Origin of the sequence: Heyndrickxia sp. FSL W8-0496, from assembly GCF_038007825.1 — a bacterium.
Lineage (GTDB): Bacteria > Bacillota > Bacilli > Bacillales > Bacillaceae_C > Heyndrickxia > Heyndrickxia oleronia.
This window is the reverse complement of record NZ_JBBOXX010000001.1, coordinates 865856-981198: the sequence shown is the minus strand read 5'-3', so window position 1 is coordinate 981198 and position 115343 is coordinate 865856. Positions and strand designations below refer to the sequence as shown.

At 36.5% G+C, this 115343-nt stretch carries 97 protein-coding genes (2 of these 97 running past the window's edge); 20 read left to right on the top strand and 77 right to left on the bottom strand.

Annotated elements, in window-relative coordinates:
• The 11 genes from NST63_RS05035 to NST63_RS04985 form a co-directional block, all read right to left on the bottom strand.
• A protein-coding gene (locus NST63_RS05035) for a TerC family protein (RefSeq protein WP_341041447.1) crosses the window boundary here: on the bottom strand, positions 1 to 322 show its 5' portion. It extends 383 nt beyond the left edge of the window; only the first 322 of its 705 coding nucleotides appear in the window; it begins with the start codon at positions 320 to 322; the stop codon falls past the left edge of the window.
• Between the two features lie 286 nt (positions 323 to 608).
• Positions 609 to 2342 carry a phospho-sugar mutase gene (locus NST63_RS05030; RefSeq protein WP_341041445.1) on the bottom strand — a complete coding sequence of 578 codons (1734 nt, stop codon included), beginning with the start codon at positions 2340 to 2342 and terminating at the stop codon, positions 609 to 611.
• A 182-nt stretch (positions 2343 to 2524) separates the two neighbouring features.
• Positions 2525 to 3700 carry an amidohydrolase gene (locus NST63_RS05025; protein ID WP_341041443.1) on the bottom strand — a complete coding sequence of 392 codons (1176 nt, stop codon included), beginning with the start codon at positions 3698 to 3700 and terminating at the stop codon, positions 2525 to 2527.
• Complete coding sequence (locus NST63_RS05020) at positions 3697 to 4932, bottom strand: Zn-dependent hydrolase (RefSeq protein ID WP_341041441.1); 1236 nt, start codon at positions 4930 to 4932, stop codon at positions 3697 to 3699. The genes NST63_RS05025 and NST63_RS05020 overlap by 4 nt, the downstream gene beginning before the upstream one ends.
• Positions 4933 to 4948: 16 nt before the next feature.
• A complete protein-coding gene (locus NST63_RS05015; protein WP_071975214.1) occupies positions 4949 to 6148 on the bottom strand; it encodes a hypothetical protein in 1200 nt (399 codons plus the stop codon).
• Between the two features lie 189 nt (positions 6149 to 6337).
• Positions 6338 to 7336 carry an asparaginase gene (locus NST63_RS05010; protein ID WP_180212001.1) on the bottom strand — a complete coding sequence of 333 codons (999 nt, stop codon included), beginning with the start codon at positions 7334 to 7336 and terminating at the stop codon, positions 6338 to 6340.
• Positions 7337 to 7629: 293 nt separating this feature from the next.
• On the bottom strand, positions 7630 to 8127 hold the full coding sequence (locus NST63_RS05005) for a PTS sugar transporter subunit IIA (protein ID WP_395132394.1): 498 nt from the start codon (positions 8125 to 8127) through the stop codon (positions 7630 to 7632).
• 355 nt (positions 8128 to 8482) lie between these two features.
• Positions 8483 to 9838 (bottom strand): 6-phospho-alpha-glucosidase, encoded by a 1356-nt coding sequence (locus NST63_RS05000; RefSeq protein ID WP_071975218.1) that lies wholly within the window; start codon positions 9836 to 9838, stop codon positions 8483 to 8485.
• 1 nt (position 9839) lies between these two features.
• Positions 9840 to 11408, bottom strand: a complete 1569-nt coding sequence (locus NST63_RS04995) for a PTS transporter subunit EIIC (RefSeq protein ID WP_071975219.1) — start codon at positions 11406 to 11408, stop codon at positions 9840 to 9842.
• Between the two features lie 140 nt (positions 11409 to 11548).
• Complete coding sequence (locus tag NST63_RS04990; protein ID WP_071975220.1) at positions 11549 to 12349, bottom strand: MurR/RpiR family transcriptional regulator; 801 nt, start codon at positions 12347 to 12349, stop codon at positions 11549 to 11551.
• Between the two features lie 56 nt (positions 12350 to 12405).
• On the bottom strand, positions 12406 to 13284 hold the full coding sequence (locus tag NST63_RS04985) for a LysR family transcriptional regulator (RefSeq protein ID WP_071975221.1): 879 nt from the start codon (positions 13282 to 13284) through the stop codon (positions 12406 to 12408).
• Positions 13285 to 13408: 124 nt separating this feature from the next.
• Here NST63_RS04985 and hutG point away from each other — a divergent pair, with 124 nt between their 5' ends.
• Positions 13409 to 14365, top strand: a complete 957-nt coding sequence (gene hutG, locus NST63_RS04980) for a formimidoylglutamase (protein ID WP_071975222.1) — start codon at positions 13409 to 13411, stop codon at positions 14363 to 14365.
• A 21-nt stretch (positions 14366 to 14386) separates the two neighbouring features.
• The gene (gene gltS, locus NST63_RS04975; RefSeq protein ID WP_058004917.1) at positions 14387 to 15589 is read left to right on the top strand and encodes a sodium/glutamate symporter; all 1203 of its coding nucleotides are present in this window, start codon (positions 14387 to 14389) and stop codon (positions 15587 to 15589) included.
• Positions 15590 to 15811: 222 nt separating this feature from the next.
• Here the strand turns inward: gltS and prpB are convergent, their stop codons facing one another.
• The 8 genes from prpB to NST63_RS04935 form a co-directional block, all read right to left on the bottom strand.
• Positions 15812 to 16717 (bottom strand): methylisocitrate lyase, encoded by a 906-nt coding sequence (gene prpB, locus NST63_RS04970; RefSeq protein ID WP_341041433.1) that lies wholly within the window; start codon positions 16715 to 16717, stop codon positions 15812 to 15814.
• A gap of 30 nt (positions 16718 to 16747) precedes the next feature.
• Positions 16748 to 18178, bottom strand: coding sequence for a bifunctional 2-methylcitrate dehydratase/aconitate hydratase (locus tag NST63_RS04965; RefSeq protein WP_180211997.1), 1431 nt, complete (start codon positions 18176 to 18178; stop codon positions 16748 to 16750).
• A 25-nt stretch (positions 18179 to 18203) separates the two neighbouring features.
• On the bottom strand, positions 18204 to 19709 hold the full coding sequence (locus NST63_RS04960; protein ID WP_139254816.1) for a tripartite tricarboxylate transporter permease: 1506 nt from the start codon (positions 19707 to 19709) through the stop codon (positions 18204 to 18206).
• A 16-nt stretch (positions 19710 to 19725) separates the two neighbouring features.
• Entirely contained in the window at positions 19726 to 20169 is a 444-nt protein-coding gene (locus tag NST63_RS04955; RefSeq protein ID WP_341041431.1) for a tripartite tricarboxylate transporter TctB family protein, read from the bottom strand.
• 61 nt (positions 20170 to 20230) lie between these two features.
• On the bottom strand, positions 20231 to 21235 hold the full coding sequence (locus NST63_RS04950; protein WP_071975226.1) for a tripartite tricarboxylate transporter substrate binding protein: 1005 nt from the start codon (positions 21233 to 21235) through the stop codon (positions 20231 to 20233).
• A 134-nt stretch (positions 21236 to 21369) separates the two neighbouring features.
• Entirely contained in the window at positions 21370 to 22047 is a 678-nt protein-coding gene (locus NST63_RS04945; protein ID WP_078109796.1) for a response regulator, read from the bottom strand.
• A complete protein-coding gene (locus NST63_RS04940) occupies positions 22044 to 23654 on the bottom strand; it encodes a sensor histidine kinase (protein WP_341041430.1) in 1611 nt (536 codons plus the stop codon). Before NST63_RS04940 ends, NST63_RS04945 begins: the two co-directional genes overlap by 4 nt.
• A 109-nt stretch (positions 23655 to 23763) precedes the next feature.
• Complete coding sequence (locus NST63_RS04935; RefSeq protein ID WP_341041429.1) at positions 23764 to 24906, bottom strand: AbrB family transcriptional regulator; 1143 nt, start codon at positions 24904 to 24906, stop codon at positions 23764 to 23766.
• 173 nt (positions 24907 to 25079) lie between these two features.
• Here NST63_RS04935 and NST63_RS04930 point away from each other — a divergent pair, with 173 nt between their 5' ends.
• Positions 25080 to 25955, top strand: a complete 876-nt coding sequence (locus tag NST63_RS04930; protein WP_341041428.1) for a LysR family transcriptional regulator — start codon at positions 25080 to 25082, stop codon at positions 25953 to 25955.
• 228 nt (positions 25956 to 26183) lie between these two features.
• Here NST63_RS04930 and NST63_RS04925 read toward each other — a convergent pair whose 3' ends face one another.
• The 28 genes from NST63_RS04925 to NST63_RS04790 all read right to left on the bottom strand — a co-directional run bounded on the left by NST63_RS04925 (position 26184) and on the right by NST63_RS04790 (position 57734).
• The gene (locus NST63_RS04925) at positions 26184 to 26975 is read right to left on the bottom strand and encodes a 2-keto-4-pentenoate hydratase (protein ID WP_180211995.1); all 792 of its coding nucleotides are present in this window, start codon (positions 26973 to 26975) and stop codon (positions 26184 to 26186) included.
• A gap of 2 nt (positions 26976 to 26977) precedes the next feature.
• Positions 26978 to 28003 (bottom strand): 4-hydroxy-2-oxovalerate aldolase, encoded by a 1026-nt coding sequence (gene dmpG, locus NST63_RS04920; RefSeq protein ID WP_180211994.1) that lies wholly within the window; start codon positions 28001 to 28003, stop codon positions 26978 to 26980.
• 20 nt (positions 28004 to 28023) lie between these two features.
• A complete protein-coding gene (locus tag NST63_RS04915; RefSeq protein WP_180211993.1) occupies positions 28024 to 28917 on the bottom strand; it encodes an acetaldehyde dehydrogenase (acetylating) in 894 nt (297 codons plus the stop codon).
• A gap of 48 nt (positions 28918 to 28965) precedes the next feature.
• Positions 28966 to 29745 carry a 2-keto-4-pentenoate hydratase gene (locus tag NST63_RS04910; protein WP_078109802.1) on the bottom strand — a complete coding sequence of 260 codons (780 nt, stop codon included), beginning with the start codon at positions 29743 to 29745 and terminating at the stop codon, positions 28966 to 28968.
• A gap of 82 nt (positions 29746 to 29827) precedes the next feature.
• Positions 29828 to 31303, bottom strand: a complete 1476-nt coding sequence (locus NST63_RS04905; protein ID WP_218958310.1) for an aldehyde dehydrogenase — start codon at positions 31301 to 31303, stop codon at positions 29828 to 29830.
• A gap of 5 nt (positions 31304 to 31308) precedes the next feature.
• On the bottom strand, positions 31309 to 31758 hold the full coding sequence (locus NST63_RS04900; RefSeq protein ID WP_078109804.1) for a RidA family protein: 450 nt from the start codon (positions 31756 to 31758) through the stop codon (positions 31309 to 31311).
• On the bottom strand, positions 31755 to 32765 hold the full coding sequence (locus tag NST63_RS04895; RefSeq protein WP_078109805.1) for an amidohydrolase family protein: 1011 nt from the start codon (positions 32763 to 32765) through the stop codon (positions 31755 to 31757). The genes NST63_RS04900 and NST63_RS04895 overlap by 4 nt, the downstream gene beginning before the upstream one ends.
• Positions 32762 to 34138 (bottom strand): MFS transporter, encoded by a 1377-nt coding sequence (locus NST63_RS04890; RefSeq protein ID WP_078109806.1) that lies wholly within the window; start codon positions 34136 to 34138, stop codon positions 32762 to 32764. Before NST63_RS04890 ends, NST63_RS04895 begins: the two co-directional genes overlap by 4 nt.
• Before the next feature lie 20 nt (positions 34139 to 34158).
• Positions 34159 to 34710: a 3-hydroxyanthranilate 3,4-dioxygenase gene (locus NST63_RS04885; protein WP_420889538.1), complete on the bottom strand. Its 552-nt coding sequence runs from the start codon at positions 34708 to 34710 to the stop codon at positions 34159 to 34161.
• Positions 34711 to 35181: 471 nt separating this feature from the next.
• Complete coding sequence (locus NST63_RS04880) at positions 35182 to 36654, bottom strand: 4-hydroxyphenylacetate 3-hydroxylase family protein (protein ID WP_078109807.1); 1473 nt, start codon at positions 36652 to 36654, stop codon at positions 35182 to 35184.
• Positions 36655 to 36676: 22 nt separating this feature from the next.
• The gene (locus NST63_RS04875; protein ID WP_180211991.1) at positions 36677 to 37141 is read right to left on the bottom strand and encodes a flavin reductase; all 465 of its coding nucleotides are present in this window, start codon (positions 37139 to 37141) and stop codon (positions 36677 to 36679) included.
• Between the two features lie 228 nt (positions 37142 to 37369).
• Positions 37370 to 38119, bottom strand: a complete 750-nt coding sequence (locus NST63_RS04870) for an IclR family transcriptional regulator (protein WP_078109812.1) — start codon at positions 38117 to 38119, stop codon at positions 37370 to 37372.
• Between the two features lie 251 nt (positions 38120 to 38370).
• Positions 38371 to 38592 (bottom strand): 4-oxalocrotonate tautomerase, encoded by a 222-nt coding sequence (locus tag NST63_RS04865; protein WP_078109808.1) that lies wholly within the window; start codon positions 38590 to 38592, stop codon positions 38371 to 38373.
• A 642-nt stretch (positions 38593 to 39234) separates the two neighbouring features.
• Positions 39235 to 40566, bottom strand: a complete 1332-nt coding sequence (locus NST63_RS04860) for an MFS transporter (RefSeq protein WP_180211990.1) — start codon at positions 40564 to 40566, stop codon at positions 39235 to 39237.
• A 14-nt stretch (positions 40567 to 40580) separates the two neighbouring features.
• On the bottom strand, positions 40581 to 41489 hold the full coding sequence (locus NST63_RS04855; RefSeq protein WP_078110351.1) for an alpha/beta hydrolase: 909 nt from the start codon (positions 41487 to 41489) through the stop codon (positions 40581 to 40583).
• 252 nt (positions 41490 to 41741) lie between these two features.
• Positions 41742 to 42095 carry a Na-translocating system protein MpsC family protein gene (locus NST63_RS04850; protein WP_078110352.1) on the bottom strand — a complete coding sequence of 118 codons (354 nt, stop codon included), beginning with the start codon at positions 42093 to 42095 and terminating at the stop codon, positions 41742 to 41744.
• 65 nt (positions 42096 to 42160) lie between these two features.
• Complete coding sequence (locus NST63_RS04845) at positions 42161 to 42907, bottom strand: IclR family transcriptional regulator domain-containing protein (RefSeq protein WP_180211989.1); 747 nt, start codon at positions 42905 to 42907, stop codon at positions 42161 to 42163.
• A 235-nt stretch (positions 42908 to 43142) separates the two neighbouring features.
• Entirely contained in the window at positions 43143 to 43886 is a 744-nt protein-coding gene (locus NST63_RS04840; RefSeq protein WP_218958309.1) for a sugar isomerase domain-containing protein, read from the bottom strand.
• Between the two features lie 15 nt (positions 43887 to 43901).
• Complete coding sequence (locus NST63_RS04835) at positions 43902 to 45173, bottom strand: PTS ascorbate transporter subunit IIC (protein WP_071975231.1); 1272 nt, start codon at positions 45171 to 45173, stop codon at positions 43902 to 43904.
• A 24-nt stretch (positions 45174 to 45197) separates the two neighbouring features.
• Positions 45198 to 45488, bottom strand: a complete 291-nt coding sequence (locus tag NST63_RS04830; RefSeq protein WP_071975232.1) for a PTS sugar transporter subunit IIB — start codon at positions 45486 to 45488, stop codon at positions 45198 to 45200.
• Positions 45489 to 45490: 2 nt separating this feature from the next.
• The gene (locus NST63_RS04825) at positions 45491 to 45946 is read right to left on the bottom strand and encodes a PTS sugar transporter subunit IIA (protein ID WP_078110355.1); all 456 of its coding nucleotides are present in this window, start codon (positions 45944 to 45946) and stop codon (positions 45491 to 45493) included.
• A 9-nt stretch (positions 45947 to 45955) separates the two neighbouring features.
• Entirely contained in the window at positions 45956 to 47893 is a 1938-nt protein-coding gene (locus NST63_RS04820) for a BglG family transcription antiterminator (RefSeq protein WP_251344854.1), read from the bottom strand.
• 219 nt (positions 47894 to 48112) lie between these two features.
• Positions 48113 to 48898, bottom strand: coding sequence for an REP-associated tyrosine transposase (locus tag NST63_RS04815; protein ID WP_313902926.1), 786 nt, complete (start codon positions 48896 to 48898; stop codon positions 48113 to 48115).
• A 542-nt stretch (positions 48899 to 49440) separates the two neighbouring features.
• Positions 49441 to 50454, bottom strand: coding sequence for an NADP-dependent oxidoreductase (locus NST63_RS04810; protein WP_058004901.1), 1014 nt, complete (start codon positions 50452 to 50454; stop codon positions 49441 to 49443).
• A 385-nt stretch (positions 50455 to 50839) separates the two neighbouring features.
• Complete coding sequence (locus NST63_RS04805) at positions 50840 to 51628, bottom strand: SIS domain-containing protein (RefSeq protein ID WP_083498437.1); 789 nt, start codon at positions 51626 to 51628, stop codon at positions 50840 to 50842.
• Between the two features lie 14 nt (positions 51629 to 51642).
• Entirely contained in the window at positions 51643 to 52836 is a 1194-nt protein-coding gene (locus NST63_RS04800; RefSeq protein ID WP_341041421.1) for a MalY/PatB family protein, read from the bottom strand.
• A 64-nt stretch (positions 52837 to 52900) separates the two neighbouring features.
• On the bottom strand, positions 52901 to 54499 hold the full coding sequence (malX, locus tag NST63_RS04795; RefSeq protein ID WP_180211986.1) for a maltose/glucose-specific PTS transporter subunit IIBC: 1599 nt from the start codon (positions 54497 to 54499) through the stop codon (positions 52901 to 52903).
• Positions 54500 to 54980: 481 nt separating this feature from the next.
• Positions 54981 to 57734 (bottom strand): S-layer homology domain-containing protein, encoded by a 2754-nt coding sequence (locus NST63_RS04790; RefSeq protein WP_341041419.1) that lies wholly within the window; start codon positions 57732 to 57734, stop codon positions 54981 to 54983.
• Positions 57735 to 58412: 678 nt separating this feature from the next.
• Between NST63_RS04790 and NST63_RS04785 the strand changes: the two genes are divergently transcribed.
• Entirely contained in the window at positions 58413 to 59678 is a 1266-nt protein-coding gene (locus tag NST63_RS04785) for a LysM peptidoglycan-binding domain-containing protein (RefSeq protein ID WP_341041418.1), read from the top strand.
• Between the two features lie 62 nt (positions 59679 to 59740).
• Here NST63_RS04785 and NST63_RS04780 read toward each other — a convergent pair whose 3' ends face one another.
• Together NST63_RS04780 and NST63_RS04775 are read right to left on the bottom strand one after the other, a co-directional pair.
• Positions 59741 to 60529 carry a hypothetical protein gene (locus NST63_RS04780; RefSeq protein ID WP_341041417.1) on the bottom strand — a complete coding sequence of 263 codons (789 nt, stop codon included), beginning with the start codon at positions 60527 to 60529 and terminating at the stop codon, positions 59741 to 59743.
• Between the two features lie 127 nt (positions 60530 to 60656).
• Complete coding sequence (locus tag NST63_RS04775) at positions 60657 to 62456, bottom strand: S9 family peptidase (protein ID WP_341041416.1); 1800 nt, start codon at positions 62454 to 62456, stop codon at positions 60657 to 60659.
• 212 nt (positions 62457 to 62668) lie between these two features.
• On the opposite strand from NST63_RS04775, the gene NST63_RS04770 reads away from it, so the two are divergent.
• Entirely contained in the window at positions 62669 to 64093 is a 1425-nt protein-coding gene (locus NST63_RS04770) for a YfcC family protein (RefSeq protein ID WP_216386121.1), read from the top strand.
• A gap of 29 nt (positions 64094 to 64122) precedes the next feature.
• Positions 64123 to 65283, top strand: coding sequence for a M20 metallopeptidase family protein (locus NST63_RS04765; protein ID WP_341041415.1), 1161 nt, complete (start codon positions 64123 to 64125; stop codon positions 65281 to 65283).
• A 192-nt stretch (positions 65284 to 65475) separates the two neighbouring features.
• Here NST63_RS04765 and NST63_RS04760 read toward each other — a convergent pair whose 3' ends face one another.
• The 8 genes from NST63_RS04760 to NST63_RS04725 all read right to left on the bottom strand — a co-directional run bounded on the left by NST63_RS04760 (position 65476) and on the right by NST63_RS04725 (position 73473).
• Positions 65476 to 66297: a GNAT family N-acetyltransferase gene (locus NST63_RS04760; protein ID WP_341041414.1), complete on the bottom strand. Its 822-nt coding sequence runs from the start codon at positions 66295 to 66297 to the stop codon at positions 65476 to 65478.
• A gap of 107 nt (positions 66298 to 66404) precedes the next feature.
• Positions 66405 to 67316: an ROK family protein gene (locus tag NST63_RS04755; protein WP_341041413.1), complete on the bottom strand. Its 912-nt coding sequence runs from the start codon at positions 67314 to 67316 to the stop codon at positions 66405 to 66407.
• 75 nt (positions 67317 to 67391) lie between these two features.
• On the bottom strand, positions 67392 to 68111 hold the full coding sequence (locus tag NST63_RS04750) for a GntR family transcriptional regulator (RefSeq protein WP_212944831.1): 720 nt from the start codon (positions 68109 to 68111) through the stop codon (positions 67392 to 67394).
• 72 nt (positions 68112 to 68183) lie between these two features.
• Positions 68184 to 69449 (bottom strand): Gfo/Idh/MocA family protein, encoded by a 1266-nt coding sequence (locus tag NST63_RS04745; RefSeq protein ID WP_341041412.1) that lies wholly within the window; start codon positions 69447 to 69449, stop codon positions 68184 to 68186.
• 163 nt (positions 69450 to 69612) lie between these two features.
• Entirely contained in the window at positions 69613 to 70425 is an 813-nt protein-coding gene (locus tag NST63_RS04740; protein WP_341044149.1) for a carbohydrate ABC transporter permease, read from the bottom strand.
• A 26-nt stretch (positions 70426 to 70451) separates the two neighbouring features.
• Positions 70452 to 71393: a carbohydrate ABC transporter permease gene (locus NST63_RS04735; RefSeq protein WP_078109676.1), complete on the bottom strand. Its 942-nt coding sequence runs from the start codon at positions 71391 to 71393 to the stop codon at positions 70452 to 70454.
• A gap of 129 nt (positions 71394 to 71522) precedes the next feature.
• Positions 71523 to 72764, bottom strand: a complete 1242-nt coding sequence (locus NST63_RS04730; protein WP_058004887.1) for an ABC transporter substrate-binding protein — start codon at positions 72762 to 72764, stop codon at positions 71523 to 71525.
• Positions 72765 to 73170: 406 nt separating this feature from the next.
• On the bottom strand, positions 73171 to 73473 hold the full coding sequence (locus NST63_RS04725) for an anti-repressor SinI family protein (protein ID WP_058004886.1): 303 nt from the start codon (positions 73471 to 73473) through the stop codon (positions 73171 to 73173).
• A gap of 317 nt (positions 73474 to 73790) precedes the next feature.
• Between NST63_RS04725 and NST63_RS04720 the strand changes: the two genes are divergently transcribed.
• Complete coding sequence (locus NST63_RS04720; RefSeq protein WP_341041411.1) at positions 73791 to 75647, top strand: FAD-dependent oxidoreductase; 1857 nt, start codon at positions 73791 to 73793, stop codon at positions 75645 to 75647.
• A 245-nt stretch (positions 75648 to 75892) separates the two neighbouring features.
• Here the strand turns inward: NST63_RS04720 and NST63_RS04715 are convergent, their stop codons facing one another.
• Complete coding sequence (locus NST63_RS04715; protein ID WP_278893280.1) at positions 75893 to 76051, bottom strand: hypothetical protein; 159 nt, start codon at positions 76049 to 76051, stop codon at positions 75893 to 75895.
• A gap of 255 nt (positions 76052 to 76306) precedes the next feature.
• Between NST63_RS04715 and NST63_RS04710 the strand changes: the two genes are divergently transcribed.
• Entirely contained in the window at positions 76307 to 77113 is an 807-nt protein-coding gene (locus tag NST63_RS04710) for a hypothetical protein (protein ID WP_251344760.1), read from the top strand.
• A gap of 417 nt (positions 77114 to 77530) precedes the next feature.
• Here the strand turns inward: NST63_RS04710 and NST63_RS04705 are convergent, their stop codons facing one another.
• Positions 77531 to 78985, bottom strand: a complete 1455-nt coding sequence (locus NST63_RS04705) for a methyl-accepting chemotaxis protein (RefSeq protein WP_341041410.1) — start codon at positions 78983 to 78985, stop codon at positions 77531 to 77533.
• A 194-nt stretch (positions 78986 to 79179) separates the two neighbouring features.
• Here NST63_RS04705 and NST63_RS04700 point away from each other — a divergent pair, with 194 nt between their 5' ends.
• The 5 genes from NST63_RS04700 to NST63_RS04680 all read left to right on the top strand — a co-directional run bounded on the left by NST63_RS04700 (position 79180) and on the right by NST63_RS04680 (position 84386).
• Entirely contained in the window at positions 79180 to 79926 is a 747-nt protein-coding gene (locus NST63_RS04700) for a sensor histidine kinase (protein ID WP_180211977.1), read from the top strand.
• Positions 79923 to 80624, top strand: a complete 702-nt coding sequence (locus tag NST63_RS04695; protein ID WP_078110564.1) for a response regulator transcription factor — start codon at positions 79923 to 79925, stop codon at positions 80622 to 80624. Before NST63_RS04700 ends, NST63_RS04695 begins: the two co-directional genes overlap by 4 nt.
• Positions 80617 to 81990 (top strand): hypothetical protein, encoded by a 1374-nt coding sequence (locus NST63_RS04690; protein WP_078110563.1) that lies wholly within the window; start codon positions 80617 to 80619, stop codon positions 81988 to 81990. Before NST63_RS04695 ends, NST63_RS04690 begins: the two co-directional genes overlap by 8 nt.
• A gap of 111 nt (positions 81991 to 82101) precedes the next feature.
• Positions 82102 to 83007 (top strand): acetamidase/formamidase family protein, encoded by a 906-nt coding sequence (locus tag NST63_RS04685; RefSeq protein WP_078110562.1) that lies wholly within the window; start codon positions 82102 to 82104, stop codon positions 83005 to 83007.
• Positions 83008 to 83018: 11 nt separating this feature from the next.
• On the top strand, positions 83019 to 84386 hold the full coding sequence (locus NST63_RS04680) for an APC family permease (protein WP_139358166.1): 1368 nt from the start codon (positions 83019 to 83021) through the stop codon (positions 84384 to 84386).
• Between the two features lie 116 nt (positions 84387 to 84502).
• Here the strand turns inward: NST63_RS04680 and NST63_RS04675 are convergent, their stop codons facing one another.
• The 5 genes from NST63_RS04675 to NST63_RS04655 all read right to left on the bottom strand — a co-directional run bounded on the left by NST63_RS04675 (position 84503) and on the right by NST63_RS04655 (position 89563).
• Positions 84503 to 85441: a S66 peptidase family protein gene (locus NST63_RS04675; RefSeq protein ID WP_058004942.1), complete on the bottom strand. Its 939-nt coding sequence runs from the start codon at positions 85439 to 85441 to the stop codon at positions 84503 to 84505.
• Positions 85442 to 85573: 132 nt separating this feature from the next.
• Entirely contained in the window at positions 85574 to 86293 is a 720-nt protein-coding gene (locus NST63_RS04670; RefSeq protein ID WP_071975261.1) for a LutC/YkgG family protein, read from the bottom strand.
• Positions 86268 to 87719: a LutB/LldF family L-lactate oxidation iron-sulfur protein gene (locus tag NST63_RS04665; RefSeq protein WP_078111318.1), complete on the bottom strand. Its 1452-nt coding sequence runs from the start codon at positions 87717 to 87719 to the stop codon at positions 86268 to 86270. Before NST63_RS04665 ends, NST63_RS04670 begins: the two co-directional genes overlap by 26 nt.
• A 19-nt stretch (positions 87720 to 87738) precedes the next feature.
• The gene (locus NST63_RS04660) at positions 87739 to 88458 is read right to left on the bottom strand and encodes a (Fe-S)-binding protein (protein ID WP_071975263.1); all 720 of its coding nucleotides are present in this window, start codon (positions 88456 to 88458) and stop codon (positions 87739 to 87741) included.
• Between the two features lie 394 nt (positions 88459 to 88852).
• Positions 88853 to 89563 (bottom strand): FadR/GntR family transcriptional regulator, encoded by a 711-nt coding sequence (locus tag NST63_RS04655; RefSeq protein WP_071975264.1) that lies wholly within the window; start codon positions 89561 to 89563, stop codon positions 88853 to 88855.
• 202 nt (positions 89564 to 89765) lie between these two features.
• Here NST63_RS04655 and NST63_RS04650 point away from each other — a divergent pair, with 202 nt between their 5' ends.
• Positions 89766 to 91445 carry an L-lactate permease gene (locus NST63_RS04650; protein WP_071975265.1) on the top strand — a complete coding sequence of 560 codons (1680 nt, stop codon included), beginning with the start codon at positions 89766 to 89768 and terminating at the stop codon, positions 91443 to 91445.
• A 210-nt stretch (positions 91446 to 91655) separates the two neighbouring features.
• Here NST63_RS04650 and NST63_RS04645 read toward each other — a convergent pair whose 3' ends face one another.
• A complete protein-coding gene (locus NST63_RS04645; RefSeq protein WP_078110079.1) occupies positions 91656 to 93554 on the bottom strand; it encodes an S-layer homology domain-containing protein in 1899 nt (632 codons plus the stop codon).
• Between the two features lie 259 nt (positions 93555 to 93813).
• On the opposite strand from NST63_RS04645, the gene NST63_RS04640 reads away from it, so the two are divergent.
• Both NST63_RS04640 and NST63_RS04635 read left to right on the top strand, forming a co-directional pair.
• Positions 93814 to 95172, top strand: a complete 1359-nt coding sequence (locus NST63_RS04640) for an Nramp family divalent metal transporter (protein ID WP_078110078.1) — start codon at positions 93814 to 93816, stop codon at positions 95170 to 95172.
• A 126-nt stretch (positions 95173 to 95298) separates the two neighbouring features.
• The gene (locus NST63_RS04635) at positions 95299 to 96555 is read left to right on the top strand and encodes an ATP-binding protein (RefSeq protein WP_169846901.1); all 1257 of its coding nucleotides are present in this window, start codon (positions 95299 to 95301) and stop codon (positions 96553 to 96555) included.
• A 72-nt stretch (positions 96556 to 96627) separates the two neighbouring features.
• Here the strand turns inward: NST63_RS04635 and NST63_RS04630 are convergent, their stop codons facing one another.
• Together NST63_RS04630 and NST63_RS04625 are read right to left on the bottom strand one after the other, a co-directional pair.
• On the bottom strand, positions 96628 to 98076 hold the full coding sequence (locus tag NST63_RS04630) for a M20 family metallopeptidase (protein ID WP_078110076.1): 1449 nt from the start codon (positions 98074 to 98076) through the stop codon (positions 96628 to 96630).
• Between the two features lie 21 nt (positions 98077 to 98097).
• Entirely contained in the window at positions 98098 to 99330 is a 1233-nt protein-coding gene (locus NST63_RS04625; protein WP_078110075.1) for an MFS transporter, read from the bottom strand.
• Positions 99331 to 99463: 133 nt separating this feature from the next.
• Between NST63_RS04625 and NST63_RS04620 the strand changes: the two genes are divergently transcribed.
• Entirely contained in the window at positions 99464 to 101500 is a 2037-nt protein-coding gene (locus NST63_RS04620; RefSeq protein ID WP_078110074.1) for a helix-turn-helix domain-containing protein, read from the top strand.
• 38 nt (positions 101501 to 101538) lie between these two features.
• Here the strand turns inward: NST63_RS04620 and NST63_RS04615 are convergent, their stop codons facing one another.
• From NST63_RS04615 to garR, 3 genes are all read right to left on the bottom strand, one after another.
• Positions 101539 to 102858, bottom strand: coding sequence for a gluconate:H+ symporter (locus tag NST63_RS04615; protein WP_071975272.1), 1320 nt, complete (start codon positions 102856 to 102858; stop codon positions 101539 to 101541).
• 250 nt (positions 102859 to 103108) lie between these two features.
• Entirely contained in the window at positions 103109 to 104545 is a 1437-nt protein-coding gene (locus NST63_RS04610) for a four-carbon acid sugar kinase family protein (protein WP_071975273.1), read from the bottom strand.
• A gap of 5 nt (positions 104546 to 104550) precedes the next feature.
• Positions 104551 to 105444 carry a 2-hydroxy-3-oxopropionate reductase gene (gene garR / locus NST63_RS04605; RefSeq protein WP_071975274.1) on the bottom strand — a complete coding sequence of 298 codons (894 nt, stop codon included), beginning with the start codon at positions 105442 to 105444 and terminating at the stop codon, positions 104551 to 104553.
• 309 nt (positions 105445 to 105753) lie between these two features.
• On the opposite strand from garR, the gene NST63_RS04600 reads away from it, so the two are divergent.
• On the top strand, positions 105754 to 106377 hold the full coding sequence (locus tag NST63_RS04600) for a GntR family transcriptional regulator (protein WP_236722816.1): 624 nt from the start codon (positions 105754 to 105756) through the stop codon (positions 106375 to 106377).
• A 30-nt stretch (positions 106378 to 106407) separates the two neighbouring features.
• Here the strand turns inward: NST63_RS04600 and NST63_RS04595 are convergent, their stop codons facing one another.
• From NST63_RS04595 to NST63_RS04580, 4 genes are all read right to left on the bottom strand, one after another.
• On the bottom strand, positions 106408 to 107232 hold the full coding sequence (locus NST63_RS04595) for a phosphoenolpyruvate hydrolase family protein (protein ID WP_341041404.1): 825 nt from the start codon (positions 107230 to 107232) through the stop codon (positions 106408 to 106410).
• Between the two features lie 15 nt (positions 107233 to 107247).
• A complete protein-coding gene (locus NST63_RS04590; protein WP_216386107.1) occupies positions 107248 to 108459 on the bottom strand; it encodes a Tm-1-like ATP-binding domain-containing protein in 1212 nt (403 codons plus the stop codon).
• Positions 108460 to 108557: 98 nt separating this feature from the next.
• Positions 108558 to 109757, bottom strand: coding sequence for a phosphoenolpyruvate hydrolase family protein (locus tag NST63_RS04585; RefSeq protein WP_071975277.1), 1200 nt, complete (start codon positions 109755 to 109757; stop codon positions 108558 to 108560).
• A gap of 20 nt (positions 109758 to 109777) precedes the next feature.
• Positions 109778 to 110716, bottom strand: a complete 939-nt coding sequence (locus NST63_RS04580) for a helix-turn-helix transcriptional regulator (protein WP_341041401.1) — start codon at positions 110714 to 110716, stop codon at positions 109778 to 109780.
• A 168-nt stretch (positions 110717 to 110884) separates the two neighbouring features.
• On the opposite strand from NST63_RS04580, the gene modA reads away from it, so the two are divergent.
• Together modA and modB are read left to right on the top strand one after the other, a co-directional pair.
• Positions 110885 to 111670, top strand: coding sequence for a molybdate ABC transporter substrate-binding protein (gene modA, locus NST63_RS04575; protein ID WP_341041399.1), 786 nt, complete (start codon positions 110885 to 110887; stop codon positions 111668 to 111670).
• Between the two features lie 5 nt (positions 111671 to 111675).
• Positions 111676 to 112332, top strand: coding sequence for a molybdate ABC transporter permease subunit (modB, locus tag NST63_RS04570; RefSeq protein ID WP_341041397.1), 657 nt, complete (start codon positions 111676 to 111678; stop codon positions 112330 to 112332).
• Positions 112333 to 112376: 44 nt separating this feature from the next.
• On the opposite strand, the gene NST63_RS04565 is transcribed toward modB, so the two are convergent.
• The 3 genes from NST63_RS04565 to NST63_RS04555 all read right to left on the bottom strand — a co-directional run.
• Positions 112377 to 113915, bottom strand: a complete 1539-nt coding sequence (locus NST63_RS04565) for an AbgT family transporter (RefSeq protein WP_341041396.1) — start codon at positions 113913 to 113915, stop codon at positions 112377 to 112379.
• A gap of 72 nt (positions 113916 to 113987) precedes the next feature.
• Complete coding sequence (locus tag NST63_RS04560; RefSeq protein ID WP_078110068.1) at positions 113988 to 115283, bottom strand: hypothetical protein; 1296 nt, start codon at positions 115281 to 115283, stop codon at positions 113988 to 113990.
• Positions 115280 to 115343: the 3' portion of a M20 family metallo-hydrolase gene (locus NST63_RS04555; protein WP_341041395.1), read on the bottom strand. The gene runs 1199 nt beyond the window's last position; the window shows 64 of its 1263 coding nt (coding positions 1200–1263); its start codon lies off the right edge, out of view; its stop codon occupies positions 115280 to 115282. Before NST63_RS04555 ends, NST63_RS04560 begins: the two co-directional genes overlap by 4 nt.

Below are 115343 nucleotides of genomic sequence, written 5' to 3'. Positions count from 1 at the left end.
TAATAACGGTTCGGATAGCTGCCCAGAAACTACCTGCTGCCTGCACATCACCATGATCATTATCATCAACTAGTAATTTATAAGCAATAATCACTAATAAAAGACCACCTACTAAATGTAAGCCTGGAATATTTAATAACCAAACAACTGCGAGTGTTGCAATGATTCGAATGATGATCGCACCCACTGAACCCCAGATAATTACCTTTTTTTGCTGTGGCTTTGGTAAATTTCTTGCCGCAAGACCAATGAGGATTGCATTATCTCCAGCTAGAACTAGATCAATAACAATAATTGATAGAAGTGCTGTTAAAAATTCCATAAAACTCCTCCTGTTTTCAAAAGTTACCTTGCTAAGTACTAAGCTTTTGCAAATAAAAAGAGACCTCTACCATTATGAGTAATAATGGTAAAGGTCTCGCTAAGCACAATGTTATGCCAACAAAGCCGATGGATGCGATCCATGTAATGACGACCTTGTTTCAGGTATAAAACCTGACGCTACTCCCCTTCACGGTGGAAGATATAGATTAATATATACTAATTATACATAGATTATGAGGGATTGTCTATTTCTTTTAACAAAAAATTGAATAGAACATTCTGAATTACATTTTCTCTACTAATTGTAATACCGCTTCTTGAATTTGTTGATTTAAGCATTGACTCTCCTTTAATGATGATCCCTTTACTCCGAAATAGAATTTAGCTTTTGGTTCTGTCCCAGAAGGACGTATACAGAACCATGAGCCATCCTCAAGTGTAAATTTCAGCACATTCGATTGTGGTAAAGAAATTTTTTTAACTTCCATTGTTTGGAGATTCCTGCTTTCACTAGAAAGATAATCCTCTACTTTAATCACATTTAAGCCAGCAATCTGTGCAGGTGGATTTTTACGAAAGGCGTTTAATATTGCTGAGATTTTTTCCGTTCCTTTTTTCCCTTTTAAGGTTAGTGAATGTAAAGATTCTTTATAATAACCATAGCTATCAAAAATCTCTAATAATCCATCATAAAGTGATTTGCCTTGTGCTTTATAGTAGGCCGCGACCTCCGCAGCAAATACGGCGGATTGTACTGCATCCTTATCCCGAACAAAATCCCCTATTAAATAACCATAGCTTTCTTCATAACCAAAAAGGAAAGTATGCTCCTTCGTTTCTTCAAATTTCTTCATTTTTTCTCCAATAAATTTAAAGCCTGTCAATGTATCTATTGTCTGGATGCCAAAAGATTTTGCAATTTCGCGTCCAATATTTGAAGTTACAATGGTTTTAATAAATACTCCATTTTCAGGTAATGTGCCATTCTCCTTCTTTTTCGTTAATAGATAATGAAGCATGAGTGCGCCTGTTTGATTACCAGTCAACACTTCATATTCCCCATCATGATTTTTTACGGCAATTCCTAAACGGTCAGTATCGGGATCGGTTCCGAGTAAAAGATCGGCATCCATTTCTTTTCCATATTTGATAGCTAATTCAAAAGCTTCATGTTCTTCAGGGTTTGGAGAGATTACAGTTGAAAAATTAGCATCTGGTAACTCCTGTTCTTTAACAACAGTAATATTTTGAAAGCCGAAAGCCTCAAGTCCTTTACGAACAGGAATGTTTCCTGTTCCGTGTAATGGGGTATAAACAATTTTCAAAGTATCCGCTACAGATTGTATCAGTTGCTTATCCTGCTGAATACTTGTTAATGCAGTTAAATAGGCATTGTCCACTTGTTTCCCTATGTATGTTAATAGATCTTTCTCTATAAGTTCAGCCAAATCTGCTACATCAATCTTCAATTCATTCTCTATTTGATTGACATATTGAACTAATACATCCGCCATTTGAGGAGGCATTTGTCCACCATCTGGACCATACACTTTAAAACCATTATATTCTGGCGGATTATGGCTTGCAGTTATCATCACACCAGCAAACGCATACAAATATCGCACTGCGAATGAAAGTATCGGCGTTGGATGTAGCTCATTAAACAAATAAACTTTTATGCCATGATTCCCTACGGTTCTCGCTATCTCTAAAGCAAATTCAGGTGATCCGTGACGACAATCATAGGCAATCACCACACCACGTTGTTTAGCCAATTCACCCTGATCTTCGATATAACAGGCTAAACCCTCAGCTGCTTTTCGAACGGTATAAATATTCATACGATTCGTTCCTACTCCAAGCTCCCCGCGCATTCCACCAGTACCAAATTCAAGATTTTTGTAAAAACGATCCTCGAGCTCCCTGTCATTTCCCATCAATTGTGCTAACTGCTCCTTCAATTTCCCATCTAGCCTTTCATCACTTAACCACTTCTCCACTGATCGTTCCCAGCTCATACCATATCCTCCATCCACCTAACATAATTATCTGTTATTTTACCATAAATCAACGGGACAGAGGGTCGGTTCCTTTGTCCCTTCATTCAAATTCGGGACAGGGGGTCCGGCCCCTTGTCCCTTCCTTGTCCCACCTCCATAAAAAAGTCCACTCATTTTTCGAATGAATGGACTTTATAGTGTTACTCGTTTAAATAAACCCAGGCATATTGAGCATATAGCTCTGCCCCAATGGCTAATGCATCTTCATCAATATTGAATTTCCCATGATGATGAGCCCATTGGGTATCTTTTTCCGGATTCCCACTGCCAACTAAGGCAAAGCTACCTGGGACCTCATCTAGATAAAAGCTAAAATCCTCCCCACCCATTGTTGGTTTTTCGCTAACTAGAGATTCCTCGCCAAATGCCGTGGCAGCAACCTTTTGCACCAAATCGGTACTGTATTTATCATTAATCACAGCTTGTGTCCCTCGAGTGTATTCCACCCTTGCAGTTGCACCATAAAGACTGGCCACATGATCCGCATAATACTGGAGCTGTTTTTCAATATGATCCCTTGTTTGAGGATCAAAACAACGAACTGTACCTTCGATTACTGCATTTTCTGCAATAACATTGAATCGAGTACCAACGACCATTTTTCCGATTGTAAGAACAGCAGGATGTTGCGCATCAATGGTTCTAGACACCACCGTTTGAACATTCATTACAAAGGAAGACGCGACAATTGCTGTATCAATACAATCATGCGGTATTGCACCATGTCCGCCCTTTCCTTTAAACGTTACTTTAAAAAGATCTGCGGATGCAAATGAAGGTCCAGGTGTACAAGAAATTTTTCCAGTCGGCATTTGTGACCATATGTGAATTCCAAAAATATTATCCACACCATCAACTGCACCTTGCTTTACCATGGCCTTTGCACCTTCTGCCACCTCTTCAGCCGGTTGAAAGATCAATCTAACATTTCCAGGCAATTCATCCTTCATCTCCTGAAGTACTTTAGCTGCAATGAGGAGCATGGCTGTATGGGCATCATGACCACATGCATGCATTTTTCCTTCTTCCTTTGATACGTATGATAGTTCTTTATTTAATTCTTCCACAGATAAGGCGTCCATATCTCCCCGTAAAGCAACCGTTTTTCCAGAATTTTTGCCTTCAATTGTAGCAATGACACCTGTTGGATCTGTTCTGCGATGAGCAATGCCTAGTTGTTCAAGATACTGGCAAATAAATTCAGTGGTTTTCTCCTCTTGCCAAGATAGCTCTGGCTTACTATGAAGTTTTCGACGAATATCTTTAAGCTCGTTACTGTATTTTTTTATCGCTTCTTTTATTTTAATTTGGATCATTTTACTTCTACCTCCGTTAAATTCTTCGCTGCTTCGTATAGGATTTGAACCGCATTTGCTAAATCCCGTGAATCCGACCATTCCTCAGGACAATGACTAAGTCCATTTTTACTTGGGACAAAAAGCATCCCCGCTGCTGTAAAGTCTGAAAAGACCATCGCATCATGACCTGCACCACTATTCATTGAGTAATAAGGTATAGCTAATTCGCTACTCTTTTGTTTCAGTAGAGTAATTATTTCTGAATTCATTGATTTTGGCTGCATATATAAAAGCTGATCAACAGACAACCGAATATTATTTTGGTTATGGGAATAAACTAGCTCCCTTACCTTTCGAATCATGTTCTGAACATGTTCTTCTTTCCCTGATCGGATATCCACTGAAAATACGGTTTTTTTCGGGATTACATTTGCTCCATTTGGAAACACCTCGACACTTCCTACCGTAATAACCGAGCCCTCTCCTTCCTCCATGGCAATAGTAGGTAATTCTGCAATTATTTTTGCAGAAGTGACTAGTGCATCAGCACGATGTTCCATCGGCGTAGTGCCTGCATGTCCAGCTTGACCTTCCACTGTAATTTCTAACTGAGTAAGACCAACAATCGTTTCCACCACACCAATAGGAATATTTTTTTCCTCCAGAATCGGTCCTTGCTCAATATGTAATTCTAAATAAGCCTTCATTGATTTCCAGTCCCTTCTTTTAGGCAAAGAAGGATCAAGTCCGATTTTCTCCATCGCTTCTACAGTTGAAATCCCGTCTTTATCTTTTAAACGATAAAAATCCTGTTCACTTAATAACCCAACGATTCCTCGAGATCCCATCAATCCTCCACCAAATCTTGTTCCCTCTTCTTCCACTAAGGCAATGATTTCTAGGGGATATTTGGGAATCAACTGATTTTTCGAAAAAAGCTCAGCTACAACAAGGCCCGCTACCACTCCCGCCGGTCCATCATAATTACCACCATGGGGAACCGAATCAAAATGGGAACCAATGAGAACACTAGGTGCATCCTGCAAGACCCCATCCATCTTGCCAAAAACATTACCAAAGCCATCCTCATGAACTTTAAGCCCATATTCATCCATTTTTTCTTTTATATACGTTCTAGCTCCCAAGTCTTCCTGACTATAGGTAAATCTCGTCGTTCCCTTATTTGGGGTTGAGGTGTATTTACTTATTTCCTGTAGATGTTTTTCGATTCGTTCCTGAATATCTATCATTTCTCTCTCCCCCATACTATAAAAATTTTACGAATATTCCCGCTAAAATAACGGATACAATAGTGACCGTAATGAAACCCCCGACAAGCATTGGTGGTAACATCTGACTTGTTAGGATTTCTTTTTCCTTTTCATCAGTAGTTAGTGAATTAATGACTTCATTCGTGATAATGTAATCAGCAGGAAATCCATATAAGGCGGTTAAAGAAACTGCAAATGCCATTTCCTTGCTGACTTTTAAAAACTTCCCCGCAATAAATGAAAATATATACATACCAACGACACCAATAACAATACATCCCACAAGAGGATATAAAATTTGAAGCATCATACTTGGTGTTGCTTGTTTTAATCCATCAAAGATGAATAGCATTAACGCAACGATGGCAAAACCAAAACCATTTGCTTTTTGCAGCACTTGCTTTTCCAAAAAACCAATGCTCTTTGCGATTACACCAAAAAGTAAGCAAAGAACAAAGGGACTAATTGAAACAATAGGTGCCAATAATGTAGAAACTTGATAAGCAAGGAAAGCAACAAAGGCTAGTCTGAAAAACTTAAAAAATTCCGTATTATATTTTTCTGGTAATCTTTTAAATAGTTTAAGTTCCTTCATTCCATGTTCTGCTGTAGCGGCTACCTCTGAGGAACCTTCCTCCTTTACCTTCAATTGTCCACTTCGATATTGTTTCAAAAGACGCTTCCCTTCTTTTTTCAACATAATAGATGTAAGTGGATAACCAGCAAATCCCTGCATCACATAGATGACAATCGCAAAAACGGATAGAGATGCAAGCCCCACTTCCTTTGCACCTTCTGACATGATTAGGGCAGATACGACCCCACCCACTAAAGGTGGAATAGCTACAACAACGGTCTTAAATCCAAATAGAAGGGATCCAACGATAAATAACAGAACAATAATTCCAATAATCCCTGAAAGAGCAATAACAATCGTTTTCCATTGATTCTTTAGTTCCTGAAGCGATAACAAGGTACCCATGTTCGTAATTAATAAATACATCATCATTGTAGCTACCACCGGGGGCACACCAGATATCGCTACAATATCTTGTGGAAAAAATGTCCAATATCCAATAAGAAAAAGGACCGCACAGATAAAAATAGAGGGTACCCATGCTTTCGTCCGAACAGCAACTAGGTCCCCAATAAACAAGATCAATAAAAGAATGACTAAGGCTAACATTTGCGACATAAGATTCACTTCTCTTCCTAGGATGTATTTACTCTCATTTGCGATACGCAATATATTGAATAAATAGAATAATAATATAATTATTCCATACAGTCAAACTTTTTTAAATAGTTTTATAATTAAGAAGGGACAGGGGGTCGGTTCCGCTGTCCCGAATTTTGGGACAAGAGAACCGTCCCTCTGTCCCCTTTAAAGTGTGAATGTCTCTTTAATTGTTCCTACCTCTATGCCTGAATCATTTTTGACAATGGAGGGTTTTAACATTCTAAGTTTGTGAATTGTCTCTTTATTTTTATAGTCGATTTGTTCAAGAATGGATGCAACGATGTTTGGCCATACTTCTTCCGATCCATTGATTACCTTTAAAGCAAAGGCAATTCGTTCGTTTTTTAAACCAAAGCCATAAACACCTTGGGCACCACCTTTTGCTACTATATTAGGATCTTGTAATAGAATGGAACAAATAAAGTGTTCAGAGGCAATCATGTTATACTGATGATTCATCGTACGTGTTAATTTAACAACAGCAGCTTTTAATCCAGAATCATCAATCAAATCTGGACATGCGAATTTCAAATATGTTAGTGCCATGGAATGTAATGGAATCGCAAAGACAGGAACACCACAACCATCTATTCCAACTTTAATTTCTGAAATAGGAACTTCAGATAATGTCGATAAAATTTGTACGATATGCTGCTGAAGAGGATGATCCTGCTCCCAATAATTAGCAACTGGATATCCTAGTTCACGGCAAACAGCCACAAATCCTATATGCTTTCCTGAACAATTATGATAGAGTCTTCTTTTTGTCTTTCCCTCGCCAATCATTTTTTCTCTCGGTTCTATATTTAATGGATAGGAAGGCGGGCAGAATAAATCTTCTTCCACAACTGGCAATTTGTTTAATAACGATTCAAGAGCATTGATATGGTAAGATTCTCCACGATGTGATGCAGAAAATAAGGCTGCCTCTTCCTCTGTAATATTATATTTTTCTATAATATTTGTTAAAAATAGTGGTAAGGCTTGAATCGGTTTTGCTGCAGATCGCAAAAATACTTCTTGTTGTGAGTTTCCTACTTGATAGATCTGTTTTTTCATCTCATTTATGCCGCAAATGATGCCGAAGTGTTTATTCTCAACCAATCCTGCTCTAGTTTCTTCTATTAATATGTCAAACCCCATGTTCATTTCTCCTCTTTCACTAAAACATTCATTAATGTGGCTTGTGCTAGGATAGCAGCTCCAAGTCCACATTCCTGGTAAACTACCATAATGTTTTTTTGTAAAATTATATTAATTTTAAAATCAAAAATTATTTAAAATAATTATAACTATGAAAAATTCCCCTTACAACTGTACTAATTTTTATTTTCAAAAAAATTAATCATTGATTAATATGAGATTGTAATTTTGTTTGTATAAAAGAAAAATAGGCTGCTCCTTAATCGGAACAACCTACTCAACTTTTATTCTATTTATTTAAGGACCAATTCCCCTATTTGCGCGCCTGCATTAACATCATCGGAATCATACCTTTTTAGCTCAGAAATTTTCTCATCAAAGTTTGTAAATACAAGAACTGTTGTTGTTTCTTTGCCTTTTTCCTTGAGATACGCTAGATCAAATGTGCCTAAACTGTCATTCGTATGAATCTTATCTCCAGCCTTTACCGTGATCTCAAATCCTTCTCCATTTAATTCAACTGTATCTAAGCCGAGATGTAAAAGGATCTCTACTCCTTCTTTCGTTTCCATTCCAATAGCGTGTTTAGTCGGAAATACCTGTGTAACGGTCCCATCAATCGGTGCAAGGACCTTTCCGTTATTTGGAATAAATGCAAAGCCATCCCCCATCATTTTCTGAGAAAAAACTGGATCTGGTACATCCTCCAATGGAATTATTTTTGCATTGAGAGGGCTTGATATGATCACATTACTCTTTGTTTTATTTTTCTTAAAAAACAATTTTCTCACTCCCATTATTATTTTCTTGGTTATAGGAGGCTTTTTCTCATATAACTTGAAGCAAACTTCTGCTCTTTTCTATAACTTTTATTTTTTTGATAGTGTAGAACAATCAAAAAAATCTTATTAGACTCCCCCCGAACCATACCTATATTAATGGTAGGAAGTCTATATATTGTAGAAAAAAGCCTTATAGGAAAGGGCTGTTTTCGTATAGTTTGTAGCTCTTTTCGCAGTGAAATGAAAGGTGTAGCGGTCTTCATCTGAGCGTTACTCGTTAAAACTTCACTTAAATAGCAACAATGCTTGAGAAAAGAGCCTAGGAAAAAGAAGTTCCATTAGAGGAACCTCTTTTGTATCACTCTTAAATCAAGACGCCTTCTTTATACTTTTTATTCAGTGTTGGCCAATATTCTTTATTTGCCTCAATTAAGTCATCCAACACCGCTTTAGCTACGCGTGCGGATGGGAATGTTTTATTTAGTGTAAATGCTTGTAACGCCTTTTCATAAGAACCTTCTGTAATTGCCTCAACCAAGATTTTTTCAGATGCTAACTGTTGTTCAATCATTGCCTGATGGAAATAAGGAATTTCTCCTACATATTCTGGAACAGGCCCTTTACTTGTAATTAAGCATGGAACCTCAACCATCGCATTAGCCGGTAAGTTTGGAATGGTTCCGTTGTTTTCTACCATTACAAGATATCTCTTTGCTAAGTTTTTTGCAAGTGAAACGGTTACATCTACGATAAAGATTCCATGGACACCTACATGAAACTCATCAGCTAAAACTCCAGTTTCTTCATAATTCTTAACTGTTTCAAACAATGATTTCTCGCGGCCATCCATCACTTCATTTGCTCGTGTATATTCCTTATTCGAAGTTTCGACGATATAATCTGGGAAGAAATAATATTGTAAATAAGGATTTGGAATATAGTCTGGGAAGTAATCCATTATTAATTTAATATTTTTAAAGGTTTTAATCCATGATGAATCTGCATGGCGATAATCAATTTTTGAAACATCCTCTGTCAATAATCCATATTGATAAATATGCTCCCGTAATTCCGGAAGACGATCTACTCCGTCTACTTTCACTTTCGTAAACCATCCAAAATGATTTAGTCCGAAATAATCCACCTCTAGCTCTTCTCTCTCGACACCAAGAATGGCACTCATATTGCGCATTGTGGCAACTGGCATATCACAAATATTGATGACTCTAGCATGTGGTCTTAATTTACGAACACCTTCTGCAACGATAGAGGCTGGGTTAGAGTAATTCACAATCCAACAAGAAGGCTTAGCATATTTTTCAACAAAATCAATTAACTCAACCATCGGGAAAATCGTTCTTAATCCATAGGCTAATCCACCAGGTCCACATGTTTCTTGACCGACAACATTGTGGGAAAGGGGAATCTTTTCATCAAGCTCTCTCATTGCATATTTCCCCACCCTCATTTGGGCAAAAACAAAATCTACATCATCGAAGGCAACTTGTGGATCTGTTGTTTCCACTATGTTGATACGATCAGTATATTCAGCAATGACTGCTTTGGCAGCAATTACTACCTTTGATTGACGCTCCCCATCAATATCGTAAAATCGTAATTCAGATAACGGTAAATCTTCTAATCTATCCATTAAACTTCTTACAATTCCAGGAGTATACGTACTACCGCCACCAGCTATCGCTAATTTATATGTTTTCATCTTATATTCCTCCTAAGCTACTATCTACTTGATCCCGAACAGATTTAACATTTAATCCATAAACAACCTGAACATTATTACCAGACTTGATCACACCTTTTGAGCCTGTTTGTTTCAATAGGTTTTCGTCCACAATATCTGGATTTTTCAATACAAGCCTTAATCTTGTATAGCAATTATCAACGTTCTCAATATTTTCACTTCCACCCAAAGCAGTAATAATTGTCTGCCCAACTGGAGAGGAAGCCTTCTCTTTTTCCCTTGTCTTATTTGTTGATTGAACTGGAATCTGCTCTACTGCAATGTCTGTATCATCTTCACGGCCCGGTGTTTTTAAATTCAATTTTAAAATTAAGAAGCGGAATATAATGAAGTAAAGTGCAAACATAAATAATCCGACTAATATAAACAGCGGCCAATTGGATTTTGTTGTCCCTAATGGCAGGTTATAAAGTAAGAAATCAATAAAACCATTTGCCCCAATTGCATGGACACCTAACAGACTTAACAGCATCATACCTGTACCAGCTAAAACTGCATGAACAACGAATAGGACAGGAGCAACAAACATGAACGCAAATTCGATTGGTTCCGTTACACCTAATAAGAAGGAAGTAACCGCTGCAGGTAATAAGACCGCTTTTGCCATTGATTTTTTACCTTTTTTTGCAGTCACGTACATCGCTACTGCAGCACCCATTAGTCCAAACATTTTACTTAATCCACGGGCATCCCAGTTTACAGTGCTGCTTAACACTGGAATACTTTTATCTGCCATTTCAGCAAAGTAAATATTTCTTGCCCCATAGACAATATCTTTGCCGATCTGTTCTGTTCCACCTAATTCTGTATATAAAAATGGTGTATATACAAGATGATGCAGACCAGTAGGGATTAAAATTCGTTCGAGGAATCCATATACTAAGAAGCCAAAAGACCCTAAGCTTTTAATACCAATTGCTAATGCCGTAATTCCATTTTGAACAAATGGCCAAAATTCAGCGGCCAATACACCTAAAATCATCGCACTTGGAATGGCCAGAATAGCAACGAAACGATGACCAGAATAAATTTGCATAACACCTTTAAATTTCGTATCACAATATTTATTGTGTAAAACCCCTACCAAAGCCCCGATTAAAATACCGGAAAACACACCCATTTCAAGCACTTGAACATTCAATACCATGGCTTGCCCAGAAGATTGCATAGACTCAGTTGGTACTAAACGATCTGCTAATTTCAATACTTGATGCATGGCATTGATGAAAATAACGAAAGAAACTAAGCCAGTTAAAGCCGCATACCCTTTATCCTTTTTCGCCAATCCAATTGGGATCCCAACGGCGAAAACTAAGGCTAGGTTTTGAAGAATCGAAACGGCCGATCCTGAAATAAACTGTCCAATATTCTGTATAAATGGATGTTTTAAAAATGGAATATATTCTGCTAAGTTCCCATTTCCAAATACATTACCAAAGGCTATAAACAGCCCTATAATCGGTAAAAGTAATATAGGTGCAAATAATGATTTTCCAAAAAGTTGAAGACCATTCAAGACCCTTTTCATTCGCAACCTTCCTTTCAACAAGTAAACGCTATCAATTACATTCACAGTATAATGCCGTTTTCCTACTCACGAAAGGGAAAACGGCGATTCTGTACAATGTGAACAAATATCGTAACATGTTACATCTCATTAATAGCTATTTAAAATTCAGTGATAATCCCTTGTTTAATCGCTAAAGTTAGAATGATATCAATAAGCATAAACATGTTTGATTCATAGGAAGTCACTTGAAATTCTTGTTGTGACTCGATCGTTGGGTCTAATACTTGAAAAACAATATCAGCAAGTTGAGCTGTTGTACTTTTATTATTTCCAGTAAATAGGACCGTCTTCAATCCATTATCCTTTGCGATTTTTACTTTTTCTATTACTTTATTTGTTTCACCAGACCGCGAAAAGACAATTAATAAATTGTATTTTTGAATATTATTAAAAAATAATGCCCTGCTATCACTAGTAGAGGCATTCGAAACATAATAACCAAATAACTCTAGCTTCTTCGCTAAATAATCGGAAAATATTGTAGAAAACCCTGCCCCATAGAAATAAATCTTTCTATGCTTTTCGATTTCATGTAAAAACGCTTGAATATGAGTTTCATCAATCGAATGAAAGGTTAAATGATAATGTTGAATAAACTCTGATACTTTATCCTCCAACGGTTGATGAATACCCACAACAGATTCCGACATATGTTCAGGTAAATTAGAAACCTTTAATCCTAAATGATAAATAAATTCACTATACCCGCTGAATCCAAGCTTTTTACAAAGCCTAATAATCGAAGTCGTCGAAACAAACAACTCATCCGCCGCCTTCCGAATACTTAACGGACCACCAACAAACCTCTTCTCAATAAGAAAAGCAAGAATATCCCTCTCCGATTGATTTAACTCCTTATCATTCACATAATCTAAAAAAATCTTTTCTGAACGCTCCATATGTTCTCCTCTCTTTGGGACAAAGGGTCGGTTCTGTTGTCCCACCAATTATTGCTTTAAAAAAATCTCTCCACCCTTCCCATTAATTCATGCACTGCTGGAGAAAGATGCCTATCTTTTAAATATGCAAGGTAAACCGTCCGTTTTAAAAAATCCGAGTGTATCGTATGAGTGGCAATCTTAGATGTATGAATATGCTTGATATAGCTTTCCGGCAAAAATGTGATTCCTAAACCTTGTTCAATTAAACTACAGGCTGTTTCGAAACGCTCGATTTCATACATGACCTTAGGGGTCACCTGTTCGTTTGCAAATGCTTGTAATACATTTTCTCTCGTTTGAAATCCTGTAGAGCAGATAATGAAATCTCGGTTTGCTAAGTCTGGAATGGTAATCCGTTCCTTTGTATTCAACTCATCTTCTTCATGTGTTAAGAGAATGAACCGCTCATCATAGATGGGATTAAGTTGAATTTCCTCATGACTGAGAGGCTGATTCGTTACAGCAAAATGAATGTCATAGTCGATAAGGGATTGAATAACCTGTTTCTCCCCTAATATTTCCTTTAGCTTAAATTCTATTTTAGGAAAGCTTTTTTTAAACTTTTTAATCACTTTAGGAAACCAAAACATTGATGATTCAATTAATCCAATACTAATTTTCCCATTACCAATTTGCTTCACTTCTTCAAGCTCTTTATGGGTATTTTCTAGCGATCTTATTAGCTCTTCAGCCCTAAAAAAATAAATTTGCCCTGCATCCGTTAATGAAAGACCTCGAGTATTCCGTTCTAATAGCTTGATCCCAACCTCTTTCTCTAGTTTCATTATTGCATTACTTAAAGATGGCTGTGATATATGTAAAAGTTTCGCAGCCTTTGAGAAGCTTTGTTCCTTAACAACTGTTATGAAATACCTTAGTTGACGGATCTCCATGTTCTCCTCCTCACTTATAGTTTTAAACTATAAATCTATTATTATTATGTATTAGTAATTATAAATGAAAGCGGTTATAATTGGTATATAGATATAATTCTGAATTTTAATAGGAGTGAGACATATGTATATTCAGCCTTCTTCCGATCACTGGAATGGTAGAGTCGATAGTCACACTGATCCACTTAGTTTCCGTCTACACCAACAGGTTAAATTAGATACACCTTCCTCCCTTTCCACCGCTTCAAAAGGACAGAAAATCTTTGGATTGATTGGCTTTAGTTGTGATGAAGGAGTTAGACGTAATCAAGGACGCTTAGGCGCTGCCAAAGCCCCTAATCTACTTAAACAAGCTCTTGCGAAGTTGCCTTGGCATCTTTCCACTTCAACAACTGTAGTTGATGTAGGGACGATTCAATGCGAGGAGGATCAGCTAGAAAAGGCACAAAGTGAACTAGGACAAGCAGCCACCGTCCTCTATCGTAAAGGTATTACCCCAATTATCCTTGGTGGCGGCCATGAAACCTTCTATGGACATTATTTAGGTGCAAGAAACTATCTCGGCCCCGATGAAACATTAGGAATCATTAATATTGATGCCCACTTTGATATGAGGCCATATGATGAGACAACCTCCTCTGGTACAATGTTTAAGCAAATTTTAGATGCTGATTCAAAATCCAGCTACCTGTGTGTGGGCATTCAACAGCAAGGAAACACAAAGGCACTTTTTGAAACAGCCAAAAAGTATCATGTACAACATATCTCTGAAGAAGAGGTAACATCCGAACTGGCTCTCTCTTTAGGAAGAATTGATGATTTTATCAATCAACATGACAAAATCATCCTAACTTTATGTACGGATGTAATTAGTGCAGCCTATGCTCCAGGAGTTAGTGCACCATCCCCGTTTGGACTGCATCCCAAAACGGTAAGAGATTTAATTAGACATATTGTTGCGAAAGAAAAGGTTCTTTCCTTCGATGTTTCAGAAGTAAACCCTGTTGTTGATGAGAATAATAAAACTGTGACATTAGCGGCACAATTAATCAATGAATCTCTCATTCACTTTCACGAATAACATTAAAATTGGAGGGATAGTATGAACTTGGAATTAAATCAAATTGCCACCATCTTTCTAGCCGTAGCTTTACTAATGCTAGGAGGACTACTAATAAAAAAGATAAACTTCTTAAAAAAGTTCTGTATACCAGCCCCTGTTGTAGGTGGACTCTTATTTGCCATTCTCGTTACGATTTTAAGACAAACTGGACTAATGAAAATTACCTTAGATACTTCTTTACAAAGCTTATTCATGTTGACATTCTTTACCACAGTCGGTTTAGGTGCAAGCTTTAAGCTAGTGAAACTTGGAGGTAAGCTGCTGGTTATCTACTGGTTAGCTTGTGGCGTCTTAGCTTTGTGCCAAAATCTTATTGGTATATCATTGGCAAAGGTTCTTGGAATTGAACCGTTATTAGGAATAATGATTGGTGCAGTATCCATGGAAGGAGGTCATGGTGCAGCAACAGCATTCGGTGGAACCATCGAGGGACTAGGGGTTAATTCTGCCTTATCTGTAGGACTTGCAGCTGCAACATTCGGTCTTATTGCTGGAGGATTAGTAGGTGGACCAACCGTAAAATATTTAATCTCAAAATATAATCTAAAACCAACTGAAGTTGATGCTAATGATGAAGTGGCTGCAGCAATAGATGCCAACTCTGCATCAACTGGCATTAACTCGCAGAAATTTATTGCCCAAATTCTCATCATTACGTTCTGTATGGCGGCAGGTTCATATCTAGGGGAGTTATTCTCTAGTGCAACAGGCTTTGTATTACCAAACTATGTCGGAGCAATGTTTGTCGCTGTGATTGTTCGAAACATTATCGATAAAGTAAACAAGGAAGTAATTGATATGACCAGTATCAATCTAATTGGTGATGTAACTTTAGGAATCTTCCTTTCTATGGCGCTAATGAGCATTCAATTATGGGAATTAACAGGACTTGCCTTACCAATGGTCATCATTGTTTTTGTCCAAGTTATTTTCATTGTTCTTTTAGGTATCTTTGTTCTATTTAAATTACTTGGAAAAAACTATGATGCCGCTGTAATGGTTGGCGGCTTTACTGGACATGGACTAGGTGCAACCCCTAATGCTATGGCCAATATGTCCGCCATTACTGAACAATTCGGCCCATCACGAAAAGCTTTTCTAGTTGTTCCAATTGTTGGTGCGTTCTTAATTGATGTATTTGCCATGCCGATTATCATAACAAGTATTAATTTATTTAAATAAGGCTCTTTTCTCAAACATTGTCGCTATTTAGGTAACGTTTTAACTAAATAAAAATAGGTTAAATACCGTTAAACCCATTCCACTGTGAAAAGAGCTGCTGCAAAACTTCATCAGATCCGCTGGTGTAAAAGCCGGCAGTATGGTTTTTCAAAAGCAGAAAATAGTCTTAAATAAAGAAAGTGTGGGAGACTTATCCCGCACTTTCTTTATCTTTTCATCAAATTAATCTTCAGAGAGGATTGTTTGAGCTATTTTTTCATCTAGCTTTTCAAAGTCAAAATATTGTATTGTATCATAAAGATCTTTCCTTGTTTGCATGGCGTTTATGGAATTCCTTTGTGTCCCATCTTTCAATATATTAGTAAAGACCTGTTCTATTGCCTTGGCCGCTACCCTTAGTGATGTTACGGGATAGATCACCATACTGTATCCAAAGTCTTCAAATTCCATCGCTGTATAGTAGGGAGTTTTACCAAACTCAGTCATATTCGCTAATAAAGGAATTTGAAGTGAATGTTTAACTTTTGTAAACTCTTCTTCTGTTACCAATGCTTCTGGAAAAATTGCATCAGCACCTGCTTCAATATAAGCATTTGCCCTTTCAATTAAACGATCGATCCCTTCAACTGAAGCTGCATCACTTCTTGCGATAATAACTAGAGAGGGAGCTACTTCTTTAATGATTTTAATTTTTTGAACCATTTCCTCGATGCTTACTAATTTCTTTCCATTCAGATGACCACATTTCTTTGGTAATTCCTGATCTTCAATTTGAATGGCAGCCACTCTGGATTCAACCATTTCTCTTGCGGTTCTCGCCGTATTTAAAATCCCCCCAAACCCTGTATCAATATCAACAAGTAGTGGTAAATTTGAGGCACGAATAATATCTTTCGCACGAACAGCTAATTCCTCAGAATGAATCATTCCTAAATCAGGCAAACCTCTGCTGGCAGTATAAGCTGCTCCAGATAAATAAAGCACCTTAAATCCAATTTTCTTAGCAATTAGTGAACTTAGTCCATCATATGCACCAGGAATTTGTAAAATAGATGGTTCTAGCATTTGTTTACGAAATCGATCTGAAAGCTCTTGCTGACTTAATTCTTGATCTATTAACCATGACATCCATAATCCCTTCTTTCAATGTTTAACAAATTAGATCAATAGCTTACTTATAAATTCATCTACCTGATAATCAATCAACACCGATGAATCCATACAGATGCTCATAATCTCTTGAACTTGTTTTATGGGAAAGCAGGTTTCCAAGTTATCCTGAAATTTCTTAATTAGTAAGGGAACTCCCTCATCCCTTCTAAACGGATGTCCAATTGGATATTGACATTCAATTTTTTCACTAACTGATCCATCCTTAAAATAAATTTGCACAGCATTAGCAATCGAACGAAGATTTGGATCTAAATAATCAATACTATATTGTTTATTTTCGACGATCTCCATTTTTTCACGTAGTTGATCAATCCGTTGGTCCTGTGCTGTTTCATCTTCATAGTGATCAGCATTTATCGTTCCATATATTAGTCCTATTGCCGTAATATATTGAAGACAATGATCTCTGTCAGCAGGATTATGTAGCGGTCCCTTCTTATCTAAAATACGAACCGCCGATTCTTGAGTATCAATGACAATTTTATTTACCTCATCCAGTCGATCTCTCACAATCGAATGCAATCGAATCGCACATTCAGCAGCCGTTTGCGCGTGAAATTCTGCCGGATAGGAAATTTTAAATAAAATATTCTCCATAACATAAGAATCAAGTGTTCGGCTAAGGGTTATCTCTTTTCCATCAAATAACACATCCTGAAATCCCCAATGAGGGGCAGAGAGTGCTGTCGAATAACCCATTTCTCCCTTTAATGCCATAAAAGCTAATCGAACACCTCTACTTGTCGCATCACCTGCGGCCCAGGATTTCCGAGATCCCGTATTTGGAAAATGCCGGTATGTTCGCAAACTAGAATTATCAAGCCAAGCATTCGAAACTGCATTCATGATTTCTTCTTTTGTACCACCAAGCATACCAGTAACCACTGCGGTAGTAGCAATTTTAACAAATAACACATGATCCAGCCCCTGGCGATTTAAACTATTAGTCAGTGCTAGCACGCCTTGTATTTCATGGGCTTTAACCATCGCTACAAGAATATCCCTCATCTTCAAAGCCCGTTTCCGAGTTCTGCTAAGGTAATCAGCTACCGCTAGTATCCCCCCAAGATTATCAGAAGGGTGTCCCCACTCAGCAGCTAACCATGTATCATTATAGTCTAGCCATCGAATCATACACCCGATATTAAACGCAGCATGGACAGGATCTAATTCAAATGAAGTACCAGGTACACGACTTCCATTAGGAACTATGGTTCCAGGTACTATTGGCCCCAGATGCTTTGTACATTCCGGATACCTTAAAGCCAAAAAACCACAGCCTAAGCTATCGATTAAAACATATCGAGCAGTCTCCAAAGCAACTTCACTTGTAATCTCTTTATCTAAAACATAATTAGCGATCGTCTCAAAAACTGAATCAACGGTTTTAGCTTTTACAGAGTTTAATTCCTTCATATTCAATTACCCCTTCCTATTATGATTAGGCACTCTGCTGTGATGACTGATTATCTTCTTTTTTCCTTTTCCATGTTTTTAAAATCGGTAATAGAAATGCTAAAAGTGCAATGATTAAAAGTACACAGGAAATTGGATTAGTAAAGAAGATTGCTAGACTTCCATTTGAAATCGTTAAGGATTGGCGGAAAGATTGTTCCATCATTCCCCCTAAAATAAATGCTAATAGGAGTGGTGCGGCAGGAAAATGAAATAATCTCATCACATAACCAATGATTCCAAATAGTAGAAGTAAAAACATATCAAAGGTATTAAAACTCACTCCGTAGACACCAATTAAGCAGAACACAATCACTAAAGGAATGAGCATTGGACGAGGAACCTTTAAAATCTTTGATATATATGGGATTAAAGGTAGATTCAATATTAATAGAAAAATATTCCCGATATACATACTTATAATAACTCCCCAAAAAATATCGGGATGATCTCCAATTAATAATGGACCTGGTTGCACCCCTAACACCATTAATGCACCTAGCATCACAGCCGTTGTCCCTGAACCAGGTATCCCTAAACTTAGTAATGGGACAAAAGCACCGCCAGATGCAGCATTATTAGCAGACTCAGGTGCTGCGATTCCTTTTATTGCACCTTTCCCAAATTGTTCTGGGTTCTTACTCATCTTTTTTTCGGAAACATATGCAAGCAGTGAGGCGATCGTTCCCCCTGCACCTGGTAATACGCCAATGAGGAATCCTAAAAAGGATTGTTTCCCGGCTGTTGTAGACATTTCACGAAATTCTTGTTTGGATAATCGTAAACTACCAATTTTATTCGTGTCTGCCCCTTTTTCCTTTCGATTAATAATCAATGAGCATACTTCTGCTAATGCAAATAAACCAAGAGCAATGACGAGGAAATCAATTCCTTCTAATAAATGTGCACTCCCAAATGTAAATCTTGGTGTCCCAGTCTGTGAATCAATTCCTATCGTTGCAATCATGAAGCCAATTGTGGCAGAAATTAGTGCTTTTATTGTTGATCCGTCGGACAAACTAGATACAGCTGTTAAACCCATTAGCATAAGTGCAAAATAGGCAGGTGGTCCAAACGAAATAGCGACATTTGCTAGAGTAGGTGCTAAAAGAGTAAGTAAAATAACACTGATCGTACCACCTATAAAAGATGAAATGGCTGCGACTGCTAATGCCTTCCCAGCTTTCCCCTGCTTCGCCATTGGATAACCATCAAAGCTTGTTGCCACTGCCTCAGATGTACCAGGTGCATTTAATAGGATTGACGAAGCTGCTCCCCCATACGCAGCACCATAATAAACACCAGCCATCAATAACAGTGCTAAAGCTGGCACCATCCCATAAGTAATTGGAATCATGACCGCAATAGCCGTTATCGGTCCCAAACCAGGTATCATTCCAATAACTGTCCCAACGATAACACCAATTAATACGAATAGAATTCCTTGAAAACTAAAGACCACTTCAATTCCTGCTAATATTCCATCAAACATCATTCATACTCCTTTCTTAAAAAGGCAATATACCGCTTGGTAATTGAATTTGTAAAAATGATACAAATAAGAAATAGATTGCTACTGGTAAAAAAATGGATACTAAGCTGTTGGATAAAAACTTTTTATAACCGAGATACCAAGAGCTAAAGAAGATAAAGAGTGCTGTCACAATAATAAATCCTAGCAATTCAAGGAAAAGAATATAAAAAAGGATAAATCCTAATACGATTAAAATCGGAATCAAATCATTCATTGGAATTTTTACTTTTTCACCTGTATCCTTAATAAAAAATAAGGCGATGGACAGTAGTAATAAAATAAATCCTAAGGCAATCGGAATGACATCCGAATCAATCGGAACATAGGCATATGAAGGTAATCGAAAACTAAGAATTAGATAAATGATCGATACCACCATTAAAACTAGTGATACCTTTTTATTTTTTGTATTTAACATTCTAAACACACCACCTATGATAGAATGAGCCGATGCGGGAAACATCGACCCAATAATATTTTTACTTTGCTAGACCAAGTTCATCTAATAATGCCTTCATGCTTTTATTTTCTTCTTCCAAAAACTTTTGGTATTCCTCGCTATCCATAAATTCTTCATCCCAGCCATATTTTTCTCTAATATCAGCCCATGCTGGGGAATCACTTAACTCTTTTAATTTTCCCTCATAATAGTTCAAAGCAGCTTTGTCCATATTAGGCGGTCCAAAAAATCCTCTCCAATTAATGAAAGTCGCATCAATTCCTTGCTCCTTCGCTGTTGGAAATTCTGAAATAATGTCCCCTTTCAGCCTTTCCTCTGATGTTATTCCCAAAACCTTAATCTTCCCAGCTTTCACCTGTTCGGCCGTCTCAGCAACTCCTGTTGAGAAAACATCGGCATTTCCATTTAGTAGAGAAGTTAAGGCTCCCCCATCTTGATCAGAAACATATTTAATTTTGGTAATATCTACACCTGCTGCCTTTGCAATTTTTACAAATTGGATATGGTCCATGCTTCCAGGTGAAGAACCACCAATAACTGTTACACTCGAAGGATCCTTTTTCATATCCTCAAATAAATCATTCAGACTATTCCATTTTGAATCCGCCTTGACAGCGAACGCTGCATAATCAGCAATTAAGTTTGCAATAGGAGTAAAATCTTTATAATCAAATTCTGATTGACCATTTAATGGAACAAGTAGCATCGGTGGCGAAGTCACAAAGAGATTATTAGAACTTCCCTTTTTAGAATGAATATAGGCCCATCCTACAGCTCCTCCTCCACCAGTCTTATTTACCACCCCCATTTTTTGATCAATTATTTTCTCCTCGCCTAGAACCTTGGCTGCCATTCTTGCTGTGGTATCCCAACCACCACCAGCCCCACTAGGAGCAACAATTTCAATCGTTTTATCTGGCTTCCAATCCTTTCCTCCCTTTGAAGATGAAGTGTTACTAGAACAAGCAGAGGTAATAACCAAGAAAAGTGCAAATACAACTAAAAAGAAAAAACGTTTCTTCAATTTCCCTTCTCCCCCTTTCAAAGCTTAAAAAAATCATAGTAAAGAAAAACCTTTTTGTAACCGTTTACAAAATAAGTTAATAATAAAAAAATTGTGAACATTTTGTTCATAATGTTCACAATAAAATACATAAATTATTTATTTACTAATCGATATTTCCTTTCTGGTCTGCCTACGATTCCATATTCTAGCTCTGCACTTCCCTCCCCAATTGAAGTCAAATATTCTAAATATCTTCGAGCGGTTGGCCTTGAGGCTCCCATTTTTTCACCCATTTCTTCCGCTGATACACCATTAGGGAAAATCTTTAAAATCCCTTTCACCTTTTGTAATGTTAGTGGATCAATTCCTTTCGGAAGATCCCTATTGGAATCATTCGAATCATTTTTAAAACCAAAATATTTATCTATTAGTTCTTGATTTAATTCGTTTGAGCTAAATAATTGATGTTTTCTTTTATAGTTTTCGATGGACTGCCTAAATCTTTCCATCGTCACAGGCTTAATAATATAATCCAATACACCTTGTCGAATAGCAGCTTCTACATAATTTTTTTCAAAAGCTGCCGAAATAATAATCACGTCGATATGTTCATAGTTGTTTCGTATTTCATTTAAGATCTCTGTCCCTAATTGATCGGGCATAAAAATATCTAATATAATTAAATCCACTCGATTATTTTTAAGAAATGCGAGGGTTTGTTCTCCGTTTAATGCTTTTCCAATCACACAAACATCCTCTATTTTCTTTAGGAATTGTTCATGAATAGCCGCTACTCTAAAATCGTCCTCTGAAATGATAACATTAATCACAAAGAATCCTCCTTTTCGCATTTAATCAATTTTGGAATAAAAATGGAGAATATCGTTCCTCCCTCTTTTTTTGCTTGTATTTCAATCGTTCCATTTAGCTCTTCTATAATTTCTTTTACAATACTTAATCCGTATCCCCGATTTTTTCCTTTTTTTGTTGTATATCCTCTATGAAAAATATGCTTAATATCCTCTACTCTAATTCCATTTCCGGTATCATCAATTTCGAACACAATATCATTTCCAACATCAGTAGTAAAAAAAGTGATTTCTTTTTTCGTACTCGTTGAAACCGCCTCAAAGGCATTGTCAATGATGTTTCCAAGAACAGAAATTAATTGAGCGAGACCAATTTGTTTCGGCAATGGTTGTAAAGAACTGGACGAATCAATCGTAAACTTTACTTTTTTTTCCGAGGCTTTCTCAATCTTACCAATAAGAATTGCTTGAACTTTTGAATCAACAATCTGTTGGAAAAGAATTTGATTTTGATTTCTATGTACTGCAGCCTCGTTTTGGATAAAAGATAATGCTTCATCGTATTGATGTAATTGGAGCATTCCTGATAAAACATAAAGTTTATTCGCAAATTCATGAGTTTGTGCCCGTAAATCCTCTGAATACTTCTTTACCTCTGATAGAGTATCTAACATCGCCTTAATTTCAGTTTTGTCCCGAAAACTAGCAACCACACCGACAATTCGCTCTTTATCCCGAATTGGGATCCGATTAACAATCACATGTTTTTCATTTAAAAGCATTTCTTTGTCATTTTCATGAATCCCAGTTTCCAGTACTCTATGCATTTTTGTATTTGGAATGATGGTTTCAATCGGAGTATGCAATGAATCTTTTTTGACTCCTAATATTTTTCGAGCAGAATCATTCATCATTGTAATATCGCCATTTGCATCTACAGCAATAATTCCTTCTTTGATAGATTGTAAGATAGCACTTCTTTCTCGATATAAGGAAGCAATTTCATGCGGTTCCAAGCCAAGAGTATCCCTTCGAATGTTTCGAGCTAATAGGACACCACCTACACTGCCTAAAAATAATACAAATAGAGATATAAGTATAATTTTTAATAGTCGATTACTTATTACCTCTCTCACTTCTCTTTTCATAAAACCAACCGAGACAATTCCAATAATTTCACCCTTTTCATCAAGGATAGGAGCTTTCCCCCTAATGGAAGGCCCTAAAGAACCTACTGCTTCTGAAATATAATTCATTCCTTTTTTTAAGGCACGGTCATTATCTCCACCGACCATTTTTTTTCCGATTTTATTTTCGTCTGGATGGGAATACCGAATACTATCCTTATTACCAATAACAATAAACTCTGCCCCAACTTCATCAGAAATTTTTTTGGTAATGGGCTGAATGACTGTTGAAGGATGTTCAAGATTAAATGCTTCCTTCACGGTAGGCATTAACGAAACAGTGATCGCTACCTGCTTCGCCAACTGACCTATATGTTGCTCGGTACTTTTTGATTCAATGTATCCGTAAAACACTGTCAAAATCAAAATAACAAATAATAATAAGGCCGTAATTAAAACAACTACTTTTGTTTGAAGTGATACCGAAAAATATTTTTTCATCCCATCCCTCCCCTTTTTACTTACCAATTCTACTCTATTGTAAATCGGAAGCAGATGAGATTCTATATATTAGACTGATAATTCTAAACATTCAATTTAATATTTTGCTTTATGCCGATGTACGAGAACGTTCAATTTTGTGTGCTTCCCACCGTTTTAATAATCGAAAGACTGGAGGTAAAATGACCAGTACAACAACAATCCGAAGAACTTGAACAACTACTACAAATGTTGAATCTGCATTTAGAACAGCGGAGGTTGTAGTCATTTCAGCAATACCTCCCGGTGTAAATGCCAATACAGACGTAACTAAGGAAATGCCTGTTATGAGTGAAATAAAATACGCGCAAAAAAACAAAGAAAGAATTAGACCAATCGTTGTAAAAAATGAGACAACTAATGTTTTTGTCATGCCGACGATCATTTCCTTATAAAACCGAGAACCTATACTAGTAGCAATAAAAATTTGCGATAAAACCATCATACTAGGTGGCCACCATGCCTTTAAATCTGTATCAAACAAAACAGATCCCATTGTTTGAGCACATCCTACACCTAGCATTCCACCTACGAGCCAAGGAGCTGGAAATCTCAAATACTTTCCAACATAATAACCGCCACATACGCCTACGATTAACAAGACCGTCCATAGAAGTTGGGTAATTTCAAAAGGAGAATGTGTCGTGGAAACTATTGCATGGTTTACGGTGAGATCATTAGTAGAACCTGTCAACCAAATTGAAGCAAATAGCGGAATCATTAGAACAACTAAGAAAACACGCATGGTTTGTATAACTGTCACCACCATCGTATTCGCTCCAACCTCTTCTGCAATGCTTGGCATTGCGCTTAACCCTCCAGGGGTTGCTCCAAAAAAACAGGTAATCATATCAAAATCAGTAAAGCGCCATAATATGAAACCAGATAAAAGTGAAAAGAGAATAGAGAGTAGAAGCATGGAAATAATACTTATCCAATTTGCTCTAAAGACTTCGATAAAGGATATATTTATTTTCTGTCCAAGCTCAATTGCTAGAAAGCTCTGACCTAAATACATCCAAAAAGAAGGTAGCCCTTTTTGATGATTATGGTGATTGATCAGCTTTGGTTTATAAAAGGAAATCAGTGCAGCTAAAAGAAGCGTTCCAATCATCCATCCTATTGAGAGATTTGTAAAGGAAAAAATAAATCCTCCCAAGCTACTAAGAAAAATAAAACAAATACTCCGAATAAAAAAATGACTCTTTTCCAATGTAGACCCTTCTTTCTTTATCAAGAGGTGTCATTTCATTTCTAAATAAAGTTGATAAAATTATTAGAATTATCAATACAATAAATGTAATATACATTTAGAGATTAATAAAATAGTAAATTTATATCATTACCCATCAAAAAAAATAATGGCTAAATTGGAGAAGATAACATATGGATGATCGTGATTGGCTCATATTACAAACCCTCTACAAAGAAAAAAACATTACAAAAGCAGCAAAAAAGCTTTTCATATCTCAGCCTGCTCTAACCAATCGCTTGCAGCAAATTGAACAAGAATTTGCCGTCCAGATCGTCAACAGAGGAAGACGTGGTGTTCAATTTACCCCTCAAGGTGAATACTTAGCGAAATCCGCACATGAAGTGCTAATCAATATTCAAAAGATAAAAGAGAATGTGAGGAATATGGAAGGCAAAGTAACTGGAACCTTAAAATTAGGGGTATCAAACTTCTTCGCATACCACAAACTACCCGATTTGCTGAGAATCTTTAAAGATCACTACCCACTTATAGAGTTCAAAGTCACAACAGGACTTAGTGGAGATATTGCAAACTTAGTTCATAATGAAGAAATTCATATTGGTTTTCTAAAAGGAGATTATGGTTGGAAGGAAAAAAAGCATTTATTATTCGAAGAAAAAATCTGCATTGTCTCAAAGGAAAAGATAGATATAGAGCAGCTCCCACATCTACCAAGAATTGATTACCACACTGATTATCTTTTTAAAACACTAGTTGATCATTGGTGGGCAGAAAATTATTCGCAACCTCCTTTGATTAGTATCGAAGTCGATAAATCGGAAACCTGCAAGGAAATGGTAATCAATGGATTGGGATATGCCATTATGTCCAGCATGACGTTAGACGATATCGATGATCTTCACAAAATCGAAATCAAAACAAAGGACAACGAACCCATCTTACGAAAAACATGGATGTTCTATCACGAAGAATCCTTAAAATTAAGCATGGTCCATGCCTTTGTACAATTTATTACGGAAATTGATTTTTATCATTTTGACAAGTGAAGAAATCAGCACGATATATTTAGAGGATTTGCATGAAAAAGCTATGCATTGGCACGACTTTGCTGATGATTCGCACGATCTCACCTCAGTTTCGCACAAGTTTGATGGCTATTCGCACGTTTTCAACCCAGTTTCGCACAAGTCTTTAATTAATAGACTATTAATATAAAAACAGGACTTCCATCATCTCATGATGAAAGTCCTTTATTCATAAAACGTCCCTTTTCCTCATTTACAATACATGGACACACTGCCTAAACCATCAAATTGTGCAATAATTGAATCTCCCGCCTTGAATGCAATGGCTTCAGACATCGCTCCACTTAATACAATGTCCCCTTTTTTAAGTCCCTTTCCTAGTGCTGCCAGTTCATTCACCGCCCAAGCAATTGCTGTTGCTGGATGTCCAAGTACTGCAGCACTTGAACCGGTTTGTTCGACTTGACCATTTTTAGACATAACCATGCCGATATTTCCTAAATCAATGTCATTCGGTGAAACCCATTTACTTCCTACAACAAATTTAGCTGATGAACAATTATCAGCCACTACGTCAACTAAAGTAAACCGGAAGTCCTTATAACGACTATCGATTACTTCAAGTGCTGGTGCTACATATTTCGTAGCTTTTATAACCTCCTCAGCTGTAATGTTCTCTCCTTGAAGGTCTTCCGCTAATAGAAAAGCAATTTCCGGTTCTACCTTCGGATGAATTAGTTCAGAAAAGTGGATTGGCTCCCATTCAAATGCTAGCATATCATTATGTAGATAACCATATATTGCTTGATTGACCCCCATCATTTCCTGCTTGGCTTTACTTGTCAGCCCTAATTTTACACCAACTGTTTTTGTACCGTTTTCATCCATTTTACGGGCAAGCAATCCTTCTTGTATGACATACGCTTCTTCAATTGTTAGATCGGAATATTCATCAGTTACTTTGATGACTTCCCTGGCATCACGTTCAGCAGCGTATAAATAATCGATAATTTCCTTCTCTTTATTAGTCAGTAGAGTCATTCTTACGCCCTCACTTTACTGTTTTTTGCCAATTCGGCTGCTACATCTAGAATCATATCTTCCTGTCCACCAACTACCTTCATTTTCCCTAATTCTACTAAAATATCTCTTGGATCAATGCCAAATCTCTTACCTGCACGTTCTGCATGAAGTAGAAAACTAGAGTAGACACCAGCATATCCTAGTACAAGGCTACCCTTTTTAATTTCCTGACTACCGGGAATAATGGGACCAACAATATTTTCAGCAACATCCATCATCTTATATAAATTAATCCCAACATCGATTCCCATTCGTTCCATAATCGCTACCAAGACCTCTGTTTGTGTGTTCCCAGCTCCTGCTCCTAAGCAACGAACACTACCATCAATTCGTGTTGCCCCCTCCTCAATTGCTGCAATTGTATTGGCAACGGCAACAGATAAATTATTATGCCCATGGAACCCCACTTCAATATCTAATGCCTGGCGAAGAGCTTTTATCCGTTCACGGACTTCTTTTGGTAATAGAGCACCAGCCGAATCGGTTACGTAAACTGCCTCTGCCCCGTAGCTTTCCATTAATTTTGCTTGCTCGACGAGTTTTTCCACAGGAACCGAATGGGCCATCATTAAAAATCCTAATGCCTCCATACCAAGTTCTCGCGCTTTGCTAATATGTTGGGCGGATACATCTGCTTCCGTAGCATGAGTAGCAATCCTTACTAATCGGGCACCTAGGTCCTTCGCCTGTTTCAACTCATTCATCGTTCCAATTCCTGGAATAAGCAACACAGCTATTTTTGAGTTTTTACATTCATCGACTGCTGCTTCGATTAAAGTCATTTCATCAACAAGTGATTTCCCATACTGTATGGTGGAACCACCTAAACCATCTCCATGACTTACTTCAATATAATGCATCCCTGCTTCATCCAAACCGCGTACTACGTTTCGCACTTGTTCTTCAGTAAACTGATGGGCAACCGCATGACTCCCGTCACGCAAACAAACTTCGGTTAGTTGTATTCGATCCGCACGTCCATTCATATAGCTAGCTCCTTCCTCTTTTATAATGATGTGTTAACCATATGATCTTTTTGCATCGAGAGAGCAAAATCTTCTGCAACTCGTACAGCCGCTGCTGTCATAATATCTAAATTTCCGGCGTACGCTGGAAAATAATCTCCCGCTCCTTCTACTTCAATAAAAACGGTAACACGGTTCCCATCAAATAACGGCTCTTGTTTTAAACGATAACCTGGAACATATTCATTTACTTTTTTAACCATCTCTAAAATGGATGCACGAATCGCTGACTCATCCATACTTTTCACTTCACAATAAACGGTATCACGCATTAATATCGGGGGATCAGCTGGATTTAAAATAATCAATGCTTTTCCTCGATCGGCACCACCTACTTCTTCTATTCCACGGCGTGTTGTAATGGTGAATTCGTCAATATTTGCTCGTGTCCCTGGACCTGCACTTAAGCTTGAAATCGTTGCAACAATCTCTCCGTAGCTGACATCAGCAACCCGATTTATCGCATAAACAATCGGTATAGTTGCTTGACCACCACAAGTAATCATATTTACATTATCTAGCTTTACATCACTTTGATATGTATTGACCGCTGGACAAAAGAAAGGACCTCTTGCTGCAGGTGTTAAATCAATTGCCATTATCCCCAATTCCTTTAATACCTTTGCATGTCGCACATGGGCTTTTGCAGATGTTGCATCAAAAACGATTTCTGCAATATCAGGATTTTCTATAATTCCATCAATCCCATTGGAAAAGATTTTATATCCTTTTTGCTCAGCACGTTTCAATCCATCCGACTTTTCATCAATACCAACCATGGCAGTTAATTCGATCAGTTCACTTCTTTCCAATTTATACATTAAATCCGTACCAATATTTCCGGATCCGATAATTGCAGCTTTGATTTTTCCCATTGCCATTCCCCTCCTTTAAAAATTTTGTATCAATCTTCTAAGCAACAATTATTCAAAATCCACAGTTACAGATCCAAGAGCACCGAAGTTTGCTTCAATCGTATCCCCACCAGTAACTACAACCGCTCCAGATAAGGCACCTGGTAAAATCAATTCATCCTTTTTTAGAGTAATCCCGAACTCATGTAATTTATTTGCAAGCCAAGCAATAGCGTTTGCAGGATGCCCAAGTGCTGCTGCACCTGCTCCTGTTGCAATCAACTCATTATTTTTAAATAAAACCATACTGTTCGTTCGTAGGTCGATACCACTTAGTTCCGTATATTTCTCGCCTACAACCACTTTTGCAGATGAACCATTATCAGCCACCGTATCTACTAATTTGATATTCCAATCTGCGATACGACTATCAATGATTTCAATGGTTGGTACTACATATTTTGTTGCCATCATCACATCAAGATAGGTAATATTAGGGCCTACTAAATCCTCCTTAAGAACAAAACCTATCTCTGCTTCAACCTTTGGAGAAATGAGCGAATCAATTTTGACTGTGGCACCATTTTCTACACGCATATCATCGAATAAATGCCCATAATCTGGTTCATTTACATTGAGCATTTTTTGCATTGCTGCACTTGTTAAGCCCACTTTTTTCCCAATAATTTTTTTCCCTTGTGCGAGCTTTAAATTCACGGTTTCCAATTGAATTCTATAAGCATCCTCCACCATTAACTGATCATCACGTTCTGTTAAGGCTGTTACAGCTTGTTTTGTTTCCTCAGCTTTTAACAACTCATTTGCAAAATCGATATTCTTAACTATCACTTGAAAGCCTCCCTTTTAGAAAAAGCAACAAAAGGCGAGCAAATGTCACCTTTCGTTCGTTTTTATTTTTGAGAAAAGAGCCTTATTTTTTTATGGTAATGGTTTTTGCTTCTGTATAAAAATCAAAGCTGTGTCGACCACCCTCACGACCAATTCCACTTGCCTTTGCACCCCCAAATGGTGTACGTAAATCACGGACATACCAGCAATTTACCCATAATAATCCGGAGTGAACCTGTGATGTTACTCTTTGTCCACGACGTAAATCATTCGTCCAAACTACACCAGCTAAACCATATATCGAATCATTAGCAATTTGGATTGCTTCCTCCTCAGTTTTAAACGGAATGATGACAGGCACAGGTCCGAAAATTTCTTCTTGTGCGACTCTCATTTTATTATTCACATCATAAAGTACAGTCGGCTCATAGAAATTTCCGTCTGGAAGATCAGCGATCGCTTTCCCTCCATGGGCAAGCTTTGCACCCTCTTTAAGTCCAATTTGTACGTATTCATCAACAGATTTCAAGTGACCTTTTGACACGAGCGCCCCCATATCTGTTGCTTCGTCCGTTGGATCGCCAACCTTGATTTTCTTTACAGCTGTCACAAATTTATCTAAAAATTGATCATATATACTCTCTTGAACGAGGATTCGTGAACCAGCTAAACAAATTTCACCTTGATTACGGTAGATTGCCTCAATCGAACCGGCTACCGCTTCATCTAAATCAGCATCTTCAAAAACAATATTCGCTGATTTCCCTCCAAGCTCTAATGAAACAGGAATTAAATGTTCGGCAGCATTACGCATCACTGTTTTTCCTGTATTTGACTCACCGACAAAAGAAATTCTACGTATAGAAGGATGTGTGGCCATTACTGTACCAACCGTACTTCCAGGACCCGTTAAAATATTTAGGACACCTGGAGGTAATCCAGCTTCATTCGCAATTTCTCCGAGCATTACTGCACTTAATGGCGTATAGGAGGCAGGTTTAACAACTACTGTATTCCCAGCAGCCAATGCAGCAGATGCTTTCCAAGTCATTTGCATAAATGGAAGATTCCAAGGAATGATTAAGCTGGTTACTCCAGCAGGTGTATATTGAACATAAGACATATGCTTGCTCATATCATAGTGCTCATGGACCATATATTTTGCCATTTCAGCAAAAAAGCGAAAGTTAGAAGCAGCACGCGGAATATCGAATCCTCGACTTTCTTTAATCGGTTTTCCAACATCAAGTGTTTCTACATAGGCTAGTTTATCAACATTTTTCATGATTAAATCTGCCATTCTACACAGTATGTTTGCTCTTTCCTCAACAGGCATATTACTCCAAACTCCACTTACAAATGTCTGGTGAGCCACATCAATGGCGATTTTTGTATCTTCTTTACCACCATTAGCTACAGTAGCTAGCTTTTTATTCGTGGCTGGATTAATTGTGTCAAAGGTCTCTCCTGAGAGTGCATCAACATACTCCCCATTTATGAATAGCTTTGCGTCCTGAATGACTGTTTTTTCAGCTACGATTCCTTTTGTCACTGTCATCCCTCCTAATCTTCAATCTCAATTACCATTTCGATTTCAATGGCTGTATTATTGGGTAGTTGAGCCATTCCTACTGCAGAACGCCCATGCTTCCCTCTTTCGCCAAACACCTTCAAAAGTAAATCTGTTGCCCCATTCATTACTTTAGGATGATCTGTAAATTCTTCTGTACTGTTAACCATTCCGAGTACTTTGACAAATTGCTTTATTTTACTTAGTTCACCGATCTCATTTTTGACCACACTTAATAGATTCAGCATGGATTGTTGAGCTGCTAAATACCCCTCTTCTACTGTTAAATCTCGACCAAGTTTTCCGTGATACTCATCCACTCCCTGCCCAGCTGTAAACAATAGATTACCCGTTCTTACACAGCCTACATATCCGCCAAGTGTTGGACGTAATGGCGGTAACACAAGACCTAATTCTAGTAGCTTTTCTTCTGGTGTACTCATCGTTTAATTTCTTCCTTTATTTCGATATTTAAAAAGGCGAGTGCATTTTTGCCTAAAATTGCTTGTTTCTGCTCTTCTGTAAGTTGAACGGTATCATCAATTACCTTACCTGGTGGGATTTCTCTTAGTAAAAATGGATAATCTGATCCCATAACGATTTTGTCATATCCAAAACGATCAACTAAATACTTAAGATTTAGAGGGTCATAGTTTAAAGAATCAAAATAGAAGTTTTTCGCATAATGACTTGGTGGCTGACTTGTTAATCGCAAATGTGGCCATACCTTCCATCCCTGGTCTAAACGCGGTAAAATATATGGAAAAGAGCCGCCACCATGTGCAAAACAAACCTTTAATCGTGGAAACTTCTCCATGACCCCACCGTTAATCAAACTAGCAGCAGCTAAAGCCGTTTCACTTGGCATCCCAACCGTATACATGAAATTATGGCGCGGCATCCGTTCCTTGCCTAATGTTTCCCACGGATGGACGAATAGTGGCACTTCCCACTTCTCTGCCATTTCAAAAAAAGCTGTAAATGAAGGATCATCTAAATTTTTCCCATTTATATTCGATCCAATTTCAATACCTTTTAACCCTAGCTTATGTATACACCGATCCATTTCTTTGATAGAAGCTTCAATATCCTGCAGTGGGACTGTTCCCAGTCCAATAAAACGATTTGGATATTGTTTCACTGTCTCAGCAATAAAATCATTTTGGATTTGCGACATTTCTTCTGCGGCTTCTGGTTCCGCCCAATAGGAAAAGGTTACTGGAATAGGAGATAATACTTGGATATCAACACCCTCAGCATCCATGTCCTTTATCCTTTTTTCAGGACTCCATACTTGATCAGTCACCTCACGAAACACTTTCCCAGCCACCATAATATTTGCCCCGCAAGAGCATGTTTTTTCTAACGTTGGCCAGCGTTCACCGCTAAATTTTTCAACGAAATTCGGAATGTCTTCAGGTATGATATGTGTATGAAAATCAACTCTCATGCCTTTCCCTCCATTTCAAAAATGGTTTCTTCAATTGAATGCTTGTTTTCAATGACTTTTTTATCAAAGCTTCCGTACTTATTTTGAATGAGTAATATTGCTAGACCACCAAGAATACATGGAATACAAAAGGCAAGGAAATTTATTTGAAGAGGGAGATTTTTCGATAGCAGGATTCCTCCAAGTGTAGGTGCTAATAATGCACCTATTCTCCCCATACCTAATGCCCAGCCAATACCAGTTGATCTCATTTCTTTTGGATAATACTCAGCGATATATGGATTAGCTATATTTTGCGTTCCAATCGTACAGGCACCACCAACTACAATTAATGTATAAAGAAAGAGAAGATTCGTTTTAAGTCCCAATAAAGCAAAGCATGCTGCACCTAGAATAAAAAACATCACTAATACCTTTTTCGAGCCGATACGATCAGCAAGCCAGCCGCCGAAGATAGATCCGATAATGGAACCAATATTTAAAGCGAGCATGAAAGACAAACTAGAGCCTAACGGATACCCAGCTTGCATCATTAGCTTTGGCAGCCATGTATTTAGTCCATAAACCATAATTAAGCAGCTAAAGCAAGCAAGCCAGAACATAAATGTACTTCGTGCACGTTTGCTTTCAAATAGCTTTTTAACTGGAAAGCCTTTCGCACGTTCTTTTTCCTCTTCAAATTGGAACTCATCATTTTCCGAATAATTCTGCCCTGGATCCACTCGATTCAGGATGTCACAAAGCTTCGCATTTTGTTTTCTTAAAATATAAAAGCTCATAGACTCTGGAAAGTACTTTATAAATAGTGGAAGAAAGAGTAAAGGAACGCCCGCTGACCAAAATAACACTCTCCACCCAAAATCAGGAAGAACAAATATCCCCATCAACGAAACTAAAATACCGCCTATCGCATATCCGCAATACATGGTAGCAACTAGAATTCCCCGAATTGACTTCGGCGAATACTCGGTCATTAATGCAATAACATTCGGCATCAACCCTCCCAAACCAATTCCAGCTATCAAACGTAAGATGGAAAATTGGGTAGGTCCTGTGACAAATCCTGTCAATATTGTAGCGACACTAAATAGAGAGATACATATAACCAAAACTTTTTTACGACCGAGCTTATCAGCGAGTGGCGCAAACAAAAAAGCTCCGGCCATCATGCCAAGTAAGGCATAGCTTCCAATTAATCCTGCCTCAATAGCAGTTAAATTCCATTCCTTCATTAAAGCAGGTAGGACGACACCATACATATTTAAATCATAGCCATCAAAAATAATTCCGAATGCACACCCAAAAAATACGGTTAAATGGAAACGATTAAATTTACTCCTAGCCATTACCTCTGAAGCATTAATTGAACGCATAGTCCGTCCTACCTTTCGTATTATTGTTCAGGATTCCATTCTTTTACCTCTTCTGACATTACATGTCCACAGTTTTCACATGTTCGAAGATCTTCACTACTATTAAACTCTTCAATAGCTCCTTTTACTTGTGTCTCAATATCAGTGAGCTGCACACGTTTCCGATGCATTTCCTTATCACACTTGTCACAGAACCAAACAAAATCTTCTAGTTCACCTTGATCACGCTTTCGTTCAATAACAAGTCCATACGTATCAGGAATACGATGTGGAGAATGTGGGACCATGGCAGGAAGCATAAATACCTCTCCCTCCTTTACCGTTACCACTTCACGTTTGCCATTATTAATCACTTCAACATAGCAGTCTCCTTTAATTTGATAGAAGAATTCATCTGAAGGATCTACATGGAAATCACGACGTCGATTGGGTCCGCCTAAGATCATACAAATAAACTCAGAGTCTTCCCAAAGTACTTTATTATTCACTGGTGGTTTAAGCTGATCCTTATTTTCCTCAATCCACCCTAATAGGTTAAATGCCTTTAATTTATTCATAGTCGACTTGGTCATAATCATAATCCTCCTACTCATTTATTTTGGCTCTTCTCTCAAACATTGTTGATTTTTAATAAAGCTGTAACTAATAACGTTTTAAAATCGCTACACCTTTAAATTACTCTGAGAAAAGCTGCACCTTTATTAGTGTACAAACCGGCAGTTTGGCTTTTACAAAAGCAACACACTTTACAAAAACATCCTTTATTTCGAAAAATCAATGCCCGAACAATTGCCAAAACAACCTTTTTCCTTTATTCCTATTAAGTGATTCACCTTCCTTTGCCGAAGTATTTTGTACTATGTCATTAACTATAATGAAAACACTTACAATTGAATATTCAGTTTTTTCACAATATGAAATTTATAGAATTTTCAACTGAATTTTTTCATTAACATAAGCAATTCAAATGAGCGTGAAAAATAATTAATTCCCCACGCCATATCTTTTTGCCTTATAAGCCCTTCACTTCAGAAATCCGTTGCTTACCCAACCTCTACTTCGGATTCTATTACTCCCTTCAATGCGTCATCCACCATTGTAAATTCGTTATTTTTCTTAAAATTACTATAGAACATCCCGAGTTTACGGACAGGATCTCCTGAATAATACCGCTCATATTGGACAAGTCTTTGACCAAATGCCTCACCACAAAGATCCCAGGCAAGCTTAAATAACTGAACCCTTTCTGTTGCAGAAACTCCCTCACGTCCACCATAATACTTATCAAAATCCTCGCGTAATTCAGGATGCTGATAATCATTTGCTGTTGGTGATAAAAGTAAACCGCCGGCTCCAATGGTTTGGATGACTTCAATAGCTCTTGGGTAAGCCTTCGGTAAAATTCCACGAATCGTTTCTAGCGGAATCGATGCTGGGATTGCTTCACCTCGTGCATTCACTTCAAATTCACGTTCTGCAGTTCGCAGTAGGGCACGAATGGTTTCTACTGATTGGACTAATTCACCAAGTTGTGTTTGCACATTTAAAAATCCGTCCACCCCAATTGCATCCGCCACTCTTGCTGCTACCTGCGTCGCAAATTTTAATTTTACAAGTCCTCGGACCCCGTTTTGATGAGTATTCTGACTTAATCCTGTTTTGGAATATAATTGATTTGCCGCTTCACAATTGTTATAAAGGAAAATACGATCCCAAGGAACAACTACATCATTGAATACAAGCACTGCATCCATTTCCTCGAATCTTGATGCAAGTGGATGATCAATTAATGGACGTTTACCATCCTGTGCTGGTTCACGACATAAAATTCGAAGCCCCGGCGTGTCAATCGGAATGGCAAATGCTAGTGCATAACGTTCATCCCCTGGCCTAAATCCTGGGAAGGAATAAATAATGACCTCATCGGTAATCGGTGCAAGTGTTGCTAACATTTTTGACCCGCGAACCACAAGCCCCTCGGAGGTCTCCTCAACAGCACCCAAATGTGTAAAGATATCCTTTTGCTGATGGGATGGCTTACTGCGATCATTTTGAGGGTTAATCAAAGCATGTGTTAAAAACAAATCATTGTCACGAATGTATTTATAATAGTTTTGTATATTTTCAGCCCATTGTGGATTATATTGTGCAAAAAAGTCTGGACTACTTGCCATTGAAGTAACGGTCGTATTCAGGAAATCGGGTGTTCGTCCCATTAAACCAAACGTCGCTTCTGCCCAAACTTCAAACAATGTTCTGCGCTTCATTAAATCTTCATAATTCTTTGGAACGATAAAGGCGTTTGACACGCGCTCACCCGTATCCTCACAAATACTTGTGATTTTATCTTGATACTCAGGGCTATGCTGCATATCATAGAGTTTGGCAATTTCCCGAATAGGCTGCCTAAAATTATCTTCATTAACAATATCCATGACTCTTCTTCCCCCTAACCAAATCTCTGGCGTGCGGGACCTTAATCCATCAATATACTGTGCACCTGTTCGAATTCCCATATAAATCCTCCTTTAATGATCATTACACTTCACTCGTTTGTAAAAACTTCCCTTGATAAAAAATTAATCCTTCTCCTGTTTCATACGAAGAATGACACACCTTTCCAAGGAATAAAATATGATCACCAGCCTCATACTCCTTCCAACTTGTGCATTCAATCGTTGCTAATGTATGCTTTAGCTTCGGACCAATTTCTGTTTCTTCCCATTCGATATCCAAACCATTCTGTGGTCGACCTGCAAATTGCCATGCAAGCTCCTCCTGTTTTTTTGATAAAATATTAATAATGAATGGGCGACCTTTTAGGGCACTACACGCCTTCGCCTTTCGATCAATGGAAACTAGAATAAGTGGTGGGTCCAAAGAGACGGATGTAAAAGAATTAACTGTAATTCCATACCGCTCTCCATCATCTCCATTCCAAGTAACAACGGTCACCCCAGTAGCAAAACGTCCAAAGCAATTTCTTAGCTCACGCACGTCCATTTTGACCCCTCCCTTCAATCGATAACCATCAACTTTCTTTCGATCACATTGTATATAATTAAAATGTAATAAAATTAGGAAAATTTCATAATATGGGATGCAAATAAAATATTTTAACATTATCAAGTTGATTGGCTTTACTCTGTCACAATCCATAACATATAAAAAAGGAAAATCTATAGTCATTAGATTTTCCTTTTTTACCTCATTATTTTGTTAACGCTTACATTAAATTTCAATATATCCCAATTCCTTTGAAATATCCTTAGCAGTACTCATAATACTTTGAATCATTACTTGATGTTGGTTTCCTTGCATATAAGCAATTGGACCAACCATATTAAGTGCCGCAACGGTTTGTCCCGAATAAGATTTAATTGGTGCAGCGATTCCATAAATGCCAAATTCATTTTCATTATTGCTAGTTGCGTACCCCTTTTTACGAATATCATCGATCTCGCTTTTCAACTGTTCAATAGAGGTAATCGTATTAGGCCCTCGTTGCATTAATTTATGTGTTAGAGTTGTTTGAAGTAAGTTTGGCTTACATGATAGCAAGGCTTTGCCTGTACTAAAACAATACGTAGGCTTCCTTTCTCCAACATAAGTCGGAACCTCAATTGCATGACGTGATGCCATTTTCAAAACAAAGACGAAATTCCCTCTCTCATCTAACATCCCAATATGTGCTACTCCATTAAAATTTTTAACTAATTCCCCAACCAACGGATTAGCCTCATTGTATATATCCTGTTGATACATCACACTACTGCTCCATTCAAGCAGTTTCCAGCCTAACCTGTACTTGTTTCGACTATCCTTTATTAAAATTCCTTCCTTATAGAGCGTGCTTACTAAATGATGTACAGTACTTGGACTCATATTAAGCTTCGCTGCTATTTCCGAATTTCCTAATGATGGTTCATCATTTGTAAAACAATCGAGAATTTTGCAAACCTTAAGAACTGATCCAATCATACTTTTCCCCTTCCCCACCATATAGCTTATCTACCTTTTCGCCTTTAACTCTAAGAGATTACGATTTGGTTAGACTCATTACTCATACTGAGAAATCTATTATTTCATGCTGAGTTTCATAGAGGTCTTGTATCATTTAAATTGGCTGTTCACTACTCTTTAAGAAAAGAAATTATTTTCCATCAACCTCCCGGATATATTGTTAGAATATTCAAAACTAAATATATGCTACTTGAAAAAACGGTACATTGTCAATTATTTCGAATGAATGGTTCCGTCTTTTTACGATCCAATTCTGCTTTTGTCGTACCACCTACCCCCCAATGAGTATCAGGGATTTCATTTACCAAGACCCTTACCTGCTCAGCATTTACTGATAGATTTTTAACCGTTGCCAGTGTTATGTCTTCTATCAGACTATTTATTTTGTCCTTACTTCTTCCCTTGATTATTTGAACTTGTATGATGGGCATTTTACTAACTCCTTACACTTTTTTAAGAATATTAATTTACCACCATTAACAAAATAGGAAAGGCTGTCTTCGTTTTTTTTTGCTCTTGTAAAAGCCCTTCTGCCTGTTTTTACACGCATTTCTAATGAAAATTGCCGCTCTTTTCCCGTGAATTGAAAGGTATAAGCTATATGAATTGGTATTTTCTACCTCCATGGTATTCAATCTCTCTCTTTGGTTACCATGCCACCGCATTTTTGTCCTTCACGGTAATTAAACACTCTCTTTAGTTACCGTTCACACGTAATTTCCTCCTTCACGGTAATCAAACACTCCCTTTAATTACCGTACATACGCAATTTCAACCTTCACGGTAATCAATCGCTCTCTTGTTATCGCTTATTGATTCGAACTTTACACTTAAATAGCAACAATGTTTGAGAAATGATCCATCAAAAAAAGCAGATAATTTTTTCGTTCTTCTTCAGCTCCATGCACAATTGCCCACTCTAACTGTAATAATTATTTATTGCTCATACATTATTCTTTTTTCATATTATGAAAATCTAGTAGTATTTTTCACTAAAAAAAATAACTGTCTTCACCATTCAAATCGATAGTCAAAACAGTTGAGATATATTTTTCCATAAAGTTTATATATACCTACATTTGTTCATTAGAATCATTAGAAGGTATAAATAAAATTACTATAGAAGCAACTAACGCGATTACTGCAAACAAATAAAAATTGAATTGTAATCCTACATTCATAGCCATGATGATCCCAACAATGATTGGTCCAGCAACTGCACCTAATCTACCAATTGCTGATGATACCCCAATTGCTGTTGCACGGTTGTGTGATTGATATTTTTTCATTACATAGCTTGCAAGAACAAAGGTTGTACCTGTCGTTCCAAACCCTGCTATAGCAATGAGTGTGTACATTATCACTATATTAAACTTTATACTGAGTAATGCAATGCTTAAAGCTGCTAACAAATATGTGAAGCTAATTACTTTTTTAGGTCGAATTCTATCCGCTGCAGCTCCGGCAATAATTCCACCAATGATAGCTGCAAGGTTAAAACATAGCAGGAACATCAGACTAGAGTTCATCGGATATCCGGCTTGCTGCATAATTTTTGGAAGCCATGTATTCATCCCATAAATTAATAAGAATGCCATAATATAAATGAAACTGAATAATACTGTTGAAAGAAAATATTGTGTTGAAAAAATACTTAAGAAACCATTTGAAGCACTTTTATCTTCCTTATTAATTGATTCATCGAATAAATGATATTTCTCAATCAAATTCTTTGCTTTAGTGATTTGATTCGTTGCCTGTAAAAACTTTATAGATTCCGGTAAATATTTCAAAATAAACGGCACGAGAACAATGGGTATCGCACCTAACCAAAATAAAAATCTCCAGCCAAAACGATCAATAAAAAGCATCCCTGAAAGTGATGCCGCTACACCCCCAAAAGCAAAACCTGTGTACATTAAAACATATACTAATGAACGATATTTTGGCGGGGAATATTCAGTAGTTAAAGCAGAAGCCGCTGGAACAATTCCACCTATCCCTAATCCTGCTATAAACCGATAGATAGCAAAAATTTCTGGAGAATTAGCCATAGCTGTCAAAATCATCATAATCGACAATATGACAAAAGAGATAATTAATATTAGTTTTCTTCCAAATCTATCAGAAAGTACACCACCTACTGAAGATCCAATAAACATCCCTAATAATGCATAGCTTCCCATAGCCCCAGCCTGTGTAGAGGTTAACTCCCATTGACTTATATCCATCAATTTTGGCAAAACGACGCCATAAACTACTAAATCATAACCTTCAATAAAAATAGCCAACCAGCAAATACAAATAACTAAAATCATTAGTTTACTTAAAGATTTATTATTAGATAAAACTTTTGGGTCCTGATTTTCTTCGATATGACATACATTTTCCGGGTTAATGCTCATTTTAGCCCCTCCATTTACTTTGTAATTGTCAAATTTTCCATCTTGGCTAATGCATGAATTTGTCTTTTCGAGAAATTCCCACTCCAAGCTATTCTTACATATTGGTTTAGAAAGCTAACTATCTCAGGATAAAGAGTATTATTGGGATAATTATTTACACCTCCTCCTTCAATGCCAGGTAATAGATTGAACCAAAAATGACCTTTATCATCTATTTCCGAAATCTTAACCTCTACATTTGCTTCTTTTAATTTTTCGTAAAATCGTAGGGATTGTTTAGGGTTTACGACTCTATCTTGCCCACCCCATATTAAATAAAAGCTTGTATCAAAAGTTGGACTTTTCACTGCATCTTCAATGTAATGAATTGGAGACGCCTCTTTGAAAGCCCTCTCATTTTTATCAAATGATAACCCAAGGAATAATTCAAACATATTGTTTTCACGCTCGATTACTGGATTCACGCATTCCTCTACTAAATCATAAACACCATATACACCGATGACTGAACGTATTTGATAACTAAATGGTTGGTATTTTAAAGCAAAGAAAGCGGCTATATAGGCACCAGCTGAATCTCCAATTAGACCAATTTTCTCCACATCTATTTTTCTTTCATTAGCATGAAAAACTAACCAATTCATAGCCTGCTCCATATCTTCTAGTATTCCTGGATATGTGGGGTAGTTAGGTGTTGCTAGCCTATAGTTAATAGCCATGACAAAATAACCTTCTTGAGCAAGCATACTCCCCCACTCCATATACATTTCTTTTGAGCCAGTTTTAAAAGCCCCACCGTGAATTAATACCAAAATAGGTAAATCTTCTTCACTTGATGATGGCCTATAAAGATCGGCCGTTAAATATTCCGTTTCTGTCTTACCGTATACTATATTCTTCTCTACAGACACTTGTTGTACCATCACCAAAATACCTCCAATTTGTTTTTGAAAAGCAAAAAAACCATAACTGTATAGAACCGCCAACTTTCAAACGGTTTCTATAACAGCTATGGTTTATCTTTCTTTTTAAAGACCACCCATTGCTTAAAATATATAAGATATACAGGAGCAACTGTATACATTAATAACTATATCTAACAATTAAAATATTGTAAATACTTTTCTAAAAATTCACTCTTTACTTCTTGCAGCCTTCCTTATAACATAAAATGATCAAAGGTGTCTATCCAATAGCAATATAGCTGAAGCCGAATCTTTTTCCAGATTCCAAGATTCATAATTCTCGAGGATTTTGCACCCGAGAAATTCTTCAAATTTAGCCATTCGATGTTCTTTATCCATTTCTAAAAATACTCTTCGTGCTTCCACCACTACTCTTTGTCCCTCAGGACTTTGTATTAGCTTTTTTTCTCTTTCTGTTAAAATTCCACGGATAATATAAACAATTGTATCTCCCATAAATCTTACTTCAGTAGTTTTCGGACCTTTCCCACCATTGCTTTTTATATAGTGATTGACAAAGTTTAAGAATTCCAGTTCAAATGCCTTTGAAATTTTACTCTTCATGCTTAAAACACATCCTTTTTTTCTTTCATATGATGCTGCACATACAGTAGAAGCCTTGAAGTCAACTAAACTTCAATATAGCCCAATTCTTTAGAGATTAATTGTGCGGTATTCATCACGCTCTTAATGATTGTGTTTCGTTTATCTCCTTGCATATATGCAGCAGGACCGACTAAATTAACTGCTGCGATAATTTCCTTGGAATATGAAAGAACGGGTGCTGCAATCCCATACATTCCATCAGAATTTTCATGATTGCTAATAGAATAGCCATTCTTCCTGATCATCTTCAATTCTTCTTTTAATCGATTAATATCTGTAATTGTATTCGGGGCCTCGTATGTTAATCCCCTATCAATCGTTTCTTGTAGATAGGTTGAATTATAAGCTAATAAGACCTTTCCTGAACTAGTAGCATATGCTGGTTTCCTTGAACCTACATAAGTATGAATGGGTGTAGAATCCTGAGAAGAAACCCTTAGTACAAAAACCACAGTTCCTTTATCAAACATAGCAATATGGGCAATCCCTTTAAATCTATGTATCAATTCCTTTACCAATGGCATCGCTTTATCATAAACATCTTGCTGGAACATTACATGATTATTCCACTCCAACAATCTCCATCCAAGCCGATACTTTTTTCGGTTATCTCTCATTAACACGCCTTCTTCACAGAGTGTACTGACTATGTGATGGGTAGTACTAACATTCATTCCAAGTCTTTCAGCAATCTCTCCGAGCCCTAATGCAGGGTTTTCATTTGAAAAACAACTTATGATTTGACATGCTTTCTTTACGGCTCCGATCACATTAGCCTCCTCCTATGTTCCAATTAAGGATAACGCTTACATTTTTCTTATAAAAATAGTTTCTAAATAAATAGTTTAAGTTTATTATAATGGAGGAATTAAAATATGAACAATTTGAAAATTTCATAATATGAAAAATTTAAAGATCTATTTATTTTGGTTTTTTATATAATGAAAAACTATACTTTATTCTCACAAAAAAACAGACAATATCAAATATTGTCTGTTTCCATTCTTACATATAGTGAATATTATGTTTATTTTCCTCTAAAACTTTTTTATTAAATTCATCTCCACCATCAACATTGGCACTATGGAAGACAGGTGGGGTAATCCCAGCCTTAATCAAATTATCTACTGTAGCAATAACGATTGCATTCACAATAAGTGCTCCAATTGCTGTTGAGGTTGGTCCAATTTTTTGATCCATTCCTTCAAGTAGCATAGATGAGTCTTCAAAGTCACCACAATTGTCTATAACAATATCCACTACTTCATACAAATTTTTTCTGCTACTATGGCGAGAAGAAACCTTCGAAGAATACGTCATATTAGTTAGTCCAATAGTGGTTAATCCCCTTTCCTTGGCTGCTAAGGCAATATCAACAGAAACAGAGTTTCGACCCGAAACGGAGTGAATGAGAATCGTATCTCCGGCTTTGGCAGCAGTAGATTGAAAGATTTCTTTTCCAAACCCATTTAACCGCTCCATTTGTGATGTTAATGTGACTGGACGCGTATTTAACATTAAAGTTGGATTTAAGATTGGATTAATTACTGCTAAACCACCCGTACGATAAAATAATTCCTCTGCAATAATCCCCGCATGAGAAGCACCAAATACATGTATTGTGTTCCCGTTTTTAATAGATTCTGAGAAGGAATTAGCTGCTTCTATGATACGATCATACTGTGTGTCCAAAACACGCTTCGAGATTGTCTCAACATGTTGAAAATATTGTTTAATGTAATCTGTCACTTCATTCACCTTCAATTAAAATAATTTTCCAATAGCTCCTGCAATAATTGACCATAGGGATAAGTCATTTCCTCCAAATACTAGAATCCATTCGGATACAGTATTTTGTAGGAATGGAACTGAAAATCCTACTAATAGGATCATTAGTACACCAGCTACTGCTGATCCAATGATTGCACCTCTTAATCCTCCGGTACCATTTCCGATAACTGCCGCTGTTCCAATTTCGAAAAAGCATGTAATCGTTAGCGGTACAATCGCAAAAGGAAATAAGCCAGTGCCACCAATAATAAATAAAGTAATCGTTGAAGTAACCATTGATACTAAAAATCCAATAATCACTGCATTAGGTGCAAATGGGAAAATAATTGGACAGTCTAATGCAGGCACTGCATTTGGAATAATTTTATCTGAAATCCCTTTAAATGCTGGGATAATTTCGGATAGCATCATACGAACACCTTGTAAAAGAATTGTTAAGCCCGCTCCAAATAAAACACCCTGCAATAATGAGAATGTTACTAAGCTTTTATCTCCAAAAATTTTATCTACTTGATCTCCACCGATTAATAAGCCAACAATCATGTATACAATAAACATGACAAGTGAAGATGTAATCGTAATTTCACGCAAAAACTCAATTTGCTTAGGAAACTTGATATCCTCTGTTGATTTTTCCTTATTCCCAAATACTTTCCCGAGCAATCCAGAAACAATAGATAATCCGATAGTTGGATGACCAAGTGTAAATGAATCTCCGCCTGTTACTTTTCGAACAAAAGGTTTGATCAATGCTGGAGCAATAATAAAGTATAATGCTGCAAAGATCGTTGCAAAAATGACAATTCCTGCACCCTTTAAACCACTTTCAACCGCGATTGCAGTAAAAATAAACGGGAACCAAAATAGCATATGTCCAGTTAAAAAGACATTCTTTAATGGTGTAAATCGAGCGACGATAATATTAATTAAAAATGCAAGTAACATGGAAAGCCCAATTTGACTACCGTACGTACTAAGAAACTTATCTGCTCCAATTGGATGTAACGTTTTATCCGCTGGAATTTGATACAGAGCATTAAAGGAATCAGATAATGGTGTAATCGAGCTAATAAGAATATTGGTTCCTTGTGTTAGAATGACCACACCAATAACTGTCTTTAAGGTTCCACTAATAATATCTGAGAAATTTTTTCTTTGTATAATCAATCCAAGAGCAGCGATTATTCCTAAGAATAATGCTGGCTCACGTAAAATTTGGTTTACTATAAAATCGATAATTTGCATACCCCATTTTCCTCTCTGTCAGAATTATGAAAGCAGACTTTGAATAACAGGTAAGCCTTTTTCTTTAATTTCATTTTTATCAATAAAGTTTTTCACCATCACTACTGGAACACTAGCAGTTTGACTAAGCTTTTCCCCTAATTCATTGGATGTAAAAATAACATCACATGGAGTAGATGCTGCTGAACCAACATCAGATGTCGAAACCTTTGCTGTAATACCTTCTTCTTTTAAAATTTCATCTACTTTCATTTTAAGAACCATTGATGAACCAACACCAAAGCCACAAACTGTAATAATATTTAAATTTTTCATTTTCATTTCTCTCCTTTAGTTGATTGATTTAATAGTTGATAGATTTCCTCGTTGCTTTTACTTTCATTTAATCCTTTGAGAACATTTGGGTTATCTAGCAAACTAGCAAGACTAGTTAATTGCTCAAGATGCCCGCCATCTTCTGTAGCACAGAAAGCAAATACAATATTTACAGGATCATTGTGCTCGCTGCCAAAAGGAACTGGGCTTTCTAATGTAATCAAACTAATATCATTCTTTTTAACACTCTCACTTGGCCTTGCATGGGCAAATGCAATATGTGGTGCAATCACAATATATGGTCCCATTTCATGTATCGCTTGAACCATCATATCGATATAGTCCGTATCTACACTTCCATTTTCAAAAAGGAGCTGTCCAGCTCTTCTTATTGCATCTTCCCAATCTGTTGCTTTTTGTTGTACTTGAATATTTTCGATCTGAATTAATTGCGACATATACGTTCATCACCTTGCTGCTTTATTGTTTAAATTTAATATTTGTTGAATACTAGTTGAATTTTTCACCATTTCCAAGTTATCTTGCTTCTCAAGAATTTGAACCAAATGAATAAATAAGTCTGATTCGGACTTAGTTGAACAGATAACGATGATCACCTGTACCATTACTTTTCCTGAATCTCCAAATGGAATCGGATGATCAAGCACTAATAAGCTTGCACCATCTTTAATCACACCATCCTTCGATGAGGCATGTACAATGGCGACACCTGGAATAAAGACCATATATGGACCTAACTCCTCAACCGCTCGAATCATTGCATTCACATATTGATTCGTAATAAAATCATTCTCTAGTAAAGGTTTGCCAGCCATTTTAATTGAATCTCTCCATGTACCCGATTCTTCTTGTAATTGAATATAATCTGCTGGTATAAGATTTCCTAACTTATAATAATCGTTTAATGGCTGTTCCTTCTGAATGAGCTCATTCATTTGCCTTTGATAGGTTTTCTTAAAGATTAAGCCCTTCAAATTCATTAGTTCTTCCGGCTCAAGAAGTGGATTGACAATGACAACCTCAAGATCCTGTAGTGTTAATGGTACCGTCGATATAATAAAATCGATTGGTTGATCCATGAATTGATCAATATGGCTCACACTGATAGGACCGAAAACCTTTAATTCAGGAAGCATGACCTTCAATCTAGTAGTTAATAAGGAAGAAGTCGCTAAGCCGGAACCACATACAACAAGGGCTGTAGGCATATATCCGGAAAAGGAATGTCTTTCATAACTAGCACCTAGATGCATGGCAATATAGGCAATCTCATCCTCAGGTAATTGGAGTTGATAAAGATCCTCAATTTTCTGTAACGCCTTACGAGTGATTTCATAAATAAATCTATATTTATATTTCACTTGCTCTGTAAGTGGGTTTTCAATACGTTGGTTATTTGCTAATCGATGCAATGCAACCTGCAAATGAACGACTAGCCCATTGATAAACTCTAAATCTTGTTTAAAATTTATCCCTAATCGCTTTTCTACTTCTTTGGCAAATAAATAAGTAATTTGATAAGCATCTTCCTGTTTATTAAATGGATCAATGCTTCCCGGAAATGTTGACACCTTTGCTCCTTTCAATTGGTTGTATAAATAAAAGATTTCATCATCTTCAAGATTGGTATAGAAGATGGAAGTATACATGTTTTGTATATCCTCATACACTTGTGTTTTGATAAAATCTTTCTTTTCAACAAAGGGAAATTCCACAAATTGGTTCATTTTTATCCGGTTGAATTGATAACAAAGAACTAACTTCAATTCATCTAGGGAATCATCACTAAATTGAACAGCCTGTTCCTCTTCAAATTTTTTTATAAATGTATTTGCACGCTGAAGTAACTCGTGATTAAATTGTTGAAAAAAATATTGCACCGAAATGGCAGACGATACAATCGCATCATTAAAAATGGAAGTAAATGCGTTCCGAATATCTCTTTCATTGCCTACAGGTGAAATTCCCTTTGAAGGCTTTCTTTCGATTTTAATTCCACATTTACCCAATTCTGCTTCGACCTTCTCCATATTCTGAAACACTTTGTTTTTACTGGTATTCAATTGGTCTCCAAGACTATCAAGAGTTGTATTCTGTTCCAGAAGAATCTTTATACAGAGCATATATATAAATTCCTTAGGGGCTACAACATAGTGATTTAACTGCATAAGATCATTTTTTAAAATTGCGGCTTGCTGAGCAGTAATGTCAAGGAAGATTCCTTTTCTTGGCTCCCTTAACAGGGATATCTCACTCTCCTTCAGAAAGCTTTGAATATAATCCAAATCATACCGAATCGTCCTATCACTCACCTCAAACGCTTCTGACAACTGCCTAATCTTCACATAATCTTTCTGAAACAATAACCTATTGAGTATACTCATCTGCCTATTCGTTAAGGAAATCACATGATCACATCCCTTACTATCTATAGTGTAACCCCTTTCAGGCCATTAATTAATAACTAAGTATTTCCGGGAATGTGGCAAAAAGGGGAAGAAGCATGGGGAAGCAGGGGGACGGTTCTTCCGCTTTCTTTTACGCTTTAAATATCAAACTAGGGGAAACTCCCAAGAGCAGGGGGACGGTTCTTCCGCTTTCTTTTACGCTTTAAATATCAAACTAGGAGAAACTCCCAAAATTCGCGCGGCTTGTCGTTGGGATATCCCATCAATTTCCTTCACCTGTCTAAGTATCTTATTTCTTTTTTCCCTTGGAAGACTTTTAACCTGCGCTAATTCAATCCCACCAAGTTGCCTCTTAATCTCTTGCCTTGCTTCATTATCTGATAATCGCCTTTGATTTATTTGTTCTTCTAAGCATTCATCATTATTTTTCCTTTCATTAAATTCTTTAAATCTCTCTTGTGCAATTGACAAATCTGACGAAAATAAACTTAATAGATCATCAGAATCCAGCAACATCCTCGGATAAACTGTTTTTCCATAGTAGCCGAGACAGCTGCTCCACTTCCATAAATCAACTTGCTGAACCATTCCCGCTTTAACTGGGTTTTGATGAATATATCGAATTACGGTGAGTAAATATCTCATACTTTCTACATTTTCACTACGGAACCTATCTTGAAAAAGATGCCCAGTTGTCTCGTATTTCCTGTTATAATACGAAACAAAGCTCACGCCTATCCGCTTCATTGTTATCGAAATATCCTCATTCCCTTCTTTCAAAAGGAGATGCACATGATTATTCATCAAGCACCAAGCATACACAGTTAACTCAGCTTTCTCTTTATATCTATTAATCGTATCTAAGAATGTTATACAGTCCTCATCATCGTGAAATATTTCCTGCTTGTTTACTCCCCTAAGCATAATATGATATATTCCACTTCTACTTTTCACTCTAGCACCGCGAGGCAAGTTTATCACCACAGCTTAAATGGACCTTCATATTTATTCATCAGACCACCGTTTCTATTAAATTTTTCTTTTGGATGTATTTAGGGTAGGTAAAAATCAGTTTAGGTAGGATACATTAATAGTCAGGATAAGGTACAAACTAGAAGATTTTTTTGGTAGGTTAGTATTTTTAGAACATAGGTATTATTTAGAGGTGTTAAAAGGAACTATAAAATTTTTTGCGGAAGTACTATGAGGTTTATGGCGAAGAGATTATTAAACCTATTATATATGAAATGATTGAAAAACCAATCCCTTTATTGATAAAAGCAGTAAAAACACAGTCTTTTTATAAATTTAACCTTAACCGCATTATTAATTATGAACTATGCATTTGGAGTGTCTCGAACCGCCTTGTTGTCCTCGCATAAGGATAACAAGTGAATCGCACAATTTGCCTTCCATTCATATTTACCTCGATTGTATAACTTAAAGAAATGAAGTTGCTAGGACAAGCATCTATCAAACAATATATGAAAAAAGAAGCAGGAGAACCGTCCCCTGCTTCTTCTTTACTCAATATCCGCTACTTTAACGAGTTGTTTTCCGAGATTTGCGCCTGTAAACAGGTCAAGGAATGCGTCGATTATATGGTCGAATCCTTCGGTTATGGTTTCTTCATATTTAAGTTTTCCTTCGTTTAACCATGTGGCAAGCGCGGCGCCGCCTTCTTTAAATCGATCAGAGTAATCTCCAAGTGTAAATCCTTTCATTAGGGCACTTGTTTTAATTAGTGCAGTTTGAACGCGAGGTCCCATATCAGCTTCCACTTTATTATAGGAAGAAATTGCCCCACAAACCGGAATACGTGCAAATTTATTAAGAAGTGGGAACACAGCATCAGAAATAGAGCCACCAACATTATCAAAGTACACATCGATTCCATTCGGACATGCCTTTTCTAACGCACTAGGAACATCTTCTTTTTTATAGTTAATGACTGCATCAAATCCAAGCTCATTTAAAAGATAGCGGCATTTTTCTTCTGTGCCGGCAATCCCTACGACACGAGCCCCTTTAATTTTCGCAATTTGTCCAACGGCCGATCCCACTGCACCAGCGGCTCCGGATACAACAACAGTTTCTCCTTCTTTTGGTTGACCAATATCAAGCAGACCAAAATACGCCGTTAATCCTGTCATTCCGATAATACTTAGATGAGCTGATACAGGAGCTAGTGTCGGATCAATTTTCCGAATCTCTCTCTCATTTGCAATTGAATATTCCTGCCAGCCGAGATTGCCAATTATTACATCGCCTTTAGAAAAATGCTCCGATTTCGATTCTACAACCTGGCCAATTACTCCACTTGTAATAACCTCATTTAATTGAAATGGAGGAATATACGATTTAACATCCTGCATCCTTCCACGTAAATACGGATCAACCGAAATATATACGGTACGTACCAACACTTCACCAGCTGATGGTGCTCCAATTGGTGCCTCAATAAAAGCAAAATCCTCCATCGAAGGCGTTCCAACAGGACGTCTTGCAAGCTTAATTTGTTTTTGCATTTGACTCATTTATTACTCCTCCAATCACGTAAGCATGGGGACGGTTCTCATGCTTCGTTTTTGTTCATTAAATACAGAATATCTCAACCCACGATTACGAAATAAAGTAGGTTTCTCTGAATAGTCATTCACACATTAAAATAATATCATACATAAGAACTGTAGTCATAAATTAGGGCCTACACGTTCAGGTACATCCTTCACTCATGTAAAAAAAAAGCAGATCGGGTGCTTCATCCGATTTACTAGCCCTGGAAATTACAGTGAAATCTTATAATTTTTTCTTCAACTTAGCGTCTCTTTAATCGATCGATTACTATAAATTTACACAATTAACCAACCGGGTGCAAATCTCTCTCAAATAACATAAAAAAAGAAGCAGGAGAACCGTCCCCTAGCTTCCGTATTCCAAAAGCAATAAGTCTAAGAAAATGTTGAATGGAGCACGAGAGCACATGTCTATTTCTCCGTGGTAATAGTTTTTGATTGGTGTGTAGAAGACAAAATCGGATAGTTCTGATAGGCGGTTGTGCTTTGTTCCAACGAGTGAGAGTATGGGCGTTCCTTGTTTTTTGACTAGATGGGCATATTCGAGGATATTCAAGGTTTCACCGCTATTAGATACAAAAATAGCCAGATCGTCTTTTGTTAAATTCAATGCCGCGTACCTTAAGTCATCCCAGTCCGTCCGTGCCATACTTCGTTTTCCTAACATGATTAACTTTTTCGATGCATCCAAGCAGACGGAATAAGAATGGCCGACTCCGAACCATTCAATCTGCTTTGCACGTTTAATCATACTATTAGCTTGTTTAAGAAGATTTTCATCTATTCTTTTTAACGCTTCATGCATATCCTGTTCATATCTCCTGATGTGAGCAGAAAGAGATGCAGAAGGTTCGTGATGTTTTGAATCGCCCACATCATGTCGATACAATTTCAATTGGAGTTTAAAATCTTGAAAGCCTTGATACCCCAATTTCTTGCATGTTCGACTAATCGTTGCTGTCGACACATACATCTCCTTCGCTGCATCCTCCAATTTGAGGGAATCAATTTTTTCTGGATAGCGAATAAAGAAATTTAGGACTTGCTTTTCCAGTTGACTCAATTTATCTCGTTGCTGTACTAACTGCTTCATAAAGGACTGCATACTCATCACCTTTACATGATTAAGAAACACTATGCTCTATTTCATCAAGGGTTGGAAAGGGATAAAGATCGTACCGAACGCTTTAAACGTTCTAAGCCTTCCACTAATTTTGTTTGAGGACATCCTACATTCATCCTTAAAAAGACCCCTCTATTCTCTCCATACACTTCCCCTGACATAATCCCGACTTTTCCTTCATTTATAAGTGCTTGCTGAAGATCGTTTGATGTTATGCGTAAATTTGAACAATCAATCCAGGCTAAATAAGTAGATTCTGGGATAGTAAAATGTAGATCTAGTAATTCTTCATCTATAAATTTTTTGACTATTTTCATATTATTATACAAATATGAACAAAGCTCATCAACCCAATAGCCTGATTGTCGATATCCTTCTATAATAGCAATCTCTCCAAAAATACTAGCATTGGAAACCCCATCTCTATATTTCAGTAACTGTAAAAATTGTTCCCTTATTGTTTCATTTGGAATAATGGAATAGGAGCCGCCTAAACCAGGTGTGTTAAACGTTTTACTAGCCGATGAACAAATAAAGATATTGTCCAAATTACTTGCTACACTTGTAATCGGAATATAGTTTTGATTACGATAAGTAATATCCATATGAATATCATCCGAAATAATCATCACATGATGCTTCTCACAAAGCTCAACAATATCCTTTAACTCTTGCCTCGTCCATAATCTCCCTGTTGGATTATGAGGGTTACATAGTAGTAATACTTTTGCTTTTTTATGAGTTAGCTTTTGTTCCAAATCAAAAAAATCCAATTCGTATCTACCATTAGTATACATAAGAGGATTGGCGATGAGCTTGCGATTTAAACCTCTTATCAGTGGAAAGAAGGCATCATATGCTGGGGTTTGCAAAATAATATGATCGTCCTCTGAAGTAACCAATTCAATGATTCTAGCAATTGAATAAATCACACTCGGAGCATAGGCGATCCAATCAGTTTCTACTGTAGACGAAAAGCGCGTTCTATACCAATTAGTAATCGAAAATTTGAAATCATGATGATTCCATCTAGTGTATCCGAATACTCCATGGTTCATCCGTTCCTTTAGAGCTGCTAATATTTCAGGGGAACTTTGAAAATCCATATCGGAAATCGAGAAAGGTAATAGATCATTTACACCAAATCGATCCTGGATATAATCCCATTGAGTACAGTATGTTCCCTTTCTATTAATACGTTGATCAAAATAGTTAGACATATTATCCCTCATTTGTTTCTAGTAGTATCTTTTGTAAACAGAAAAAAGAAAGGATGAGATATGCTCATCCACTTATTTTATATCCCTTAGATTCAATGAGATGATCCATTTCCAGGCGTACATGATTAACATGTGTTCCAATCACGACTTGAATATTATGATCGTCTAATTTTATTACACCTAATGCACCATTCTTTTTAAGCGCTGTCTCATCGACTTTCTCCAGACTATCAACCACTAAACGAAGTCTCGTAATACAATTATCTAGGGATTGAATATTTTCTGGACCACCTAAAGCATCTAATAATTTTGCTGCTTGACTATTATCGGAATTGGAATTTGCTTCACTAGTAGCTGAGTCTGAACTTTCTTGTTCTTCCTCTATTTCTCGTCCTGGTGTTTTTAGATTAAACTTGATAATTGCATATCGAAAAACAGAATAATAAATCGCAAACCAAATGACCCCAATAACTAAAACTAAATACCATTTCGTATATGTCCCTTGTAAAACACCAAATATTAGAAAATCTAAGATTCCGCCATCCGTATTTCCTATTTTTGTACCGAGAAGGGCCATAACCATAAATCCGAGGCCAGTTAATATCACGTGAATTCCATATAAAGCTGGTGCAAGGAACAAGAATAGAAACTCAATGGGTTCGGTTATTCCTGTCACGAATGTCGCAATGACTCCCGATATAAGGAGACCTTTAATCTTTTTACGATTTTTCGGTTTTGCTGTATGATAGATTGCTAATGCAACTGCAGGCAAACCAAACATAAAAGTAGGCATCTTCCCTTGAGAAAGGAAAGCTGTTGCCGAAGCACTAATTGGTGAGCCATTTTTCAATTCAGCATAGAAAATATTAAGAGCACCCGAAACAGTATCACCATTAATAACCGCTGTTCCTCCAGCCTCAGTAAAACGGATCATTGCCACCAATATATGATGAAGTCCAAATGGAAGCAGTAATCGTTCCCCTGCACCAAATAGGAATGGGCCAAATACGCCAGCTCCCTTTATCGCGGAACCTATACCATTAATAATCATTGTGAAAAACGGCCAAATCATAGGTATAATAATACCTACAATCGATAATGTAATTGCGGTAATAATAGGTACAAATCTAGCACCACCAAAGAAAGCAAACGCTTGTGGTAGCTTAATATTATAAAAACGCTGATGAAGGAAATAAACAATAAGACCAGCAATAATACCACCTAATACTCCCATCTCAAGGCTTTGGATCCCAAGAACCATCCCCTGACCTTCCTGTCTCATCACATCTGCATTGGCAATTCTATCCGTTTCCACCAAATAGAAATTAATCGATAAATGCATAATGACATACCCAATTAGACCAGAAAATGCAGCTACTCCTTTTTCATAACGAGCTAGTCCCAATGGAATCGCCATCGCAAAAAGCAGTGGTAAGTATGTAAACGCGAATCCCCCAACCATCGAAATAAACCGTAAAAACACTTGAATAACTTTATGATCTAAAAATGGAAGATTTTCAATTGTCGTCGGACTAGTAAATGAACTCCCAATCCCAAGCAACAACCCCATAAAAGCAAGAAGGGCAACAGGCAACATAAACGTCTTACCAAGCCCCTGAAAAAACTCCCACCCCTTAGAAGATGACCGAGCCTTTGTCTTCATCCCATAACCTCCATACTATGATTTTAACTACACATTACTCCGTTGTCCGAAAGTTAGCAACCGCTTTCATATTGTTTGTATATGAGTACATTTTTTGTATGGGGGTACAAAAAAGAAGCAGAGGGACGGTTCCTTTGCTTCTTGTAATATTATCACTATGTATGTACATACTAACTATGAAGTTTGTAATCTTTATTCGACAGATTGTGCATTTTAAATTCTCTCTGTGTCTTTTAATATTTGAAGGTTAGGTCTGCATGAAATACTAAATATCTTTCCAATTTGATATTTAAATTTTCAACTCGCAGGAATATGGGGTGAATTTCACCTAATTCATTAAGGTAGAATAATTTAATAAAGGAGTTACAAACATCTATTAAACTGTATTTAAAAATAGAAGCAGAAGAACCGTCCCCTTGCTTCCGCAAAACAAAAAAAGAAGCAAAGGAACCGTCCCCTTGCTTCTTTTTAAAAGATAAAATTAGTTATTAACAACGATGTTAGCAGGTACAAATAATTTGTTACCAGCAGCATCTGTAATATCAAGAGTATCAGTTAAAGCTTTTAGTGAGATTCCTTTAGATAATTTTTCAGAATCAACGCTATTAACTTTTACTTTTACAGTAGTAGAAGGTGTAGTTCCAATAGCTGCATCAATCTTTTCAGCAACTGCTTGAGATTTTCCACCAACTAATACTTCAAAGTCAAGACCAGTAGTATCAGTAACAGCTTCAGAGAAAGTTAAAGTAATTTCATCATTAGCTGATAAGGTAGCTTTAGTCACTGTAGGTGCAATATTTTCTTTAAGTTCTACAGTGCTATTGTAAGCATCCATAACTTTAGTAGAACCTAAAGCTTTTACACCAGAAATAGTGATGTTACGTACACCAGTGAAGTTATTTGAACCTTCTTTTAAGTTAAGAACTGCGATTTGATTACCGTCTTTATCAACAGGTAATACAGTTACATTTTCAACGATAGCACCGTCAATTTTATAGTTAGCTGCAGTACTTGCAGTTGCACCATCAACAGCTTTATCAAAAGTTACTTCTACTTTATTGTTATCAGTAGCTTTTTGTTCTACTTTAGTTACTTTAACAATATCAGTATTAGAAACTACGCCATCTTTTCCACGAGTTAATGTTGCTTTAGCAGAATCAGCCGCAACACCAAATGTGCTCTTAACTCCAGAGAAAGTTAAGTCAAGTTTATAAGATGCACCTTCAACATCATTAGTACCTAAGAAAGAAGCTAATGCAACACGTACAACTTTCTTATTATCTTCGTTTTTATAAGATAAATCTGAAGCAGCTAGGCTAACTGATGTAGTAATATAATCTTTTACTTGTGTACCAGTTGCAGTAACCTTTGCAGAGTCTAATTCAACATCTTTGTCAAATGTAAGCTCTAAATATTCTTTATTGTCTTTTGAATCTACAACTACATTACTTGATGTAACTTTTGGAGCTACTGTATCTTTTGTGAAAGTTACTACTTTACTAACATCTGTACCTTTTTCTCCACTTAAATCAGTAAAAGAGCTGATTGCAATTGTAATTGCATCATTAAGTACATCAGTAGAAGTCACATTGTATACAGTTGCATCAGTAGAATCCTTCTCAACTTTAGCTGCTGCAGTTCCACCAATTGTAACTGTTGGTGCTGTAGTTAATTCTTCAGAAAATTTCACAGCAAATGTTTTTGCACCAGTTTGAGTAATTGAAGATACTGTTGGAGCAACTCCATCAGCTGCACCTTTAGTGAAAGATACTGTAGCTGGGTTTGGAGTAATTAAGTTACCAGCTTGGTCTTGTGCACCAATAAATGTTGCAACAATTTCCTTATTTTCTTTTACAGCATCAGTCATTGTGAAGATTACTTCATTAGCACCTGCTGCAATTGTTCCAGAAACTCCTGTTACATCTGAACCATCAGCATATTTAAATGTAACTTTATCAAATGCTTTCATTGGCTCTGAGAATTTTACTTTTACTTGAGAAGCAGAGATTCTTTCAGTTCCTAAAATAGTAGGAGCAGTTTTGTCAGCTTCAATAGTAATCATTTTGCTATATTTAGCAACTGCTTTATCGTCTTTTGTTTTTACATTATCAACTACAACGTCATAACGCTTTGAAAGAACGTTTGTAGCAGTAACTGTAAGAGTTTTTCCATCTGCACTTAAAGAACCTGTTAAAGTTCCAGCGTCTACTTTATCTAATGAAGTGAAAGAAATGACACCTGCTTTAAATGCACCTTTCACACCATCTACAAATAATGTTTTAGCATCTACAGCTTTGTTGAATTTTACTTCAACTTGTGTAGCGTTGATAGAGCTCACACTAGTAACTTCAGGATCAACAGCTTTAACTACAACTTTAACAGAAGCAGTAAGATCTGTATCAGCTACATCACCAGTTAGAGTATATTCGCCTGGCTTGTTAAGGTCTAAGCCTTTTTTGTCCCATTCTACAGCTTTTTGAGCTTTTTCGCCGTTAGAAAGTTTTACTTCTACTTCTTTAGGAAGGTTTACAGTTTCTGCTCCTTCGTTTACTTCGATATTGTTGATTGCACTTACGCTTTCAACTGTTGGAGCAGCTTCGCCTTTAGCTACGCGGAAAAGGAATACTGCTACATCAGCACGTTTTACGTTTGATGCAGAACCGAATTGGCCTTTAGCGATACCGTTTGCGTATCCGTTAGCTTCTAAAGTTTTGATTGCGTCAGCAGCCCAAGCGCCACCTGCATTAAGGTCTTTGAATTGAGATTCGAAACCTTCTTTAGCTTGTAAGTCATAAGCTCTTACAACAATTGATGCCATTTCAGCACGAGTTAGTGGTGCGTTAGGACGGAATGTTCCGTTGCCGTCACCTTTCATGATTCCTGCTTTTGCAACAGCTGCTAAGTAACCACCAGTGTTAGCCCAGTGACCCTTTGCATCACTATAGTTAGCTGAACCAGCATTTTCAGTGTCAAGTCCTAATTGAACTGCAATGATTTTTGCAACTTCTGCACGTGTTACTTGATTATTTGGACGGAAAGTACCATCTTCGTAACCTTTAATGACACCTGCTTCTGCTAAAGCGTTAACAGCTTCTGCATAGTAAGAACCTTCTTTAACATCAGTTAAGTTTTTTTCTGCTGCATGTGTTGCAACTGGAACTACTGCTGAAGCAACTACTGCTGCTGTTGCAGCACCTGCTAAAAATTTATTGTAAGACTTTGGTTGGTAAGACATATACCAAATTCCTCCCTTATGATAATTCTATGATAGCGACTAACTCTGCTAGACTCTTAATCTATTATGTATGATGACTATAAATCCAGCCTGTTAGTAGACCAGGCAAGTTATTGGAACAACTTGACCTTGTAGACATATATTACATTTTTATTTTACTGGTGTCACTGGCACATTATGTTATGACCCCCTTGTTTTTCCTATATTGCATGTTCCTTCTATAAAAATTATTTCCGTTTTAAAGTAGAGATGTCATTAAATAGTAGATAGAATAAGCGTTTCCATCAAAGCAACATGTATAATCTTCATAGATTTACTCCATAAATTGGCAGTTTTATAGTTTGAATGTTACGTTTTTCACAAATGCATCATTTCTGTCACAAATTCGAAAAAAATAATGATATTTTCCTATGATTTTGCCATTTGTACTCTTGGCAAAAGCAAAACTAGACCTTTATACCCTGAATTGATATTCATTTTCTACTATCATTAAAATCCATCTAGTTACTATGACTTAATTATCGGATTGTATATGTGCCAATAGTTTGATAAATAATGAAAATGTCAGTATTTATGGGAATTTGTCGATTATGGGCTTTTCGGGTATCTTATATTGGGGATGATTGTACTATATCCTTTTACCAAAATAGAGAGAGAAATGGGGGATTAGTAGGACAAATGGAAAGGATCTTAGAAACACGCCAAGAGCGGGTAACAAAGAGCAGAAAAGTGAAAGCGCATCAACGGAATTCAAAGTTAATGGGGGCAACATTGGCCATGTCATTAACAGCCGTGTCATTATTGAGTCAGCCAAAGGATGCAAAGGCTTGTGATTGCGTTGATTATTACACGATTAAAGAAGGGGATACCTTATATTCATTAGCAAAACAATATAAGGTCACTGCTGAGCAGCTTAGGCAAAAAAATGGTCTAACAACCGATTCATTAAAGGTTGGCCAACAAATTATTGTCCCTTTTAAAGACGTGAATGGAAATTTCCCGCATGTAGAATTAGAAGAAGAGAACAAAACTGAAGCTGCTACTACTGACAAAACGACCAAAAAGGTATACACCGTCAAGTCAGGGGATAGTCTTTGGAACCTATCAAAAACATTTGGCGTTTCAGTAGAAAAGCTAATGAAAGACAATCAACTAAAGAACGCAACATTATTCCCTGGACAAAAGCTTAATATTTTACAGCCAACAGCAGTCAGCCAGAGTGATAACCTAACTTATACTGTTACGACTGGCGATAGTCTTTGGAAAATTGCACAAAAATATAAGACAACGATTGAGAAAATTATCTCAGATAATAAACTAGCATCTGATTTAGTCATACCTGGCCAAAAGCTTACAATAAAAATAGAGAAAAAAAAGCCAGGCACAGAGCCTGGCAACACAAATGATCAGAGAAATAATAATTTCTCTACTACTTATATCGTCAAAAATGGCGATACTTTATGGAATTTAGCAAAAAAATATAATATTTCTTTAGAAAAGTTAAAAAAAGACAATAAATTAGACTCAGATTACTTACTTGTAGGTCAAAAATTAATCGTTCCAACCAATCATATTAGCTCTCTACCATCACCGTTGGTGACCTATAAGGTTCAACCTGGGGATACTATTTACAGTTTAGCGAAACGCTTTAATATGAATGTGAAGCAAATAATGGAGCTAAATAAACTAAAAGATGCCTATGTTCTAATAGGGCAAGATTTATTCATTAGTGCAGAGAATGTCGAGCAATTTTCCGGAAAGATCATCGGAGCAAATGATTCTTCCTCTATTGAAGTATTGATTAATGGTCAATATATTGATCTAGAAGTAACCTATGGAACAGCTCAAAAATATCAACAATGGAATAATAAAAATGCCTTTATCACTTATAAAAAAGGTTCAAAAACAAAACGCCCTGCACTTATTCATATAGATCTTAATTAATATCAGGACACCGGACCGGATCTCCTGTCCTAGTTGGGACATGAGATCCACCCCTTCGTCCCTTACGCATACTTATATTTATCCATTACATCTTGAATATTAGGCTTTATTGCTTGTTGGATGTTTGTCAATTTACGTAGAAATGCAGCTTGAATATCAAAGGATGATGTGTCTGTATCTGTATTTGTAGTATTTACCGTTGGTTTTGCTGCTTCCTTTGAATCCTTTGATGTTGGGAAGGTACCTTCTACTAAATTCTCTATATGTGTTTTCAACTCTGAGTCTTCCTTGAAGATAGGATTATCGTACCACATATTATCTTCAAACTTGCCTTGACTGTTCACTAAAGCGGAATTGTATGGACTGTTGAAATAGGAATCATCTGGCTCTTCTACCCCATAGGTAGCTGCTAAATCAGCATTACTGTTTAATCCAATAACATAGGGAACAGTACCGGGAGCTTTTTTAAAATCTTTAATAGCATCCTGAAGATTATTTTCCCAGCTTTTAACTACGGATTGATCTCCCGACATTTTAGCTTCTTGTAGAGCTTTTAATTTGGATTCGATTAAATTACCATAATAAATTTTATTAGGAACTTGTTTCCCGTCAACTTCCTCATACCATGCAGGGTGCTGTTTAGCTTCGAATTCATTATATTTTGACCAATCATTTGATTGAATAGACTCTAAAATGAGATTATTTCTACTAACATTTACATCAAAAAGTGGATTAACCTTCCGAGCCTCGTCTCCAAAAATCATTTTCCATGAATTTGTGTCTCCACCTGTATTGGAGCGAACATACATCCCATTGTTTGGCATTAGTCCATTACCATTTTCTATAATCATAATTTTCCTCCGCTACTATTTCATTCCTATTCATTGTAGCATAATATTCCTATCAAAAAAGTGCACTTCTGTAGTTCTTTTCACCCAAAAACAAAAAGGACTAGTACATTAGTCCTTTTTGTTGCGTTTAACTTTTTACCTTAGAGCCAATGAATTGATTAAAAAATGACAGAATTCTTTGATATACTGCAATTTCATTTTCTTTTTTCGAAAAACCATGCCCTTCGTCCGTTAAAAGCATATATTCAACTTCTCTTCCCTTTTCCCTTAACGCGGCAACAATCTGATCCGATTCTTGTTGAACTACTCGCGGATCATTAGCACCTTGAATGACAAGCATCGGCTTAGTCATCCCATCTAAATACGTAATTGGTGAATACTCAATTAGCTTTTCCTTATCCCTTTCAGGATTCCCAACCCATTGATCCATCACTGGTTTCCAATCGTCAGGTACTGAATTGATAAAGGAGAAAAGATCAGATGGTCCGAAAATATCAACGACTGCTTTAAAATAATCTGCATGTCGCCCATGCAATAGAAGCGACATATATCCACCGAAGCTTCCCCCCATTAAAAGGATATTTCCTTTTTCCACATATCCATTTTCAATCAACCAATCTAAGCCAGCCACATTATCAAGACGAGGACCGTTCCCCCAATCTCCTTCTACCATTTTCGTAAACGCTAATCCATATCCTGTTGAGCCACGGAAATTAGGTGCAAAAATACTAAATCCTTGGTTTAGGAAAAATTGGAAGGACGCTCGAAAAAATTTCCGTTCAGCTGCTTGTGGTCCACCATGTGGCAAAAAAATAATTTCTCCATTGTCATTTTCTTTTTTTGCTTTAAAGAATAACGCTTCGATTTCTAAGTCATCGAAAGACCGATATGTAATGACATCCGGATCAACTAACTCTTCAGGGGCTACTCCTGGCACGGTATATTTTGTTAAAGAAACCCATTCATTTTCTTCTCGTTTATAAATATTATGTGGTGTTGTGGCACTTCTACCTAATAAGTATAATGTCCCCGCTTTTGACACAACCATTTTTTCAATTACACTGCATGGGGTTGAAACTTTATTCCAATTCCCATCCTGTAAACGATATTCATATAAAGAGTCTTCTACACCTTTTTCACTGCTTATATATAGTGTTTGCTGAGATTTATTATATTTTAATGATCTTAAGCTTTCTTTTTCCAGACTTTTGATTTTTAAAAAGGTTCTCGTCTTAAGATCATACGAAGCAAGATACGTAAAATCAGACTCATAATCAGTCAGTAAATAGACTAAATCATTTGAGACAAATACAGCATCGCTTACAGTATGTTGCTTTTCAGTTGGTGGTGTTAATCGAATCTCTTCATCTCCGTGTTTGGCGAATACTAGAGTATGCGTATTAGCAAAATGCTTATAATAGAGAAAAGTCGATTCGTCCGGACTAAAATCGAGTAGATAAGTAGCAGCGTCTCGCCCCTCTATAACCTTCGTTTCTTGACCCGAATCTAAATCAAGGCAAAATGAACTTAAACACATTGGGTTATCCTTCGAAGATGTATAATAAAGCTTCTTTCCATTCTCCGATAAAATCGGCATGAAATTTCTAGTATTCTCTTGATACACAATCTCTTTCATCGTTCCACCTTGTAGTGGAAGCCCATAAAATTGAGTGTTTTCATCTCCGTCCTGATCAAATCCTGCAATAATGAATCTCCCTTGTTTATCGTACAACAGTTCTTGACAGCTTTGATCAATAAATGTAAGTGGATACGGAAAAGTCTTTGGCAAATCCATTGCCCACAAATTATACTTACCACTTAAATTCGTACTAAACACAAGCTGCTTCTCATCAGGACTAACAGCAAAATCCCCAATCGCAAATGTTCGCAAAAACTGTTCGACATCAGGCTTCGGAAAAGAAATCATCAATCAACACTCCTTTTTTCACTATATTGAAAACTCTGTCATTATTATAACATGAAAAGGGACAAGGGGTCGGTTCTTTTGTCCCAGTGGGACAGAAGAACCGACCCTCTGTCCCTTTTTCAAAATAGTTCTTGAATAAAAAATGAATATATATTAAACTAGATGAATAAAAATACAGTCTACTAATTAAAAATACAAAAGGAGTTTACAAGATGCCTAAATCACTACTTCAAGATCAACAGCCATCATCTATTAATAGTAAGAAGAAGCAAGTGAAGAATATTAATGCATTCGTTCTTATTTTTTGTGTGATTATCATTTCTACTATTTTGACTTATATTGTCCCAGCTGGGGAGTATGATCGAGTGGATAAGGATGGGCGTACACTAGTTGTTCCGGATTCCTTTCATTTCACAGATTCTTCTCCTGTAGGCTTTTTTAATATTTTTACAAGTATCCATACAGGAATGGTACAAGGAGCAGGAATTATCTTTTTTGTGTTAATGGTTGGGGGTGCATTTGGTATTCTTAAAGCAACTGGTGCACTAGATGCTTTGATTTTAACCATTACGAAAAAGCTTGGTAATCGTGAATTATTGCTTATCCCTGTACTCATGCTCTTCTTTGCTGCAGGTGGTACATTAATGGGGATGGCCGAGGAAACAATTATTTACATCGCCATTATTACACCGTTAGCCATTGCTTTAGGATTTGACGCAATTGTCGGATTTGCCATTGTTTCATTAGGTGCGAATATAGGTTTCATGAGTGCCATTATGAATCCATTTAATATCGGTATTGCACAAAGTATAGCTGAATTGCCAACTTTCTCTGGTATCGGTCTTCGTTTAATCTTGCTTGCAACTTTCTATATTGCAGGAGTACTTTTTGTTTATCGCTATGCTAAAAAAGTAAAAGCGAATCCTGAACTACGTTATCTTGGAAACTTTGAAACTAACAAAAAAGTCGTCTCAACAGATACAAAGCTAGAAACTCGTCATAAATGGGTACTAGCGGTTTTCTTGCTTAACTTCGTAGTTTTAATCATTGGTGTTTTAAAATTTGGCTGGTATATAACTGAAATTGCAGGTCTATTCCTTCTATTCGGAATCTTAATCGGATTTATTGGGAAATTGAATCCAAGCAAAATGGCGGATAGTTTCATGGATGGAGCAAAGGAAGTAATTGGTGGTGCACTAATTATTGGTTTTGCGCAAGCCATACTTGTCGTTGTGCAGGATGGGAAATTAATGGATTCCGTTTTGTACTATGCATCTTCCCTATTAAGTCACTTAACTCCAGCATTGAATGCAGTTGGCATGTTCTTCGTACAACTCTTTCTGAACTTCCTTGTTCCTTCAGGAAGTGGACAGGCAGCTTTAACGATGCCGATTATGGCACCTTTATCTGATCTTGTAGGTGTCACTAGACAGACAGCAGTTTTAGCCTTTCAGCTAGGCGATGGCATTACAAACTCTATTTTCCCAACAGCAGGTGTACTAGTTGCAGGTCTTGCAATTGCGGGAATTCCTTTTACGAAATGGTTTAAATGGGTACTGCCATTTATTTTTATCGAAATTATCATTAGTATCATTTTCTTACTGATTGCACAAGCCATTCAGTATGGTCCATTTTAATCTATCAATCTATTATTGGAGGGTACATCATGTTACAAACAAAATTAGTGAATGAAGAATTAAAAGCTTGGACAATTCAACAGCGTCGTCATTTTCATATGCATCCGGAGTTATCTGGACAGGAGTATGAAACAGCTGCTTATGTAAAAGAGAAACTTGCAGAATTCGGTATTCCAGTAGATTCCCGTTTTTCAGTACCTAATGTAGTGGCTTATTTCAAAGGGACAGAGGGGAATAAAACAGTCGCACTTAGAGCAGATATGGATGCCCTTCCCCTTTATGAAGAAGGAGATAAGCCTTATATCTCTACTGTTCCTGGTGTCATGCATGGCTGTGGTCATGATGGTCACACAGCTATTTTACTTGCTGTTGCTAAATGGATGAGCAGCCATCCACAATTAGTAAAAAACAATATCGTCTTCATTTTTCAAAGCTCAGAGGAAGCTTCGCCAAGTGGAGCTAAACAGCTTGTTGAAGAGGGAATTTTAGATGGGGTCGATGTCATTTATGGCATTCATTTGATGGCAAATTTACCAATTGGAAAGATTGGCTTTGCTACAGGATTTGCGATGGCGTCAAGTGATGATTTTGATATTACGATTGAAGGTGTTGGTGGTCATGGTGGGCAACCACAGGATGCGGTGGATCCTATCTATATTGCCACTCATTTAATTCAAGGATTCCAATCAGTTGTTAGCAGAAATTTACATCCATTACAAGCAGGGGTCATTTCCTTCGGAGGAATGCAGGCTGGAAACTCCTATAATGTCATTCCTTCAGAAGTAAAACTTCAAGGAACGATTCGTGCAATGACATTCGAGGCAGCAGAACTAATGCATAAAAAAACTGCTCAATTAACGGAATCCCTATGTGCAAGCTTCGGTGCAAAAGGACATTATACATTTATTGAAGGGACTCCACCATTATATAACCATCCTGAAGCATGTGAATTTGCCAAAAAGGTGATCGACAATACCTTTGGTGAAGATGTTTTTGAGAAAATGGATCCAACTTTAGGTGCAGAGGACTACTCCTATTATTTAAAAGAAAAAACAGGTGCGTTTATAAATGTAGGAATGCAAAGTGAAAAAAGTCAGTATCCACATCACCACCCTAAATTCGATATTGATGAGGATGCTATTCCAACAGCGATTGAGCTAATGATTCAATTAGCATTAAATGTGAAATAGATTAATCGTTTCACCCCGAATCAAAACGATTCGGGGTGATTTATTTTTGGATTCACTAAAAAATTAGGGTCTTTAAAACGATTCGCACGAAACTAGGGCTTATTCGCGTAAAATGATAGGGTTTGGCACCAACTCATACACTTTTGGCACAAAATTTAATCCGATTCGCGCAAAATGGAGTAAGCTATCCTTTTAAAAAGGAAGAAAAAACATTCGATAATTAGGCAGTTGTCTAAAGCCAAGTTTATTTGCAATGGCTATTGAATCGCTACGAAAATTTTCCGTCGTCCAATGTGGCCTGCCACCTTTTTCTAGGCAGATTTCTAAAAATCTTTCTGCCATGTAGGTAGCCAGCCCTTTGCCACGATGCTCCGTTTGATAAACATTGATGCCAATTTCAAAATGGGATCCACTAACAAAAACGGAAAGACATGTACCTATGATTTCTCTCTCTTTAGTTATGACAACTCCGATTCCTTTATTAAAAAAGGAATCTACGGAATCCCAAAACTTTAAGATTTCTTTCTTCATTATATGATTGATATCTATCTTAATGAGTTCCTCAGTAATAATTTGACATTGATATTCATCAGGTAAAACCTTTTTATCCAGCTTCCTACTTATATATCGGTCGTAATCAAATTCAAAAGGTACTCTTTCTCCAATAGATAATGAGTGGGTAAAGATACGTGGAATTATTCTTTCCCATTTTGAAAAGGGGTAAAGCTCCAAATTAAAACAATCATCACCGATCGCCAATGCCTCAGGTTTAATCTGACAAAAGATTAAACTATCCAACGACGAATTAAATAATTCATTATCACTATTTCCAATTAAATAGAACATTTCATTCTTTGCCCAAACCAGTGCAGATGACGGGTACTTTGGGTGGTCGACAAAAATTCTGCCAAGATTATTCCCCTCTATCACACCGCCTATGACTGGATTTACAGGATACTCTGCTAGTAATGGTTTAATCAATTGAAAATTTTCTATTTGTAATTCATAAATCATTTTACATTCCTCATTCTGTTTTTATTTTTTGTTTCTTTTAACAAAATAAAAACAGAAATGCTTGTTGATGTAACGTATCAAATCACCGCCTTTCACTTCTAACAATATTACTTCTTCACAAAATTCCCGGCATGAACAAACGCTCCATACAGTGCTGCGTCATTATGTAACTCTGCCAAAACAATCTTTGTTGATTCACGATAAAGTGGCATAACCTTTTCTTTATATTTCAAATTTACTTCCTTGATGAATGATTCGCCTTGTTCGGTAATCCCCCCACCAATAATAATACATTCTGGATTAAAAAGGTGGGCGATATTTACTAGCCCGGTTGACAAGTAATCGATAAATTCCTGGTAGGCTTTAATGGCAGCTGCTTCTCCCTGTTTGATTTTGCTCATAATTTCTTTACCATCGATACTTTCTTCCTTACCAACAATGGTCTGATAATAACGAATAAGAGAAGAGGTTGATGCATAGCGTTCAAAGCATCCCTTGCCTCCGCAAGGACAGTTTTCCCCATTATGAATAATGCTCATATGACCGAGCTCACCAGCCAAATTTCCCGCCCCTGAAACGAGACGACCATTTTGGATGATCGCGCCCCCTACTCCAGTTCCTAGTGTCAGTAGAACGACATTTTCTTTTCCTTGTGCAGCCCCAAGCCACATTTCACCAAGGCAAGCACTTCTTACATCATTTTCAACCGAAACAGACAATCCAGTAAATTCTGAAATTTTATGTGCCAAAGGGAAGCCTGAATATCCTTCGATATTGGCAGAGAACAGAATCACACCTTTATTGTGGTCTACAATTCCACAGGAGGAAATCCCAATATTTTCAATTGGGTAGTATTCACGAAAATACGCCACCTTCTCACTTAGTATTTGAGGAATATACATTGTTACATCCTTCGTTGGTGTTTCCGTTTTTCCTTGTAAAAATAACTCACCTGCTTCAGAAACGACCGCAAACTTAATAAAGGTTCCCCCAATATCAAAACACGCGCGATACCCCATACTTCCTCCCCTTTTCTTCCAATTAATTAACATGAAAAAGTCAATGATTTTCATCTTAAAAAAGTAGAGTTACCTCTACTTTAATTCTACCGAATATGAAAACTTATCTCCTCTTGCAATGGATACTGTATACTCAATCACATTCGTACCTTCAAATGTTACCCTTTCAATTAAAAGACTTGGTTCATCGGTGCTCATTTTCAATCGTTTGGCTTCATCTTCTGTCGTTGTTACAGCTTTAAAACGCTCATTTGCTCTTGTAATGATTGCTTGATATTTGTCGCGAAATAGAGTATACATAGGTGCTTGCTCCAGATCCTCCTTCGTTAGATCAGGAAATCGTTTTACAGGAAGGAATGATGTTTCATACATCATAGGCACTCCATCAGCAAGTCGTAATCTTGTAATTCTAAAGACTAATTCACCAACTGATAGATCCATGTTTTTTGCCACTTTTCCTTCACAAGGCACCGTTTGAAAATCGAGAACGATAGAAGATGGATTTTTTCCGATCTTTTTCATTTCTTCGGTAAAACTATAAAATTGGACAAGACTTTGATTGATTACTTTTGGTGAGACAAAAGTCCCCTTTCCATGCTCTTTATAAATAAGACCTTCTTTTTCAAGCTCTTGCATTGTTTGTCGTACAGTTGTTCGACTGACATTATATTGTTCACATAACTCACGCTCTGAGGGTAGCCGGTCATGCTCCTTCAGCTCCCCCTGTTCTATTTTCCCCATAAGAATATCCATTAGTTGGTAATAAAGGGGGACTCGATTATCCTTTTCTATCATATTTTTCTCCTTTTACTTTCCATTCTTACTCATATTGTACGAAAAGTTGAAAAAAATATCATCTTCTATAGACTATTTTGATTCTTGTGTTTCCTGAGTTAAATTGGAAACATACTCCTGGAAGTTCACAGTTTTTCCAGACAAACGCGATTCTTCTGCAGCAAAAGCCATTAAATGACTATGGGCAGAAACAATTGCGGAGGTTAGACTTTCTTTTTCCTTCTTTGCTACACGTTCAATAAAATCTCTCATAATACTCGTATCTGCTCCCATATGACCACCAGCTACTGATTCAGGAATAATTACCTCGGTCTTTCCAGAGAAATGTTGAATCTTTAATTCATTTCGAGCATCATTGCCTTCAATTTCGCCCTTCGTTCCCATAATTCTAAATGAACGGCAAATTTCCTTCGTAAAAGCGGTCATCGTAAATGACACTGTTACATCTTTTTCAAATAAAAGGTTAATAACCTGATGATCAACCACATCATTGTCACAGTGGTACACACATCTACCATACGGACCTTCTTGAAGGGCCTTTAATCTACTATCAATGCTTGGATGAACTGAAACTACATTCGCTGGCCATTCATCTCTGTCATGCAAATACCATTTCATCGCTGAGTATGGGCATTCTTTCTCCACCTTACAGCCGTCTAAACACCTTAAGGTGGAGCCTTCTGGAGCATTCTCACTTGTAAAATGGGTTAAATTTCCATAGGAAGATACACTCTGACATTCTGAACCAATAATCCATTGCAAAAGATCCAAATCATGACAGCATTTTTGCAATATCATCGGACTCGATTGCTGACTATTCCCCCAATTTCCTCTGACAAAGCTATGTGCCTGGTGGTAGTAGCCAACATGCTCATTCCATTGAATGGATACAATATCTCCGATTACTTTTTGATCGATAATTGATTTCAATTCCTGATAAAATGGGGCATACCGTAACACATGACAGACACTTAAAAGAACATTATGTTCGGTAGCTAGCTTGGCAATCTCTAATGTTTCTTGTGGATTAGGTGACATTGGTTTCTCAAGTAAAATATTATATCCTTTTTTAATCGCTTGAATGACAGGTTTATAATGAAAGCGATCAGGTGAACAAATTAATAATGCATCACAAAACTTTTCTTTCTCCAACATCTCCTCCCACGAATCAAACACCATCGTATCGTTTATCTGATGAAGAGCTGCAAATTTCGCTCCCTTCTCCCGATTTGGTTCAGCTACCGCAACAAAAGATAACTCATGTGGATATTTCAAAGCATATGAACCATAAGCATGTAACCCTCTACTTCCAGCTCCAATTAACGCTGCTGTAATCATATATATCCTCTCCTCTTTGTTTGATGGGACACGGTGGGACACGGGGTCGGTTCCACTGTCCCTTTTTTTGGGACACAGGGTCCAGTCCGCTGTCCCCTTTTGGAAACAGGATCCGGTCCACTGCCCCCTTTTGGGACACAGGAACCGACCCGCTGTCCCTTATTTATTTCCCTCCGGTAATCGCAATTCCTTCTATAAATCTCTTTTGTAGGAACATAAATAATAGAAGCATCGGCAGTATAGCTAAGAATGAGCCTGCCATTAGAATTGGATAATTGGTTAAATATTGGCCTTGCAAGGATGAGAGACCTACCGATAATGTCATTTTCTCTGAGGAACTATTGACGATAAGCGGCCACATTAATTCATTCCAAGACCATAGGGCTGTAAAAATTCCTAATGCAATTAACCCTGGTTTCGCTAATGGAAGCATGATTTTCCAATAAATTTGAAAATGATTACAACCATCAAGTCTGGCAGCCTCTTCTAATTCTTTAGGTAAGCCCATAAAAAATTGGCGAAGTAAAAAGGTACCGAATGCACTAAATAATCCTGGAACGATAACGGCTTGTAAAGTATTCAGCCAATTTAATTTCACCATGATCATGTATTGCGGAAGCAGGAATACCTGGGACGGAACCATTAACACGGATAGGACTAATACAAAAAGTATATTGCGCCCAGGAAAACGAATTCGTGCAAAGGCATAAGCTGCTAAGGAACAAAGGAATAATTGGCCAATCGTACGAGCGACCGTTACGATGATCGTATTGAACATAAACTTGAAAAATGGCAGTAATTCAAATACTTCTTCATAATTTTTCCATTGAAAATCCTTCGGAAAAATCTTTGGGGGAATATGAACAGATTCAGCATAGGTTTTTAATGAGGTGAGTAGCATCCAAATAAAAGGGATAACCATCATGACTGCACCAATGATTAAAATTACGTGAATCCAAATATTTTTTCCTTTCATTGTTTTCTCCACGATGTCATCCTCCTTTATTCATAGTGCACCCATTTTTTCTGTAACATCATTTGTATCACTGTCACAATTAAAATCATCACTAATAATAAAACAGCAATAGCGGCTGCATATCCTTTATCATTCAACACAAAGGCGTGCTGATAGAACAGATAAACAATGGATTGTGTTTTTTCTATCGTGACACTATTACTAGAAACCATCATAAAAATCAGATCAAACACTTGGAATGCCCCGATTAACGACATAATTGAAACGAAAAAAATGATAGGTGATAATAATGGCATCGTAATTGAAAAGAACGTTCGTACAGGTCCCGCCCCATCAATTTTAGCTGCTTCATAATATGTTTGCGGAATATTTTGTAATCCAGAAAGAAAAATGACCATATTATAACCGACACCACTCCAAATAGCGACAATGATGATCGAATATAAGGCAATATCCGGATTGGTTATCCAACTCGGTCCTTTGATATGAAATAAGGACAAAATATAATTAATTAAGCCAAAATCAGAATTATAGAGCCACTTCCACACCATCGCGATTGCTGCTGGCATCGTAATAACCGGTAAAAAATACAGAGTGCGATAGACAGATCTTCCCTTAATTTTTTGGTTAAGTAAGACAGCTACGAGTATGGATAAAAAAATTCCGATCGGCACTGTCAGTACAATGTAAATAAAGGTATTCCTAAAGGCTTGACCTAATTCTGAATCGGTCAACATCCTCACATAATTTTCTACACCGATCCACTCGAATGTTCCAAACGCTCCCCATTCTGTAAAACTAAAATAAATCGTTTGTAAAATTGGCCAAAAATAAAAGATTAGTAGACCGATCATTGTTGGAGCAAGCATACAATATGCCCAAAGATAATCTGATCGTTTTTTCGTTTTATAATACCTTTTCGCCTGTCTTTTAGGCTTTGGCTCGGTTGTAAGCTGAATCTCTGACATAACCAACCTCCTTATAAGAAAAGCGTAACGCGCTTATTCATCTCACTGAACAAAACACTTCTAAACTATATAGATGAAGAATTTTTCAGAGGGAAGATTCCGTTTTCAGATTCTTCCCTTCTAAAATGGTTACTTTTTATTAAGGATCTTATTTCCTTCTTCCGTTAATTTCTTTGTAGCATCCTCTACACTTTCATCGCCACTCCAAGCATTTTTAAGGATTTTTGTTTCGGCATCCCATAATGCTCCCGTATTTTCAACACTTGGTAGTGGGTGAGCATACTCTGACCCATCAATAAATGCTTGTAAATTTAATGTATCGACAGATTTCAACCATGCATCCTGTGTACCATTGAAAGCAGGGATTACTGTTCCTGTTTCTGCAAATATTTCTGCTGCTTCTTTTGATCCTAGAAATTTAACAAACTCCCAAGCCTCTTTTTGATGTTTAGAGTTCTTCGCAATAACATTACCCAAGCCATGAATACTAACAGCTCTTTCCTTACCTTGTGGAAGAACAGCTACGTCTAAATCCTGATTTGTTTTATACTCAGGAACCATCCATGGTCCATCAAACATCATCGCTATTTTTCCCGATATCATCATGTCAGATGGCTTCGTTTCTTCCATTTGCGCAGGAGTTGGTGATAGACCTTCTTCTATAAAGCTAATATTATATTTAATTGCTTCTACTGCTTCTGGCTCAGAAAATCCAACCGATTGATTATCATCTGAAACGACATAACCGCCATTTTGCCAAATCAAATCATAATAACCACCTTGATTTCCCATCAATGCAGCAAATCCATAAATTCCCTTATCCTTATTCGTCAGTTTTTTTGCTGCTTCCTTCAACATATTCCAATCCCAGGTTTCATCAGGATATGGGATACCTGCCTCATCGAAAAGCTTCTTGTTGTACCATAATCCAGTCGTGTCAAAGTCCTTTGGAACACCATAAATCTTATCCTCAACTGTATATAAATTAACAAGAGATTCTGGATAATTATTCATATCAAATTGATCCTTCTTAATGAAATCATCTAATGGTTGAAGAACTTTCCCCATTGCATATTGTGCAATATGTGGCCCATTCATCCAAAGTACATCTGGTAAAGCTCCACCTGTTGCAGCAGTTTCAAGCTTTTGAAAATATTGCTTATACGGTGTTAACTCAAGCTTCACCTTAATATTAGGATTTTTTTCATTAAATTTCTTAATGATTTCTTCAATAGCTGGAACTTGGTTTTTGTCCCATAACCCATAGCGAATTTCTATTTTCCCATCCTTTGTAGACGCCTTTTCGCCTGAACATCCTGCCATTACAAAGATCAGTATGAACATTGTCAATCCCAAGAAAAGCTTTTTCAATGATATTACCCCCTTATTGAACGCTTTTTTACTTAATTAGTTATAATGATGTCATTACCAGATTAATTGAAAGCGAATACATTTAATAATACTTTCATCGAACCTCCCTTTTTCAACATATCAACATGATGTCATTACCAGTTGAAAGTATTATACCATCGTGCAATAAAAAAGAAAATATAAATTTTAACTTTTCTAAAAATATCGAATAGTCATCGAGTTATCGAAAGACTATATCGTATAGTTTATTGTTATGGTAAAAGCCCTACTGCCTGCTTCTGCACCTAGGCGTTCCCATGAAGGATTAGCGGCTCTTTTCTCAATCAAATGAAGAGACTTCCTGCATAGCCACATGTTTGAGAAAAGAGCTGTTGAAAAATGCAAAATTGGATCGATCAAGACATTCTTATATTCCAACATTCATCATATGATTTCGTAACTTTAATAGTAGGTCTAATTTAGTTTCAATACGTGTCATTCTTTTTTCTAATGACTCACATTCTAATTCTTTATTAAGAACACCTTTATCCGTTTTTACATCTGGTAATAATGTTTGGTAATAGATTCCTAGTTTAGCAGAATCCATTTTGCGTTCTTTTTTCTTGCTGCTATTTATAAATTCTCTTATTTCTTGGGTGGATAATCCTATTTTTTTTGCTTCAGCAATTAAATCAAACCATTCCTGATCATATCCCGTTATCCCCACCATTACCATCCCCTCCTATATAAAGTTCTTAATAAAGAACAATTTAACTCTATACCATTTTACCTATATTTTCAACTATTTATTTCAATATTCGATTATTTAAAAAGCTATTCTTTATATGTTTTTTAACTTAAATTTGGAATAGAAATTAACTAGTTTTCGTACATAATGTGAAAATTAAGATTTAATGAAAAACGTTTTGTAATGACGCCTTGAAAATTCATGTTTAACCATGTATCGTAGACTTATTAATAGAAAAAAGTCGAGAACGGTCAGATTTTGGCCATTCTTCTAACTAAAACAGATAAAGGACGGAAAACATGAAAAATAAAAAGCTTTGGATAACAACGGGTTTTAGTCTTTTCATCTTGATATTTATCTTCGTCGCAACCCAATTGATACAACATAAAAACAATAGTCAACAGAATAATAGTCTTAGCTACCAGCAGCCAAAACTAAAGAAAACGTATGATGTCATTGTTGTAGGTGGAGAACCCGAAGGCGTAGCAGCAGCTGTAGCGGCTGCACGAAATGGTTCAAAAACATTATTAATTGAAAAACGTGATGGTTTGGGAGGCCTTTTTACATACGGAATGCTCAATTTCCTTGATATTGGAAAAGATATGAACAATGAACCAGTCAATGCAGGAATCTTCAAGGAATGGCATAACCTCGTAGGAAATCAATCGGCATTCGATATCGAAGATGCAAAGGCAGCTTTTATGAAGCTGGTTAAAAACGAGCCTAATCTTACACTTGCTCTAGAAACTGATCTTGTTTCCGTAATTAAAGATGGAAACAAATTAACTGGACTAAAAATTAAAGACTATGAAAATAAAGAAAAAGAAATCCATGCACAAAGATTCATAGATTCTACGAAGGATGCCGACTTAGCTGTAATGGCCGGAGCCCCTTATTTTACAGGTGGAGAAGATATCGGATTTAAAAACAGAAAAATGTCCGTCACCCTCATGATCCATTTAAAGGATGTTGATTGGGAAGGGATTAAGCGTGCCTCAAAGGATGGCGTATTTGGCGGTGGAACAGTCTACAATAATACAGCATGGGGATATAGTGATCTCCATACAGCTTATAAACCATCAAATGCACAAACTCGACTTCGTGGATTGAATATTGCTAAACAAAAAGATGGTAGTGTCTATATTAATGCCTTACAAATTTTTGGTGTAGATGGTTTAAATGAAGAATCAAAGAAGAAAGCATTAGATATTGGAAAAAATGAAACGAAGCACATTGTTAAATTTCTAAATGAGCATTTTCCTGGTTTTGAACAGGCAAAAATAGCTAGCTACCCATCTGAATTATATATAAGAGAAACTAGACATATTAAAGCAGAGTATCAATTACCAATGTCAGACCTGTGGGAAAATCGCGATCATTGGGATAGTATTGCCTTAGGTGGATATCCTGTGGATATTCAAGCAACATCCACTGCAGATTACGGCTATGTTCTCGCAGTACCTACTCAATATGCGATCCCATTTAGATCACTCGTTCCATTAGAAATTGATGGATTACTAATCGCAAGTAAGGCTGCCGGATATGATTCATTAGCTGCTGGAAGTGCACGTGTAGTTCCGACCGGAATGTCAGTTGCCCAAGCGGCTGGAGTTGCCTCAGCCATGTCCATCGAACATCAAATTAATTTTAGAGAAATGAGCAAGGATAAATCACTTATCACTACCCTTCAGAAAAAACTAAAAAAACAAGGGGCACATTTATTCCATTTTGATTTGGATTATCCTTATCAAAATGAATGGTACTATCCAGCCATTAAAAAGCTGTTAAGCCTTGGTGTAATAAAAGGTGGCTATGAAAATAAACTCCCGGTCGATGAACCGATGATTAATGATGATTTTGTGCGAATCATCAGTGCAATTGAAAGGGTCTTCCCCGATAAAGGAGTAGAAAATGTAAACGAAGTTACATCCCTACTAACCGATAAAGAAAAGACTTTAACTAGAGATCAGGCAGCACAATTAATATTAAAAGCAATCGGTATAGATTGTTTAGAAAATGAAGCATGGCAAAAGGCTAAGGAGTTGGGAATCGTTGATGAGACATTAAAGCAACGGTTACCAGAAAACCGTGAAATCCTTACAAGCGAAGGATACCAACTCTTCTATTTGCTTTTTAAACAAGGAAAGAACTTTTAATATTGTTTCTATTTACAAAAGTAAAATATCTACCAATCAAAAAGCGGGGACGTCATTACAAGACATCCCCGCTTTTTCTTAGGAAGAAAAGAAAGAATTAACATTCATTACAGGCTTCAATATAAAGTTAGACCTATTTTATCGTGAATTTATTGCCTACCGAACAACATATTCCTACGATAGGAGGTTAAAGACTCATCACGCGTTGAGTTTACAAATCTTGTGTAAAGACATGGACTTTAGCTTTATTCATCTATATGCAGATAAAAAAAACTACTATCTCTTTCATAATCATCCTTTATCGAGCTACCTTGTTTCACACTCCATACTGATTTTGAAGCAAAATAAGAGAATAATCGTCTAAGCCCAATGCCTGCTTTCTTCTTTACTCGTGTGGAAGGCAAATAACCAGTTGACTCCTTGCCTTTTGTGTTGGTGTCGTATTTGCTTCAGATATGAATGGCATAATTAAGGCAAAAATGAGTATTCCAGCAATAATAAACCAAGTAACTTTTTTATATATACATTTCCTGTTCTAAAGAAAGAATAACAAAGAAATGTGACTTTTATGTGTTCTTTTTATGTTTTTTCTTTTCCCAACTTCATTAAACATATATGATACTTTACAGTAAATATCAAATAATGGATTGAGGAAATATATGAGAATCACAAAAAAACGAGTATTGTTCATTATTCTTTTATGCATAGTTATTATTTTTAGCCTACTATTTTTAAAAAAGGAGAAAAAAGCGAATCATATACAATCGAATACAGTTCATGCAAAGAAAGAAAAACGTAATCAACAACAAATGAATGAAACAATATCCACTGTTGACAGCAATGGAAGTAGCTACTTACAAAAAGAAGGGGACAAAGTAATTGAGAAGAATTGGGCTCAATTAGAGCTTATAAAAAAACACCAGGTGAGCAAAGACTTCTTTGTAGGAAATATGACCATCCATTTACATACGATTAAAATTATTAAATTAAATCATATTAAAAAAGAAGCGAAAAATATATTAAATGATTATACCGCCTCTTCATTTAATACACTCATAAAAGAAGGCGTAGAGTTTGAAAATATTGGAGACTTATATGAGGCACAATCTAAATCAATGTGGACAATAGAAAATGAAGTATATTATATAGAAATCAATTATACTATCACCAACCATTATGATAGAGAGGTACAATTTTTTAGTTTCTTAACATTGCAATATGGGGATATATTATATGATGATGTCCCGTTTTCTAATTTCAATCTTTCAGAGGATACTTTCATGGGTTCATCCGCTGCTAGTAGAATTGATTATCCTAGTGGGCAAACAAGAGAAGGGAAAATCTGCCTCCTCATTAAGAGTAACCCCCCTGTAACAAATAAATTTACCTTTACAACAGACGATGTTCTTGATGGAATCACACATGAGTTAATAGATAAAAAGAAAACTGTACAAATAAAATTATAAATTATGGAGTTCCACATTTAGAATAACTGAAGATATAGAGTAATATATGTACCCTAGACTCGCAAATACAAAATCGTGAGTCTTTTTTTTGGCTCTTTTTCTCAAACATATATTAATTTAGGTAAAGTTTTAACAAAGAAATACGTTCAAGCACTCAACAGCTTTTTTCATTTAGGATATGGTAAGTAAATTTAAATTATAAAATAAAGGGAGACTTGTATGTGATATGATTTTCACTTACAAGTCTCCTTTTTAGTTAGTGTCGTAATAACTTTACTACCTATTTTCTTAAACTATAAGTTGGAAAGTGTTTACCTTGTCTATATTACGGTACCAAGGATGTGCAACAACATAAATCATGTCCTCACACCATTTTCACGTTAGAAAAAGATTCGCTTTATGAAAGAACTACATTACCTATTGCAGCTTATGGATTGCCTCATTTGTTTCAACAATTAAAAGATTAAGCACTGCATTTCTTTCTGTCTGACTTTGTACGGTTGCAGAAACCTCTTCTAAAGATGCAGAGGCTTGTTCGAGAACTGCGGCAAACTCATTCATTGTTCGATCAATCGAGCTTGTATCTTCCCCTATTTGATTAGCAACAGTTGAGAACGCATATACTTCACTACTTAAACGTTGGATAGCCCCTTCAATTTCACTAAAGATTGTGGTTGTGAGCTCTGTTTCCTTAATATTTTCTTCCATTTTCATGGCTATTTGCTGCATCTGTAATTGGGTTCCTTCATTACTCATATTAATTTGGTTCAAGCTTGTTGACACTTCATTCGCTGTTTTTTCAGTTGTTTCAGCAAGTTTCCGAATCTCTTGAGCAACCACTGAAAATCCTTTTCCTGCTTCTCCAGCTCTTGCCGCTTCAATAGAAGCATTTAAGGCTAATAAATTTGTTTGTGAATTTATTTGTTGTATAGATTCTAAGGATTTCAATGATTGACTTACATTCACGCTTAATTGAGTCATTTCATTGGCCATTTTACTAATAAACTGTTTAAACTCTTTCATCTGAGTATGTAATTTTTGCGATTGTTCACGCCCTTGTACCGATTTACTATTGGTTAGACTAGATTGCTCGGTGATCTCTTCTACCTTTTCAATCATATTGGCAACCATTGTATTCGTATTCTCAACTGCTGCCAGTATATCACTTATCGAATCAGATTGAACTTGCGCTCCTTTTGCTACTTCTTGAATCGCCACATTCATTTCATATGTACTTTCATGATTCGTCTGAGATTGATTTTGAATCTCTGTTAAATTCTTTGCAATAATTTGTGTATTATCGACTAAAACCACTCTTTGTTGCTGTTCTTTTTGTAAACTCAACTGAACTTGATTCTGTAACTCATTTACACTTTTTTGCAGCTGATTGGATATTTTATTTTGGAAAAATAAAACAATAACAGCCAGAGCATACATCAACAATGAAAATTGCAGATTAGTATTTAATACATCCTGATTAACAATATAAAATGTAACTAAAATAACAGTACTTATAATGACTCCAACAGTAAAAACTATCTGATTTAAATAAAGAGCAGCAAATACTAATAAATAATAGATCAAAAAGATATTTTGATCAGTGGGGCTCATAAACATAATAAGTGCAACAACCAGTGATACACCGATTACAGAGAAATATGGTAATTGAAAGACAAGCTTTTTCGAAAAATGTAAGATTCCAATAATAGCAATAACAACTGCCCCACCGATTAAAGTAATAAGTGTTATCATTAACCCTGAGCCCAAAGCAAGATCTGCCGCAGTCCCTAATAAGACAGAAATGACAATCATAATGAATGATAGCTGATTCTTTTTCCGATAATTTTCATAGAGTACCGTTTGAATATCCAAGATGTTCTCTTCCTCTCAATCATGTTCAACTTCCTACTTTCATCATATGACAAAAGAATCAGACTTGTCTATTAGATTTTTAATCATATGATCTCCCATATATTTTTTTATATAGTACAATCAAATATAAAAACATCCTTTAAATCATTCATTAATAAAGTTGAATAACATGATTCATTAAGGAGTATTAAACTATGAGTAATACAATCTTCACGATCATTATACTTTCTAGCATTGGAACACCCATCGCGGGCTTCGTTATTCTACTTTTACTTAATTTTTTTGACCAAGAATTTGATTATCTTCAATTAGAAAATAAACAAATGAGAATGGAAAAAGAGATGCAGAGAATGGAATATTTACAACTTAGTCAACAAATCCACCCTCACTTTCTCTTCAATTCCCTCAATGCCATGTTATCACTAGGTAGATTAGGGAGAACTAAGGAGGTAGTCGAAGCAATGGAGGAATTTTCCCAATTTTTAAGATATAATTATACAGATAAAGAGCCATTAGTTCCTTTTTCTTATGAGTTGGAGCATACGAACCATTATATTGCGATACAGCAATTACGATTCGGATCTAAACTATCTGTTTCCTATCAAATAGATGTAACAGCAGTAAAAACAACACTGCCCCCATATATTCTTCAATCTTTTGTTGAGAACGCATTTAAACATGGTCTTGAGAATAAACCTGGGGATAAAATTTTAATGATAGAACTAAAAAGAGAAGGAAGTTGGGTACAATTAGCAGTCAAGGATAATGGCCCAAATGAAAGTATTACGCAAAATTGGAATCAAGGTATTGGATTAGCAAATATTCGAAAGAGACTGAAGCTCATTTTCGATTTGCGAACTTCCGTTATGATTAATCGAACAGATGGAATGACTGTTGTAACTGCTGAATGGCCCTATACACCTGGAGGAGAAAGCATATGAAAGTATTAATCATTGATGATGAATATTTAGAATTAGAACAATTAACATACCTAATTAATCAAAGATATCCTTCGTGGGATTTAGTAACCGCAGAAGATGCAGCGGCAGCAAAAAAATTTTTAAAGAAGGACAATTATCAACTAGCTTTAATCGATATACATATTCCTGGAGAAAACGGATTAGACCTATGTGCTTACATTAAGGAAAATTATGATACAGAATGTATCATGATAACGGCTTTTCAAGATTTTAATTATGCACGACAATCGATTAAGCTTCATGTGATGGATTATTTAATTAAGCCGATAATTGCTAAAGAACTATATCAAACTCTTGATCAATTCTTAGAATCTATTGGGGGAAATAAACTATCATCAGATATCCAGGAAGTATTACATATCATCCATCAACAGTATAATAAAAAGCTTTCTCTCCCCCATCTAGCAGAACATATTCATGTAAGCCCAACCTATCTTAGTAAGAAGTTTAAAGAAGAAAAAAAAGAAAACTTCCAGGAATATCTCTTAAGATACCGGGTGGAAAAAGCAAAAGAACTAATAAAATCGGCTCCTCACCTTCCAATGGGAATAATAGCTGAAAGAACTGGATTTTCTAGTCAAAATCATTTAAGTTCGTCTTTCAAAAAGATAACCCACTTATCCCCAAGTGAATATAAGGATGCACTAGGAAATGTTTGATTGGTTTCTTATTTTATGTGTTACCACCACGATAATTATTTATAGCTTGGACCATGTCGTTAATGATTCAAATATTCATCATTATTTTAGAACGAGTGAACCGTTAGGGATAAAAAAAGGAACAGTACTAGTATGGGGAACCTTCTTTTCTGCTTGGATTGTAACCCTAACACTCTATTCGACTATCAATTTCGGTCTTGGAATGAGTACATTATTTGTATTAATCATTTTTCTTCTTTACTACTTCCTATTAGCAAAGCTTGTCCCGTATATTAGGAATGAAAATGATGGGACATACGGTTTAGAGGACTTATATCGGAATCGGTTTTCAAATCAATTAGGAAGAATAGGAGCCACTTGCTTATTAGCAATTGCTAATCTCGATGGGTTAATTATTCAACCAGCGCTTGCAGGCTGGTTATATGGTAAATGGTTTAATAAAAGTCCATTTATCTTTTTAATCATACTGTTTATTTTTATTATTATTCTTGGTGGACTAGGTGGTATGAATGTCTTTACAAGATCAACCTGGCTTCTTTTATTAATTGGCGGATGCTCACTCATATACTTGCCTTTACACACCTATTTAGGTAGGGGGATCCACCAAGTATTTTATGACTATCAGGAATGGAGTAAAAGATTACATCCAACAATTGATGATGGCCTGTTTTTCTTAATGGTTATGATTATCCTTGGAATAGGAAAGTTATCTACCAGTCTAATATTTTGGCGAAATATGTTTTCAATTAAAAAATCCTATTATTCTATAACCATTAAATTAGGAATATTAGGTAGTTTGTCCATTCCACTATCCTTACTCGCCTTTTTTACCTATGAAGTAACTAAATATCAGGAATTAGAATTAAGCTCCCTATTTAACATTCTTGTCCATCATGAATCCTATTTAATCATACAATTGGCCATTCTTATTTGGTTAGTAGGGTTAGCACAGTCTGGATTCAATTCACTTTACTCTATAACAGCGCTATTCTATTCACAATTTGAAAAAAAAGAAAGAAGCATACGTTTAATATATATGACCTCAGTCATAATTGGAGGGGTTTCACTAATCCTGGCATGTCTGTTTATCTCTTACGCACTTGAAGCGATTCAATTTTATTTATTATTCCTATCTTCAACAGCTTTTCCATGCATGGCCATTTTGTTCAAAAAACAAAAGCTGAACCCATGGATTTTTTATATTATTTTTATGAGTTTCTTATTCTCTTGTGTAGCCTGGATAATAACGAATAATTTTAACACTTACTTTTTACTATCAGTGGGAATCTCATCGGGATTAGCCTTATTTATTTATTTTTTTGTACGGACAAATCGTGAAAATCACATTGATTCTCTAATGGACTAATTTAATTTTTCGATTAATTATCAAAATTATATAAAATATTCGCAAGATTATATAAATCTCCCCTTTTACTATTCTTTATAATGAGAGAAATAGTAAAGGGGCTGTTTTTATATGAGTACCATTTTAGATAAAAAATCTTATATCTACGAGATGAGTGCAAAACATGAGCCAGTGTTAAAGGTACAATCTGGTGAAACGGTTGAAATTGAAACCTATGATTGTTTCTTAAATCAAATTCAATCTGAAGATACGCATTACAATAGTATTGATTGGTCACAAATTAATCCTGCAACTGGTCCAATCTATATTGATAATGCAGAACCAGGTGATATTTTGAAAGTATCAATTGACCGCATTCAATTAGATGAAAAAGGAGTTATGGCTACTGGTCCTGATCTTGGTGTTATGGGGCATCGAATAAATGATTTTACAATCAAGATCGTCCCTATTGAAAACAATGAAGCTGTTTTTAATGAGAAGATAGCTCTCCCACTTAATCCAATGATCGGTGTGATTGGTGTTGCACCAAATGAAGGAGAAATTTCTTGTGGTACTCCTGGTGATCATGGTGGGAACATGGATACAACCTTAATCGCAGAAGGGGCTACCTTGTATTTTCCCGTTTTTCATAAAGGAGCTTTATTTTCTTTAGGTGATGTACATGCAGCCATGGGCGATGGAGAGGTGTGCGTATCTGGTATTGAGATTCCAGCAAAAGTGACAGTAACCTTAGAGGTAATCAAAGGCCAAAGCTTATCTGTTCCAGTAGTAGAAACATCTGATAGTTTTGCCTTTCTTGTTTCAAAAGAATCACTCGACGAAGCAGCAGATATAGCAGTAGAAAAAATGGTTGATTATTTATTAGAACGTACAGATTATAGTGTTGAAGAATTAACGATGCTCTTAAGTGCTGCAGGTCATGTTCAAGTTAGTCAAATTGTGGATCCATTAAAAACAGCTCGTTGCTTATTATCCAAATCAGTACTTCAAAAATTGGGAATCCATAAGATATTCTAGGAGGAGTTATGATGGGTGAAAAATTACGAAAAACAGGCTCAAGTACTATTTTAAATACAGCTCCTTCTTTAAAACGTTCATTATCCTTTTGGGATTTACTCATTTATGGAATGGTGTTTATGGTACCCATTGCTCCATTTGGAATCTATGGTGTAGTAGCTCAAGGCTCAAATGGGATGGTGGCTCTCACTTACTTAATTGGAATGGTCGGCATGATTTTTACTGCATTAAGCTATGCACGTATGTCAGAAGCCTTTCCGATTGCAGGTTCCGTTTATTCCTATGCCCAGCGCGGCATTAATGATTCAGTAGGATTTATCGCAGGGTGGTTAATTCTTCTTGATTATGTATTTGTCCCTGCCCTTTTATACTTAGTAAGTGCAGCCGCATTAGGGGATATGCTACCAGAAGTGCCATCCTATTTATGGGTGATTATTTTTATTGCTATTAATACAGTGATTAATATTTTAGGTATCGAGTTTACAGCACGCGCGAACAAAATCATTGTCATTTTAGAATTAATTATCCTTGCTATCTTTGTAGCAGTAGGGGTTACAGCGATCATTAAAGGCATTAATGGAGCTGAGTTTACAATTAAACCTTTATACAATGATCGTGGTTTTAACATGAATGTCATCATGGGAGCTGTCTCTATCGCTGTACTTAGTTTTCTTGGCTTTGATGGCATTTCCACTTTAGCAGAAGAAACAAAGGATGGAGCAAAATCAATTGGGAAAGCGTGTATATTTGCACTATTAACTGTTGGTTTTCTATTTATTATCCAAACATGGGTAGCCGCTCTTATTTGGCCTGACTATCAAACTTTTGCTAATCCAGATGTAGCATTCTACCAAATAGCTGAAATTGCAGGTGGTACATGGTTGAAAACATTAACTATTCTTGCTACTGCACTTTCATGGGGGATTGCTAACGCACTTGTCGCTCAGGCAGCCATCTCAAGAATCTTATTTAGTATGGCACGTGACAAGAAACTACCTTTCGTTCTATCGAAAATACATCCAAGGTTTAATACACCTTATATCAGTACACTATTCATCGCAGTAGTTTCATTAGTCGTTACTGGTATTTTTGCAGCACATATTGATAAATTATCATCGGTTGTTAACTTTGGAGCCTTATCATCATTCTTATTTTTACATTTTTCTGTTGTTAATTACTTTATCCGTAAAAAGGGAAGTAAAGATTATTTACGACATTTATTACTTCCCGCCATCGGTATTATTATCATCGGTTATGTGTGGATAAATCTTGATGAGACCTCGAAGAAGCTTGGATTTATCTGGCTTGGTATAGGAATTATCTATCTCATTGTATTAAAATTAATGAAGAAGAATACTAATCTCGATTTGAATGGTTAATGAAAAATCGTGGTGTAATGCTCAACCAAATAAGAAAATTTATCTTTTGATTTTCTTATTTGGTTAGAAAAAGGGAATGTCATAGTAAATTGACATTCCCTTTTTCAGCTTTTTATCTACCCCCGTGTCGCACTCTCTACTATAGTCAGCGAACATTGATCCGCATCTAACACAGCCTCTACGCCAAGGGGAACAGTAATTTTTGGTTCACAATGTCCAATTTTAATATTATAAATGGTAGGTTTTCCAAATGGTACAATTAAGTCTTCAAATACTTCCATTAAGGTAAGACTCGGCTTCTCTAGGTCTTTAGGGATACAGTTATTCCAATCTCCAATGATCACCCCGCTACAATCATGAAATTTACCAGCTAATCGCAACTGATTGAGCATTCCATCTACACGATACGGTTCTTCGTCTATATCCTCCAGTAATAGAAGCTTTCCTCTTGTGTCAATTTCATAATTTGTACCAATCGTTCCTGCGATGAGAGAAAGATTTCCTCCAATGATTGGGCCTGTCGCTTTTCCTGTGACTAGTGAATGAATTTCTTCTCCAGGCGGATTCTCTATTATTCCTAATGGATTAGGCGAAGTAATTGCTTGGAAAAAACTTTCTTTAGAGAAATGATCGAAATCCTTTAACATATCGGAAGCAGGCATCGGACCATGATAGGTAACTAAATGACATAGTTGGTTTAAGGCTATATGCATAGCAGTTATATCACTATAACCGAGGAATGTTTTAGGATTCTTTTGAATCATCTCGTAATCTAGCTGATTTAATATTCTAGGTGACCCATATCCTCCTCTTAAACATATAATTCCATCGACTTCAGGATTCGCAAACATGAGATTAACATCCCTTGCCCTGACCTCATCCCTGCCAGCCAAATATCCGTATTGGCTATGACAGCTTTCCCCAACAATTACTTGGAATCCGAATTCTTCAAGTAATTGTACCGATCGTTCAACCTCCTCAGGATGCCTCACTGGACTGGATGGAGCAATTAAGCCAATGGTATCACCTTTTTGCAATACTTTTGGTTTTTTCATCATTTTTCAACTCCTAACGTTCGTGCAATTTCTACGATAAAACGCTTTAAGATAATTTAATATTTCGATATTTGCCCTCCTAATACCTCCCTAGTTAGCCACAAAAGGGACAGTGGACCTGACCCCCTGTCCCTATTTATCTTTCACAATAATATATGCTGCCTTGACCGGGCCATGAACCCCGACGACAAGATTCATTTCAATATCGGCTGAGTTGCTTGGGCCGGTAATGAAATTTATGCATGAGGGGAGGATTTCTCCCTTTTGAACCTTTTCTCGGATTTTGATAGATGCTTGTGTCATTCTTTGAACGATTGTACTTTTAGGAATAATCGCTATATAAGTGGTAGGTAGTAAACTAACGGAGCGACCTTTATTTTCATCATTAAATAAAACGACCGTACCAGATTCAGCAAGGGTGATATCGCTAAATGTGATTCCAACATTTGCACGTTCACAACGATCGATATTTTCTTGTCCTTTTGCAGGGTCCCAAATATGAACATCATAGGATTGATTTGGCCAAACGGTTTCTATCAAATCCTGTAATCCAAATTGGTGAAAGCGTTCGTCGTTCCATAAAGAAAGTGGACCACCGCCATAGAACTGAACTATATCTTCTAGTTTTGATCCCAACTCATTCACAGTGGTTTCAAAGTAATCAACATGGATGCTTTTACATTGTTCCTTTAGTACTTGAAGTAATTCATCCTGACTTGCATCCTGTAAGATACGGTACTGTGGCTGAAATGAGTAAACAGGAGTCGATACTCCTTCAGTTCGTTGACCTCTCCCTAAATTCTTAGCGATATTCGCTAAAAATTGTTCACGATTTTGAATGGTTCCGACCATTATGATTCACCCCTTCCTTATGATTTTTAAACCAGTCTCTAAAACGTTCCTTGTTCGGTGCTGGAAAATCACGGATTTCTGTCCATGCTTTCAGAGGTCCAGGACCTTTTTTAATTTTTTCATTCTTCACAAATGGCTTTGCTGCTGTCGTTGCAAGTTTTGAGCCAAAACCATATAAACCACTAGATGCCGCCCCTAAACCGAATGCTTTCATCATTAATTTTTCTGAAATTGGTGCTTTCCCTTCACGCTCAACAATTACCTGTCGATGCTTATGCAGTAATTCATGTAAAGGAATTTTCACTGGACAAGCTTCTGTGCATGCACCGCATAATGATGACGCATAGGGCAATTCCTTATGTTCCTCATATCCTCCAAGCAATGGTGTTAATACAGCACCAATTGGTCCCGGATAAATCGAACCATAAGAGTGTCCTCCAATATGGCGGTAGACAGGACAAACATTGATACATGCCGCACAACGAATACACTGTAAAACAGGCTGGAACTCTGTTCCTAATATTGCTGAACGGCCATTATCCACAATGACGAGATGAAATTCCTCTGGACCATCTATCTCTCCTATTTCCCGAGGTCCTGTTAATGCTGTCACATAGCTTGTTAGTCTTTGACCAACAGCACTTCTTGTTAGCAGACTAACTAAAACTTCAAATTCCTCGTAAGTTGGAACTATTCTTTCCATCCCCATAACAGTAATTTGAGTTTTCGGAAGAGTTGTTACCATTCGGGCATTCCCTTCATTTGTAACTAGTCCTATCGAACCGCTTTCTGCAATCGCAAAGTTGCAGCCAGTTATCCCAATATCGGCAGACAAAAATTCCTTTCGAAGCATTTTTCGTGCATAAGCCGCCAATTCTTCAGGTTTTTCACTTTTGGTATAGCCAATTTTCTTCGTAAATACATCACGAATTTGTTCTTTATTTTTATGTAAGGCAGGTGCTACTATGTGGGATGGTGGATCATGGTCATCAATTTGCAGGATATATTCTCCTAAGTCCGTTTCCACAACATCACAGCCTATTTCTTCCAGACACTCATTTAGGCTGATTTCCTCTGTCACCATTGATTTCGATTTGACGACTTTTTTCCCATTCTTTTTTTTCACAACGTCCTTAATATATTCTTGGGCTTCTACTGCTGTTTGGGCAAAAAAGACATGGCCACCACGTTTAGAAACTTGCTCGCTCAATTGATATAAGTAATAATCAAGATTTGCTAGAACATGTTGACGTATTTCTTCACCAAGTGAACGCCACTCCTCCCAGTTTCCTAGCTGATCTGCTGCTTTGAGTCGATTCGTTTGTAATCTTTCCTGCGCATCACGAACAGCCCCACGCATAAAATCATCTTGTAAACCATCACTCATTCTATTTTTAAAATTCTTTTCACTTATTTGTAAACCCATTCTATCTCACCTCGTTCCCTTATTCTTGATGATTTAACACTTCCGCAATATGCATTACTTGAATTGGTTTACTTTTTCGATCAATCCGGCCACCAATATTCATGAGACATCCGCAGTCCGCCCCAATTAAATAATCACTGGATGTTTCCTCTACATGCTGTACCTTTTCGTCAACCATTTGCTCAGAAATTGGTCCCATTTTTACAGAAAAGGTTCCTCCAAATCCACAGCAGCTCGAAGCATTGGGCAAAGGTGTAACCTCTAACCCTTTTACGTGTTTTAATAGCTTCATAGGGGCATCCTTTACACCTAGCAATCGTGTCATATGACAGGAAGGATGGTAGGTTGCTTTTCCTTTCAAGCTTGCACCTACATCTTCCACTTTTAATACATCCACAAGAAATTGTGTGAATTCATAAGTTTTATCGGCAAGATTTCTTGCTCCCTCTTCCCATTCAGCATCACCTGAAAAAATCTTTGGATATTCTTTAAACATAAATGCGCATGAACCGGAAGGAGCGACCACATAATCAGAATCTTGAAATACAGTAATCATTTTCTTCATTGCCGGTTTCGTATCTTCTACAAAACCACTGTTATAGGACGGCTGTCCACAACAAACCTGCCCACTTGGAAAATCAACTTCGCAGCCAAGTCTTTCTAATATTTGAACCATGGATTTACCTACATCTGTCTTAAACATATCAACAAGACAAGTAATAAATAAGCTTACTTTCAAATTTTCCACCTTCTTCAAATATAAAGAATTATTTACTCATTAGGTCATCAGATGACCTGTTAATATTATAAACCCTATTAAAAGAAAATTGCTAGGCATTTCTATAATTTATGAGCTGAAATAAATTCTTATGTTCAATGCTACTTTTTTAATATTAAATAATTTAATATCTAAGCGGACATTCAAATTATTCCCGAAAATAATCTTAATTTCGATCCGTATTTGAAGCTTAGTACGTTATTTAATACAATACAGAAATAAAATAACATTCCCTATGTCCGCAAAGATATAAAGTTAACTCATATGCCATCAATGAAGAATTTTGTTGACTCCAAGAATGGTCATTTGATAATTTTTTTACATTCGAAAAAAACTATTTTTCGTCTCTTCTCTATTATTTTATATAATCCTTAAGCATGTTTTCCACGCTTTCGAGGTGATCAAGCATCGCATTCCTTGCTTGTTCCTTATTTCTACTTTCAATACCTTCCAAAATTCTACTATGCTGTTCATATAGAATCTCTAAAGTACTAACCCTTGAATATAACCAAATACGTCTAGTTTCTTCCATTGCTTGAACCATCAGTTCAGAAACATGACTCATCAGATTTATTAAAAGTGGATTATGTGTGGCATTAACGATTGCTAAGTGAAAGGCCAAATCAGCTTGTTCACCTAGCTCTTCATTCACTGTAGCTTTTTTCATTTCTTTAAGGGCGATTTTCATTTTATCTAAATCTTCCTCATTATGCTTTTCCGCTGCTGCAACCACTATTCCAGTCTCCAAAATTTTACGAACTTCTAAAAGATGGATAATATCCTCCTTATTCATTAACAATGCTTGTACTATCGAATAGGAAATATCGTTTGGCTCAAATTTTTTTACATAGGTCCCTTCCCCTTGTCTAAGTTCAATCAATCCCATTGCTCTTAGTGATGTAAGTGCCTCACGAATGGCAGATCTTCCAACTGAAAAATTTTCAGCTAGCTGCTGAACAGAATCTAGCTTTTCTCCTGGCTTCAAATTCCCTTCACGAATCATTTCAACTAACTCATCAGCTACTTGCTCATATATTTTTTTGGGTTGTATTTTTTTATATTCCATTTCATCACTCCTGGATAATCCAATCAACATTTTCCTTTTTCTATCTTACTATATACAAGACAGGAAAAAAAAAATTTAGTAGAAAAATGAAAAACATATTGTTTTTCATTTTATAAATATTTATAATTTTTTAATATATATGACATATGGTCATCAGATGACCTATTGACCGTATGAAATTCATTTGAAGGAAGGTTAATATATGAAATATGTACAAAACTTTATCCCCTTTCAAGATCATCTGTACATCTCAGCATTAGTAGCTCTTATTCCTATTCTATTTTTCTTTTGGGCATTAGCTATAAAACGTATGCCCGCATATAAGGCAGGAATCTACACCCTACTTATTGCTTTGGTTATTTCTGTAATCGTTTACAGAATGCCTGTTGTTTTACCTGTCATGTCCGCTACACAAGGGGCAATTTATGGTATTCTTCCGATTGGTTGGATTATTGTTTCTTCAGTATTTTTATATAAACTTACAGTAAAAACAGGTCAATTTGATATTATTCGAAACTCTGTTGTTTCCATTACTGAGGATCGTCGTTTGCAAGCATTACTTGTCGCTTTTTCCTTTGGTGCCTTCTTAGAAGGGGCAGCAGGTTTCGGTGCACCTGTAGCAATTACAGCGGCTCTATTAGTTGGACTTGGATTTAGTCCTCTCTACGCTGCAGGAATATGTTTGTTAGCTAATACTGCTCCTGTTGCATTTGGTGCAATTGGTGCACCGATTATTGCAATGGAGGGCCCGACTGGTCAATCCGCTTTGGAAATTTCAAAAATGGTGGGGCGGCAGTTGCCTTTTATTTCAGTCTTTATCCCATTGTATTTAATTATCGTAATGGCGGGATTAAAGAAAACAAAGGAAGTTCTTCCAGCCATATTAGTATCTGGAATTTCATTTGCAGTTACACAGTATTTCACGTCAAACTTTATGGGTCCGGAGCTTCCTGATGTTTTATCTGCATTAGTATCATTAATCGTACTAACTATCTTCTTGAAATTTTGGAAGCCCAAATCCATTTTCCACTTTTCACATGAAGAGGTAGCTGCTTCATCTGACTCAATACGTACCACTCCTACCTATACAAAAGGACAAATTGCTAAAGCATGGTCACCATTTATTATTTTAACTGTTCTTATTACTATTTGGGGAATTCCCCAAATTAAAACAGCATTAGTCGGACATTACGAAGGTTCTAATATTATTTTGAAAGCGATTAACCTAATTGGTGGATGGATAACCTTTAATCCAAATGTACCATGGTTAAATAATCATGTAATTAATGCTAATGGTGATCCAATTGCTGCTACATATAAATTAGAACTTTTAGGTGCCGCTGGAACAGCAATTCTCATTGCTGCTATAATTACGAAGTTTGTATTAAGGATTTCATGGAAACAATGGTTTTCTGTATTTGGAGAAACGTTAAAGGAATTAAAATTTCCAATTTTAACGATTGTTGTAGTGGTTGCATTTGCATATGTAATGAATTCATCTGGGATGATCACAACACTTGCTTTAGCCCTTGCAAAAACGGGATCTTTTTTCCCATTTTTCTCTCCTGTACTTGGCTGGTTAGGTGTCTTTATTACTGGATCGGATACCTCATCAAATGTTTTATTCGGAACATTACAACAAGTATCTGCCCAATCTGTCGGTATGCATCCATTATTAGCCCTTGCTGCTAACTCATCCGGTGGAGTGACAGGAAAAATGATTTCTCCGCAATCCATTGCCGTGGCTTGTGCGGCTGCAGGGCTAGCAGGTAAAGAATCTGATTTATTCCGTTTTACAATTAAACATAGTCTTTTCTTATTGCTTCTTATTTGTATTATTACATTTTTACAATCTTCTGTATTGACTTGGATGATTCCATAAATGTATAGAAACACCCCACTTACGATTAATTAATCGAATTACTCGTTACATGAAGAAAGACTTGGAGCTCCTAACTCCTCGACGAGAAAAAGGAAAATCCGCATTTAGATTTTCCTCAATTTAGCTATAGAAACTAGTTTAATTTTTATACTTTCTTTATAAAAAAGAGGCTGTCTAATTAGACAACCTCTTATACTCTAAGTTTTACTTTTACATACTTTGTACTCGATAGAACATGGTTACGAGGTCTGCTCGTGTAATAGGTTTTTTTGCTTGGTAGGATTGATAATTTTTTGGATTATTTCCTTTTTTGTCTGTGTAGCCATTGACGATTTGATGATCATAGAGCCATTGGATCGCTTCTTTTTCTGTCATCTTCTTGTCTGTGAAGCTTTTGACTAGAAGGATGGCTGCTTCCCCTCTAGTTACGACATGATTTGATTTTCCGGTAACAGGTAGTTCGTAAGATTTCGCTAATGTGTAGAGATTCTTGACCGATTCATCCTTTAAATCCTGTCCTAATGTATATCGTAGAAATACATTCAAGTATTGGCTTTCAGTCATAGGTTGATTTGGTTTGAGCAGTTGCTCCTTAGCAAACCCTTTGATGATTCCATGATTAACGGCCCATTCAAAGGCTTCTGACCAATAAGCATCTTTTTTGTAATCTTTAAAAATCGATAAATCTACATGTTCCTGCTCTTCTAGTGAGCCTGTTTTGACCCATGTTGCTACATCATCGATTAGTTCTGGAGCAACATTACCTGGTGTACTATATTCAGTCACACCATTTGCCTCTCCTTTAATATTCACAAGAAAATGCATCATATCAGGGTAGGATCGAAACTGGACATTATCATGACCCTTTAAAGCAGTCTTCCAATTTTCTAATTGCTCTGCTGGTACCTGGATATCCTTATTCCCTTGTAAGAAGAGCATAGGCGTATCTTGCTTTTTGATTAATTCGGATGGCTGATAATCTCTTAAATCAAACCACCAATAGGCTGGTTGTAATTGAAATTCAGCTGGAATATGATCCTTATTATAGTTTGGATTGTCTAGCATAGAGAATTGACTTTTATATACTTCTAATTCCATTTTGGCCTGATCGATTTGTTCCTGAGGTGCTTTCATTCCTTCAGCACGCTTGATTGATTGCTCCATTTGCCAAAGTAAAAGCTCATGGAATTTTCCTGTTGGACCAGCTACACCGATTGCGCCTTTTATCTCATGATTCTTATCATTATCTAAAATAAGCGGAAGAGCATACCCGCCTTGGCTATGTCCAAGCACATAAATATTCTTTGCATCTACCTCTGGAACTGATTTAAGTGCAGATACAGCCAGATTTGCATCCAGCACAGTTTCCTCCATTATAGAAAACTTTGGATCCTTGCTCGATTTTAATGCATGAGTATTGGTCCTTTTATCATAACGGAGAACGGCTACTCCTTTATTCGCTAATCCTACTGCAATGTCACGGAATGGCTTAAATCCATAGGCTGTCTCATCCATATCATTTGGACCTGAACCATGAACAAGAACAACAACCGGGAATGGTCCCTCTCCTTTAGGTACAGTCAAAATTCCTGGTAAAGCAAATTCACCTTCTCCAACTTGTATCTGTTTTTCTGAATAATTTTCAGGATGATTGTACGATGGATTGCTAAACTGATTAGGATCAGTAGCCATCTCAGTATGGAAATCATCTACCTTTCCACTTTTATCTACATTGACTACAAAGCTAAACGGACCTAGTTCAGCTGTGACCAACATCGTCACCTTATTATGTATGCCATTATTTACATTACTTTGAACATTGAAGGTTTGTATTTTTCCGAATGTAGCTGTAAGTCCTTGAAAAATTTGAGGCACTTCTTCTTTTGAATAATATTTTTGTAGATTACCATTGAATAATTGATAGATTTCATTCCATTTTTGATCCTTTACTAATGAAAGAAATTCCTTCGCAACCTGACCATCCTCTACTTGCTGGGATAATTCGTTAGCAGACACCGGATGAACTGGTAGTGTTAATCCCCCTCCAATCATAGCTGCACTTAATGATGTTGCAAGTAGCCACTTCCCAACGATTTTTTTTCTTTTCACATATTTCACTCCCTCTTTTAGATTTAATTTTTCATACGTTTATATAGTGGAAAGGTTTCAAAATATTTCAATTGATGGAAAAATAAATTCAGTTCATATATTTTACCATTAAATAAAATGTTTCCCTCAGGCAAAATTTATTTACAAATGCAAACCAGAGTGTTAAGATGGGTACATAAAAAAATTCTACTTTTTTAAACCAAAAGTTGCCCAAGGGAAACTAAATTATAATTGTTCAACTATTTGAGAGGTGGTAAACATGAATGCACATGCTAATCAAACACATAAAGAACAAGGTTGGCTCAAACAAAGTTCAAATGTAAGTCTAGAGGAAGTAAATAACTCGGTTAAGGTTCCAAATAAGGCGGGATTCTGGAGAAAATTTCTTGCATTTGCTGGTCCAGGATCATTAGTCGCGGTTGGTTATGTTGATCCAGGAAACTGGGCAACATCTATTGCAGGTGGTGCACGTTTTGGTTATACGCTTTTATCTGTCATTTTAATTTCAAATCTAATGGCTATTTTACTGCAAGGATTATCAGCTAAACTAGGAATTGTAACCGGCAGAGATCTAGCACAAGCTACAAGAGATGCAACAGGTAAAAAGATGGCTGTATTTCTTTGGATCCTAACAGAGCTTGCGATTATTGCCACAGACTTAGCTGAAGTAATTGGTTCAGCCATTGCTTTAAATCTTTTATTTGGAATTCCTCTATTAATGGGGATAATCATTACTACATTGGATGTTCTATTACTTTTACTTCTTCAGAAAAAAGGATTTAGGATTATTGAATCCATAATTATTGTTTTAATGACCACAATATTTGGAGTGTTTGCTTTTGAAGTGATTATTTCAAAGCCTGAAGTTTCAGCATTATTAAGTGGGTATGTTCCAAAAGCAGAAATTGTGACCAATCCAGAGATGCTATTTATTTCTTTAGGAATTCTAGGAGCAACCGTAATGCCACATAATTTATATTTGCATTCATCAATAGTGCAAACGAGACAGTTTACACGGGATCGACAAGGTAAGAAGGAAGCTATTAAATTTTCTTTACTAGATTCAACTTTTTCTTTAACGATTGCCTTTTTAATTAATTCAGGAATATTAATTTTAGGTGCAGCCGCATTTCATGGTACTGGATTAGACGTATCTGAAATTGAAGGAGCATATAAACTACTAAGTCCAACATTAGGGGTCGGAATAGCAAGTACCCTATTTGCAGTTGCTTTACTTGCATCTGGACAAAATTCAACAATTACTGGTACTTTAACAGGGCAAATCGTTATGGAAGGATTCGTTAATCTCAGAATTTCACCATGGCTTCGCCGTTTGATCACACGCCTGATAGCTGTCATACCAGCATTTATTGTTACATGGATTGCTGGATCACGGGGAACTGCTGACTTGCTTTTATGGAGTCAGGTCATCTTAAGTCTACAGCTCCCATTTGCCGTCGTTCCATTAGTATTATTCACAAGCAGTAAAAAGAAAATGGGTGAATTCACGAACTCTATGTGGGTTAAAGTTCTTTCGTGGTTATGTACACTCGTAATCATTGCACTCAATATTTTCTTAGTTGGATATATCATCGTCACTGGTCATGAAATAGGGTAATTATTAAGAAGTAGTTTGTTCCAATACAAGCTACTTCTTTTTTTTTACAATAAAGGATTTCTTTTATAAATATCGAATAATAATAGTATTCAAACCATGAAATCTGTCGAAAAAGGGGGCAAGTTTGTGGAAATACAGTTAGAAAGAATGCTTCTCCAGATTTTAATGACGCTCTTCCCTTTCGTTCTATATTTGGTTCTAGCAAATGGAAAAATAAGTGATATGAAAAGTAAAGTAATTTTTGGAATCACCTGTGTATTCACCATCATATTATCACTATCATTTGCCGTTCATATGGATAAAGGCGGAATTCTTGATTTAAGATTGATTCCTATTTATTTAGCTTATATCTATGGAGGCAATCTTCTTGGAATTATTATTTCAGTTTTTTATATTGTAGTTCGTCTCTGTATTGGAGGTTCCGAAATAGCCCCAGTTTTAGTTGCTATTATCATTATGGGCGTAATCTTATATGGAAAACAGTCACTCTTTTTTTCTTGGAAATTAAGAAAAAAGGTGATGACGTCCACTTTATTTTTATCCGTTACTCTCGCTCTTCATTACATAATAGGTAGTATTGTATTAAAAATATCAATCACATCAAATATCATGATTATATTATCATTATTTATTTTCTCAAACGCCGTCGTCGTTTTCCTATTAATTTATTTAATCGAATCACAGCTAGAAAAACGATCCTTACAACAAGAAATTCAAAATGCTGAGAAATTTAATGTCATTGGTCAATTAGCCGCAAGTGTGGCTCATGAAATACGTAATCCAATGACAAGTATTAGAGGATTTATGCAAATCTTACATTCTTCGAATCGAATTTCCATTTCTGAAAAGGAATATATCAAAATTTGCATAGATGAAGTAGATCGAGCGAATGGAATTATTGCTGATTATTTAGCACTTGGAAAAAACCATTCAAGTGAGGTAAGCAAACTTGATGTTGTTCGCGAAATAAAGATGGCTATCCGGTCTTTATCTTCCTTTGCTACTCTTAATAATGTTCAATTAAACTTCTCAAACCTCATTCCTATATATATAAATGGGAATAGTCAACGGGTACAGCAACTTTTTATTAATCTAATTAAAAATGGAATTGAAGCAACGAATGACAATGGAATAATTGATATAGAAGTTTCAACGGATGAAAAACATGTATACATCACTATATCGGATAATGGCGAGGGCATGAGTAAGGAAGCAGCAGATAATTTCGGCCTCCCCTTCTATTCAACAAAGGAAAAAGGAACCGGGCTAGGACTAATGGTATCAAGACAAATCATTGAAGAAATGCACGGAACCATCACCGTTAATAGCACTAAAGGAATCGGCACGATCCTAAAGCTTACTTTTCCGCGCTCAAAAATATAATGGGACACGGGTTCCGACCCCGTGTCCCGCTTTTCGGGACAGAGGGTCTGGTCCAGTGTCCCATCAAGAGAATTACACGTATGTTTCATCCTTTTTCATTACAGATAGTTTAGGAGGCATAAGTTCTTCAGGAATTAATGCAACATAGTGTTCACCATTCAATCTTTCTTTCAACTCATTTTTTGCTTGTTCAATTACCTCTGGGTTTTCAATCGCTGTAATTGCGGTAGATGCAATGGTTTTTCCTGCTAATAACATGGCCTGATGCGCGTAATTCGATTTTCCCTGTGCAACAACTTGCCATGTGTGGAATGGAGTCCCAACTGCCCAAGTCGATGTCGTACATTGTGCGGTTGGAACATTCCAGCTAACATCTGCTACATCTGTAGAACCTCCAATTGAGATAGGCTCCTTTGCTAATGGAATAACAAAATCCGCAATTGGTTTTTCGGCTAATTTTCTTGCAAAATCATTTCCTACCTGAAGCGCAATCGCTCCTTTTTCTTCCTCCGACAAGGTCTGGAATATGTCCTTGGCAAAACGAATATCCTCATCCGTTACCTCCGGATAACCTAATTCATTCATATGTTGATCCATAATAGTTTCTAATGTTTTATTTGGAATTAAGTTATGACATGAACCTACTATTTGTTCATCAACTGTTGTTTCGGTCATCATAGCAGCTCCTTTGGCGCATTTAACTACACGCTCATACAAGCTCTTTACTTGGTCTGGTTTAGGAGCACGTATGAGATAAGTCACCTCCGCCTCAGCCTGAACCACATTTGGAGCAACCCCTCCCGTATTTGTCACAGCATAATGAATTCGGGCACCATCAATGATATGCTCACGTAAATAATTTACTCCAACATTCATTAGTTCAACTGCATCTAATGCACTTCTTCCTAGATGCGGGGAAGCTGCTGCATGAGAACTTCGACCCTTAAATTTAAAATGGGCGTGAATAACTGCATTAGACATTGCATGCATCACTGTATTGACCGTTCCAGGATGCCAAGAAAATGCAATATCTACATCCTTAAATAGCCCTTCTCTTGCCATAAAGGATTTCCCATAACCGCTCTCTTCTGCAGGACAGCCATAATATTTTACCGTACCAGAAAGCTTATGTTGAACTAAATAATCCTTAACAGCAATCGCTCCAGCCAATGCTCCCACACCTAATAGATTATGTCCACAGCCATGGCCATTTCCATTTGCAATGATTGGTTGATAGGTTGCTTCTCCAGCAACTTGGCTTAAGCCAGCTAATGCATCATACTCTCCTAAAATAGCAATTACTGGCTTTCCAGTACCATAGGTTCCAATAAAGCCTGTCTCAAGATTAGCTACCCCTCGCTCAACTTGAAATTCCTCCTGTTGCAAAACTTCACATAATAAATCAGCTGATTGAAATTCATCAAATCTAGTTTCAGCAAATTCCCATATCTTATCGCTAATGTCTTTATAATTATTACTCTTTTCATCTATTAGCTTTGCAATTTTCTCTGTTAAATTCATATTATGTATCCTCCGATTCTTTTATTTCACTGTAGATGTTTGAACAACAGATAAATGTTTTTTCTGGCGTATCATAAATAATGCTCCTGCACACAAAATAGTAAAACAAATAAGCATGATAAATGCTGCATTATATGATCCACCTGTAGCATCTACTAAAAAGCCAATTAGCATTGGGGTTAAAACACCAGCAAATTGGGCTCCCGTATTAATAAATCCATTAGCCGTTCCTACTACAGCCTCAGGGAGAATTTTCAGTGGAACCGATGTAATTAAAATGATATTAAATGATAGAAAGACAGTGACAGCACTTTGAAAAATGATAAATAGGACAAGGTTTGGAGAAATGGCCATTAACAGTAAAAATACTCCAGCCATTAAAGCAAATATCGCTGCAATCAGCTTATCTTTCCCTTCCGGTAGTCGATCAAGTATATATCCACTACATAACATGGCAAAGATCCCTACAAACGGTGGGATTGCTGAATATACGCCCACTTCTGTTAAATTTAACCCTTTTACATTTGCTAAGTAAGTTGGCATCCATGAATTCAGCCCCCAGTTGACTGCATATATACTGAAATAGGCAATAAATAACTTCCAAATCATCGGAGTTTTTAATACATCCTTTAGAGGAGCTTTTACCTTTAAATCTGCTTCTATTTTCATTTGTTTCGGTTGCTGCTTCTCCTTTACTAAAAAGAAAAAAGCTACAGATAAGAGAAGTCCTATCACACCAACAATATAAAATATTTGGCGCCATCCTAACAATTGCATAAGTTGTGTACCTACTATAGGAGCAACTACTCCCATAATTGTCGCTGAAGTCAGCATAATTGACATGGCTCTGCTTCGTTCATTATGTGGAAACCAGTTCGTAATTCCTTTTGATGCTGATGGGAAATATCCGCCTTCACCAATTCCAAAAAGAAAGCGAATGATGATAATTGAAGCAAATGACCATGCAGCACCTGTTAAAATAGTAAATATTGACCACAGAAATACAGCGGTAATAATTACCTTTCGATACCCAAAACGATCTGCTAGCCACCCTCCTGGAATTTGCATCAGCGCATACCCAGCAAAAAAACTACTTAATACAATTCCTGTTAAGGAACCATTTAAATGAAATTCTTTAGAAATATCGAGAATAGCAAAATTGACGATAAATCGATCAAAATTCCCTAATGACCAACCAAGAAATAGCATTGTAATAATGACATACTTCCAGTTTTGCTCCCTTTTTGTTGTCATGTCTCCCACTCCCCTGAAATCGCTTGCATAAAGAAATTATAGAATTATTCTACTTTTCATACAATGTTCGTTTATATATAATTTAAGTGTTATTAATAGAGAAATATACATAAATAAGAAGGAGAAACAAGGAATGAATCCCTTAACAAGAATACAGGATTTCTTAGTCGAAGCATGCGAACAATCCTATTTTCAAATTTGGATCAGTATATACCAAGATCGATTTTCACTGATCACTACAAAGGGCTTTGAACTCCCATTACCCTTTCCGAGCCTTCATGATGTGCATCGCGATATGATTGAATATCCCGACTTTACCGACTTTTATTTTTGCTATGATGAGAGTAGATCTATCATTGTTATACGTGTTGAGAAGCCTAATCTCTCATTAGAAAGAATCAACCAATTAGAAATTCTCCTTATAAACTATTATTTGGAAATCTCACTCGAACGAGAACGATTTATCCGTCATAAAATGATGGAAAGCATTAGAGATATCTCTAATTTGGATAATGTAGATACATTATTAACAAACATTTTGGAGCATGCCCTTTCCGTTATACAGGTGGCTGATTTCGGTGTTTTATGGATGTATGATGAGAAAGAAAATGCGCTACTCCCAAGAGCATGGGCAGGTGGACCAAGTGAGTCTATTCAAAACATGAGGATGAATATTGGCGAAGGAATTATTGGAAAAACCTATCAAGAAAAAAGGACAATGTTTCTATCTTTATTAAAGGATATCCTGCATGAATCTTCGTCTATTCGGAAAGAAAATTTACAACACTTATTTAATGCTTATTCATTCACAAACTTACAATCGATTATTTCAACACCTATTTTTGTAGAAAATGAAACATTATGTGTCCTGATCATTTACCAAAATGGAGAACGACCATTGTTTACAATTGAGGATAAAAAGGTGCTAGAAAGCTTTTCTGATCAAGTATCAATTGCCCTTACTAATTCTCGCTTATTTCAAAACATTAAACATCAAAATCAGTTATTACTCCAACGTGATGAAATTCACGATACATTTATGAAGCTTTCATTACAAAGTTCTGGAATGCATATGATTGCTAGTGATCTACGGAGAATGATCCAGCTCCGATTAGTGATTATTGATTTAACAGATGATTCCATTTACTCAAGTCCAAATCATTGGTTTTCAGAAGATATAAATGAGCTACGGAGAAAATTCAATAGCATGGATGCTCCTCAATTCTATTCTACTGAACAAAGTGGAAAGCAAAATACCTTTTATCTTCAGCCAGTCATTGGAATAAATCAATTTCTTGGGATGTTAATTGTCGAAGTAACAGATAAATGGCTATTACCAATTAATAAACTTATTATTGAACAGGCAAGTTCGATTATTGCTTTAGAGATGATTCGAAATCAAACAGTTGTTGATTCTTACTATCAAAAAACACATGATTTGTTTCACGAATTGATCCTATGTAATGACGCATCTATCCAGAATACTAAAGCGATTGAGCTTGGCATCCATCAACCCGCGTATTATTTAATTATACTGATTGGAATTCCTAGCCATGACGATATACATTATATGAATATGCAAAACCACCGACTTATTTTAGAAAATAAGAAGAGATTTCGAGAATACACACCTATTGTATTTGGATTCCGCAATAAAATTACTATCATACTACAATCTCAATCAGATACCATTGATGTATCGGGTCATCTAAAACAACTTCAGTCGGAATGGAAACAAGGAAATCATCTTCCGATTAAAATCGGGATTGGATTACAATATAACCGAATCGAGGATATTAAAAAAAGTTATAACGAAGCAGATAAAGCACTGTCCTATCTTAACCATCGGAAACAACCAGATTTGATTCATTATAAGGACATTGGAATCAATCGTCTCTTTATTCACCAATCACAAGAAGAATTACAGACATTTATAAATGAAGTTTTTTTGCCTTTACAAAACGAAAAGGAACAAAATCAATTTTTGGAAAAGACTCTTCTCACCTATATTAAACAAAACCGTTCAGCAGGTGAAACGGCAAAGCAATTACATATACATGTGAACACTTTATACCAAAGGCTAAAAAAAATCGAAGAGAAGCTCCATATCTCATTCTCAAATCCAGAAGATGTATTACGGCTTCAACTAGCTTGTTATTTAAAGAATTAGGGACACGGGGTCAGACCCCGTGTCCCATTTCTCCACTTTTAAAGGAATAAATTAATAATTAAAACACCAGCTAATCCGATTAATGAAATAATTGTAACCATTACTGACCATGTTTTAATTGTTTTTCCAATTGATAAATTAAAATATTCTTTATATATCCAAAATCCAGCATCATTAACATGTGAGAAAGTCATACTTCCGGCACCCGTTGCTAAAACCATTAATTCTGGACTTACATGTGTCGCACCGACAAGTGGTGCAGCGATTCCAGCAGCGGTTAAGCCAGCCACGGTAGCAGAACCTAATACAACCCTTAGGATTGCAGCAATTAACCAGGTTAAAATTAATGGTGAAATCGTAGAGCCTTCCATTAAATCTGCGATATATTTATCAACATGACTATCAACTAATACTTGTTTAAAGGCACCACCAGCACCAATAATCAATAAGATCATCGCGATACCGCTTACAGAATCAGTAATCGATTGCATAACTTCTGACATTTTTTTGCCACGGTTTAACCCAAAAGTAAAGATGGCAATAATCACTGAAATTAAAAGGGCAACTCCTGGATTCCCTAAAAACTTAGCCGCTGGTAAAATGGCGGAATGAGGCATCGCGATTTCTACTACTGCTTGGAACGCGATCAAGATAACTGGTACAAGTGCTGTGAAGATACTAATACCAAATCCGGGCATTTCATCTTCTTCAAAATGTTTCGGATTAAATAACTGTTTTGGAATATCGACTTCTAAGCTTTCCTTTTTAAATAGTTTTGTATACAGTGGTCCACCGATAATGACAGCTGGAATCGCAATAATTACACCATATAATAGGGTTTTTCCTAGATTTGCATGGAAGATTTCGGCCACAGCTGTTGGTCCTGGATGGGGTGGAACGAAACCATGCATCGTTATTAAAGCAGCAATTACAGGCATACCAATATATAAAATAGGTACTCCGGCTTCAGCCGCAATAGTAAATACTAATGGAATTAATACAACAACACCAGTTTCAAAGAAAAGGGCTATTCCAACTATAAATGCAGTAAGAACTGCTGCTAGTTGTACTCTTTTCTTACCAAAAGCATGTATCAACGTCGTCGCAATTCGTTGAGCACCACCCGAATCTGCCATTAATTTACCAAGCATTCCTCCAAAGCCAATAACTAAAGCAAGGCTACCAAGCGTTCCTCCTAAGCCATTTGTGACAGAGGTCATTGCTTCAGTGGGGCTCATTCCTTCCATGATACCTACTAATAAACCAACAATTATTAATGAGATGAAAGCGTTTAACTTAAAGACCACCATAAATAACAATAAAAGTGCTACCCCTATACAAATATATACAATTGGCATGTTCTCCCTCTTTTCTCTTTAAGGTTCAGGGCTGTACTAGAAGAATGGAAACATTAGTAACAGCCCTATCCATTTTTTCTAAAGCTCTTTTTAATTGGCTCTTTTCTCAAAGATTGTTGCTATTTAAGTAAAGTTTTAACGAATAACTATCTGCTTAAAAACTGCTACATCGGTCATTTCACTGAGAAAAGAGCTACAATCCCCTTAAGAATCGCTGAATCCTTTGTAAAGGGATCAAATGAAACAGCATTTATTTTTCTATTAACGTTTCTACCACTGTTCTTAAATCTGTTTTTGTCCCTACATTTCCAGGAAAGATAATATAGGCCATACCAGGGTATTTACTTTCATCACCAGTCAACCAGACGGGTATTCCTGGTCTAATTTGCCCCGCAACGGTTGCTCTTTTTACTTGTAGCCCCTTCGTTCCAACATCGCTTGATGTAATTCCACCTTTTGCTACAAGAAAGTTCGGTCTAGTCTTTAGTCTTGTTACAATGCTGGTGACGGCATCAGAAATCTTAATGGAAAGCTTTAATTCCTCTTCCTGTTTTCCTTCACCTAAGTCAAGACGTGTTCTACTTGTATAAACTGCTACCGTTTTTCCCGAACGAATGAGAGATTCTGTAGTTTCAATTACTCGATCACATTCAAGCTTGAATTCATCAGGTTGTAAAACTAAATGACTGTTAAATTCAATGAATGCAATTTCACTTAATTTTTTTAACTCTTCAAGCTGCTCGGTCGTTTTTTTCACGTGAGAACCGATGATAATTAAGCCGCCATTTCCATTATTATCCTTCATTAACTCATCTCTAGTTAATAAGGCTTTATCACTTACACCACCTACTACTTTTGGAAGAGCAGCTGCACTTCTAAACAGATAGTTCTTTCCTGCTTGCATTGCATTCACTAGTATAATCGTAAAAATCTTCACATCGATTTCATCGATCGCATTAACTACCACTTTGTTAAAATGATTCACTTTTAGTAATTGTTCTGTCATCTTTTCAATTTCTAAAGAACGTAATTGTTCAAGAGAGAAGTATTGTGTGTTTTCTGCTGTATATTCTCCATCGGATTTTTCCTCTATCCATTCACCTAAATGTGACTTCATGTAACCAAATGTACGGTCCTTTGCAAATTCAGTTTCTCCGGCTGGAATAAGCTCTTTATCAGATTGAACATAATGAACATTATTAATAGTCAAGCGTCCTCCTTCTTTAAAGAATGGAAGAATGACTTCACCATCAAAGGTCATCGACGATTCTGATTCAATTGTTTCTTTTAAAACCTTTGTTTCTAATGGATAATGTCCTCTTAATGTTGAATCACCACGACTTATTATCATAAATTCACGATTCAATTTAGATGCAACAGTAACAATATTGGTCGCTATTTCTCGATGAACCTTCTCCGTTTCCTCAGCTGTAAATCCTCTTGAATTCGTTAAAATGAAAAACATCGATTGATCTTCTTTGAACCCCTTTTCAATGCTATTAACAGACCAATCAGTAAACACAGAAATATCATGGACGGTTTGTACACCTGTGGGATCATCATCAAGAACGATAACTTTTTTATTTAAATTCTCAAGCGATACTTTTAGTAGCTCATCTACCTTATAGGTATCTACATCAGGAATTGCCTGAAGAACATCTATGGATAAACGTTTATTAGTAGTCATATTATTTACGCCTTCTTTACTTCTACATTTGCTAATTTTTCATAGTATCTTACAATACTTCCATGATCGTCTTTTTCCTTTCCATCTACCTTCAATGCGTGGAATATTTCTAATAATTGACTAGATAAAGGTAATGGAACACCCATTTCATGTGCAGTATTCATCACATTCGTAATATCTTTAAGATTGATTGCAATGCTTCCACCTGCTACAAAATTTCGATCAAGAATTAAAGGAACTTTCGCATCTAAAACTGCACTCCCAGCAAGTCCTCCTCTAATTGCCTGATACATTTTTTCAATATCAATTCCTGCTTTTGCAGCTAATACTAACGCTTCTGACATTGCCGCAATATTTAAATTGACGATGATTTGATTAGCTAATTTTGCTGTTACTCCACATCCATTATCGCCAACTAATGTGACGTCTTTTCCCATATCATGTAAGACAGGTAGTGCTCGGTTGAAGACATCTACCTTTCCACCGACCATGATTGCCAATGTGCCATCGATTGCTTTAGGCTCTCCACCGCTAACAGGAGCATCTAGCATGTCTATTCCTTTTGCTGCCACCTTTGTAGCAATTTCTTTAGAAACATCAGGAGTAATCGAACTCATGTCAATAATTAAGGATCCTTTTTTTGCTCCTTCCAAGACACCATTTTCGCCAAGAACTACCTCCGTAACATGCTTTGAAGCAGGCAACATAGTAATAATAATATCGCTGTTTTCCGCAACCGCTTTAGCAGAACGAGCAGCAATAGCTCCTACAGCACACACAGCCTTTACTGCTTCCTGATTTAAATCAAACACCGTAAGGGTATGTCCAGCTTTTATGAGATTTAAAGCCATCGGCTTTCCCATAATTCCCAGTCCAATAAAACCTATTTTGCTTTGCATATATACTCCTCCTCTGTTCATTCATGATGAAATCGTTTGATTCTCTTCTATTATCTATCGCTACTTCATAAGACGGATGATAGGCAACCGCTTACAAAAATCGTTTACATAAACATTGTATACGCTTTACTTATTTTTTGTATACAATTTTATTATTTTTGTATACAAAAAAATTTCCATCTTTACATAAAATCGTCGTTTTCATATTTTTTTTAGGTGAAATTTGATAAGATTAGTTTAGTTTGTAAAGAATTTGTTGAATAATGGTCATCAAATATGAGATATGAAATAGAAGTAGAGGTGAACTTCGTGCTTGAAAGAGGCAAAACTCGTCCAGCCTATCATCAATCCTACGAAATTCTTAGAGATAAAATATTAAATGGTGACATTCCTGGTGGAACAAAAATAGTAGAAGAACGAATTGCAGCAGAGCTAGGGGTAAGTCGAACACCGATAAGGGAATCCATCCGCAAGCTTGAACATGAAGGATTGATTGTTGGGAAAAAGGTCGTGAAACCAACTGAAACAGACCTACGAAATATGTTTCAAGTTCGAATTATCTTGGAAGGTTATTCTGCACAATGTGCAGCCTCTTATTTAAAAGAAAAAGAGCTGCAAGCCTTACAAAGATGTGTTGAAATTGGAAAAACTGGAACAATGGATGAAATCATGAGCGCCAATGAACAATTTCACGAAATCATTGTCCAAGCAAGTCATAATCCTGTAATGATAGATATCATCGACCGCATGCAATCGATCATTTATCTATTTAGACGAACAGTCGTCTTTTACAATCGTCCTTTTTTAATAGAAGAACACGAAGAAATTTATGAGGCAATTAAAAATAGAAACGGACAACAGGCAGAAAATCTAATGAAAAAGCATTTACAAGCCGATTTAGACTTTTGTTTACACCTAATCGGAAATGAATAATGGGACACGGGGTCTGACCCCGTGTCCCACTTATTTACCTATTTTCTTAAATGCTTCTGATTGTTCCTTAATGCCTTTTTCTGCAGCAAATCTTTCAATACTTGATGCACCGAAGAAGCCTACTATGCCTTCTATTCTTTCGATGATATAAGCAGCATCGTCTGGTTCTGCAATTGGGCCTCCATGACAAATAGCTAAAATATCTGGGTTTACTGATCTTCCAGCGTCAATGATCTTTTGAATACGCTCTACACAATCATCTAATGTTAGAGCAGTTTTTGCACCTATAGATCCTTTTGTAGTTAACCCCATATGAGCAACTAAAATATCTGCACCTGCTTCGGCCATTTTCATTGCCTGTTCCTCATCAAACACATAAGGAGTAGTTAACATATCTAGCTCATGCGCTTTGCGAATCATCTCTACTTCCAGATCGTACCCCATTCCGGTTTCTTCTAAGTTTTGACGAAATACTCCATCAATCAACCCAACGGTTGGAAAGTTTTGAACCCCACTGAATCCTTGTTCCTTTAATTGTTTTAAAAATACATCCATCACACGGAAAGGATCGGTACCATTTACCCCTGCTAATACAGGTGTGCTTTTCACAACAGGGATCACTTCATTGCCCATTTCTACAACAATTTGATTCGCATCTCCATAAGAAAGTAATCCTGCTAAAGAACCTCGTCCTGCCATTCGATAGCGGCCAGAGTTGTAAACAATTAGCATATCCGCTCCGCCTGCTTCACTACTTTTAGCTGTGATACCCGTACCTGCACCAACACCTAATAGGATATTCCCGTTCTTAATTTCCTCTTTGAAACGGTTTAATATCTCTTGTCTTGATAACATAAACTATCTCTCCTTTTATCCTTCAATTAATTCAACTAGCTTTTTAGCAGCTGCTAAGGCAAATTCTTGATGATTGATATCTGTATCTATTTCAATTAGTTCGACTTTATCTTGATTAATTGCTTGTCTCAATGTCTTGAATAACATTTCATCCTCTTTTGGACCATAGAAATCTTGTCCTTCTATATCTAAACCAGAAATCCCCTTTAAAGGTAACAGTAATGTTGTCTTACCATTTGTCCTATTTAGTTTGTCAGCGATTATTTGCCCAAATTGTTGATTTTCCTCTACTGTTGTTCTCATTAAAGTAACCGTTGGATTATGCTTATAAAATTTCCTGTCTGCAAATTGATTGGGTACAGAATCAAATGGGCCAAAATTCACCATATCTAATGCTCCCACTGAAACAACTTGTGGAATACCATTTCTTCCAGCTGCTTCTAAACGGTGAGGACCTGCCGCTAAAACTCCACCAACAATTTCATCTGCCCACTCAGTCGTTGTTATGTCTAATACACCATCGATAAAGCCGTTTTCAATTAAGCTTTCCATTGTCCGTCCACCAACACCTGTTGCATGGAAAATTAATACCTCATAGCCTTTTTCCTCTAAATAAGCTTTTGCTTGATTAATACATGGTGTGGTGAGACCAAACATGGTTGCAGCGATTAGTGGTTTTTTCTCTAATTGAGTGTTATTTTCATAGTTTAGCATACCTGCAATAGCAAATACGGCATTAGTAAATATTTGCGTAGAAATACTGTTTAAACCTGCTACATCAACAATTGAGGGAATCATCATAATATCGCTAGTGCCTACATATGGTTCCGTATTTCCTGAAGCAACCGTTGAAACCATTACCTTAGGTACCCCGATTGGTAGAGCTCTCATACCAGGTGTGACAATCGACGTTCCCCCGGTTCCGCCAAATGATAGAATTCCATCGAATTTTCCCATTTGATACAATTTTGGTAATAGGATTTCCATCCCTCTTGAAAGAGTAGCTGTTGCATTGGCACGGTCTTTTTGTGTCGCAATTCGCAATATATCTGCACCTGCTGCAGCAACGATTTCTGAATTAGGTACATCTGGTTGAAAGAATGGTTCAAAAACACCCGTATGGATCGTGTACGTTTGAAAACCAAGAGACTCGATTAGTTCCTTTACATACAAAAATTCTTTCCCTTTTGAATCAAAAGTTCCTGCTAACGCAATTGTTTTAACCAATCTCAACACTCCTTTGCTTTAAAAAAGAGAAAGCGATATCATCCCTTTGATAAAATGATACCGCTTTCTTTCGTTCGAGTTAATGTTCTTATGTTTGTTTATTTTGTCTTTTTGTTTGTTTTTATATATTCAGATGGCGAAACGCCTTTACGACTTTTGAAAATTTTACTAAATTGAGCATAATTCGAATAGCCCACTAGTTCTGCCACCATATTTAATGGCAAACTTTTCTCCTGTAAGATTTCTATCGCACGATTGATACGATAATCAATTAAATAAGTGGTAAAGGAGATACCCATTTCCTTTTTAAATAGAGTACTTAAATAGGATCTTGAAAGATTCATGATTCCAGCAAGTTCATTTAATGTGATTGGTTCAGAATAATGTAACCCAATATATTTTTTCATAAAATCAATATAATCATCTTGAGTACTTATTCCATCAATGAATTTTTGAATTAATTCCTCGTATTTAACATCATTTGCCTGTTTAAATGATTGCGTAACATAAGGAATCATTTGTTCTGCAGGAATTCGTTCAAAAACAGATCCCCCTATATAACCGTTCGCATCTATCCCATCATACATGAATTGCACATCGATCGGTTTATTTACAGGTCCACCATAAATCATTTTTATTACATGTGGATTGATTTCATTACAAACTTCGAAAATATTTGCCGCTTTCCTTTTAGATGACTGGAGAGATTGTATTTGTTTTGCTCCTAATACTCCGCCAACAGTTAAACCTAAATGAACACAAATAATATCTGCACCGGCTTCTATCATTTGTATTGCTTGGCGTTCATTAAACACAAAAGCAACAGTAAAAAGCCCTAGGCTACTCGCAATACGGATGGCCGTTACTTCCTGTTCATAACTAATTCCTTGTTCTTCTAATGCTTCTCTAAATCTCCCATCTATGAGCCCGATAGTAGGATAATTATTAATACCAGAAAAGCCCTTCTCCTTGATCAATTTAATATAAAGCTGCAAATTGATTGTTGGGTCGGTTGCAGATAATCCAAATAGGACCGGAACCTTTGCAGAAGGGATAATTTCCTTCAAAGCATAATTCATAACAAGATCATTGCTATTTGTAAACGGTAAAAAGGCAGCTAATGAGCTAACACCCATTTGCCGAAATCGTCCCGAGCTTAGAGCTAATATAAAATCAGCCCCTCCCTTTTCTGCATATTTTGCTGTAAGTCCAGATCCAGTAGCAACACCAATAATATGTTTATTTATTTTCATTTGTCTTTTTAAATATAGTAATGTTTCTTCTTTTCTATCCTTCATTTTTTATCCACCACATATATTCAATAGGTTTCATAGATAATAGATCCCATTTCTGAAACATCATAATCTCCTAAAGAATGGATTTTCTGTTTAAAGGAGGCTGATGTTAAAATGCTCGTAACTACTTTAATTAATGAGTCATTTTGAGGATTTTTAAGCATGACAAGGTCATATCTCTCAGTAATTAATGGAATAAAATCTACTCCTACTATTTTTGCCACTTTTTCAATGCCTACGCCTACATCTGCTTGTCCACTAGCTACAGAGGAAGCGACACTTAAATGGTTCATTTCCACTCTTTCATAGCCCTCGATATCTTTGGGAGAAATATGATGAATTCTGAGCTGTTCATCTAATAAAATACGGGCTCCAGATCCTTTTTCACGATTGATCAGTTTGATAGATTTCCGTTTTAAATCCTTCCATGAGGTAATATGTAATGGGTTTCCTTTTTGTACATACATCCCTGCTTTTCGTAAAACAAGATTCATTAATAGATAAGAATCACTTACTAATACTTTTTTTACATAGGGTAGATTATACTGTCCAGAATCGCCATCAAACATATGTAAACTGACAATATCGCATTGACCATTGTACAAGGAAAAAAGACTATTTAAACTACCAGTAAAGGAACGTAATGTCTTATAAGAGGAGTGATTCTCAATTTGTGTTGCTAGTATATCTAAAACCATATCCTGTCCACTAATAACTATGCTTTGTGAATGGCTTGCTTCCGTTTCATTTTGTTGCAATCCGGTAGTGGGGGATGGTCGGGTAAGTTGGTTGGTTTTATGTTTTTTTATATAATCATCTAAGTCTTTCGCATCTACCCTCATTTGTCTACCCACACGAAAAACCGGTAATTCCTCTTTCTTTACTAAATCGTATACAGTAAGTTTTGATACCTTCAAAAGCTGTGATACTTCTTCAATGGTATAGGATCGCTCATTGGACATGTCCATCCCTCCTTCTACTATTGTATGACAATCTGTAATTAAAAGGACAGATAATATTTCTTTTAGCTAAATTAAAATTGTGCAATTGTGAATTTTATCACTTCTATTTTCGTTATAACTAATTATAATTAGTTATAACGAAACATAAATAGAAATGGGGGATCAATGATGAAACGTATTTATAACGGACTGACTATAATTATGTTTCTATTCATTTTGTTGGCCGGTTGTTCCACAAATGAACAGAATGTAAAGGCTAGTAAAAAGGTGGAGATTACCGTTTCTGCCGCTGCAAGCTTGCAAGATTCATTAAATGAAATCAAAGGTCTTTATGAAAAACAGCATTCAAACATTAAGATCAACTATAATTTTGGTGCTTCTGGAACGCTTGCCCAACAAATTAGCCAAGGTGCTCCCGTTGATATCTTTTTTTCAGCTGCTGAGGATAAATTTGATCAATTAGTACAAAAAGGAATAATTGAGAAAGCGGATTCGATGAATCTTGTCGGTAATTCGCTAGTCCTTGTAGTACCGACAAAAGAAAAACAAACAATACATACATTAAATGACCTATCAAAAGCTGATAAAATATCAATTGGAACTCCTGAAGCTGTTCCAGCAGGAATGTATGCAAAGGAATCCTTTGAATATTTACAGCTATGGGAAGGATTAGAAAAGAAAGTCGTTTATGCGAAGGATGTTCGTCAAGTATTAAACTATGTGGAAACAGGAAATGTCGATGCAGGGATAGTATACAAAACCGATGCACTTACATCAAAAAAAATAAAGATTGTTGCAACAGCAGATGAAAAAACGCACACACCGATTATCTATCCTATAGGCATGGTCAAAGAAAGCTCCCACCCGAAAGAAACAAAACAATTTTATAAATACTTACAATCAGATGCTTCAATGAAAGTCTTAAAAAAATACGGATTTAAAGGGCTGAATTAATTGATATGGTTACTGACTTTTGGTCACCAATAAAGCTTTCCATAGAAATAGCTTTTGTTGCAGGAGTAACGGTTTTCATCCTGGGAATCTTGTTTGGAAAGCTGATGGCAAATGCGAAATTTAAGGGGAAAGTATTAGTCGAAGTTATCTTCCTTTTACCATTAGTACTGCCACCTACTGTTATTGGATTTTTACTTATTGTCGTTTTCGGAAGGCAAAGTCCTGCAGGGCAATTGATCGAATGGATCTTTCATCAACCGCTTATGTTTACTTGGTGGGCAGCAGTCATTGCTTCAACTGTTGTTGCCTTTCCACTCATGTACCAGACAGCAAAAACAGGATTCGAAGCAATCGATCCAGATGTAGAGAATGCAGCCCGAGTAGATGGAGCATCAGAATGGCGACTATTTCTTTCTGTCTCCATTCCTCTTGCATATAAAGCGCTTCTTTCAGGGGCAATTCTTAGCTTTGCTCGAGCATTAGGGGAATTCGGAGCAACCTTAATGTTTGCCGGAAATATCCCTGGAAAAACGCAAACTACTCCAACAGCCATTTATCTTGCGCTGGATTCAGGCCATCAAGGTCTAGCATGGCTTTGGGTATTGAGTATCATTGGTATTTCACTATTAATGCTGATTAGCGTTCAGTTATTAAAGCACTAAGGACATGCTATGGGGGTGTCTTTAAAAGGGACACCCCCAAAAGTCTATAGATTCATATGAATACCTGGTCCAAATGGTATACCGATAAGAGCAAAAATGAGTAATTGGATAATCCAGATAACTAAAAATGCAAGGCTATACGGCAGCATGAGGGAAATCAATGTACCTATCCCAGCTTTTTTGTCATATTCTCGCATAAACGCAAGGATAACAACAAGATACGGGTTCATCGGGGTAATAATATTTGTCGATGAATCAGCAATTCGATAAGCTACCTGAATGAAACTAGGATGATAGCCTAAAATCATAAACATTGGAATAAAAATAGGTGCCTCTAATGCCCATTTCGCCGATCCACTAAAAATGAGTAAATTTAATAATGCAGTAAAGAGAACATACCCAATGACAACTGGAAGTCCATCGAAATTTAATGATGTTAATAATTCTGCTCCATTAACAGCTACCCAAATGCCAATATTCGTCCAATCAAAATAGGCAATAAACTGTGCCGCAGCAAATATTAACACAATATAACCAGCCATATCCTTAATAGCCTCGCCCATGTATTTAGGTATATCCCTTGTACTAGTAATCTTTTTAACTGTAACACCATAAGTAATTCCCATCGTTAAGAAGAAGAATAGAAGAATGGGTACAATTCCATTTAAAAAAGGGGAAGGGATAATGCCACCTTCTTCATTGCGAAGTGGAGAGTTCGGCCAAAATAAAATAACGGCAACAACCACAAGGTAAGCAAGACCAGCAAGCAATGCATTTTTAAATCCTTTTCCTTCAAGGGGATTAGGCTCTGCAAGCTCTTTTCCCATCTTCCCTTCATATTTACCAAGTCGAGGTTCGATTACCTTCTCTGTAATAAGGGCTCCAACAATGGTTAAAACAAAGACAGAAAGCATCATAAAATACCAATTATCAACAGGTGTAACAATGATATTTTTATCGATCGTTTTTGCCGCTTCGGTTGAAATTCCAGCAAGTAAGGCATCGGTTCCGGCAATAATTAAATTTGCCGTAAACCCTGCACCCGTCCCAGCAAATCCGGCAGCAAGACCAGCTAAAGGATGACGTCCAACCGCATAAAAAACCATCGCTGCTAAAGGAGGAATAACAACAAAAGCTGCATCAGAAGCCAAATTCCCCATAATGCCTGTAAAAACTACCGCATAAGTAACAATCGATTTTGGCGCATTTAAAATCGTTTTTCGTATTCCTGCCTCGAGAAGACCTACCTTTTCAGCTAATCCAATTCCAAGCATCATTGCTAAAACAAGACCTAGTGGCTTAAAGCTCGTAAAGTTTGTCAGCATAGACTCAAGAATATATTGTATTCCTTCACCTGAAACTAGACTTTTAATAGGCAGCTCTTCCTTTGTCCCTGGATGAATAACCGTTACCCCGAAGGCAGAAATAAGCCATGATAAAAGTATAATAAAAATAGCTAAATACACGAAAAGCATAAATGGGTCAGGTAATTTATTTCCAACCTTTTCAATCGCACCTAAAAACCGAGACATTCCCTTTTGTTTCACTGGATCATTGTTCATACCGACATTTGGGTTAGACATACACTCACTCCTTTTCCTTAGAAATTAACAAAACATTCAATTAATTCAAAACACATAGGATCTGCAACTCATTCATACAAATAGCAGTTTATAAATCTTCCTTGGTCTTCCCCTATGTCCGGATTGCTCCTCACCAGTTGCAATAGCAAGACCTAACTTTTCTAGTTCCCCCAATAATCGTCTTCCATTTCTTTCAGAGCTATTCAACCAAATAGATAAATCATTGGTTGTTATATGAGTTTTTCGATAGTGATTGGCAAGCGATTCAATTTTGGAGACCATTCCCGGACTAATCGAGGCTTCCTTAAATTTTTTTTCCCACTCTTTCCCCCATTTCCTAGTATGAAACTGAATGGTGCTTTCCTGATGATAGAATTCAGTCACCTCCTTCTCTTCATTAACCAATACAAAGGTTTCCGATTTATGTTCTCTAGCATGCTGGAGAGCATAACGCAGATGCTGATCTGCTTCAAATACAGTCATACCGTACCCTAGTCCGACCCGAATTTTAAGACCTGTCTGAATATGAATGGTCTTCATTAGATTTTCAATTCTCTTTCCATCGATACTAAGATCCAATTCTCCCTTTGTCGTGTATATAACAAATAGTCCATCTCCCATTTGGACAAAGGAGCCTTTCGTTTCTTCAGTAAAATCTAATAATAGTCGCGATAAATCAAGGATTTGATGTTTTAATTTATAAGAAGGATATTTCTCTTCCTGAATTACCTCCGCTCCAAAAATGGCAAGCTGAGACATTCGATATTTCCCCGAAAGACTTCTTTCCTTTAATAGATCTAACTGAATTTTTATTGCAGATTGGGTTGGCTTGACACGATAACAGGGAATTCCCAAGTTCTTCAACTGCAAATAAACAGATCGAATACAGGTAAGTGCTACATCAATTTTCCCTTCTTCATATAAGTTCTGATGAAAGGCAACTAATTCGTCGGATGGCATGTATCCTCTATAAGGAAAAGAATAAAATTGAAGTGTATGAAGGAAATGATCTTCATCCGCAGTCTGAAACACAGAATCGGAAATAGTATCAATACTAAAGTTTCGAATGATCTCTCCTTCATTCAATACTGCTCCAAGTAATGTTCCAAAAAAACTCGAGCCCTGTAAGGATGGATAGCTCCCCCTGCTCTCTGTAATCACACCATTTTCCAAAGCAAAGTGATAGGGAGCTTGTCCCGAGAATAGCCATTGGTCGATCATGTGGTCATTTTCCTTTAAAATCGTTAGGGTATCCTCTGTTGCCTCATAGGAAAATGGAATAAAGTCAATGTCCTTATAGCTCTCCGCCACCTGCAAAATATACTTCACCGAATCTTGAGGACCAATAATTCCCACTTTTATTTTCATTTGCTTCCACTAGCCTCCTGAAGTACAAACTTCGCTAAAATTTCTGTACCTTTACGCAAA

What these genes read in the sequence shown, in the direction of transcription:
- NST63_RS04685 (WP_078110562.1), top strand. Translation starts at nt 82,102, where the DNA reads ATGAGTACCATTTTAGATAAAAAATCTTATATCTACGAGATGAGTGCA.
- NST63_RS04965 (WP_180211997.1), bottom strand. Translation starts at nt 18,178, where the DNA reads ATGAAGGAATTAAACTCTGTAAAAGCTAAAACCGTTGATTCAGTTTTT.
- NST63_RS04760 (WP_341041414.1), bottom strand. Translation starts at nt 66,297, where the DNA reads ATGATTTATGAATTACAAATAGAAAATTTTCAATTGATTAAACCATTA.
- NST63_RS04800 (WP_341041421.1), bottom strand. Translation starts at nt 52,836, where the DNA reads ATGTCTAACTATTTTGATCAACGTATTAATAGAAAGGGAACATACTGT.
- NST63_RS04770 (WP_216386121.1), top strand. Translation starts at nt 62,669, where the DNA reads ATGCCTAAATCACTACTTCAAGATCAACAGCCATCATCTATTAATAGT.
- NST63_RS04925 (WP_180211995.1), bottom strand. Translation starts at nt 26,975, where the DNA reads ATGACTCTACTGACTAATAAAGAGAAGGAAATTATCGATTATTTATAC.
- NST63_RS04835 (WP_071975231.1), bottom strand. Translation starts at nt 45,173, where the DNA reads ATGCAAATTATCGATTTTATAGTAAACCAAATTTTACGTGAGCCAGCA.
- NST63_RS04880 (WP_078109807.1), bottom strand. Translation starts at nt 36,654, where the DNA reads ATGGGAATTCGAACAGGTGCACAGTATATTGATGGATTAAGGTCCCGC.
- NST63_RS04725 (WP_058004886.1), bottom strand. Translation starts at nt 73,473, where the DNA reads ATGGTGGGGATAACGGGATATGATCAGGAATGGTTTGATTTAATTGCT.
- NST63_RS04625 (WP_078110075.1), bottom strand. Translation starts at nt 99,330, where the DNA reads ATGACAACAAAAAGGGAGCAAAACTGGAAGTATGTCATTATTACAATG.
- NST63_RS04810 (WP_058004901.1), bottom strand. Translation starts at nt 50,454, where the DNA reads ATGAGTCAAATGCAAAAACAAATTAAGCTTGCAAGACGTCCTGTTGGA.
- NST63_RS04860 (WP_180211990.1), bottom strand. Translation starts at nt 40,566, where the DNA reads ATGAGCATTAACCCGGAAAATGTATGTCATATCGAAGAAAATCAGGAC.
- NST63_RS04830 (WP_071975232.1), bottom strand. Translation starts at nt 45,488, where the DNA reads ATGAAAAATTTAAATATTATTACAGTTTGTGGCTTTGGTGTTGGTTCA.
- NST63_RS04915 (WP_180211993.1), bottom strand. Translation starts at nt 28,917, where the DNA reads ATGGGAAAAATCAAAGCTGCAATTATCGGATCCGGAAATATTGGTACG.
- NST63_RS05000 (WP_071975218.1), bottom strand. Translation starts at nt 9,838, where the DNA reads ATGAAAACATATAAATTAGCGATAGCTGGTGGCGGTAGTACGTATACT.
- NST63_RS04610 (WP_071975273.1), bottom strand. Translation starts at nt 104,545, where the DNA reads ATGACTACTAATAAACGTTTATCCATAGATGTTCTTCAGGCAATTCCT.
- NST63_RS04985 (WP_071975221.1), bottom strand. Translation starts at nt 13,284, where the DNA reads ATGGAGATCCGTCAACTAAGGTATTTCATAACAGTTGTTAAGGAACAA.
- NST63_RS04905 (WP_218958310.1), bottom strand. Translation starts at nt 31,303, where the DNA reads ATGACAGTGACAAAAGGAATCGTAGCTGAAAAAACAGTCATTCAGGAC.
- NST63_RS04960 (WP_139254816.1), bottom strand. Translation starts at nt 19,709, where the DNA reads ATGTTTGATGGAATATTAGCAGGAATTGAAGTGGTCTTTAGTTTTCAA.
- NST63_RS04640 (WP_078110078.1), top strand. Translation starts at nt 93,814, where the DNA reads ATGAATGCACATGCTAATCAAACACATAAAGAACAAGGTTGGCTCAAA.
- modA (WP_341041399.1), top strand. Translation starts at nt 110,885, where the DNA reads ATGAAACGTATTTATAACGGACTGACTATAATTATGTTTCTATTCATT.
- NST63_RS04745 (WP_341041412.1), bottom strand. Translation starts at nt 69,449, where the DNA reads ATGATTACAGCAGCGTTAATTGGAGCTGGAAGTAGAGGGTTACATGCT.
- NST63_RS04695 (WP_078110564.1), top strand. Translation starts at nt 79,923, where the DNA reads ATGAAAGTATTAATCATTGATGATGAATATTTAGAATTAGAACAATTA.
- NST63_RS04765 (WP_341041415.1), top strand. Translation starts at nt 64,123, where the DNA reads ATGTTACAAACAAAATTAGTGAATGAAGAATTAAAAGCTTGGACAATT.
- NST63_RS04755 (WP_341041413.1), bottom strand. Translation starts at nt 67,316, where the DNA reads ATGGGGTATCGCGCGTGTTTTGATATTGGGGGAACCTTTATTAAGTTT.
- NST63_RS04650 (WP_071975265.1), top strand. Translation starts at nt 89,766, where the DNA reads ATGAAATATGTACAAAACTTTATCCCCTTTCAAGATCATCTGTACATC.
- NST63_RS04675 (WP_058004942.1), bottom strand. Translation starts at nt 85,441, where the DNA reads ATGAAAAAACCAAAAGTATTGCAAAAAGGTGATACCATTGGCTTAATT.
- NST63_RS04790 (WP_341041419.1), bottom strand. Translation starts at nt 57,734, where the DNA reads ATGTCTTACCAACCAAAGTCTTACAATAAATTTTTAGCAGGTGCTGCA.
- NST63_RS04825 (WP_078110355.1), bottom strand. Translation starts at nt 45,946, where the DNA reads ATGTCGCAATTAATTCAGATCGAAAATATTCAAGTACAACAAAAAGCA.
- NST63_RS04900 (WP_078109804.1), bottom strand. Translation starts at nt 31,758, where the DNA reads ATGAGTACACCAGAAGAAAAGCTACTAGAATTAGGTCTTGTGTTACCG.
- hutG (WP_071975222.1), top strand. Translation starts at nt 13,409, where the DNA reads ATGTATATTCAGCCTTCTTCCGATCACTGGAATGGTAGAGTCGATAGT.
- NST63_RS04870 (WP_078109812.1), bottom strand. Translation starts at nt 38,119, where the DNA reads ATGATTGGATCAGTTCTTAAGGTTTGCAAAATTCTCGATTGTTTTACA.
- NST63_RS04580 (WP_341041401.1), bottom strand. Translation starts at nt 110,716, where the DNA reads ATGTCCAATGAGCGATCCTATACCATTGAAGAAGTATCACAGCTTTTG.
- prpB (WP_341041433.1), bottom strand. Translation starts at nt 16,717, where the DNA reads ATGTCATGGTTAATAGATCAAGAATTAAGTCAGCAAGAGCTTTCAGAT.
- NST63_RS04560 (WP_078110068.1), bottom strand. Translation starts at nt 115,283, where the DNA reads ATGAAAATAAAAGTGGGAATTATTGGTCCTCAAGATTCGGTGAAGTAT.
- malX (WP_180211986.1), bottom strand. Translation starts at nt 54,499, where the DNA reads ATGAAGACAAAGGCTCGGTCATCTTCTAAGGGGTGGGAGTTTTTTCAG.
- NST63_RS04680 (WP_139358166.1), top strand. Translation starts at nt 83,019, where the DNA reads ATGGGTGAAAAATTACGAAAAACAGGCTCAAGTACTATTTTAAATACA.
- NST63_RS04565 (WP_341041396.1), bottom strand. Translation starts at nt 113,915, where the DNA reads ATGTCTAACCCAAATGTCGGTATGAACAATGATCCAGTGAAACAAAAG.
- NST63_RS05025 (WP_341041443.1), bottom strand. Translation starts at nt 3,700, where the DNA reads ATGATCCAAATTAAAATAAAAGAAGCGATAAAAAAATACAGTAACGAG.
- NST63_RS04785 (WP_341041418.1), top strand. Translation starts at nt 58,413, where the DNA reads ATGGAAAGGATCTTAGAAACACGCCAAGAGCGGGTAACAAAGAGCAGA.
- NST63_RS04710 (WP_251344760.1), top strand. Translation starts at nt 76,307, where the DNA reads ATGAGAATCACAAAAAAACGAGTATTGTTCATTATTCTTTTATGCATA.
- NST63_RS04955 (WP_341041431.1), bottom strand. Translation starts at nt 20,169, where the DNA reads ATGTTAAATACAAAAAATAAAAAGGTATCACTAGTTTTAATGGTGGTA.
- NST63_RS05015 (WP_071975214.1), bottom strand. Translation starts at nt 6,148, where the DNA reads ATGTCGCAAATGTTAGCCTTAGTCATTCTTTTATTGATCTTGTTTATT.
- NST63_RS04585 (WP_071975277.1), bottom strand. Translation starts at nt 109,757, where the DNA reads ATGAAGGATAGAAAAGAAGAAACATTACTATATTTAAAAAGACAAATG.
- NST63_RS04930 (WP_341041428.1), top strand. Translation starts at nt 25,080, where the DNA reads ATGGATGATCGTGATTGGCTCATATTACAAACCCTCTACAAAGAAAAA.
- dmpG (WP_180211994.1), bottom strand. Translation starts at nt 28,003, where the DNA reads ATGAATGGACGTGCGGATCGAATACAACTAACCGAAGTTTGTTTGCGT.
- NST63_RS04670 (WP_071975261.1), bottom strand. Translation starts at nt 86,293, where the DNA reads ATGGTCGGAACCATTCAAAATCGTGAACAATTTTTAGCGAATATCGCT.
- NST63_RS04720 (WP_341041411.1), top strand. Translation starts at nt 73,791, where the DNA reads ATGAAAAATAAAAAGCTTTGGATAACAACGGGTTTTAGTCTTTTCATC.
- NST63_RS05020 (WP_341041441.1), bottom strand. Translation starts at nt 4,932, where the DNA reads ATGATAGATATTCAGGAACGAATCGAAAAACATCTACAGGAAATAAGT.
- NST63_RS04850 (WP_078110352.1), bottom strand. Translation starts at nt 42,095, where the DNA reads ATGAAGAGTAAAATTTCAAAGGCATTTGAACTGGAATTCTTAAACTTT.
- NST63_RS04595 (WP_341041404.1), bottom strand. Translation starts at nt 107,232, where the DNA reads ATGTTATCAAGACAAGAGATATTAAACCGTTTCAAAGAGGAAATTAAG.
- NST63_RS04750 (WP_212944831.1), bottom strand. Translation starts at nt 68,111, where the DNA reads ATGATAGAAAAGGATAATCGAGTCCCCCTTTATTACCAACTAATGGAT.
- NST63_RS04995 (WP_071975219.1), bottom strand. Translation starts at nt 11,408, where the DNA reads ATGAAAAGGGTCTTGAATGGTCTTCAACTTTTTGGAAAATCATTATTT.
- NST63_RS04875 (WP_180211991.1), bottom strand. Translation starts at nt 37,141, where the DNA reads ATGGACGTGCGTGAGCTAAGAAATTGCTTTGGACGTTTTGCTACTGGG.
- NST63_RS04665 (WP_078111318.1), bottom strand. Translation starts at nt 87,719, where the DNA reads ATGGGTTTACAAATAAGTGAAAAGAATTTTAAAAATAGAATGAGTGAT.
- NST63_RS04630 (WP_078110076.1), bottom strand. Translation starts at nt 98,076, where the DNA reads ATGAATTTAACAGAGAAAATTGCAAAGCTAATAGATGAAAAGAGTAAT.
- NST63_RS04865 (WP_078109808.1), bottom strand. Translation starts at nt 38,592, where the DNA reads ATGCCCATCATACAAGTTCAAATAATCAAGGGAAGAAGTAAGGACAAA.
- NST63_RS04690 (WP_078110563.1), top strand. Translation starts at nt 80,617, where the DNA reads ATGTTTGATTGGTTTCTTATTTTATGTGTTACCACCACGATAATTATT.
- NST63_RS05030 (WP_341041445.1), bottom strand. Translation starts at nt 2,342, where the DNA reads ATGAGCTGGGAACGATCAGTGGAGAAGTGGTTAAGTGATGAAAGGCTA.
- NST63_RS04740 (WP_341044149.1), bottom strand. Translation starts at nt 70,425, where the DNA reads ATGAAAGGAAAAAATATTTGGATTCACGTAATTTTAATCATTGGTGCA.
- NST63_RS04855 (WP_078110351.1), bottom strand. Translation starts at nt 41,489, where the DNA reads ATGGTACAACAAGTGTCTGTAGAGAAGAATATAGTATACGGTAAGACA.
- NST63_RS04655 (WP_071975264.1), bottom strand. Translation starts at nt 89,563, where the DNA reads ATGGAATATAAAAAAATACAACCCAAAAAAATATATGAGCAAGTAGCT.
- NST63_RS04775 (WP_341041416.1), bottom strand. Translation starts at nt 62,456, where the DNA reads ATGATTTCTTTTCCGAAGCCTGATGTCGAACAGTTTTTGCGAACATTT.
- modB (WP_341041397.1), top strand. Translation starts at nt 111,676, where the DNA reads ATGGTTACTGACTTTTGGTCACCAATAAAGCTTTCCATAGAAATAGCT.
- NST63_RS04990 (WP_071975220.1), bottom strand. Translation starts at nt 12,349, where the DNA reads ATGGAGCGTTCAGAAAAGATTTTTTTAGATTATGTGAATGATAAGGAG.
- gltS (WP_058004917.1), top strand. Translation starts at nt 14,387, where the DNA reads ATGAACTTGGAATTAAATCAAATTGCCACCATCTTTCTAGCCGTAGCT.
- NST63_RS04885 (WP_420889538.1), bottom strand. Translation starts at nt 34,710, where the DNA reads ATGACCAAGTCGACTATGAATAAATTAAAGGCATTTAACCTATTAGGG.
- NST63_RS04895 (WP_078109805.1), bottom strand. Translation starts at nt 32,765, where the DNA reads ATGAGAGTTGATTTTCATACACATATCATACCTGAAGACATTCCGAAT.
- NST63_RS04615 (WP_071975272.1), bottom strand. Translation starts at nt 102,858, where the DNA reads ATGCCAATTGTATATATTTGTATAGGGGTAGCACTTTTATTGTTATTT.
- NST63_RS04940 (WP_341041430.1), bottom strand. Translation starts at nt 23,654, where the DNA reads ATGAAAAAATATTTTTCGGTATCACTTCAAACAAAAGTAGTTGTTTTA.
- NST63_RS04820 (WP_251344854.1), bottom strand. Translation starts at nt 47,893, where the DNA reads ATGAGTATACTCAATAGGTTATTGTTTCAGAAAGATTATGTGAAGATT.
- NST63_RS04700 (WP_180211977.1), top strand. Translation starts at nt 79,180, where the DNA reads ATGAGTAATACAATCTTCACGATCATTATACTTTCTAGCATTGGAACA.
- NST63_RS04620 (WP_078110074.1), top strand. Translation starts at nt 99,464, where the DNA reads ATGAATCCCTTAACAAGAATACAGGATTTCTTAGTCGAAGCATGCGAA.
- NST63_RS04780 (WP_341041417.1), bottom strand. Translation starts at nt 60,529, where the DNA reads ATGATTATAGAAAATGGTAATGGACTAATGCCAAACAATGGGATGTAT.
- NST63_RS04890 (WP_078109806.1), bottom strand. Translation starts at nt 34,138, where the DNA reads ATGCGTTCAATTAATGCTTCAGAGGTAATGGCTAGGAGTAAATTTAAT.
- NST63_RS05010 (WP_180212001.1), bottom strand. Translation starts at nt 7,336, where the DNA reads ATGGGGTTTGACATATTAATAGAAGAAACTAGAGCAGGATTGGTTGAG.
- NST63_RS04735 (WP_078109676.1), bottom strand. Translation starts at nt 71,393, where the DNA reads ATGTCAGAGATTCAGCTTACAACCGAGCCAAAGCCTAAAAGACAGGCG.
- garR (WP_071975274.1), bottom strand. Translation starts at nt 105,444, where the DNA reads ATGCAAAGCAAAATAGGTTTTATTGGACTGGGAATTATGGGAAAGCCG.